This window comes from Stagnimonas sp. FW305-C-60, assembly GCF_058782965.1.
The window spans coordinates 331811-446240 of sequence record NZ_JBYSYF010000001.1 but is presented as its reverse complement, the minus strand read 5'-3'; the positions used below and the strand labels follow the sequence as shown (position 1 = coordinate 446240).

Here is a 114430-nt window from a genome sequence, read left to right as displayed (position 1 = left end):
AGAAACCCTCGTCGAATTCCCCAGCCGCAAGTCGGCCCCGCCGGCCGAGAAGGCACGGCTGGAGTCCAACAAGCTGGCCAAGCGTCTGCGCCGCAATGTCGGCCAGGCGATCATGGACTACCGGATGATCGGCGAGGGCGACCGGGTGATGGTCTGCCTGTCCGGCGGCAAGGACAGCTACACCATGCTCGACATCCTCCTGCAGCTGCAGGCCAAGGCACCGGTGCGCTTCGAGCTGCACGCGGTCAACCTCGACCAGAAGCAGCCGGACTTTCCCGAGCACATCCTGCCGGAGTACCTCAAGGCCAAGGGCGTGCCGTACACGATCCTGGAGCAGGACACCTATTCGGTGGTGAAGCGCAACATCCCGGAAGGCAAGACCATGTGCTCCCTGTGCTCGCGGCTCCGGCGCGGCGCGCTCTACACCTTTGCCAAGCAGCAGGGCTTTACCCGCATCGCGCTGGGGCATCACCGCGACGACATCGTCTCCACCTTCTTCCTCAACCTGTTCTTCGGCGGCAAGCTCGCCGGCATGCCGCCCAAGCTGCTCTCGGACGACGGCGCCAACGTGGTGATCCGGCCGCTGGCCTATTGCCGCGAGGACGACATCGCCGCCTATGCCGCCGAGCGCGCCTTCCCGATCATCCCCTGCAACCTCTGCGGCTCGCAGGAGCAGCTGCAACGCAAGCAGGTGCGCCGGATGATGGCCGAGTGGGAGCGCGAGTGGCCGGGGCGGGTCGAGACCATCTTCCGCGCCATGTGCAATGTCGCGCCCAGCCAGCTGGCCGACCGCGAGCTGTTCGACTTCGCCAGTCTCGGCGGTGCCGCCCAGGCTGAGCCGGCCGGCAGCTGGCTGGTCGGCGAGGCCGGCGAGACGCCGGTCGCCAGCGCCGCCTGATTCGCCGGCCACGGCCCCGTCGGCGGCGGCGCTGACGCACAATGCCAGGCCAGTCCGCCGCCTACCCCGCATGAGCCTGCCGCCACTCCGCGCCGTCGCCCCCGCCCTGCTGCTGGGGCTGGGACTGTGGCCGGCCTGGGGCCTGGCGCAGGAGTCCTCGGCGCTGCCGCCGGCGGATGCCGCCGCCGGCCAACTGGCCGCCACCGCCGCCGAAGACAGTGCCACGCCGGCAGCACCCGCCGGTCCGGCCAGCGTCGATCCGCCGCGCGCGGCGCCGGTGGAGCGGGTGACGGTGGACTTCCACATCGAGGGCCTGGAAGAGCCGGAGCTGACCAACGCCTACAACTGGCTGGGCTATGTCGCCGAAGACCAGCGCGAAGGTCTGGTGCCCAACCGCCTCAAAACCCTGCACGACGAGGCCGAGAAGAGCATCAGCAAATCGCTGCAGCCCTATGGCTATTACCAGCCGCGGATCAGCAAACGCCTGGAGGGCGGGCCGAAGGACTACTACGCCTATTACCGCGTCGAGCACGGCCCCGTGGTGCGCTGGCTCAAGGCCAAGATCACGCTGACCGGACCGGGTGCCGAGGCTCTGCAGGAGCGGGCGCAGGTGTTGGGGCCACTCAAGGGCTCGCGCCTGCTGCACTCCGAATACGAGGACAGCAAGGACCGGCTGCTGGCCCTGGCCCACGGCGAGGGCTATCTGGACGCCAGCTTCAGCCAGTCCGAACTGCGCATCGACCCCGAGCAGGGCAGCGCGCAGGCGCTGCTGGTGCTGGAAACCGGGCCGCAGTGGCAGTTCGGTGAGGTGCTGATCGAGGGCGACAGCCGTATCGACGAGGATGTGATCCGCCGCTATCTGCGTTTCGCACCCGGCGAGCCGTATTCGCAGCAGAAGCTGCTCGACACCCAGTTTGCGCTCACCGATCTCGACTACTTCGCCAAGGTCGAGGTCGGCGGCCTGCGCGATCAGGCCAGCGAGGGGCGCATCCCGGTGCAGGTGCGCCTTGAGCATTCCAAGTCGCGGCGCGACGACTTCGGCCTGGGCTATGGCACCGATACCGGCGCCCGCGCATCGGTAGGCACCGAGTTCCGCCGCCTCAACCAGCGCGGCCACAAGCTGCGGGTGACGGTGCGTGCCTCGCAGAAGCTCTCCGGCGCCAACGGCGAGTACCGGGTGCCGGTCGGCAACGAGCCGGGCGAGTACGTTGGCCTCTCCGGCGATGCCGGCGAGGAGAACCTGAGCTACGGCGTCGAGCGCAAATACAGTCTGGCCGCCAGCCTCAACCGCCTCGATGGCGACTGGGATCGCCGCTACTACCTCAAGTTCCAGCGCTCGCTGTTCGATTTCACCGAAGGCGAGGACAGCGCGGTGTCGGTGCTGGCACCCGGCCTCACCCTGTCGCGGCAATGGCTGGACGACCCCGCCTACGCCCGCTACGGCTTCAGCTTCTGGGCCGACAGCCACGGCGGCCAGAAGGGCCTGGTCTCCGACGCCAGCTTTCTGCAGGGCCGGGTGCGCCTGAAGGGCGCGCTGCCGCTGTGGCGCCAGGGCCGCCTGCTGGCGCGGGTGGAGATCGGCGCCACCGCCGCCGCAGAGTTCAACAAGCTGCCGCCGGACGAGCGCTTCTTCGCTGGCGGCGACCAGTCGGTGCGTGGCTACAGCTACCAGGCGATCGGCGCCTCGCGCGACGACAACGGCGGCGTCATCGGCGGCCGCTATCTCAACGTGTTCAGCATCGAGGCCGAGCGGGCGATCAAGGGCGCTTTTGGCCTGGCGCTGTTCGGCGATGCCGGCGGCGTCGGTGATTCGCCGGCGCCGGAGCTGCACTACGGCCTTGGCCTCGGCCTGCGCTATCGCGCGCCGTTCGGCAGCGTCACCGTCGATCTCGCGCACCCGCTTGATCCAAACGAGCCGGTGGTGCGCCTGCATCTGGGCGTGCGGGTGGGCCTATGAAAGTCCTGCGCCTGCTCCTCAACCTGCTGCTGGTGAGCCTCTCCGGCAGTCTGGTGCTGGCGGTGGTCGGCCTGGTCTATCTGGGCGTGGCCGGCGCGCCGCTGGCGGCGGACCTGGCGCAGCGCCTGCTGCCGGCCGGCCAGCTACAGATCGCCAAGGCCAGCGGCGGCCTGTTCGGGCCACTGCATCTGGAAGGCCTGGTGTTCGAGAACGCCGCCGCGCGCGTGGAGCTGGACCGTCTCGATCTCGACTGGCGCCCCTCGCGCCTGCGCCTGCGCCAGCTGCGCATCACCCAGCTCGACGCCGGCCATCTGCGTCTGACCCTCAAGCCGACGCCTGCGACGCCGCCGCAGCCCCTGCTCACCCAGCTGCCGCTGCGCCTGCGGGTGGACGACGCGCGGCTGGCGCAGTTCGAGCTGTTCCATAGCGAAGACCCGCCCGGCAGCGAGCCGCTGGCGATCAGCGCCATCGAGGCGCGCCTGGTCTGGCGCAAGGACCACATCCGCATCGAGCGTCTGGCCGCCCGCCATGCGCTCAGCGGCCCGCTGCTGGCCATTGGTGAGCTGGTGCTGGAGCCCGAGGCGCTGCGCTTCGAGCCGCTGCAGCTCAGCGGTCCCGGCCTGGTGGTGGTGCAGGGGCGGCTGGGGCTGATGGGCAGCGAGACTCATCTCGGCCTGGGCGCGTGCAATCTGCGCTGGCCGCTCACCGGGACAGCGCAGGTGGAGATCCCGCAGCTGCGCCTGGGCCTGCACGGCCTGCTGACCGAGACGGTACAGGCGCGCATCGACCTCCAGGGCCGGCTGCGCGCGGCGCTGCCGGCCGGCAGCGAGGCGACCGCGGTGGAAGTGGGTCTGGACGCGGTCGCCAGTCTCGGTGCCGAGGCGCTGCAACTCGAACACCTGCGGCTCGGCGGCCCTGACGACCACGGCGGCCTGACTGCCCAGGGCCGCGTGCAATGGGCGCCGGCGCTGGCGGTGGAAGCCGAGGCCAGGCTGGAGCAGCTCGACCCCGGCCTGCTGTTCCCGGATTTCCCCGGCCAGCTCAACGGCCTGATCGCCGCCCACACCGTCGGCGACCTGGCGCGCCCGCAGGTGCAGTTCAGCGGCCGGCTCGCCGACTCCCAGCTGCGTGGCTATCCGCTGGCGCTGGAACTGCGCGGCAGCGCCGAGGCCCACCAGGGTGAAACCCGGCTGGCGCTGGATAGCCTCGATCTGCGCAGCGGCAGCGCCCGCCTGCAATTGCAGGGCCGGCTGCTGCCGCTGCTCGACGCCAAGGCCGAGCTCGCCGCCAGCGATCTGCGCAGCCTGCTGCCGGAGCTGAGCGGCGCGCTGCAACTCAAGGCGCAGGCGCAGGGCGCGCCGTCCAACCCGGCGCTGCGCGCCCAAGGCAGCGCGCAAAACCTGCGCTACCAGGGCCAGCAGCTGGCGCGCCTGGATCTGAACATCGACTACGACCCCAAGCGTCCATCCAAGGCGGCGCTGAGCGCCGAGGGTCTGGTCAGTGGCGACACCCAGATGCAGCGCCTGAGCCTGAACCTCGACGGCCGCGCCGAGCAGCACCACATCGCCCTCAGCGCGCAGCTGTCGGCGCCCAAGAGCAGCCTGGAACTCGGCGCCGACGGCGGCCTGGATCTCGCCAAACGCCGCTGGCGTGGCCGGCTCGCCAGCAGCCGCCTGCAACCGCCCTATGGCCCGGCCTGGACCCAGGAAGCGCCGGCCGCGGTGCAGGTCGACGCCGCCCTGCAACAGCTGGAGCAGACCTGCTGGCGCATCGACGGCAGCGGCCGCGCCTGCCTCAACCTGCGCCGGGCACCGCCCTTGCAGCATGTTGAAGCCTCGCTCGCCGGCATCCACAGCGCCCAGTTCAACGGCCTGCTGCCGGACGGTCTGGCAGTGGAGACCGTGCTCGACGGCCAGGGCCTGATCGAATTGCGCGGCCGCACGCCGACCCGACTGGAACTGCAAGTGCAGAACAGCGCCGGTCACCTGCGCCTGCCCGGCGCTCCCGATCAGCGGCTGCAGGCGGGCCAGCTGTCGCTGCGCCAGGAGGGTGGCCAGTGGCGCGGTCGCGCCGAGCTGCATCTGGACCACGTTGCCCTCAGCGCCGAGGCCAGCCTGCCGGTGCGCGACAGCGCGCTGACCGAGCTGCCGCTCAGTGGCCGGGTGCGGCTGTCGGTGCCGGAGCTGGGCTGGGTGGAGCCGCTGCTGCCCGGCGTCACCCAGCTGGCCGGCCAGATCCAGGGCGACTTCAGCCTGGGTGGCAGCCTGGGCCAGCCGCTGATCGACGGCCAGTTGGCGCTAGACCAAGGCCAGGCGCACATCGAGGCGGCCGGCATCCTGCTGCAGGAGCTGCGGGCGGAGTTGCGCGGCGGCTTCAACACGCCCTTGCAGATCAGCGCCTCGGCGCGGTCCGGCGAGGGCCGGATCAGCCTGCGCGGCCAGGCCGATCTGAGCGCGCGGACCACCGCGCTCGACATCGACGGCGAGCTGTTCCAGGTCGTCAACCTGCCGGACGCGCGGGTCTGGGTCAGCCCGCAGCTGCACTTCGAGCGCAGCGCCGAGGCGATGAGCCTGAGCGGCGAGGTGCTGGTGCCGCGCGCCGAGATCACCCCGCGCAAGCTTGGTGGTGGCGTGGTCAGCGCCAGCAGCGACCAGGTGATCGTCGGCGAGGCGCCGCGCGAAAAGAGCCTGCCGCTGGCGGCGGCGGTGAAAGTGCGGATGGGCGAGGCGGTGCGCTTTGCCGGCTTCGGCTTGAAGGCGCGCATCGGCGGCGATCTCACCGTACTCGAGCGGCCCGGCACCAGCAGCACCCAGGCCTTCGGCGAGCTGCAGCTGCTGGATGCGGTCTACAAGGCCTATGGCCAGGACTTGCAGCTGTCCACCGGACGCATCCTGTTCAGCGGCCCGATCAACAAGCCGGCGGTGGACCTGCGCGCGGTGCGCAAGCCCAATGACGAGGTCACCGTGACGCTGCATGTGCGCGGCACGCTGGACAAGCCCAGCTTCGATCTGAGTTCCAGCCCGGTGATGACCCAGGAGCAGCAGCTGGGCTGGCTGCTGCTGGGCCGGCCGCTGGAATCGGGCGGCGACTTCTCGGCCGCCGCCGCGGCGCTATCCCTGGGCCTGGCCGGCGGCGACCAGTTGGCCAAGAAGCTGACCCGTGGCCTGGGCATCGACACCATCAGCCTCGGTGCCGAGGCCGGCGAGAGCAGCGATCAGGCGCGCTTCACGGTCGGCAAATACCTGTCGCCTAAGCTCTACGTGAGCTATGGCGTGGGACTGTTCGCCAACGGCAATGTGCTGCGCCTGCTCTACGACCTGGGCAAGGGCTTCAAGCTGCGCACCGAGTCGGGGCAGGAGGCGGGCGGCGACCTGCTGTACTCGCGCGAGCACTAGGGTGCTTAGCGCGCCGCGCTCAGCGGAGTAAGGGACTCTGGGTGGCGGTGGCGACCACCTTGCTGCTGGCGAGCCGCGCCGGCCTGCGACCCGCGGCCGGCTTCAGCTGCGCCAGCTCGTCGATGAAGCGCTTGAGCGTCTGCAAGGCTTCGCCACGGCCGTCCTTGATGCGCCCCTTCATGTTCGAGCGGTAGTAGTCCTCGTTGGCGAGGAAGCGGTCGATGTCGCTGGGGGTGAGGCCGCGCAGGCTGGCCTTCATGCCCACGCCCATGCGCTCGATCAGATGGGCATTGAGGCGCTGTTCGAAGGCGTCTTCCGGGATCGCCAGGATCGGCTTGCCGAAATGCACCGCCTCGCCGATGGTCTGGTTGCCGGCGGTGGAGATCACCGCCCGGCAGCGCGCCAGGTCGTGCACGAACCATTCGTTGCTGGGGGCGCGGAAGTCGAGGTTCTCGACCTTGCCGCGGTGCGGGGTGCCGTAGATCACCACCGGCAGGTCGAGCAGGCGTAGCGCACGGTCGATATGCGGCAGGTACTGGTGTTCGCCCTTGTTGAAGTAGGCGAGCAGAAAGTCGCCGCGGCTGGGCTTGGCGCGCAGCACCTCGTCGCGCAGCATCGGCCCGACGATCTGCACGCCCGGGTACTTGGGCTCGGCCTGGTAGAAGCTGGAGATCAGGATGCGCTCGGGCACGCCCATCGCCGCCCGGTAGCCGATGGCGTCGCGCATGCCCAGATGCCAGAGGTCGGGCGGGAAGTGCGGCTTGCAGTAGGCGAGGATGCCGATGTGGTCGAAGCTGATGCGCGGGATGCCCAGGCGCTTCGCGGCGCGGTGGGTCCAGGCCTCGGAGTCGCTGATCACCAGCTGGATGCCGCGGTCCTTGAACTCGCGCTCGACCTGCTCCATGCCGTGGCCGTGCAGCAGCAGGTCGGCCATCGGCGAAAGGTTTTCGACCACCGTCTTGTACGCCGAGTGGCCGCCGCGCTCGTTGTAGCGGTAGCCGATCATCGGGATGCGCACGGTGGGGAACTTCGGCGCCAGCACCTCGTAGGCGTCGTTGGCGGTGAACACCGTCACCTCGTGCTCCTGCATCAAGGCCGGCAGCACGCTCAGGCTGCGCATGGCGTGGCCGCGTCCGTAACCCATCACTCCGTAGGCAATCCGCATGTCCGGCTCCGATCTTTTTTTACGCCTCGCAGGCTAGATGGCGGTGGTAAAGGCGTCGTGACAGTTCCGGGTCACAGCGATGACGGGCGGATGAACGAACGATGACGCGCCTCCGGCGCGCGGCCCCGGTATCATCTCGGCAGAGCAATCACGCTCGGTAACCCGTTGTAAGACTGAAAGTGGACTTCACCAATCCCGAACTCTGGATCGCCCTGATCACCCTGGCGGCCCTGGAAATCGTGCTCGGCATCGACAACATCATTTTTCTGTCGATCATGGCCAACAAGCTGCCCGAGCATCAGCGCGCCCGCGCCCGCATCATCGGCCTGGCCGGCGCCTGCCTCACCCGTATCGGCTTGCTGATGTCGCTGGCCTGGCTGGCCCGGCTTACCGAACCCCTGTTCGAACTCGCCGGCCACGGTATTTCCGGACGCGACCTGATCCTCCTGGGCGGCGGTCTGTTCCTGCTTGGCAAGAGCGCGCTGGAAATCCACGAACAGGTGGAAAGCACCGACGGCGGCCACGGCCCCGAGGACGTCATCGGCAAGGTCGCCAGCGTCAGCTTCGCCAGCGTGATCGTGCAGATCATGATCCTCGACATCGTGTTCTCGCTCGACTCGGTGATTACCGCCGTCGGCATGACCAACAACGTGCCGGTGATGGTCACCGCCATCGTCATCGCCATCGGCGTGATGATGTTCTTTGCCGGCGCCGTGTCGCGTTTCGTCGAGGAGCACCCGACCATCAAGATCCTGGCGCTGTCGTTCCTGATCATGATCGGCATGGTGCTGGTCGGCGAGGGCATGGGCTTTCATGTGCCCAAGGCCTATGTCTACTTCGCGATGGGCTTCTCGGTGGGTGTGGAGATGCTCAACATCCGCATGCGCAAGCGGCTGCAGAAAACCGCGGGCTGACCGTGCCCCGGCGCGCCGTGGCCGCCGCCGCCGCCCTGCTGCTGTCGGCGACGGCCACGGCTGCGGCGGCGGTGCCGGCGGGCAGCGCCGGGCCGCTGTCGACGATCGGACGCGGCGCCGTCCTCGGCTTTGGCCTGCTGCTGATGCTGGCCATCGTCTGGATACTCTGGCTGCGTGCTGAGATTCGGCAGCGGCGGCTAGCCCAAGAGCGCGCCGAGCAGGCCGAGCGCCGCCTGCGGGAGCTGACCGCCGCCATTCCCGGAGCGCTCTGGCAGTTCCGGCGCGAGCCGGATGGCCGGCAGCATTACAGCTATATGTCCGAGGGCGTCCACCGGATCACCGGCCGTAGCCCGGAAGAGACCAACGCCCTGATGCAGTCGCAGGCCTTCGCCACCGTGCATCCGGAAGATGTCGCGCGGGTGGCGGACCTGATGCAGCGGCTCACCGGCCAGGACGGCCTCGACGAGGAGCGCTACCGGGTGCGCACCGCCGCCGGCGAGTGGAAGTGGATACGGGTCGCGGCCGTCGCCAGCACCGAGCCCGGCGGCGCCCAGGTCTGGAACGGCATCACTCTCGACGCCACCCGGGTGCAGCAGGCCGAGCAGGCACTGAAGTCGGCGCGTCTGCACATGCAGGAGCTGATCGACAGCGTGCCCGGCGCGGTCTGGCGGCTGCGCCTGAGCCGCGACGGCCGCTATCTGGTCGACTACGTCAGCGAGGGCGTCAGCGCCGTTACCGGCCGGCCGGCGGCCGCGCACCTGGGCGATGTCGAGGGCACGCTGTCCACCCTGCTGGCCGAAGACCGGGAGCGGCTGCTGGTGGCGCTGGAGCGCTCGGCGCGGGAGGCCAGCCTACTGCAGATCGAGGTGCGGCTGCGCGCCACCGACGGCAGCCTGCGGCACCTCCTGGTGCGCGCCAATGTCAGCAGCAATGCCGAGGCCGAGCCGGTATGGACCGGCGTGCTGCAGGATCTGACCGAGCAGCGCGGCCTGGAGGCGGCGCTGGCGGCCGCGCGTTCCCGGCTCGACGACATCGTCGCCAATTTTCCCGGCGCGATCTGGCAGCTGCGCCGCGACCGCAGTGGCCGCGAATTCTTCAGCTACCTCAGCGAGGGCGTGGCGCGTCTGGTCGGCCTGCCTGCGGCCTCGCTGCTGGGCTTGCCGGCGAGCGACTTCGAGCAGTGGCTGTCCAGCGAGGATCGCGAGCGGCTGCGCTCGGCATTGGAGCAGGCCGTCGACAGCGCGCAGCCGGTGGCTTTTGACTACCGCCTGCAGACCGGAGAGGGCGACAGCCGCTGGCTGCAGGTCACCGCCACCGGCCGGCGCGAACAAGGCGGCGAGGTGGTCTGGAACGGCGTGGTGCTGGACGCCACCGAGCAGAAGCAGATGGAGCTCGACCTCAAGCGCGCGCGCGCCGCCGCCGAGGCGGCGAACCAGGCCAAGAGCCGCTTTCTGGCCAATATGAGCCACGAGATCCGTACGCCGATGAATGCGGTGATCGGCCTCTCCTACCTGGCGCTCGACGCCGAGCAGGAGCCGGCCAAGCGCGAGCGCCTGAGCAAGATCAACCGCGCCGCCAAGGCCCTGCTGCGGCTGCTCAACGACATCCTGGAATTCTCCAAGCTGGAAGCGCAGAAGCTGCGGTTGGTGCCGGTGCCGTTTTCGCTGACCGACCTGATCGAGGGCCTGCAACTGCTGGCCGGTACCTCGGCGGCGGAGAAGGGGCTGCGCTTCACCATCGAGCTGGCGCCCGGCTCGCCGCGCCAGCTGGTCGGCGATGCGCTGCGCATCCAGCAGGTGCTGCTCAACCTGCTGGCCAATGCCATCAAGTTCACCGATGGCGGCGAGGTGGCACTGCGCATCTGGCAGATGGGCGCGGCCTCGGCACCGGGCGAGCTGGCACTGGCCTTCGAGGTCAGCGACACCGGGATCGGCATGAGCGAGACGCAACTGGCCCGCGTCTTCGAAGCTTTCGAGCAGGCCGACGACAGTGCCAGCCGCCGCCACGGCGGCACCGGGCTGGGCTTGAGCATCAGCCAGGAGCTGGTGCGCCTGATGGCCGGCGAGATCCAGGTACGCAGCCAGCTGGGCGTCGGCACGGTGTTCACCGTGCTGCTGCCGCTGGCGCTGCCCGAGCAGCCGGAGCTGGCCCGCACGCTGGCGCCGGTTGCGGCACCCGGAGTCGGTCTGGGCGATTGCGTGAGCGGCCTGCTGCGGCTGCTGCGCCAGCACGACACCGCCGCCCGCGGCGAGGCGCTGGTGCTGCGCGCGCTGTTGCTGGCCGAGGGGCGCGAGCGCGATCTGGAGCTGTTGGAGCGCCAGCTCTCGGCCTACGACTTCGATAGCGCCGAGCTGGAGTTGCGGCGGCTGGCCCGGCGCTGGGGGCTGCTGGCCTAGGTCTGATGCCGGCGCCCGGTCCGGGTCGCGGCACGGTCCCTGCGTTGCTGTTTGCGCCCGGTTTCCTGCGGCTTTGAACCGCTCCGGGGAGCTTGGGCGCCGATGGTCGGGCCACGCCGAGGCCTACAGTTCTGTAACCTTAAGGTGGTGCTGGTAGTCGTTGATATTCCTGGGAGCAGGCTGTGGAGGCAGATAACCGAAAGTCCACCATCCTGGTGGTCGCCGATGGCGCCGAGCAGGGCGAGGCGCTGCGCGGCCTGATCAGCCGGCTCGGCCCGCAACCCTTGTTCATCGGTCACCCGGAGCTGGGGCCGGTGCTGGAGTTTCTCGACCCGCCGCCGGAGCTGATCCTGGTCGACGCCTCGATTGCCGATTTCGACCCGGCCGGCATCTGCCAACGCTTGCAGCGCAATGTCCGCACCCGCTTCACGCCGGTGCTGTTCTTCAATGCCCCGGCCAATTCCAAGACCGAGCTGGCGGCGTTTGACGCCGGCGCCCAGGACTATCTGCGCGCGCCCTTCGACGTGGCGGTGACCTTTGCCCGCCTGCGCCTGCACCAGCAGCTCTATGCCCAGAAGCGCCAGCTCGCCAGCCTGGTGCAGACCCGCACCCGCGAGGTCGGCAACGTCAACCTGGAGCTGGTGCGGCGGCTGCGCGTCGCCGCCGAATACAAGGACGACGAGACCGGCGCCCACATCCAGCGCATGAGCCGGGTCAGCGCCCTGCTGGCGCGCGCCGCCGGCCTGTCCGAGGCCGAGGCCGAGCTGATCGAGCAGGCCGCGCCCATGCACGATCTCGGCAAGATCGGCATCCCCGACCGCATCCTGCTCAAGGCCAGTCCGCTCACCCCGGACGAATGGCGGGTGATGCGCATGCACCCCGGCATCGGCGCCGGCATCATCGGCAAGCACGACGCGCCGGTGCTGAAGATCGCCCGCCGCATCGCCCTCACCCATCACGAGAAGTGGGATGGTTCCGGCTATCCGCGCGGCCTCAAGGGCGAGGAGATTCCCCTGGTGGGCCGCATCGTCGCCCTGGCCGACGTGTTCGACGCGCTCACCAGCGAGCGCCCCTACAAGCCGGCCTGGCCGGTGGAAAACGCCGTCGCCTATCTGCGCGAGCAGTCCGGCAAGCATTTCGATCCGCGCCTGACCAGCCTGTTCCTGGAACTGCTGCCGGAAGTGGCGAAGATCCGCACCGAGCATCCCGACCGGCCGGCGGCGATGTTCGACATGCGCTCGAGAATGAGCGAAACCCTGGTCTGAGTTCGCGGTGCCCGCGCCCGCGCCGGGCGCGTCCTCCTTAAACTAGGCGCATGAGTTCATTGCGCATCGCCACCCGCGAATCCCCCCTGGCCCTCTGGCAGGCCGAGCACGTCCAGGCCCGGCTGCGCGCCGTGCATCCCGGCCTGGAGGTGAGCCTGGTGCCGATGACCACCACCGGCGATCAGCTGCTCTCCGGCCCGCTCTCGCAGTCCGGCGGCAAGGGCCTGTTCGTGAAGGAGCTGGAGGCGGCTCTGCTGGAAGGCCGCGCCGACCTCGCGGTGCATTCCATGAAAGATGTGCCGGCCCAGCAGCCGGCTGGCCTGGCGGTGGTCGTCTATCTGGAAGGCGAGGACCCGCGCGACGCCTTCGTCTCCAACCACCACGCCAGCCTCGCCAGCCTGCCGCCGGGCGCGCGTCTGGGCACCGCCAGCCTGCGCCGGCAGGTGCAGGCGCGGCGGCTCAGGCCAGACCTGCAGATCGAGGTGCTGCGCGGCAATGTCGGCACCCGCCTGCGCAAGCTCGACGAGGGCCGCCACGACGCCATCCTGCTCGCCTGCGCCGGCCTGATGCGCCTGGGCCTGGAGGCGCGCATCCGCGAGCGTCTGGACCCGGAGCAGTTCGTGCCCGCCATCGGTCAGGGCATCGTCGGCATCGAATGCCGCGCCGACGACGCCCGCACCCGGGAGCTGCTGGCGCCGCTGCACGACGCCGCCTCGGCGCTGCGTCTGGCCGCCGAGCGCAGCTTCAACGCCCGCCTGGGCGGCGCCTGCCAGGCGCCGATCGCCGGCCACGCCACCCGCCTCGCCGACGGCCGCCTGCGCCTGGTCGGCCTGGTCGGCACGCCGGACGGCAGCCGCCTGCTGCGCGAAGAGATCATCGGCGCCCCGGCCGAGGCCAGCGCCATGGGCGAGCGCCTTGCCGACCGCCTGCTGGCGGCCGGCGCGCGGGAAATCCTGCAGGACCTGGGCGGATGAACGCCGCCGGTCCGCTGGCCGGCCTGCGGGTGCTGGTGACCCGGCCCGCGGCGCAGGCGGCGGGCATCCAGGAACGCCTGCTGGCCGCCGGCGCCGAACCCCGGCTGCTGCCCCTGTTGCGCATCGCCCCGCCGGCCGATCCGGAAGCGGCGGCGCGCCTGCTGCGCGAGTCGCGCGGCGCGGCGTTCTGGCTGTTCACCAGCGCCAATGCCGTGCAGGCCGCCGCCCGGCTGGGGCCGGAGCGCTGGCCGCAGACCCTGATCGCCATCGGCGCCGGCACCGCCGCGGCGCTGGCCAAGCTCGGCTACACCGCGCTGGCGCCGGAAGGCGCCGACAGCGAAACCCTGCTGGCCTGGCCGCGACTGCAAGCGGTTGAGGGCCAGGAGCTCTTGATCGTCACCGGCGAAGGCGGGCGCGGCCTGCTGGCCCAGACCCTCGCCGAGCGCGGCGCGCGGGTGCGCGTCGCCCGCTGCTACCGGCGGGAGCCGGTGCGCCATGCGCCGGAAGCGGTCGCCACCGCGCTGGCGGAGGTGGACATCGCCCTGCTCACCAGCGGCGAGGCCCTGGAGCAGTTGCTGGCGCTGACGCCCGAGACCGGGCGCACGCGCCTGCTCGGTTTGCCGCTGGTTGTGCCCTCGACGCGTGTGGTAGAACTCGCCCGCCGTCTCGGCTTCCAGGCGGCGCTGCTGGTGCCCGACGCGGTTTCCGACGCTGCCTATCTCGCGTGCCTGCTGCGCTGGCGCCAAGAATCGACCCTATGACCGAACTCGCCCCCACTCCGCCGCCCGCTTCGCCGCCTCGTACCGGGCGCGGCAGCCGCCTCCTTCTCGGCCTGTTCGTCCTGGCCCTGCTGGCCGGGCTCGGCGCCGGCGGCTGGAAGCTCTGGACGCAGCTGCGCAACACCACCGAAACCCTGGAAGCCGAGGACGCCCTGATCCGCCGGCTCAGCTATCAGATGCGCGAGCTGGAGGCGCAGACCGACAGCCTGGCGCGCCGCCAGGACGATGCCGACAGCAGCGTCCGCCGCAATGGCCAGCAGATCGCCGCGCTGCAGAATCAGCAGGAGGCCAGCCAGTTGGCGCTGGCCCGTATCGACGAGACCCTGCGCGGCGGCCGCGCGCGCTTCCAGTTGGCGGCCGTCGAGGAACTGCTGCTGCTGGCCAATGACCGCATCCGCCTGGCGCGCGACGCCGCCGGCGCGATCCAGGCGCTGGAACTGGCCGATGCCCGCCTGGCCGGGCTCAGCGACCCGCGCCTGACCGGCGTGCGCGAAGCCCTGGCCCAGGAGCGTCTGGCGCTGCTGGCCGCGCCCCGGGTGGACCTCGCCGGTGCCGCGCTCAGTCTCGCCAGCCTGATCGACCGCGCCCCGCAGCTGCCGCTGCGTGCCCGCGCGCCGGATCACTTCGAGCCGCGCGCCGACAGCCGCGAGGACCAGGCCCACCTGCCCGCCGACGCCGAGTGGCCGGAGCGGGTCTGGGCCGGCATGAAGTCGGCGCTGTCCTCGGTGTTCCGCATCCAGCGCGAGACGCGACCGGTGGACCGCCTGCTGCCGCCCGCGCAGGAAGCCCTGGTGCAACAGTTGCTGTTGATGAAGCTGGAAGGCGCGCGCCTGGCACTGCTGCGCGGCGAGCCGGGCAGCTTCCGCGATCTGGTCGAAGGCGCCCGCGCCTGGCTGGCCGACTACTACAAGCCGGACGATCCGCTGGTGCTGGCGGTGGACTCCGAGCTGGAGCGCCTGCGCGGACTGGAGCTGGCGCCGCGGCTGCCCGAGCCGAGCAAGAGCCTGGAGCGGCTGCGTGCGGTCCTGCGCAGTGCGCCTTAAGGCGAGCCGGCCATGATCGTCTTCTATCTGATTCTGGTGCTGGCGCTGGTGGCGGGCGGCGTCGCCGCGCTGCAACTGGGGGCCGAGACCGGCTATGTGCTGCTCAGCTACGGCCCCTGGGTGGTGGAAACCTCCCTGCTCGGCCTGGTGGTCGCGGTCGCCGCGTTCTTCCTCGCCATCTACTACGGCCTGAAGCTGATCGGTTTCAGCGTCTCGCTGCCGCGTCGCTGGCGCCGCTCGCTGGAGCGGCGCCGCGCCGACGGCGCCCGCGAGAGCTTCGAGCGCGGCCTGCTGCGCCTTTTCGAGGGCCACTGGAAGCGCGCCGAGGTGGAGCTGGTGCGCCGCGCCGCCGACCATCACGCCGGCCATCTCAACTACCTGGCCGCCGCCCGCGCCGCCCAGAGGGTGGGCGCCGGCGAACGCCGTGACCGCTACCTGACGCTGGTGCGCGAGCGCGCGCCGCAGTTGGAATTCGCCATTCTCCTCACCCAGGCCGAGCTGCAACGCGAGCGCGGCGAGTTTGCCCTGGTGCGCGACACCGCCCTGCAACTGCGCCAGAAGGAGCCCACCCATCCCTATGCGCTGGAGCTGCTGGCGGAGAGCCACGACGAGCTGGCGGAATGGGCCTCGCTGCGCGCCCTGCTGGCCGAACCCGGCGCCGCCAAGGCCATGGGCCTGGCGCGCTGGCGCGAGCTGTCCGAGCGCGCCGCCGAAGCACTGCTGCGCGCCGCCGTCGCCGCCGCCCAGCTCGATTCGCTGAAGGCGGTGTGGAGCGCCACCCCGGCCGAAATCCAGGCCCTGGCCGAGCCGGCGCGCGCCTATGCCGCCGGGCTGGCGCGGCTGAATGCCGATGCCGAGGCGCGCGCCTTCATCGAGGCGCGGCTGGAGAGCGCCTGGGACGAAACCCTGGTGCGGCTCTACGGCCCGCTACACACCGAGGACCCCGTCGCCCAGTTGGCGGTGCTGGAACGCTGGCTGCAACTGCACGGCGAGCAGCCGGCGCTGCTGGAAACCGCTGGCCGGGTCTGCCTCAAGAACCGGCTCTGGGGCAAGGCTCGCAGCTATCTGGAGGCCGTCGTGCAGGTGGCGCCGACGCCGGCCGCCTATCTGGAGCTGGCCAAGCTCTGCGAACTCACCCAGGCCAAGGCCGAGGCCGATCAGCATTACCGGCGCGGGCTGGAGATCGCCACCGGCCTGCCCGGCTTGTAGCGCGTGTCCAGTCTGACTTCGGGCGACCGTGCCCTCATCGTCGGCTGCGGCGACATTGGCCTGCGCATCGCCGAGCGCCTGCGCCTGCACGAGGTAACGGTGATCGGCGCGGTGCGCCGGCCCGAAGCGGCGGCGGTGCTCGCGCAGCGCGGCATCGAGCCCTTGCTGATCGATCTCGACGCGCCGCCTGAAAGCCTGCCGGCTTGTGACGCCGTCTACTGGTGCGCGCCGCCCCCGGCCGAGGGCGAGACCGACAGCCGCCTGCGTGGCCTGCTGCCGCGTCTGCCCCAGCCGCGCCTAGGCCTGCTCTACATCTCCACCAGCGCCGTCTACGGCGACTGCCAGGGGCGCTGGATCGACGAGGCCGAGCCGCTCAAGCCCGGCACTACCCGCGGTCGCCGCCGCCTCGATGCCGAACTGGCCCTGCGTGCCTGGTCGGCGCGCTCCGGCGCCAAGACTGTCGTGCTGCGCGTACCCGGCATCTACGGACCCGGCCGGCTGCCGGTGGAGCGGCTGCGGCGCGGCGAGCCGGTGCTGCGCGAGGCCGACGCGCCCTATACCAACCGCGTCCACGCCGAGGATCTCGCCGACGCCTGCCTGCTGGCGCTGGAGCGCGGCGAGGCCGGCGCCGCCTATAACGTCGGCGACGGCGAGCCGACCAGCATGAGCGACTACCTGCTGCGCTGCGCCCGCCTGCTCGGCCTGCCGGAGCCGGCGCGCATCGCGCTCGCCGAGGCGCCGGCGCATTTCTCGCCGATGCTGCGCTCGTTTCTGGAGGAGTCGAAGCGGCTCAAAGTGGAGCGCCTGCGCGCGCTCGGCTGGACGCCACGCTACCCGAATCTGGAGGCCGGTCTGCCCAGTTGCCTTTAGAGCCAGCGCCTGGCTGCCCCGTTAGAATCCAAGGACTGCGCCGTTTCCGCCCTCAGCCATCGAGAACCTCCAGATGAGCGTCTTCAACGAATTCAAGACTTTTGCCATGCGTGGCAATGTCGTCGACCTCGCGGTCGGCGTGGTCATCGGTGGTGCCTTCGGCGGCATCGTCACCTCCCTGGTCGGCGACCTGATCATGCCGGTGGTCGGCATCCTCACCGGCGGCGTCGACTTCTCCAAGGCCGCGCTGGTGCTGCGTGAGGCCAGCGCCGACGGCAAGGTGCCGGCGGTGCTGTTCGGCTACGGCAAGTTCATTCAGACGGTCATCAACTTCATCATCGTCGCCTGGGCGATCTTCATGCTGGTGAAGCTGATGAACAAGCTGAAGAAGAAGGAAGAAGCCGCGCCGCCGCCGGCACCGCCCGCGCCCAGCGCCGAGGAAAAGCTGCTCGCCGAGATTCGCGACCTGCTCAAGAAGCCGGCCTGAACCCCTGCCGCCGCTGCCGGCCTGTCCTCGGCGCGCCGCCCCAGGCCGTTAAACTAGCCCTACATCGTCCCCCGCCAGCTCCAGAGTCCATGAAACCCATCTTTCTCACCCAGTTCCTGATCGAAGAACAGCGCAAGAACGGCCAGTGCGGCGCCGACCTGCGCCTGCTGCTGGAGGTGGTGGCGCGCGCCTGCAAGCGCATCTCGCTGGCGGTGGGCAAGGGTGCGCTCGGCGGCGTGCTGGGCGATGCCGGCACCGGCAATATCCAGGGCGAGGCGCAGAAGAAGCTCGACGTGCTCAGCAACGATATCCTGCTGGAAGCCAATGCCTGGGGCGGTCACCTCGCCGGCATGGCCAGCGAGGAAATGGACGAGCCCAGCATCATCCCCGGCGAATACCCCAAGGGCGGCTACCTGCTGCTGTTCGATCCGCTCGACGGCTCGTCCAACATCGACGTCAACATCTCGGTGGGCACCATTTTCTCGGTGCTGCGCGCGCCCGAGGGCATCGACCCGGCCGACTCCAAGGCCTACCTGCAGGCGGGTGCCACCCAGGTCGCCGCCGGCTATGCGGTGTACGGCCCCTCGACCATGCTGGTGCTGACCATCGGCACCGGCGTGCACGCCTTCACGCTCGACCGCGAGTTGGGCAGTTTCGTGCTCACCCAGAGCAACCTGCGGATCCCGGAGGACACCAAGGAGTTCTCCATCAACGCCAGCAACGCCCGCCATTGGGAAGCGCCGGTGCAGCGCTACATCGACGAATGCCTGAAGGGCAAGGAAGGCCCGCGCGGCAAGGACTTCAACATGCGCTGGGTGGCCTCGATGGTCGCCGACGTGCACCGCATCGTCAGCCGTGGCGGCGTGTTCATGTATCCGCTGGACGCCAAGACCCAGGCGCAGGGCGGCAAGCTGCGCCTGCTCTACGAGGCCAACCCGATGGGCTTCATCGTCGAGCAGGCCGGCGGCGCCGCCTCCACCGGCCGCGAGCGCATCCTCGACATCAAGCCGCACAAGCTGCACCAGCGGGTGCCGGTGATCATGGGCAGCAAGAACGAGGTGGAGCGCGTGGTGGCCTATCACCGCGAAGCCGTCTAGCCTGCTGTCAGGCAACAAAAAGGCCGCTGCGATGCAGCGGCCTTTTTTGTGCTCGTGTTCTAGAGCTGCAACACATCTCGCGCCAGGACATCGACACAAGCGGTTGCCGCCTTGTCCAGATAGCTCTTGAGAAGGGCGGCCTGGTTTTCCAGGAGCATTTCCTTGGTCGGCGGGTTGGCGTCATCGCCCTGAACCGTCTTACACATGGTTTCGGCGACAACTTCCTTGCTGCCGGCATCAATTAATCGCAGGCGGGCGTTGTAGGTGACTTTGTAGTGCGCCCAATCTGATGGGTAGTAGTTAAACATCCAGGCCATTGTTTTGACGTCAAGCAAATACTGGCTGCCCGGATAGGTGGCAAGCAACACCGGAACCCCATCATCTTCCGACGTCTTTGTTGCGGTCTGCACGGAAGCCCCGCGTAGGGCCGAGAGCTTTTCCCCCAACCCCTTGCCGATGGCGACTGCCGGGTCGGCGATGCCGTTTTCTTTAACGATGCTGTTTCCCTCGGCGATCATCGCCACGGCACCGACCACGGCGAACGCGGCTTTGCCGGCGGTAAAGGCGGTGAAATCGGGTGTCGGGTACTGCGTGAGAGATACCGACTTTCCCTGCAACTGGGCTGATGCCTCTTTGGTAAGCGGCATGTGGCTGACCGACACGCAGCCGGTCACTGAGGCAAGCGCGATCAGCGCTGCGATGCGTTTAAACATGGTTCCCCTAATATTTAGTTATCGAGCGAAGCGCTCGTAAAAATCATACCTCAGGCAAACATTGGGGCGCTTCGGAACATGGCTCGTGTAATCGCCTAGTTTCGTAGGGTGGGCTTCAGCCCACGGCACGCGGAGCCTCCAGCGTGGGCACGCTGCGCTTCGCGTAGAGGCGCCTACTTTTGGAGCCCAGACTACGTCTGGCCGTTGCTCAGTACCGCAGCATCGGCAAGGGGCTGAGCGGATGGCTCAGCAGCCGTCGCAGCGAGAGCTGCACCAGCCGCCAGTGGAAGCCGGCGTTGGGGAAGGCCGCACTCAGCTCGCGCCGGTAGCCGCGCGGCAGGCCGAAGCTCAAAAGGCCCAGCGAGACATCGCACCAGTCCGCCTTGCGCATCGCCTCCACCAGCGCGCTACCCGGGTAGCGGCGCAGCTTGTGGTGCTCGCGCACCATCGCGCCGACTTCCTCGGCCCAGTCGGCGCGGCCGGTCTCGGCCAGATAGTCGCGGGCGCGCTGCTCGGAGGGCGCGAGATAGTCGAAGGTGTGGTCGGTCCAGATGCCCAAATCGTGAAAGGCGATGGCGATGGCCAGCTTGTCCAGCGTCTCCGGGCTCGTGTCCTGCGCGAAGCTCGCGGCGCAGTTGAGCACCCGGTAGCAGTGGTTGCGGTAGGCAGCCCGGTCGGCGCCCAGTTGCGCGGCGTAGTGCTCCAGCAACTGATCGAGCAGGGCGACTTGGGTGAGGAGCATGAACTTGCCTGTGTGGTCTTGAATAAGGGAGGTGCTATTGGCCGCACCACTGCGACTCGCAGGGTATGCCATCCCCGTCGCCGTCCATCTCGGGATTGGGGCAGTGTCGCAAATAGAACTGGGCTTCTGCGCAGGACACCATCTCGGAGCAATGGGTTTTTCCCTCGCATTGGTAGCGGCTGGGCCGTTCCGCAGGGACTGAAGCGAAATCCTCCTGGGGACGACTGGCGCTTCGCGTCTGATATCGCAGGGCAACGCCCAAGCCGATTGCGACCAGCAGGCCGACCACGGCGAGTTGCAGCAACGGCGAGGTCTTGCGGTCTCCGCCGCCCGACCTCGGTGGCGCCGCGTGAACCGGGAAAGCCACCTTTTCGGCCTGGTGCCGCCCCTGCGCGTTCTTGGCCACTTCATAGCTGACGATGTCGCCAACTGCGGGTCGACGCCGTCGGTCGGTAAAGGCGCTGATATGAACAAAGACCTTGTCGCTGCCGCCGTTCCAGGTGATGAAGCCGAAGCCGCGTGCCTCGTCCCAGGAGGTGATCCTGCCTTGAAATCGCATCCTTGCGTTCCCTGTTCTCGCGCGTTCCCTTCGCGCCGGGTCGTCTCGCCAGACTAAGCAGCCGGGTGCGGCTTGTCTAACGCCGTCTGGCGGCGCGTCGGATCTTTCCGACCTACACCCTGCGCTGCCGCCACACCAGCCAGCCGGCAATGCCGAGAAACAGCGCATGCACCCACCACAGCCCCAGCACCGGCGGCAGGGTGCCCTTGGCCATCCAGGCCTGGCCCAGGCTCAGCACATTGGAATAGGCGAGGTAGGCCAGCACGCCGATCACCAGCTTGCCGTAGCGGCCCTGGCGCGGGCCGACGTGGGCGAGCGGCACCGCCAGCAGCACCAGGATCAGCGCCGACAGCGGCGCGGCGATGCGCCAGTGCAGCTCGGCGCGGTCCTTGGGGTCGCCGGAGGCGGCCAGCGCGGCGGTGGACATGATTGCGCGGCTGCTGCTGTTGAAGATGAAGTCCGGCGGCGTGATGCGGGTGGACAGCCGCGCGAAGTCGGCGACTTCGGTGCGGGCCTCGCCCGGCGTCACCCGCGCGCGCTGGCCCTGGCTCAAGCTGATCTGCCGCTCGCCGGTGTTGCCGTCGATGGCCTGGGTGCCGCTCTTGGCGGTGAGCAGGGTGGTGCCGCCTTCTTCCTCGATGAAGGCCAGCACCTCGCCCAACTGGGTGCCGTCGCCGCTCAGGCTGCTGGTGTAGAACACCGCCTTGCCGTCGGCCACCGGCTTGAAGCGGCCGGCTTCGAAAGGCGTGTACTGCACCAGCCGCTTGGCGTCCTTGAGCAGGTAGTCGGCCTGGCGCGCCGCCCAGGGGCTGATCTCGAAGGACAGGGCCGCGGTCAGCGCCGCCATCGCCAGGCCCAGGAACAGATAGGGCCGGTAGAAGCGCGACAGCCCGACGCCGCAGCCGGTGAGCGCGGCGATCTCGTTGTCCTTGTACAGCCGGCCCAGCGACAGCATCACGCCCAGGAGCAGGGCCACCGGCACCAGCAGCACCATGTAGCGGAGGCTGGACAGGCCCACCACCTTGAACAGCAGGTCCGGCGGCAGATCGCCCTTGGCCGACAGCGCCAGGAAGAAGGTGAAGCGGGTGGAAAGCATGATCGCCAGCAGCACCACCGCCACCGCCAGCCAGGCGCCGAGGGCGTCGCGGATCAGGTAGCGGTCGAGGATCATCGGGGCTCTTTGGGGCTGAACTGGCAGGGCGGCATTATGGCCGCACCGGCGGCTTTGACCGGGCGACGATACCGAGGTGGCGGATCGCCAGGTGAATCTCGCGCAGGAAGAACAGCAGGGCGAGGATGAACGAGGTCATCGCGGCGATGAAGATCACCGCCACCAGCGAGGCGAAGTTCATCTCGAACAGGGCGCCGATGAACAGCACCATCACCACCGTGCAGATCATCAGCGCGCACAGCGCGCAGCAGCCGATGGCGAACTGCACCAGCCGCGCGCGCCGGGCGTGGATGTGCAGGTTGGCGTTGACCGCGAGGTCGTAGTTGTCGCCGCTCACCGCCAGTTGCTCTTCCAGCTTGCGGGCGCGGTCGACGATGCGGCCCAGGCGGTTGGTGAGCACCACCAGCATCGAGCCGATGCCGGCGATCAAAAACACCGGCGCGACCGCGAGCTGGATGACGTGGGCGATGCTGGTGACTTCGGCGTCGGTGGACATGCGGCGGCGGGGTTGGCAGGACTGAACTGCCGCGCATGATGCGCGCGGCGCTGGCGGCGGGCCAGTGGCGGCTCAGGTTTTCGGCGCAGCCGCCGTCGCCGCCCGCGAAGACAGCAGCAGCATGCCCGCCAGCACCAGCGCGGTGCCCGCGAGTTGCAGGCCGGTGATCGGCTCCGCCAGCAGCCAGTAGGCCAGGAACAGGGTCGAGACCGGGCCGATCATCCCCGCCAGCGAGGCCGGGCCGGCGCCGACGCGCGCCACCGCGATCATGGTCAGAAACACCGGCAGCACCGTGCACAGCCCGGCGTTGATGAGCGACAGCGACCACACCGCGTCGCTCTGCGCGAACAAGGTCGGCCAGGGCCGCAGCAGCGCGTACTGCGCAAGGCAGGCCAGCGCAGACACGCTCATCGCCAAGGCCACCAGGCGCACGCTGCCGACGCGCTTGAGCAGCTCGCCCGAGGCCAGCAGGTACACCGCGTAGACCAGCGCCGCGCCCAGCACCAGGGCCGAGCCGAGCACGGTGTTGCGGCCGCCCAGGTGCAGGTCGTGCCAGAACACCAGCACTACGCCGCCATAGGCCACCACCAGCGACAGCCATTGCCGCGCCGTCACCGGCCGCCGCAGCCAGACGATGCCCAGCAGCAGCACGAAGCTGGGGGTGAGAAAGAGGATCAGCCGCTCCAGCCCGGCGGAGAGGTATTGCAGTCCCAGGAAGTCGAGCATGCTGCTGGCGTAGTAGCCGAGCAGACCGAGGCCGGCGATGCGCCACAGGTCGTTCGCGGAAAGCCGCGGCTTGCGGCGCCAGGTGTAGATCGCCACCGCTAGGAACACTGGCAACGACAGCAGCATGCGCAGCGCGATCAGCGTCACCGCGTCGATGCCTTCGCGGTACAGCAGTTTGGCGACCACGGCCTTGGCCGAGAAGAACACCGAGCCGGCGAGGGCGAGCAGCAGGCCGCTTAGGTAGGCAGTGCGGGGTGAGGTGGGCAAGGGGAACTCGTGGAGTGGCCGCATGCTGAGCGACGAAGCAGGGCCGCTATTGTCCCCTCCCCCTTGCGGGGAGGGCTAGGGAGGGGGTGGCTTTACAACGAAGTGCGCGCTCCGTTGCTGGGCTTCCCCCTCCCCCAACCCCTCCCCGCAAGGGGGAGGGGAGCGGAAGAGCGGCCCGCACTGAAGAAGGATGCGCAATGGAAGCTCTTTGTCCTCCCCACAACGCCCAGGCGCCGCAAGCCTGGGCCCCGCGTAAATTCACCTTGGAAAGCCCCCGGAAACGCAGTACCGTCACTTGCAGAACATCGCGATCCGGGAAATCGCCACCATGAACATCGAACGGCTCACCGCCGAAGCGAATTGCGAAAAGTCACCCGCCAAGCTCATGGGCTTCGGCAGGGGCGTTTTTCTACAAACTCGTTGGGTCTAAAGGAGGAATGAATGCGCTTTGTTGTATGGCTACTGATTGCTAGCGTCGCTACCGCATGTAGCGACGGACAGGCGCCTTCCAGCGAGAGCTATTCGCTTGAGCAGAAGGTCGCCATAGTCAACGCTGGGAACTTTGTAAGTGAAGAAGATATTTCGGTTAAGAGAATTCGCTTCCTTCTTGGCTCGCTGCAAAGTGCAACTGGCTATCCCCAAGACAAGATTGCAGATCAGGCCATGGCCACGCACAACATTATTAGAGCCAAATTTGGTCGGGAGATTTCCATTCTCCAGCTTCTTGAAGCAGCGAATGGGGCCGAGGCCGTTAGATCAAAGTCGGTAAAGCTCGAAGAGTATTGGGCACTGTATGCGACGCTTGCCAGCCAGGAGTCTTAGGCCCAACCATGCCTTCCGGCTGACAATATTTGCCGCCGCTTTGCGTCGTCAAATCCGCGGCTGAAGGTGGGCGTTGGGCGCTAAGGAGGAACGAGTGGACAAAGAGCTGAACCTAATTACGTCACTCAGCAACGAGCACGAGAAAAAGCTGTACCAGCGGCTCAGTACTGTTCGAGCGGAGCTAAACGACACAACAGATACGTTCGTTCAACTGGCCGCCGCCGATATTCAACACGCAGAGAATGTTGGGCGCCAGCTTCTCATGGCTCTCACAGAAGAAGATGGCAGTTATCGTCGCCCGCCGCACCTGCTGGCCACGCAATTCGAAAACCACGGCTTACAGCTGGAGAAAAGAAGCAGTTACTACGGCATTTCGCTGACGCTTTTTGGCGTGGCGACAGCAATTTTTTCGGTAAAGCTCTCTGAGACTTGGCCGCAATTTTTAATTGTCATCATTTTTAGCATCGCTAGCCTTGTCATGAAATGGAACATCGACAAGCGGCTCGTGTTGATTAAGCAACTGGTCAACCATCTGCGGTCTTTTCCCCAGGGTACTGCCCACAGCGTCGGCACATGAGCGCGTCCAACAATCAATTGCAGCCGACGTGCCAGCCGCTGCGCATTCGTCACATGGCTGAATTGGGGCGTTGAGGCTGTAGAAAACGGCCGCCTATCCCGCCTCCATCTCAATCAGCAAATCGCCCGGCCGCACCACGTCGCCGGCATGCACATGCACGGCTTTGACCACCGCGTCCTGCGCGGCTGCGACCAGGGTTTCCATCTTCATCGCTTCCAGCGATAGCAGGGTCTCGCCCTTGGCGACGCGCTGGCCGGCCTGCACCGCGAGGCGCGCCACGGTGCCGGGCATCGGTGCGCCGACTTCCAAGGCATTGCCTTCCGCGGCCTTGCGCCGCTCATAGGCCTGCTTCACGCCGGCATGGGCGACGCGCAGCGCGCGCGGTTGGCCGTTCAATTCAAAGAACAGCTTGCTGGCGCCTTCGTCGAGCAGCTCGGTGCGGCCCTGCAGGCGGATCACCAGGGTCTTGCCGGTGTCGATGTCGACGCTGATCTCCTCGTTGTCCGGCAGGCCGTAGAAGAACACCGGCGTCGGCAGGGCGCTGACATCGCCATAAAGCTTCTGGTGCTCGACGTAGTCCTTGTAGACCTTGGGGTACATCAGGTGGCTGGCGAGATCGGCGTCGGAGAGCTTCACGCCCAGCGCCTGCTCGGTCTTGGCGCGCTCGGCAACGAGATCGACGGCGGCGAGGCTGGCGCCCGGGCGTTCGCTCAGCGCCGGCTTGCCGCGCAGCACCTTGGCTTGCAGCGCCGCCGGCCAGGGCTCGGGCGGCAGGCCCAGTTCGCCGCGGAACAACTGCACCACCGACTCGGGGAAGTCCACGGCGTAATCGGGGTCCACCAACTGCTCGATGCTCAGGCCCTTGGCGACCATGAACAGCGCCATGTCGCCGACCACCTTGGAGCTGGGCGTGACCTTGACGATGTCGCCGAAGGCGCGGTTGACGTCGGCATAGGCCTTGGAGACCTCGGCCCAGCGCGACTCCAGGCCCATGCTGCGCGCCTGCTCGCGCAGGTTGGTGTACTGCCCGCCCGGCATCTCGTGGCGGTAGACATCGGCGGTGCCGCTCTTGATGTCGGACTCGAAAGGCGCGTAGTAGCGGCGCACGCCCTCCCAGTAGTCGGAGAGCTGCTGCATCGCGCCGGTATCGATGCCGGGGTCGCGACGATGGCCGGCGAGCGCCGCAGCGATACTGCCGAGATTGGGCTGCGAAGTGAGACCGGAGAGCGCATCGAGCGCGCCATCGACGGCATCGACGCCGGCCTCGACGGCGGCGAGCACGCTGGCGGCGGCGATGCCGCTGGTGTCGTGGGTGTGGAAGTGGATAGGGATGCCCACCTCCTGCTTGAGCACGCGCACCAGCTCGCCGGCGGCGCGCGGCTTGCAGACGCCGGCCATGTCCTTGATGCCCAGCACATGGGCGCCGGCTTTCTCCAGCGCCTTCGCGAGCTTCACGTAGTAGTCGAGGTTGAACTTGGGCCGCGCCGGGTCGAACAGGTCGCCGGTGTAGCAGACCGTGCCCTCGCAGACCGCGCCGGACTCGATCACCGCATCCATCGCCACCCGCATGTTGTCCACCGCGTTGAGCGAGTCGAACACGCGGAAGATGTCGATGCCCTCCTTCGCCGCCTGCTGCACGAAGTAGCGCACCACGTTGTCGGCGTAGTTGGTGTAGCCCACCGCATTGGCCGAGCGCAGCAGCATCTGGAAGGGGATGTTGGGCACCGCCGCGCGCAACTGTCGCAGGCGGTCCCAGGGGTCTTCCTTCAAGAAGCGCAGGGCGACGTCGAAGGTCGCGCCACCCCAGCATTCCAGTGACAGCAGGCCCGGCAGCAGGCGCGCGTAGTGCGGCGCGATCGGCAACAGGTCGGCCGTGCGCATGCGGGTGGCGAACAGCGACTGGTGCGCGTCGCGCATGCTGGTGTCGGTGAGCAGCACGCGATCCTGCGCCTTCATCCAGTCGGCGAAGCCCTTGGCCCCCAGTTGCTTGAGCTTGTCGCGCATCCCCGCAGGCGGCGCGGGCACCAGATCGGTTGCGGGCAGCAGCGGCAGGGCCAGCGGGCCGCTGGGCTTGGCGCGGCCCTTCATGTCCGGATTGCCGTTGACCACCACCTCGCCGATGAAGCTCAGGAGCTTGGTGGCGCGGTCGCGGCGGGCGGTGAACTTGAACAGCTCCGGCGTGGTGTCGATGAAGCGGGTGGTCGCCTCGCCGCTGCTGAACAGCGGGTGGGCGATGACGTTTTCCAGGAACTGCAGATTGGTCGAGACGCCACGGATGCGGAACTCGCGCAATGCGCGGTCCATGCGGCGGATGGCGACATTGGCTTCCGGCGCCCAGGCGGTGACTTTCACCAGCAGCGAGTCGTAGTGCGGTGTGACCACCGCGTTGGAATACACCGTGCCGCCGTCGAGGCGGATGCCGAAGCCGGCCGGGCTGCGGTAGGCGCTGACGCGGCCGTGGTCGGGCGTGAAGCCGTTTTCCGGGTCCTCGGTGGTGACGCGGCATTGCAGGGCGTGGCCGGAGAGCCGCAGGTCTTCCTGCTTGGGCAGCCCCGGCTCGCCGATATGCGCGCCCTCGGTGACGCGGATCTGCGCAGCCACCAGATCGACGCCGGTGACCATCTCGGTGACCGTGTGCTCAACCTGGATGCGCGGATTGACCTCGATGAAGTAGAACAGCCCGGTGTCGGCGTCCATCAGGAATTCGACCGTGCCGGCGTGCGAGTAGCCCACGCTCTGGCACAGCCGCACCGCCGAAGCGCACAGCGACTCGCGCGTCGCGGCGTCGAGGTAAGGCGCGGGCGCGCGCTCCACCACTTTCTGGTTGCGGCGCTGCACCGTGCAGTCGCGCTCGAACAGGTGGACGATGTGGCCGTGCGTGTCGCCGAGGATCTGCACCTCGACATGGCGCGCGCGCTTGACCAGCTTCTCGACGTAGACCGCGTCATTGCCGAAGGCGGCCAGCGCCTCGCGGCGGGCCGATTCCATCTGCGCGCCCAGCTCGGCTTCCGACTCGATCACCCGCATGCCGCGGCCGCCGCCGCCCCAGCTCGCCTTCATCATCACCGGGTAACCCACCTTGGCCACCAGCGGCTTGCAGGCTTCGAGATCGCGCGGCAACTCGCCGGTGGCGGGCAGCGTGGGCACGTTCGCCGCCACCGCCGCCGTCTTCGCGGCCACCTTGTCGCCCAGCGTGCGCAGTACCTTGGGGCTGGGGCCGACGAAGCGGATGCCGGCCGCCGCGCAGGCCTCGGCGAAGTCCGGGTTCTCGGAGAGAAAGCCGTAGCCGGGGTGGATGGCGTCGACGCCTGCGGCCACCGCGACGCGGACGATGTCGTGGATGTCGAGGTAGGCGGCGATGGGCTTCTTGCCCTTGCCGACCAGATAGCTCTCGTCGGCCTTGAAGCGGTGCAGGGCGAAGCGGTCCTCGTAGGCGTAGATGGCGACGGTGCGGATGCCCATCTCCGCCGCCGCGCGCATCACCCGGATCGAAATCTCGCCGCGATTGGCTACCAGCAACTTCTTGATGCTGCCGCTCATGGGTTCCCCCGCAGGTTGGCCATCGGTTCCACCGTGACTGGTTGCGCACCGGCCTGCTGAAAGGCGGTAACAACGACCATGCCAGCGCCCGGCGGCGCGAGGCGGATCAGGCCCTATGGTGGCAGGCTCGTGCGCCGGCGACGTCCTCCAAGGGGTGTAGACGGACTCAGCCCGGCGCAGGTTTGTGGGCGGCCAGGGTCTGCCGCAGTCGCTCGACAAAGGCATTGGCCAGCGCCGTGCTGTGGCGTTCGCGCTGGCGCAGGTTGAGCTCAGTCAGCGGATGGCGTTCTTCCAGCAGCAGGCGCCCGCCCTGGCTGGCGTACAGCTCCAGCTCGCCGCTACAGCGCTCACCGGCCTGGCCGAGCGCCGGCCACCAGCGCACGGTGACGGCCAGGCCGTCCGGGTAGTGGCGGATGAACAGGGTTTGCGGCATAGGGCCTCCACGCTCGCCGTCAGTGTTGCGAGGAGCGCGGGGCACTGTGCCGCCGCCGGCCGGCGACGCCGGACCTGCGACGATCCAGGGCGGGCGAGACCCGATGAGAGGTGCGGCGGGAGCTGGTCAGCGCGAGCTGATCCAGACCGGCGCCAGATAGGCCGCCGACAGGCCATCGGCGCCGTCCACCCGCACGAAGTACCAGTGGGTCCCCTCGGTCACCGGCACTTCCAGGCGGCCGTGGGCACTGTCGGTGCTGGCCAGCTCCTGGCCGCCGGCGCCGAACAGTCGCAGCGTGCCGGCGTAGGGGCTGCCGTCCTTCTGGCTCACCTGGGTCTGCAGGACCACGCGGCTGCCCAGGTCGCAGCTCAGCTGCGAACCCATGGGATGGCCCTCGGCCTGAAAGTCCACGCGCAGATGCTGGCCCGGCGCCAGGGCGTAGGTGCGGCGCGCCAGCCAGGCCGCCTTGATCGCCGCCTCACCCAAGTCGGTGGCGAGGCTGACGGTCTTCGGGTGCTCCTCGGCGCCGTAGGTACCCCAGTGGTTGTCCTCGGAGCCGATGAAGGACAGCCGCCAGCCCTTGTCCAGCGCCTTGGCGATGTAGGGCAGGTAGCGGTCGTTGCGGTGATCGGTGTTGTAGACCTCGATGCCGAACATGCGCTCCACCGCCTCGGGGATCAGCGTGAAGTCGTTCCAGTCGCACTCCGCGCTCTCGGTGTCGAAGCACTTGTCGTGCGGATGGTTGAAGTGCGCCAGGGCGTCGCTGCCGCCGCCCATCGGCACCTCGCCGCTCAGGCTGCCGCCGTTGAGCGCCGGGGTGTCGGCATCGCGGGTGAACCAGCCCCAGAAGGTATCCATGGTGAACAGGTAGCCGCCGTCGAACTTGGCGTTGCTGAAGTTCTTCGAGAAGTAGACGTTGATGTGGCCGAAACGGTCGGAAGTCCACTCGAAGCCACGGATGGCGAGGAAGTTCTCGTCGCTCGCCGCCTGCGCCTGCGCGGCGGTGTTCTGCCACTTCACCAGCTCGTCGGCGGTCGGGGTCAGGCAGGTGAGCAAGCCCTCCAGCGAGGCGAAGCACTGATCGCCCACCGACAGGAACAGGCCGGTGTTGAGGGTGTCGGAATGCTCGCTGCCCCCAACAAAGCTGTAGCCCAGCGCCTTGGCCTTGGCGAAGTAGTCGCCCGGCACGTCGGTGATGACGCCGTCGGAGTAGCTGGAATGCATGTGCATCAGCCCCTCGTAGGGCCGCAGGCTGGCCAGCGGCTCGCCTTCATATGGAGCACAGACCTTGGCGACCGGCGGCGGCTCGGTGGCGGGCGGGGTGCTGTCGTCGTTGCTGCCGCAGGCAGCGAGGCTCAGCAGGGCGCTGAGCGCGAGGAGGCGTAGGGCGGCGGGCACGGTCGTTCGTCCATGAAGATCGGGTCGCGCAGCCTAGGCGGTGGAGATGACAGGCCGAGGAAATCTCCTCTGCAATTTCCGTCCGTCAGTGGCTGTGCAAGGGCTGCGTCGCCACCTCGCGCAACTCGGCGCGCGCCTGGCGTACGACCTGCCTTGCCGCGCTCAGGCCCAAGCCCGCCATCACCGCTGCCACCAAGAGGTCGGGCCAGCCGCTGCCGGTGCCGAACACGCCGGCGGCGGCGAGCAGGATGGCGAGATTGCCGATGGCGTCGTTGCGCGAGCACAGCCAGACCGAGCGCATGTTGGCGTCGCCGTCGCGGTAGGCGTAGAGCAAGCCCGCCACCGAGACATTGGCGATGAGGGCCAGGGTGCCGATGGCGGTCATGGTGCTGGCCTCCGGCAGCACGCCGTGCCAGCCGTTCCAGGCCGCCTGCGCGAGCACATAGCCGCCATAGGCGCCCATGCTCAGACCCTTGAGCAGGGCGGTGCGCGAGCGCCAGATCGAGCCCAGCAACAAGGCGTAGAGCGAGAGCGCGTAGTTGGCGGCGTCGCCGAAAAAGTCCACCGCGTCGGCCAGCAGCGAGGCCGAACCCGCGCCCCAGCCGCCGATCATCTCGACCAGGAACATGCCGAAGTTCACCACCAGCGCGATCCACAGCGCGCGCCGGTAGCTTGGCGGGATGGGCTTTCCGGCGGGCGTGTCGGCGTGGCAGCAGTGGGCGGACATGGACGGCTTCCTTATGGCTTGCAGGCCGCCATTGGACAGCCTGTAGTAACTTCAGGCTCAAGCCCCCAAGCGCCGGAGTTCGCATGAGTGCCCGCCACTACCGAATCGGAGACCTCGCCACGGCGCTCGCGGTGCCGGTGGAAACCATCCGCTACTACGAGCGCCAGGGCCTGCTGCCGGCGCCCGAGCGCAGTGCCGGCAACTACCGGCTGTACTCGGAGGTCGAGCGCGGCCGGCTGGAATTCATCCTGCACTGCCGCGCGCTGGACATGAGCCACCAGGAGATCCGCGAGCTGCTGCGCCTGCGCGACCAGCCTGAGCTGGGCTGTGCCGAGGTCAACGCCGTGCTCGAGGCGCATCTGGGCCATGTCGCCGAGCGCCTGCGCCTGCTGCGCGGCCTGCAGGCGCAGCTCAAGACCCTACGTGCGCGCTGCGCGGCTCCCGGCGTGGCCGGTGACTGCGGCATTTTGCAGGAGCTCTCGCAGCCCCTGCGCGCCGCGCGCAAGAGCAGTCATGTCGCTGGCGCCGGCTAGGCGCTGACCGCGGGTTGCGGCGGAAAGCGCGACCAGACCGCCGCCACGATGCCGCCGGCGAGGATGTGCCAGACACCCCACCAGGCGGCGATCAGCGCCATCGGCCCGGAGCCGTCGAAGAAGTTGAAGATCAGCACCAGGCCCAGGCCGGAGTTGTGGATGCCGGTCTCGATGGCGAGCGCGCGGCGGTCGGCTTCCGGCAGCCGGAACAGCCAGCCCAGGCCGTAGCCGCCGGCGATCGCCAGCGCATTGAGAAGAAACACCCAGCCGAACAGCGCGTCGATGTGCTGCACAAACAACCGGTAGTTGCCGGCAAAGCCGACGACGATGAAGGCCATCAGCAGCAGGCCGGCGGCGATCCGCAGCGGCTGGCGGATGCGCAGCGCCAGCGCCGGCGCGTAGTGCTTGAACAGGCTGCCCAGGGCCAGTGGCAGGGCGACGATGGCGAGCACCGTCCAGAGCATGCCGATGAGATCGACATGCAGTTCGGGCAGGGCCCCGGCGGCGCCGACCGCACGCGCGCTGAGCGCGAACAGGCCCGGCGTGGCGAGCGCGGCGGCGATGGTGGAGATGGTCACCAGGCTGATGCCCAGCACGACGTTGGCGCGCGCCAGCATCGACAGGTAGTTCGACACATTGCCGCCCGGGCAGGCCGAGACCAGCAGCATGCCCAGCGCCAGGCCCGGCGGTGGCTTCAGCAGCAGCACCAGCGCCACCGTCATCAGCGGCATGTACAGCCACTGCGAAGCCAGGCCCACCAAGAGGCTGCGCGGCCGGCGGCGCAGCTGCGCCAGCGGCTCGCGCTCGATGAACAGCGACACCGCGAACATCAGGAAGGCCAGCGCGAGATTGAGCACGCGCAGGCTGTCGGCGGAGAAATGGATGCTGGCCTGATCGAGGGCGCTCATGGGTGGGAGTCTGCAAAAGCGGGCACTGTGCCCAAGGCAGCCCTAGGCCAACCAATACTTTGCGGCGCCTAGGTTATGAACAAAACGCTATTTACTGATACCCCGGCAAATGCGGGACGATGCGCGCATCCTCCTTGTTGATCTGGTGCCGCCCATGTCCGCCAACCGTCCGCCGTTTTCACTGAGCCCCGCCCGCCTGCCGCTGCTGGTGCAGCCGGCCGGCATCGCCGATGTCGCCGGCCTGAGCGCCTGGCTGGAGGCCAACCGGGACTGGGTCACCGAGCAACTGCACCAGGTCGGCGCCCTGTTGTTCCGCGGCTTCGGTGTGCGTGGCGTCGACGATGTGGAGGTGGTGGCGCGCGCCATCGAGCCCGGCTTGCAGAACGAATACCTGGGATCCTCGCCGCGCATCGCCTTGAGCAAGAGCGGCTATGTGTTCTCGGCCAGCGAGCTGCCGGACTTCTACCCGCTGCCGGCGCACAACGAGATGTCGTTCACCGCCAAGCCACCCTCGCGGCTGTTCTTTGCCTGCACCATCGCGCCGGGCAAGTTCGGCGAGACGCCGCTGGTGGACTTCCGCGCCGTCTACCGCGATCTCGACCCCGCGCTGCGCGAGCGTTGGGCCAGGAAAGGCCTGCGCATCATCCGCAACTACTCCGGCCCTGGCGAGACCAAGAAGGATTTCTTCGAGCTGAAGAAGTGGACCGAGATGTTCAACACCCGCGACCGCGCGGTGGTGGAAGCGACCTGCGCGCGCGAAGGCTTTCAGCCGGTGTGGAAAGCCAACGACCGGCTGGCGCTGATCAGCCATCACCAGCCGGTGCGCCCGCATCCGGTCACCGGCGAGCCGGTGTGGTTCAACCACATCCACAACTTCCATCTCGACGCCGGCCACCTCGAATATTTCCAGGTCTTGAAGCTGCGCCCCAATCTGCGCCATCTGCGTTACTGGGCACTAGCGCGCGCCCTGAGCGCCTGGAAGCGGCGCACCGTCGCCGCCGAGGACCAGGCCATGCACGCGACCTTCGCCGACGGCAGCGAGATCCCCAGCGCCGAAGTCGATGCGGTGATCCGCGCGATCTGGAAGAACCTGGTCATCACGCCCTGGCAGCAGGGCGATGTGGTGGTGATCGACAACGCCTCCACCGGCCATGGCCGGCTGCCCTACGAAGGGCCGCGCGAGGTGGTGGTGTCCTGGGCCTGAGGGCGGCAGCGCTTGCGCACGGCGTTTCCGGCCTGCTGCATTTCTATAGAAATAATCGATATTTCTGCCGCGCCTTCGCAGCGGATTGAATAGCCCGCTATTCCTTTGCCGCCGCGGTGTCGCATGTCCCTACAGAAACTCGTCAGCGCCGTGGCCGCCACGGCCCGGCCCGCTGTTGTCTCCGCCACCGCGCTCGGGCTTTTGCTGGGCATGCTGGCGCCAGCCGCGCAGGCGCAGACCGCGGCGGCGGTGGATCAGGCCGAGCCAGCCAGCATTCCGGTGCAGAGCCTGGCCGAGTCCGCCGCGCCGGCACCCGCGCCCGAGGCGGTGCAGAGCCCGGCGGCGCTGGATACCGTGGTAGTCACCGCCCGCCGCAAGAAGGAAAAGGTCGAGGTGGTGCCGATCTCGATGACCGTACTCGATGGCGATCAGCTCGCCGCCGCCGGCCTTTATCGGCCGCAGGACATCCAGGAGCGTGTGCCCGGCCTGGTGGTCTCGGTGCCCAACCCGCGCCTGACCAGCTACACCATCCGCGGCCTGGGTTCGTCCTCCGCCAACGACGGCCTGGAAAGCAGCGTGGGCCTGTTTCTCGACGGCGTGTACCTGGGCCGTCAGGGCCTCTCGGTGTTCGATCTGGTCGATCTCGACCGCGTTGAAGTGCTGCGCGGCCCGCAGGGCACGCTGTTTGGCAAGAACACCACCGCCGGCGCTTTCAACATCGTCACCAAGGCGCCGACGCCGGAGTTCGAGGCCAGGGCCGAGGGCAGCGTCGGCAATCTCGGCTATCGGCAACTGCGGGGCAGCATCAACGGCGGGCTAATCGGCGAGACGCTCTCTGGCCGGCTCACCGGCTATCTCACCCGCCGCGACGGCAGCATCGAGAACCGCTACGACGACCGGAGCTTCCAGAACCAGCACAAGGGCGGCCTGCGCGGCCAACTGCTGTGGGCGCCCAGCGAGAATTTCAGCTCGCGGCTGATCTACGAATACGCCGACGCGCACGAGGACTGCTGCGTGTTTCTGCTCACCAGCTACCGCGACGCGATCAGGCAGCGCGACGCCTACATCGAGTACCAGCGCGAGCCGGTCAACCCCTATGCGCGGCAGGTGCAGTACGACAGCCAGGTCAGCATCGAGATGCACCAGAAGGCGGTCAGCAACGAGATCAACTGGAGCTTCGGCGACAACGGCGACACCACCCTGACCAGCATCAGCGCCTGGCGCGACTGGCGCTTCGTGCCCTACAACGACGACGCCACCAGCCGCGAGCTGGTGCCGCTGTCCGGCTCCATCAACAACCACCAGCAGTGGTCGCAGGAGCTGCGCCTGGCCAGCAAGCAGGGCGAGGTCGATCTGGTCGGCGGCCTGTTCCTGATCGAGCAGCAGCTGGTAGCCCTGGACCGCTTCGTGGTCGGCAAGGATCTGATCCCCTGGGCCTTCGGCGGCATCCTGCGCGACCTCACCGGCCTGCCGCTCACGCAGTCCAATTCCGGCCTGCTGTTCGACCTCGTCGCTCCCGGCGAGAACGCCGCCGGCACCGCCAATCTCACCCGGGGCGAGCAGACCAGCCGCAGCGGCGCGCTGTTCGGCTCACTGGACTGGCACCTCACGCCGCGTTTCGACGCCAGCTTCGGCCTGCGCTACACCCGCGAGCTGAAGAAGGGCAGCGTGGTGCGCACCCGCACCGCCTCCAACACCGGCGGCACGGTGGACCCGAATGATCCCGCCAGCCTGCCGCAGCTGCCGGGCGCGCTGTTCGCGGCGCTGGGCATCCCCGACCCGCGCAATTTCACTCTCGGCCTGATCCTCGATCAGGTGATCGGCGCGCCCTACAGCCGCGCCACCAGCTATGACGAGGGCCAGTTCTCCGGCCAGTTCGCGCTCGGCTATCAGCTGGCGCCGACGGTGCGTAGCTATCTGAGCATCGGCCATGGCTACAAGGCCGGCGGCATCAATCTCGGCGTCACCGGCAGCTCGGTGAAGGAGACCTTCGAGCCGGAGACCGCCACCAGCTTCGAGCTGGGCCTGAAGAGCCAGTTCTTCCGCCGCCGCCTGGGCGCAAATCTTGCCGCCTATCACAGCATCGTCCGCAACTACCAGGCGCTCACCTTCGACAACGAGCCGACGCTGTTCCCCAACCCGGCGCAGGTGAACCTGCTGAACGTCGGCAAGGTGCGACTGCAGGGTGTGGAGCTGGAAGGCCGTGCGCGGCCCTGGTCCTGGCTCAGCCTGCGCGCCGGCGGCAGCTATGGGCGCGCGGTGACCGTGGACTTCAAGAACGCGCCGGACGAGGACGCGCGCACCAGCACCAAGGATCTCTCCGGCAAGCGCCTGTACAACGCGCCCATCGTCACCGCCACCGCCGGCATCGAACTGAACCGGTCTCTCGCCGACAACTACGAGGCCTACGGCGCTTTCGACACCAGCTACCGCAGCGACTACTACGGCACAATCGAACGCGGCCGCGGCTCCGAGATCGCCGCCTACAGCCTCAGCAATCTGCGCGTCGGCATCAAGCATGCGCGCGGCGTCGAGGTCTCCGCCTGGGTGCGCAATGTCTTCAACGAGGACTACCTCGCCGCGATCAACCCGATCTACGGCGTAGGCGACTACGGCGCGGTGGTGGGCGATCAGAGAACCTATGGGCTGAGCGCGCGGCTGGAGTTGCACTAGGGCCTGTCACCAATTGCGGGGCAGCTTGGCGCGTCGCCGGTAAACTAGCGCCATGCAATTCGACGCGTACACCCAAACCGATCCCCGCCTCGTCGCCCTCGTCGAAGCCCTCAACCCCGCCCAGCGCGAAGCCGTCACCGCCCCGCCCGAGCACCGGCTGGTGCTGGCCGGCGCCGGCTCCGGCAAGACCCGCGTGCTCACCCACCGCATCGCCTGGCTGATGGCGGTGGAAGGCGTCTCGCCGCATTCGGTGCTGGCGGTGACCTTCACCAACAAGGCCGCCAATGAGATGCGCGGCCGCATCGAGCAACTGGTGAACGTGCCGGTGCGGGCGATGTGGGTCGGCACTTTTCACGGCACCGCCCACAAGCTGCTGCGCCTGCACTGGCGCGAGGCGAAGCTGCCGCAGAATTTCCAGATTCTCGACGCCGACGACCAGCAACGCCTGGTCAAGCGCGTGCTCAAGGGTCTGGACATGCCGGAGGACCGCTTCCCGCCGAAGATGGTCACCGGCTGGATCAATGCCCAGAAGGAAGAAGGCCGCCGTCCGCACCAGATGGCCGACCAGGGCGACTACAGCCAGCGTCAGCTGGTGCGCGCCTACACCGCCTACCAGCAGGCCTGCGAGGCCCAGGGGCTAGTCGACTTCGCCGAGCTGCTGCTGCGCGCCTACGAGCTGTTCCGTGACGTGCCGGCGGTGCGCGAGCACTACCAGGCCAAGTTCCGGCATGTGCTGGTCGACGAGTTCCAGGACACCAACACCCTGCAATACCTCTGGCTGCGCCTGCTCTGCGGGCCGGACGCGAAGATCTTCGCGGTCGGCGACGACGACCAGTCGATCTACGGCTGGCGCGGCGCCAAGGTGGAGAACATCCAGAAGCTCTCCCGCGACTACCCGGGCATCGAGCTGGTGCGGCTGGAGCAGAACTACCGCAGTACCGGCACCATCCTCAAGGCCGCCAACGGCCTGATCGCGCACAACTCCGGCCGCCTGGGCAAGAACCTCTGGACCGAGGACCGCGAGGGCGAGGCGATCCAGCTCTACGCCGCCTACAACGAGTACGACGAGGCGGAGTTCGTGGTCAACCGTATGCGCGACTACCTCGACGGGCATGGCCGCTACAGCGATCTCGCCGTGCTCTACCGCAGCAATGCGCAGTCGCGCGTGCTGGAAGAAATGCTGATCCGCGCGCGCCTGCCCTACCGCATCTACGGCGGCCTGCGCTTCTTCGAGCGCATGGAGGTGAAGGACGCGCTGGCCTGGCTGCGGCTCTTGGTCAACCGCGACGACGACGGCAGTTTCGAGCGGGCGCTGACCACGCCGCCGCGCGGCGTCGGCGCCACCTCGCTGGAAAAGCTGCGCGCCTTCGCCAAGCAGCACGAGCTGTCGCTGTGGAAGGCGGCACGTTCCGGCAGCGCGGCGCTGGGCCGTACCTCCGGCGCGCTGGGGCTGTTCCTGGACCAGATCGACCTGCTCGACCAGCAGACCCGCGAGCTGCCGCTGGCCGCCAAGATGGAGAAACTGATCGAGCGCTCCGGCCTGAAGGAGCACTACAAGAGGGAGAAGGGCGAGCAGGCCGAGGCGCGGCTGGAAAACCTCGACGAGCTGATCAACGCCGCCAAGTCCTTCGAGCGGCCGGACGAGGAAGGCCTGGACCCGGCGCTCAACTTCCTCACCCACGCGGCGCTGGAAGCCGGCGAAGGCCAGGCCAGCGCCGGCGAGGACGCGGTGCAGCTGATGACCCTGCATTCCGCCAAGGGCCTGGAGTTTCCGGTGGTGTTCATGGTCGGCCTGGAGAACGGCCTGTTCCCGTCGATGCGCGCGGTCGACGAGGGCAATCTCGAAGAGGAGCGCCGGCTCTGCTACGTGGGCATCACCCGCGCCCGCCAGCAGCTGACCCTCAGCTATGCCGAGACCCGCCGCATCCACGGTGTCGAGCAGATCTGCGCGCCCTCGCAGTTTTTGAAGGAAATCCCCAGCGAGACCCTGGTCGAGACCCGGCCGCGCGCGGCGGTGCTGCGCAGCAGCTTCGGCGTGCAGTCCGGCCGCGGCAGCTATGGCGGCGGCGCGCCGCGCTCGGGGCTGGGCAGCGGCTACGAGCATGGCAATGCCTGGCGCGAGCGCCAGCAGGAGGGCTACAACCTCAGCCGCCCGGCGCTGTCGGCGAAGATGACCGCGGAAGTCGGCTATGGCGGCTACAGGCTGGGCCAGCGGGTGATGCATCCCAGCTTCGGCGAGGGCACCATCTTGAGCTTCGATGGCGAGGGCGAGCGCACGCGGGTGGAGATCCGCTTCGCCAATGCCGGCACCAAGTGGCTGATGCTGGCCATGGCCAAGCTCAGCCCCTTGTAGCGCGGCGTCGCCGATGCCGGCCTACTTGCCCTTGCTGCTGGCGCTGTTGCTGGCCGCCGGCCTGCTTTGGCAGTGGCGCCGCCGTCGTCGCCAGCGGCAGGCACTGCAAACCCTGCCGCTGAGCGAAGCCGAGCGCGCGCTGCTGCAAGCCCGCATCGCGGTCGCCGCCTGGATGTCGCCGGCGCAGCGCGAGCGCTGGTTTATGCAGGTGCAGCGCCTGCGGTTGGGCAAGCGCTGGCTGGCCTGCGGCGGTCATGTGTTGGACGAACAGCAGCGCCTGCTGATCGCCGGCCTGGCCTGCCTGTTGCGGCTGCAGGAAGGCGCCGAGCGGCAGCCGCTGTTTCCGGAAATCCGCGAGCTACTGATCTACCCCGACGCCTTTCTGGTGCCGCCGCTGCACGAGCCGCTGGAAGAAGGCCTGGAACTGGTCGATGACGCCCCCGACGCGCGCATCGGCGAGCAGGGGCCGGGGCAGGTGGTGCTGTCCTGGGCCGATGTCGAGGCGGCGCTGGCCGGCGACCCGGTGAACGTCGTCGTCCACGAATTCGCCCATGCCCTCGACGAGGAGAACCCGGCCGGCGAGGGCGCGCCGCCGATGCCGCGTGAGCTGGCGGCGGAATGGGCCGAGGTGATGGGTGCGGAGTACGCGCGCCTGCAACGCCACCGCCGGCCGCCGGTGCTGGACAAGTACGGCGCGCAGAGCCCGGGCGAGTTCTTCGGGGTGGTCAGCGAGGCCTACTTCCAGCAGCCGGAGGCGCTTCAGCTACATCACCCGGCGCTGTTTGCGCTGCTCCAGCGCTACTACGGACTGGTCGCGCCGGTGGCGCTGGCGAGCCTGCCCGGCCAGGAAAACTGAAGTCCGATCAGGTCCGGACTTGCCAACGGCCCGGCAATTGCATTCTGATGACCGAGTCAGTTCACCGTCGGCCCACTGCCATGCTCCCCTCGCGCCTGCTTTCCGCCGCCTTCGCGGCCAGTCTCCTCTTGTCCGCCTGCGGCGGTGCCCCCGACAGCGACGGCAGCCTGCCCGATGCCGGCTCCTCCAGCTCGGGTTCGTCCAGCAGCGGCGGCACCGGTAGCTCCTCCGGTTCCAGCAGCTCCTCGTCCTCCTCGGGCGGGACTTCCAGTGGCTCCAGCTCCAGCGGTTCCAGCTCGGGTGGCTCGACGTCGGGCGGCTCTACCTCCGGGGGCTCCACTTCGGGAGGCTCTACCTCGGGAGGTTCGACTTCGGGAGGTTCCACCTCCGGAGGCTCCACTTCGGGCGGTTCGACGTCCGGCGGATCGACTTCCGGCTCCTCGTCCTCCTCATCGGGCGGCTCCTCCTCGGGCGGTTCGACTTCGGGCTCGTCGTCCTCGTCCTCCGGTGGCACCAGCAGTTCTTCCGGCGGCGGCAGCTCCTCCGGCGGCAGCGGCGCGGCGGCGCGGGTGGTGGTGGCCGACATCGACACCGGCATCAATCCCTACCACGCCTTCTACAACGCCGGCAGCAGCATCTATCCGGCCGGCAGCCCGCCCTCCAGCGTCACGCCGGCGCTGCTGGCGGAGCTGGGGGTGGACGCCGCACACCAGCTGACGCTGACCCGCACCGGCGACTTCGCTGCCGACTTCGCCGCCGACGCCGCGATCTGGGCCGGCATCAAGAAGGGCGAGCTGTATTGGTTCACCGGCACCAACATCCTCGCCGTCACCCTGCGCGAGACCAATGACGGCGGCATTCCCATCCTGCCGGACACGGAGGACGACACCCACGGCGTCGGCACCTCCTCGGCGGTCCTGACCGGCAACCCGGAGGCGGTGCTGCTGTTCGTGGAGCCGGACGCGCTGGGCTCGGAGGCCTCGCACGCCTACGCCTTCCTGCACCCGGCGGTGGACATCGTCACCACCAGCTATGGCTCCTCGGTGCCCCTGGTCGGCATTCCGCTGCCGGAGGCCAATACCTTCTTCCACACCTTCGAGGGCGTGGTGGCGCTGGGCAAGCTGCACTTCAGCTCCTCTGGCAACGGCCCCGGCCTGTCGCCGCTGCGCGCCGGCGCCGGGCCCTGGTGGAGCATCGGCATCTCCGGCTTCGAGGAGGATTCCTCCAACGGCCGCACGCTGCTCTCCGGTCTGTTCCCGGACTTCATCTCCGACTTCACCCAGAACCTGCCCTACTGCATGGCCTGTGAGAGCGGCACCAACGAGTTCACCGCCGGCACCAGCTTCTCGACGCCGCTGTCGGCGGGGCTGGCTTCCAAGCTGGTGCTGGAGGCGCGGCGCGCGCTCGGCCATGCCGGCGGCATCCTGGTGCGGGAGAACAACCAATCGGTGATGGCGCAGGCCAGCGACGGCACCACGCTCAGCAACTGGCAGGTCCGTCGCGCGCTGGAGGAAGCCGCCTACATTCCGCAGATCGCCGACTACGATCCGGTCGAAGGGGTGTTCGACCTGGGCGGCCTGCCGGTGAATCCGGCGGCGCCCTGGTTGCAGATCGGCTGGGGTGTGCTTTCCGCCAATCCCGACAAGGAAGTGATCGCCAAGGCCCTGGCCTTCCTGGGTCTGGGCGGCACGCCGCCGGCGGCCAAGGACATCGGCTACTGCCGCTTCCAGACCGGCCTGGTGCAGCTGCGGCATCAGTACTGGGATAACCTCTCGCCGCTGGGTGCGCTCAATCCGGTGCTTACCGGCGGCGCGGTCGGTGAATATGAGGAAGATCCCTTCATCTATTGCTAGTGATGAGAAAAACGCCTCAAGCCGGGGCGCGGAACTGGCGGGCGCCGGGATCGGTCCGCTATTGTCCTGCCCCCAGATAATGAGGAGAAGCACATGAATCGCGCCGTTCTTGCTGCGCTGCTGCTGGCTCTCGCCAGCGGCGCAGCGGTTGCCAAGGTCTCCCCCGCGGAGGCCGACAAGCTGAAGAAGGAGCTCACTCCGGTGGGCGCCGAGCGTGCTGGCAACAAGGACGGCAGCATTCCCAAATGGGAGGGCGGCCTGACCAAGCCGCCGGCCTGCTTCAAGGGCACCGGCACCTGGTACTGCGACCCTTACGCCGACGACCAGCCGAAGTTCACCATCACCAAGGCCAACGTCGAGCAGTACAAGGCGCAGCTCACCGATGGCCAGAAGGCGCTGTTCGCCAAGTACGGCGACAGCTACAAGATGAACGTCTACCCGACCCGCCGCAGCGGCGCCTTCCCTGACTTCGTCTACGAGGCGACCTACAAGAACGCGCTCAACGCCGAAGTCGGCAACGGTGGCGAGGCGCTCAATGGCGCGGTGGTGGGCATTCCCTTCCCGATCCCGAAGACCGGCAACGAACCGATCTGGAACCACAAGTTCCGCTACCGCGGCGTCGGCATCGACCGCTGGAACGCCCAGGCGGCGGTGACCACCACCGGGGCCTTCAACCTGGTGAAGATCCGCGAGCAGGTGAAGTTTCTGTACGACACCAAGGGCATCAGCCCGGAGCAGCTCAACAACGTCGGCATCTACTTCATGCAGACGGTCACCGCGCCGCCGCGCCTGGCCGGCACCATCACCCTGGTGCACGAGACCATGGATCAGGTGAAGGAGCCGCGCCGCGCCTGGCAGTACAACCCCGGCCAGCGCCGCCTGCGCCGCGCGCCCAACGTCGGCTACGACAATCCCGGCACCGGTGCCGACGGCCTGCGCACCAACGACCAGACCGATACCTTCAACGGCGCCACCGACCGCTACAGCTGGAAGCTGGTCGGCAAGAAGGAAATGCTGGTGCCGTACAACTCCTACAAGGTGCACTCCAACCAGTACAAGTACGCCGACATCGTCAAGAAGAACCACGTCAACCAGGAGCTGCCGCGTTACGAGCTGCACCGGGTCTGGGTGGTGGAGGCCAACGTCAAGGCGGGCACCACGCACATCTACAAGAAGCGGATGTTCTACATCGACGAGGACAGCTGGCAGATCGTCGCGGTGGACAACTACGACGCCCGCAACACGCTCTGGCGCGTGCAGGAAACCCACTTCGTGATGGCCTACGACAAGCCGTTCTCCAGCCCGGTGCTGGAATCGGTCTACGACCTGCAGTCCGGTCGTTACCTGGTGCAGGCGATGAACAACGAGGAGGACGAGAACAGCGAGAAGGACTACGACGTCGGCTTCTTCGACCCCTCCAACGTCTCCAAGCAGGCTTCGAAGTAAGCCGTTGGCGCGGTATCGAGAAAGGCGGCCACAAGGCCGCCTTTTTTGTGGCCGCAAAGCTGGCGGGCCAGTCAGGTCTGAGCTAAGGTCGGGGCATAACGAGAGGAGAGAGAAGCGATGAAGCGTGCACTGTATGCCGCCCTGCTTCTGGGTTTGGCTGCCCAGCCAGTGGCGGCCAAGGTTTCCCAGGCCGAGGCCGACAAGCTCAAGACCGAACTGACCCCGGTGGGCGCCGAGCGCGCCGGCAACAAGGACGGCAGCATTCCCAAATGGGAGGGCGGCCTGACCCAGCCGCCGGCCTGCTACCAGGGCCAGGGCGCGCGCTACTGCGATCCCTACCCGGAAGACCGGCCGAAGTTCAGCATCACCAAGGCCAACGTCGAGCAGTACAAGAACCGGCTCACCGAAGGCCAGAAGGCGCTGTTCGGAAAGTTTCCCGACAGCTACAAGATGAATGTCTACCCGACGCGCCGCAGCGGCGCCTTCCCCGGCTACGTCTACGAGGCGACCTACAAGAACGCGCTCAATGCCGCGCTCGCCAACGGTGGCGAGTCGCTGAGCGGTGCGATTCTCGGCATTCCGTTTCCGATCCCGAAGACCGGCAACGAGCCGATCTGGAACCACAAGCTGCGTTACCGTGGCGTCGGTGTCGACCGCTGGAACATCCAGGCGGCGGTCACCACCAGTGGCGACTTCAATCTGGTGAAGATCCGCGAGCAGGTGAAGTTTCTCTACGGCTCGCACACGCTGACGCCGGAGCAGCTCAACAACGTCGGCATCTACTTTCTGCAGATCGTCGCCGCGCCGCCGCGCCTGGCCGGCACCATCACCCTGGTGCACGAGACGCTCGACCAGGTGAAGGAGCCGCGTCGCGCCTGGCAGTACAACCCCGGCCAGCGCCGCCTGCGCCGCGCGCCCAACGTCGGCTACGACAATCCCGGCACCGGCGCCGACGGCCTGCGCACCAACGACCAGACCGATACCTACAACGGCGCTACCGACCGCTACACCTGGAAGCTGGTCGGCAAGAAGGAGATGTATGTCCCCTACAACGCCTACGGACTGCATTCCGACAAGCTCAAGTACAAGGACATCCTGAAGAAGGGCCACATCAACCAGGAGCTGCCGCGCTACGAGCTGCACCGGGTCTGGGTGGTGGAAGCCAACGTCAAGCCGGGCACCACCCACATCTACAAGAAGCGGGTGTTCTACGTCGACGAGGACAGCTGGCAGATCGTCGCGGTGGACATCTACGACGCCCGCAATGCGCTCTGGCGGGTGCAGGAGAGCCACATCCTGCAGATCTACGACGGCGGCGATCGTCTCGGCCACGGCCCGGCGCTGGAAACCGTCTACGACCTGCAGTCCGGCCGCTATCTGGCGCAGGCGATGAACAACGAGGAGCCGCAGAGCCTGGAGAAGGACTACGATGTCAGCTTCTTCGACCCGGCCAATGTCTCCAAGCAGGCCACCAAGTAAGGGATCGATTCGGGGTGTGGAGGAAGGGGCGGCAGCTCATGGAAATGAGAGCCGCCCCTCTTTTTTTGGCCGACGCGACAGCGTCCGGCGCAGCGTCTAGACTCCTGCCCATGGCTCCTTCCAAGACCCTGCTGTTGTTGCTGAGCGCCCTGCCGCTGCTGGCCGAGGCTGCGGTGTATCGCTGGGTCGATGCCAGTGGTCAGGTGCACTACTCCCAGACTCCGCCGCCCGAGGTCGGGGCGGTACCTCAGAACATCCGCACGGTGCCCGCATCGCCACCGGCTCCGAACGCCGCCAAGCCGGCGACCACCGAGCCCGGCGCCGCCAAGCCGGCGACCAGCAGTCCCGAGGTCGATCTGGAAGCGCGCAACAAGCGTTGCAGCGAGGCCCGTGAACGTATCACCTACCTGGAAGAAAAGACCGCGCGCCGGCTCGGCATCGAGCAGCCGGATGGCAGCCTGGCGCGGATGACCGAGGAGGAGTTCCAGGCGCGCCTGCAAACCGCACACGACGCCGTGACCAAGAACTGCAGCGCCCGGTAGCCCTTAAGGCGGCAGGCACAAAAAAGGGCGGCCCGCGGGCCGCCCTTTCGTTTGTCGCCTGTGGCTTACTTCTTCGGCTCGCCGATGGAGATCAGCTCAACCTCGAACACCAGGGTGGCGTTGGGGCCGATCTTGATGCCGGCGCCGCGCTCGCCGTAGGCGAGGTTGGAGGGGATCACGAACTTGTACTTAGCACCCGGCTTCATCAGCTGCAGGCCTTCGGTCCAGCCCGGGATCACGTTCTGCAGCGGGAAGCTCACCGGCTGGCCGCGGTCGTAGCTGGAGTCGAAGGTCTCGCCGCTGATCAGCGTGCCCTTGTAGTGCACGGTCACGGTGTCGCTGGCCTTGGGCGAGTCGCCCTTGCCTTCGGTCAGCACTTCGTACTGGAGGCCGGAGGCGGTGGTCTTCACGCCGGACTTCTTGGCGTTTTCGGCGAGGAACTTCTCGCCTTCTTCCTTGGCCTTGCCGGCGGCGGCGGTGCGCTCTTCCAGCTGCTTCTTCTGCAGCTTCTGGGCGACGGTGTTCTTGATCTCTTCGCGGGTCTTGTCGTCGAGCACCGAGGTGCCGCCGGTGAACACGGTGTCGAGGCCGGCTTCCAGGGCCTTGATGTCCACATCGTCCTTCACCGGCTGCAGCGACTTGGCGAGGTCGACGCCGATCGCGTAGCCGAACTTCTGCGCGTCGGTGGTCAGCTCCTCGGCCTTGGTGATCGAGGGGACGCTGCCTTCGTCCTTCTTCTGGCAGGCGGCGAGGGCAAGGCCGGCGACAGCGACGGCGAGCAGGGTGCGTTTGGTGGTGAGCATGGAAATCCTGTGTGGATGAAAGGCCGGCTTTCGGGCCGCCGTAGGTGATGAACTTTGCGGGCTGGGAATTATAACGAGCACGATGTCAAGGCGAGGACGAGACGGTTTCCGCCCCGGTCAGGGTGGTGCCGCGGCGCCGTGACAAGAGCTGCAACAGCGTCTGACGGCTTTCGTCGGAGAGTAGTTCCAGCGAGCGCTCGGCGATGCGTTCGATGCGGGCATCGACCACCAGGCTGCGCTGGCCCTCGCCATTGCCCTGCTCGGTGACCAGGCCCATGCCGATCAGGGTGTTGAGGTAGCCCTTGAACAGCGCCGGGTCGAAGAACTCCGGCGCGTCGCGGCCGGTGAGCACCGCCATGCGCTCGGCGAGCAGGCGGCAGTCCTGTTCGAACTTGCCGCGCAGCAGGTTCTGCGGGGTCTTGCGCTCCTCGGCCAGGAGCAGCGCGGTCATGCCGTAGCGCTCCAGGGTTTCGCCGAGGATGCGGCCGAGCATGGCCAGGGTGGAGAAGGACTTCTGGGTGACATCCGGCCGCCAGAGATCCTGGCCCTCGCGGCGCAGCAGGCCGAGGTTGACCATCACATCCACCGTACGGCGGGCGACCTGCTCGATCTCGTCGGCCGGCCAGCGCAGGAAGAACTCGGTGCGCAGGAAGGGGTAGAGCGCGCGGCAGCCGGTGATCGCCGCTTCCTCCGACAACCGGGCGCGGGTGCGGAACAGGTTGGCGATCAGCGAGGGGATCGCGAACAGGTGCTGGATGTTGTTGCGGTTGTAGGTAAGCAGCACCGCGTCGCGGCTGGCGCAGCCGACCAGATCGCCCCAGGGGTGCGGCACCCGCACCAGGCGCGACACCGGCGCCGCCCAGTCCAGCACCGACTTCGGATTGGCGTCGGGGATGTAGAGCTGCTGCGAGTAGGGCTCGCCCTTGAGCAGCCAGGCCAGGTGGCCGACCTGCTCGACGATCTCGTCCTCGCTGGCGGCGCCGCGCGGGCTCGCCAGCAGCGCCACCGCCGACAGGCCGCAGGGATTGGCCACCGCCGCGGCGTTGACCCGACGCATGTTCTCGTCGGCCAGCTCCTTGACGAAGGCGGAATAGCCTTCGGGACGGCTGTCGGCATTGGCATCGGCGCCGGCGCCGAAATGCGCGCGCCAGTCCGGCAGATGCGCGTCGGCATAGGCCTGCAGGGCGATCGGCTCGCCGAAGTTGAGATAGGCCTTGCCGTGGCTCTTGGTGAGGATCTTGCCGGCCTTGAGCAGGCCTTCGGCGGATTCCTTCTGCTTGGCGCCGCCCTTCAGTTCCTTGAAGTAGCTGCCCACCTCCCAGACCTTGTCGTAGCCGATGTACACCGGGACGATCACCACCGGCCGGGCGCGGCTGCGCAGGGCGCTTTCCACCACCATCGCCAGCAGGCCAGTCTTCGGCGCCAGCAGGCGGCCGGTGCGGCTGCGGCCACCCTCGGGGAAGAACTCGATGGCATAGCCCTTGGCGATCAGCGCATCGACATAGCCACGGAACACCGCCGTGTAGAGCGCGTCGCCAGCGAACTTGCGGCGCATGTAGAACGCGCCGCAGCGGCGCAGCAGGCCGCCCACCGGCCAGAAATTGAGGTTGATGCCGGCGGCGATGTGCGGCGGTACCAGGCCCTGGTGATAGAGCGTGTACGACAGCAGCAGGTAGTCGGCGTGCGAGCGGTGGCTGGGCAGGTAGATGATCTCGTGGCTCTGCGCCAGCTCGCGCACGCGGTCGAGGTTCTGCACATCGACGCCACGGAACACCCGCTCCCAGACGAAGATGGTCAGCAGGCGCTCGAGGAAATTGATCGCGACGCTGGAGTAGTCGGCGCCGATCTCGCCGGCCAAGCGCCTGGCGCGCTTGCGCACCTGCTCCAGGGTCAGGTTCTTGGTCTTGGCCTCGTGCTCGATGGCGCGCCGTACCAGCCGGGAATTGACCACCCGTTCGAGCATGATCCGCCGCGGCGGCAGTTCCGGCCCCAGCGCCGCAGTGCGTGCGCGCAGAAAGTGAAAGTGCAGGCCGCGGATCAGCTTCTTCAGGCCCTTGGCGCTGTCCGGTTCGTGCTCCAGATAGCTGCGGAACGATACCGGCTGCGCGAAGTTGGCCAGCATGTTGCGCGAGTTCACCAGGCTGATGAAGAACTTGCGGACGCTGCCGGCTTGCGGGATGTCGGCGAAGATCAGCTTGAACAGGCTGGTCTCCGAGCCCGGATCGCGGCCCCAGAAGATCGACACCGGCACGATCTGGATGTCGAACTGCGGGTCCTTGGCGACCGTCGCCAGCACCTGCGAGAGCTCAGTCATCCGCACCCGCGTTTCCAGCAGCGCCGGCAGGTAGACGCAGCCGGCGCGGCCGGCGGTGGGCAGGCTGGCGCCGGTGCGCTGCGGCCGCGGCAGACCGTAATGGCGGCAGACCTTGTCGAGCGCGAACAGGTCGATCCAGCTGCGGGTGGGCAGCACGAAGGCGATCGGGCGGCTGGCGTCCAGGCCCAGGCGCTCGTAGAGGTTTTCCGGCGTGGCCTTGAATTTGACCAGGGCCAGCAGCGGGCGGTACAGCCACCAGGCCAGCCAGTAGCTCAGTGCGGCGAGCATGCGCATGCGGATTTTGTTCAGTGAACTGTATTGTGAGTAGGCGCACAGTCTAACGAATCGAGTTTTCCCCACCCCTGCCGCCCGTCTGCCTTCATGAGCCCGGTCCAGCATCCCTCCCTGCAACGCGTCGAGAAGCTCGCCTACTGGCTCGACGAGTTCATCACCATCCCCGGCACCGGTTTCAAGATCGGCCTGGAGTCGCTCATCGGCATGGTTCCCGTTGTCGGCGACTTTGCCGGCCTGGTGATGGGCGGCTATGTGGTGGTCGAGGCGCATCGCCTGGGCGCGCCCACCGAACTCAAGTTGAAGATGATCCGCAATGTCGCGCTCGATGGCGCCATCGGCCTGGTGCCGGTATTCGGTGACATCTTCGACTTCGCCTACCGCAGCAACCGCCGCAATGTGCAGCTGCTGCTGGGACACTACCGGCCGGCGGAGCAACTGCCGCAACCGCAGCGCGGCCGACGTTGGTTGCGGCTGGTTGCGCTGACAACCCTCGTCGCTGGCGTCATCTACTGGCTCTATGGTCGCTGAGGCCGCGCACACGGGGAATTGGGCACCTGGCCTTGGCGCGCATATTGCGCTGCAGGATTGACTCGCCGCCCCGGCCAAAGGCAAGGTCGGCCCAAACCCGAAAGGAAATCCTCAATGCAACAAGCCCAATGGCTGGGCCACCCGCGTGGCCTGGCAACGCTGTTCTTTACCGAGATGTGGGAGCGTTTCACCTTCTACGGCATGCGCAGCCTGCTGGTGCTGTTCATGACCGCGGCGGTCATGGACGGCGGTCTCGGCATCACCGCCCAGGATGCCACCGCGATCTATGGCCTCTACCTCGGCTGCGTGTACCTGTTCGCCCTGCCGGGTGGCTGGGTGGCGGATCGACTCACCGGCCAGCGCAATGCGGTGATGCTCGGCGGCGGCATCATCGCGCTCGGCAACTTCATGCTGGCGATGGGCAACCAGACGGTGTTCTTCCTGGGCCTGGTAGTGGTGGTGCTCGGCGTCGGTCTGCTCAAGCCCAACATCAGCGCCATGGTCGGCCAGCTCTACAAGGATCGCCCCAGCGGTGAGCGCGACGCCGGCTTCTCGATCTTCTACATGGGCATCAACGTCGGTGGCCTGCTGGCGCCGCTGCTGGTCGGCACCATCGGCGAGAAAGTGTCCTGGCAGGCCGGCTTTGCGCTTGCAGGCGGGCTGATGATCCTCGGCCTGATCCAGTTCTGGATGACCCGCCACTACCTGCCGGCGGCCGCGCCCAGCGCCCACACGGTGGAGGAGCGCCGGCGCTCGCTCTGGCAGCTGGGCATCGGCCTGGCGATCTTTGCCGCCGGCGTGGCGGCGGTGGCCAGCGGCGCGCTGAGCGTCAGCCCGGTGTCGCTGAGCCAGTACACCGGTGTGGCAATGGTGCTGATCGCCTTCTTCTTCTTCGGCTACGTCTTCCTGTTCGGCAAGCTGAGCAGCGAGGAAGCCAAACGGGTGGCGGTGATCGTGGTGTTGTTCTTCGGCGCTGCCAGCTTCTTCATGGGCTTCGAACTGGCCGGCTCCGGGTTCACGGTGTTCGCCCGCGACTTCACCGACCGCAGCCTGTTCGGCAGCTACTTCGCCGACGGCCAGCACCCGGCCAGCTGGTATCAGACGCTCAACCCCCTGTTCGTGGTGCTGTTCTCGCCGGTGTTCGCCGCCCTCTGGGTGCAGCTCGGCCGGCGCAACCTGGAGCCCTCGGTGCCGGTGAAGTTCGGCCTCGGCCTGATCCAGATGGCGCTCGGCTTCGTCATCATCGCCTGGGCCGCGATGCTGGTGGTCAAGGGCGGCGAGGGCACCAAGGTGCTGCCGGTCTGGCTGCTGCTCACCTACCTCCTGCACACCTTCGGTGAGCTCTGCCTCTCGCCCATCGGCCTGTCGGCGGTGACCAAGCTGGCTCCGCCGCGTTTCACCAGCCAGATGATGGGCACCTGGTTTGCCGGCACCGCGCTCGGCAACCTGCTGTCCGGCCTGATCGCCGGCCATCTCGGCGCCGAGGACATCCAGCACGCGCCGGATCGCTTCCTGATGATCTTCTTCATCGGCGGCGGCATCGGCCTGCTGCTGGTGCTGATGGCCAAGCCCATCCAGAAACTCATGGGCGGCGTGAAGTGACCGCCGCCGCTAATTCGAGGAGACAAACCATGCGCAATTTTCTGCTGATCCCGACCGCTGCGCTGCTGCTGGCGGCCTGCGGCAAGAGCGAGCCGGTCGCCACGCCGGCCGCCGCCGCTGCGCCCAGCGCCGCCGAGGCCGATGCCTTCATCGCCAAGTACAACGCCGACTTCCGCGCCTTCTACCCGACGCTGACTGGGCCGCAGTGGCTGGCGGCGACCTATATCACCGACGACAGCCAGGCGGTCGCCTCGCGCGCCAACGAGCAGTACCTGGAGTTCAGCTTCAAGACCGCGCAGGCGGCCAAGCCGTTCTACCCGCTCAAGGATCTCAAGCCGGAGACCGCGCGGGCGCTGAACCTGATCCGGGTCGGTTCGGCCGCGCCCAGCTCGCCGGCCGAGCGCGAGGAGCTGGCCAAGATCGGCGCCAAGATGGAAGCCAACTACGGCGCCGGCAAGTGGTGCCGCAAGGACGCTGCCGGCAACGACCAGTGCCTGTCGCTGCAGGAGATCGAGAAGATCATCACCAACGCCGACTTCAAGGCGACGCCGGCCGAGCTGGCCGAGGCCTGGGCGGGCTGGCACGCCACCGCCAAGCCGATCCGCAAGGACTACCAGCGTTTCATCGAGCTGCAGAACAGCGCGGCCAAGGAGTCCGGTTTTGCCAACATGGGCGAGATGTGGCGCGCCGGCTACGACATGAGCCCGGCCGAGTTCGCCGACGAGACCGAGCGGCTCTGGGGCCAGGTGAAGCCGCTCTACGACGAGCTGCACTGCTACGTGCGCAACAAGCTCAACGCCAAGTACGGCGATGCGGTGGTGCCCAAAGGCGGCCTGATCCCGGCGCAGTTGCTCGGCAACATGTGGGCGCAGAGCTGGGGCAATCTCTATCCGCTGATGGAGCCCTACAAGGGTGTTGGCTCGCTCGATGTGACCGCCGCCCTGGCGGCGCAGCGCGAGGCGGAACTCGCCAAGCTCAAGGCCGCCTACAAGGGCAAGCCGACCGCGAAGGTGCAGGCCGAGATGGAGCACGATGCCGACAAGGCGATGAGCCTGAAGATGGCGAAGATCGCCGAGGACTTCTACACCTCGCTGGGCTTCCCGGCGCTGCCCGCCAGCTTCTGGGACAAGAGCCTGCTGCAGCAGCCGCGCGACCGCGACGTGGTCTGCCATGCCTCCGCCTGGGACATGAACCTCGCCGGCGATGTGCGCATCAAGCAGTGCATCGAGCCGGATGAGGAGCATCTGTTCACCATCCACCACGAGCTTGGCCACATCTACTACTACCTGATGTACAACGCCCTGGAGCCGATCTTTCAGCAGGGCGCGCACGACGGCTTCCACGAGGCCATCGGCGACACCATCACGCTCTCGCTCACGCCGCAGCATCTGGAGAAGATCGGCTTGGTCAAGGGCGCCAAGAGCGACGAGAAGGCGGTGATCAACAGCCAGATGAAGCTGGCCTTGGACAAGATCACCTTCCTGCCCTGGGGCAAGCTGGTCGACCAGTGGCGCTGGAAGGTGATGGACGGCAGCCTCAAGCCCGAGGACTACAACGCCGGCTGGTGGCAGCTGCGCGAGCAGTACCAGGGTGTGTCACCGCCGCTGGCGCGCAGCGAGGAAGACTTCGATCCGGGTGCCAAGTACCACGTCCCCGGCAATACGCCGTACACACGTTACTTCCTGTCCTTCGTCATCCAGTTCCAGTTCCAGAAGGCGCTGTGCGAGGCGGCCGGCTTCAAGGGCCCGCTGCACGAGTGCGACATCTACGGCAACAAGGCGGCGGGCGAGAAGTTCATGGCCATGCTCAAGGAGGGGCAGTCCAAGCCCTGGCCGGAAACGCTGGCCAAGCTCACTGGCAGCCCGAAGATGGACGGCTCGGCGATCATCGAATACTTCGCGCCGCTGATGGGCTATCTCAAGGAGCAGAACCAGGGCCAGAGCTGCGGCTGGACGCCGGAGCCCGCCGCGCCCTGAGCGCAACCTGGGCATGAACGAAAGGGCAGCTTACGGCTGCCCTTTTTCGTCGGAACCAACTACTCAACCGGTTTGGGCTGCAAGCGGTCCAGAGTGGCGCCGAAGTGCTCGTAAGCAACGCCGGGACTGAAGTGAAAGCCCTGCACGCTGAAGCGCTCGGGAGGCAGATCGACGCCGAGGTAGTTGCCCTGGGCATCCTGGCAATGGTGGCGGCGCAGAAAGTCGAGTTGCGCCGCCGTCTCCACGCCTTCGGCGATCACCCGGATGCCGAGGCTGGAAGCGAGCGCGATAATGGTCTGGGTCACCGCCGCGTTGGCGAGGTTTTCGGCGACCTGGTTGATGAAGCTGCGGTCGATTTTCAGGGCGGTGATCGGGAAGCGGCTGATGTAAGACAGGCTCGAATACCCCACTCCGAAATCGTCGATCGCCACACCGACGTCCAGCGCACGGATCTGCTGAAGACGGCTGATCGACTCCTCGGTCTGCGCCATCAGCAGGCTCTCGGTGATCTCCAGCTCCAGGCTCTTCGGTGGCAGGCCGGATTCGCGCAGCACGGTCTGCAGTTCCTCGACGAAATTCGGCTGCCGGAACTGCCGTGGCGAGATGTTGATCGCGACTTTCAGCTCCCGCCCGCACTGTGTCTGCAGCGCGCGACCCTGATGGCAGGCGGTACGCAGCACCCAGGAACCCAGCGACAGGATCAGGCCCGACTCCTCGGCCACCGCGATGAAATGCTCGGCGGTGCGCAGGCCGTGCTGCGGATCGGCCCAGCGCAGCAGCGCCTCCATGCCCACCACCGCGCCGCTGCTCAGGCAGATCTGCGGCTGGTAGTGCAGGACGAACTCCTGGTTGCGCAGCGCCCGATGCAGGGCGTTCTCGATGCTCAGCTTGTCGTTGGCGGCCTGCTCCATCTCCAGATTGAAAACCCGGAAAGTGCCGCGACCGGAGGCCTTGGCGCGGTACATGGCGGTATCGGCATTGCGCAGCAGCACATGGGCGTCGACGCCGTCGCGGGGGGAGATGCTGATGCCGATGCTGGGGGTGATGTGCAGCTCGTGGCTGCCGATGACGAACTTCTCGGCCATCGAGTCGAGGATATTCTGGGCAATGTGCTCGGCGGTCGCGAACTCGCTCAGCTCCGGCACCGCCACCACGAACTCATCGCCGCCCATGCGCGCGACCGTGTCGGCGCCGCGCACGCTGTCGCGCAGGCGCTCGGCCACGGCCACCAGCAGCTGGTCGCCGACGTGATGTCCCAGCGAGTCGTTGACGCGCTTGAAGTGATCGAGATCCAGCATCAGCACCGCCACCGCCTTGCCGCTGCGCTTGGCCTGTTGCAGGGCCACCTCCAGGCGGTCGTTGAGCAGGGTGCGGTTGGGCAGACCGGTGAGGTAGTCATGGTGCGCGATGTGCCGGGTGTACTCCTCGCGGCGCTTGCGCTCGGTGATGTCGTAGGCGATGCCCAGAAAGCCCTGGATTTCGCCATCGGCGCCATGCAGCGCGGTGACCGCCAGATTCACCGGAAAGCGTGAGCCGTCCTTGCGGACGTAGGTCCACTCCCTTTCCTCGACGATGCCGCGCCGCGACTGGTGCACGAACACCTCGAAACCGGGCTCGATGTGCTCGCCCAGCTCGGCGCTCATTTCCTGTGCGCGCTGGCGGATTTCCTCGGCGTCGTGGATCAGCGCCGGCGTGGCCTTGTCGACCAGTTCTTCCCGCCGGTACCAGAGCATGCGCTCGGCCGCCGGGTTGATCGAGCGGATGGTGCCGTCGGGGTCGGTGGCGATGATCGAGAAGGGTGCCGCCTCCAGGATCGATTCGCGCAGGTGATTGGCCTCGGCCAGCGCCTTGTCGGCCTGCAGGCGCTCGCTCAGGTCGCGCGCGATCTTGGCGAAGCCGAGCAGGCGGCCGGCGTCGTCGTGGATCGGCGTGAGGATGACGTTGGCCCAATAGCGGCTGCCGTCCTTGCGCAGGCGCCAGCCTTCCTCCTCGCTGCGGCCCTGGCTGCGCGCGACCTGCAAGGACTGCTCCGGCTTGCCGGCGGCGGCGTCTTCGGGCGGGTAGAAGCGGGAAAAATGCTGCCCGACAATTTCCTCGTCGCGGTAGCCGAACAGGCGTTCGGCGCTGCTGTTCCAGCTGTTGACCCGGCCTTCCGGGTCGAGCGTGCAGAGCGCGTAGTCGCGCAAGCTCTCGATCAGCTGGCGCAGGCGCCGCTGCAACTCGCGCTCGCGCTGCTCGGCCGCGCGCCGCTCGGTGATGTCGGCGAACGAGGCCACCACGCCCTCGCCGGCACCGGCGGAAACGCTGTTCACGCTCAGCCAGACTTCCAGGCCGTCGGGCCGGCGCAGGCCCATGATCTGGTTGCTCTCGGCCTGGCCGCTGCGCAGGGTGCGCATCGCCGGGTGGTCCTCGCCCGGCCAGGGGCTGCCGTCTTCGTGGACGGCGTGCCAGTCGGCGTCGGTGGAGCCGCGCTGGGCCAGCTGTGCCGGGCTGCGGCCGAGGATGCGTTCGGCGGCGGGATTGCTGGTGAGGATGCGGCCGTCGGCGCCTTGCAGGATCAGGCCCTCCTGCAAGGAGTTCACCACCAGCGCGTACTGGCGCCGGGCGCGCAGCAGCTCGGTGGCTTGCAGGCGCACCCGGCGGGTAGCCGCCGTGGTGCCGGCGGCGGTCAGCAGCAGCACCAGCAGGCCGCCCCAGGCCAGGGCATTGCGGGTGTCGGCGTTCAGCTCGGCGCTGTTGGCCTGGTAGGCGCTGACCAGGCCGGTGTCCGCGACCGGCGAGTAGACCGCCAGGTAGAGCCGACCCTCGCGGTCACGAAGACTGGCGGTGCCGTGGTCGCCGCGGACCGCCGCCTGGATCGGGCTGGCTGCGGGAGTCGCGGGCTGGCTGGGCTGCCGACTGGGCACGGGATCCATCGCCGAAGGCAGGCACAGGATCTGCCGATCCACCGGGCCGCATAGTTGTATGCCCTCGCGGCGGCCGGCGCCGGACGCGTGGTCCAGCAGCGCGCTCAACTGCGGCAGCGCTTGCTCGCTGAGCAGCGTGCCGCCGTTGGCCAGAGGGCTGCGCAGCTGGAACAGCAGCTCCTGGCCGGTCCAGATCAGGCTGGCGCTGCCGGCGACTGCGGGCAGTCGCAGTGGCAGCTGCAGAGACACCTGCCCCGGAGTGCCGGCGGCGGCCAGTTGCTTGCCACTGGCGTCGCGCATCTCGGCATGGCGGAACCCCTGGGCGAGCAGGGGCTCCAGGCTGCCTCGCTCGGTGAGCTGCGCCGCCGCCAGCGCGCCGTGCGCGCCGTGTAGCGACAGGATGGTGACCACCTGCTCCACCCGGGCGGCCTGGGTGGCTTGCAGGCCTTGAATCTGCACGCTCTCGATCCGGTTCTTGAGCGACCAGATGCCGGCGACGCCGGTGCTCAGCGCCACCAGGGCCGGTGCCCAGCCGACCAGCAGCAGCAGCCGCTCCGAGGACGGCGGAGTCGAGTCTGGCTGTTTCTGGTTCCAGGCCAGCCACAAGCTTGCCCCCAGCAGGCACATGCCGGCGGCGGTGTGGATCGCCATCCCGGCCAGTGGATAGGCGCCGAACAGGGCTTCCAGGCCCAGCGCATAGCCCAGCAGGGAGATGCCGCCGATCGCCACGACAGTGGCGGCCAGTATCCGCCCCAGGTTTTCCACCTTGCCGCCAGCGGTAACCCGGTGGCTGACCAGCGCCAAGCTGAGGCTGGCGAGCAGAAAGCCCAGGGTGGTGGGTAGCGACATGCGGCCGGGGTTGGGGTTGCCATCGTCGGCCCAGGCGTGAAAGCGGGCGAGATCGATGCCGAGGTCCAGCCCCAGCTGCCACTGCATCAGGTTGGCGCCGGCCAGGAGCGCTACCAGCAGCGCGGCGAGGCGCACGCCGCGATCCCGCATCGGCGAGGCGGCGGTCGATAGCGCCGTGAGCGCCAGGCCTAGCAGCGCGAAGCTCAGGGCGGTGTTGAACACCATGCTGCGCAGATGCATGACCAGACGGGTGAGCACCACCAGCTTCAGCAGCCAGCCGGCGATCACGGTGCCGCCGAGCAGGATCAGCAACAGGCCACAGCCCCGCAGTCGCTGCGCGCGGGTGATGGTCACCGCATTGACTCCTGCATCAGACAACTCCCGGTAGGCCGGCTATTTTCGGCGGCTTTCGCCCGCGACCTGAGGCCGTTGGTCTCGATGTCGCCACCGTCCGCCGTGCGGCAAGGGGGCCATCCTAAATCCTTCGAAGGGCGCATTTACTATTGGTTTCAGATTTGTAAGTTGAATAGACTGTCATTCGATTAAAGCTGGGCGATGACTGCGTCACGCACCGGCTCAAGACAAACCAGGGTCCGCCGCCCGCTCCGGCGTACCCCGTGCACCGGTGAGGAGAGTCGCCAGATGTCCGAGTTCATCAAGCCGCGCGGCCCAGGCGCGGCTGTTGCTGTCGCCGCGTCTACGCGCGCGCTGCTGTTGCCGCTGTTGCTGCCGCTGCTGCTGATCGCTTGCGGCAGCCCCGATCCCGAGGGCTACGTCGCCGCCAATCGGGCGCCCATGGTGGCTGCCGGCGTCGACCTGAGCGTCGACGAGGGCGCGGCCGTGGCCCTGGCCGGCAGCGCCAGCGACCCCGAGGGCGGCGCGCTCAGCCTTAACTGGGAGCAGCTGGCCGGGCCGGCGGTGACCCTCTCCGACGTCCACGCCGGCAACCCCAGCTTCACCGCCCCGGAGGTGGAGGCCGCCACCGAGCTGCGCTTTCGGCTGACCGCGGTCGACGCCCAGGGCGCGTCGGCCAGCGACGAGCTCAGCGTCCATGTACAGAACCGGGTGGTGGCCAATCAGCCGCCGACGGTCAGTGCCGGCAGCGAGCAGAGCGTCGACGAGGGCGCGACGGTCGCGCTCGCCGGCAGCGCCAGCGATGCCGATGGCGAGGTGCGCAGCCTGCTCTGGACCCAGCTTGCCGGCCCGAGCGTGGCCTTGAGTGGCGCCGACAGCCTCAATGCCAGCTTCACCGCCCCGGCGGTGGACGCCGACACCGAGCTGCGCTTCCAGCTCAGCGCCAGCGATGACGACGGTGCCAGCGCCAGCGCCAGCGTCGTGGTGCGGGTGCGCGCGCTGCCCGCGCCCAATCAGGCGCCGACGGCCCAGGCCGGCGCCGACCAGAGTGTCGCCGAGGGCGCCAGCGTCACGCTCGCCGGTGGCGGCGAAGACAGCGACGGCGTCATCGCCAGCTATCAGTGGACGCAAACCGCCGGGCCTAACGTGGTGCTCGCCGGCGCCAACAGCGCCACCGCCAGCTTCACCGCGCCACAGGTGGAGGCCGAAACCCTGCTCCGCTTCCGCCTGAGCGTGACCGACGACGACGGCGCCAGCGGCAGCGACGAAGTGAGCGTCAGCGTGCGCGACGTGCCGCCCGGCGACGACGATGGCGACGGCGTGAGCAATGCCAGCGATCTTTGCCCCGGTACCGCCGCCGGTGCCGAAGTCGACGCCCAGGGTTGCAGCGCCGCCCAGCGCGATGGCGATGGCGATGGAGTCTCCGACGCTGCCGATCTCTGTCCCGACACCCCGGCCGGCACCACGGTCGATGCCAGCGGCTGCCCGATCAGCGACAGCGGCAACGCCTCCTGCGCCACGGGCAAGAACCTCGCCGGCAACCGCAGCTACCAGGTGCAGATCGGCTCCGAGAGCGGCGAGCAGATCAGCTTCCAGGTGCTGGAGCCGAAGGCCTTCGACTGCGCCCACCGCGCCCAGGGCGCGCATCCCTTGATCCTGCAAGGCCACGGCTTCGGCGGCTCGCGCAATACCAGCGGCTTCGACAACTACCGCGCCGTCGGCTTCGCGGTCATCAGCATCGACCAGCGCGGCTTCGGCGACTCCAGCGGCACCGTGCGGGTGATGGACCCGGACTACGAAGGCAAGGATCTGATCCGCATCCTCGACTGGGCCGAGCAGAATCTCGACTACCTGGCCTGGCGCGACGAGGCCTCGATGCTCAAGCCCTTCGTCGCCCGTCCGGCTGACGGCCTCAGCGTCGCCGGCGGCACCAATCTGCTGGTCGGCTCGATCGGCAGCAGCTACGGCGGCGGCTATCAGTTGCTGCTGCAGAACGTCGATCCCAAGGACCGCCTCGACGCGCTGGCGCCGGACATCACCTGGCACGACCTGCGCTGGAGCCTGAATCCCGGCGACGTGATCAAGACCGGCTGGGATCTGCTGCTGGTGGCCGGCGGCGCGGCGGGCTCCTATGTGCCCGGACTCGAGAACAGCGAGCTGCCCACGGACCGCGGCCTCGATCCCTACATCATGGAAACCCTGGCGCGCGGGGCCGCCACCGGCGAGTTCCCGCGCGAGGCGCTGGACTGGTTCCGCTATCACAGCCCGGCGTACTGGTGCGGTCTCAACAACGAGCCGACCATGCCCTACCCGGTGCCGGAGAACCTGTTCGACGCCAACTTCATGCTTGCCGGCTTCCTCAACGAGCTGCCGGGCAGCAACCAGCGCAAGGGCCAGTCGGGTATTCCGGTGCTGCTGTCGCAGGGCTTCCGCGACACCCTGTTCAACTTCAACGACGCCTGGTGGAACTACCAGTGCCTGGCGGCGCGCGGCGACGACGTGCGGCTGATCACCCATCAGTCCGGCCACATCCTCAACGACTTCGCGGCCATTCCGGTGCCGCAGCTCGACTTCGACAACAACGGCGGCAACAACGACTGCGGCGGCCGCAAGCGCGGCGACGCGACGCTGCAGTGGTTCCGCGAGAAGCTCAAGGGCGAGGATGCCGCCAGCATCCTGAGCGGCACCGAGGACGCGCTCTGCGTCTCGCTCGCCGATGACGACGCGGTGGACATCCCGGTCGACAAGTTCCTGGCGCCCCGCGCCGCCGAGCGGGCACCGCCGCTGACCGCCCCGTGGTTCGCCGCCGAGGGCGGCGCCGAACTGGTGCCCCAGGGCCTCACCGCCCAGCAGTTGCACCTGGCACTGGCCGACCGGCCGGGCGTGGTGCCGCTGTTCACCGTGCAGGCTGCCGACGGCCTGATCCTCGCCGGCATCGCGCAGGCCGAGATCCAGCTCAGCACGCCGCAGATGGTCAACGACCTCGCCTGCGAGCAGGCGCAGTTGCCGACCCTGCGCACCGGCTGTGACGCGATCGTGTTCGTCGGCCTGGGCCTGAAGAAGGCCGGTGCCAGCGACTACGTGCTGATCGACGATCAGGTGCTGCCGGTGCGCGGCCTCGGCCACCACGCCGACCTGAGCCTGGTCGGTGTCGCCGAGCGTCTTGCGGCGGGCGATTCGCTGGCGCTGATGATCTACGGCTACTCGCCGCAGTACCCGCTGTCGTTCTCGCGCGACCCGACCATTCCGGTGGTCAATGTCAGCGCCAGCCTGAAGCTGCCGCTGTACGGCGCCGACGCCGGCGGCAAGCCGGACTTCGCGCTGGCTGTCGAGAGCCTCGTGCAGCGCGCGGACGGTGGCACGCCGGGCGAGGGCGAGACCGATTCCGGTCGCGGCGGCGGCCTGCTGGGCCTGATCGCCGACGTCTCGCCGACCCTGCACCAGATCATCGTCGCCGTCGCCAGCCTCGATCCGGCCACCGTCGCCGGCCAGTTGCAGGTGCTGGTGACCGGCCTGGTCGACGGCCTGGTGCAACTGCTGACCGGCGATCAGGGCAGCCTGCTCGCCCTGCTGACCCATCTCGCCGACAACCTCGCCAACGGCGATCCGCAGGGCGCGCTGGAGCAGGCCGGTGACGACACCGGCGCCCTGCTCGGCCTCGACACCGATCCGGTCTCGGCCCTGCAGCGCACTGCCAGCGCCGCACGCCAGGTGGAGGCGGTGATCCTCACCGGCTCGCAGCTCCCCGGCTGGTCGGCGCCCTCGGCGGCGGGCCTGCCCTATCCCTATCCCTCCGGCACCGGCCTGATCGACCAGTGCCACAGCGCCGGCTTCCCGGAGCAACTCTGCGACGGCCTGCTCGGCGCGCTCGGCGGCACGCCACTCGACACCACGACGCGCAGCGCCCACAACGGCGTGTTCCTGTACCCGCCCAACTGGCAAGTCGGCGACGAGCCGGTCAGCGGCGGCGTGCCGGTTGCCGAGATCGCCGCCTACGCCTACGTCGGCAACGCTTGGAAGGAAATTCCGGTGCAGGTTGACGAGAAGTACCCCTACTTTCTCGCCAACAGCCATTCGGATTTCGCCATCTACTCCGGCACCGACGAAGAGCTGAGCTACGCCTGGGATCTCGAACGCTGGAACCCCGGCGACAGCGAGGACGGCTGCACCGCGGTGGCGCCCAAGGGCACGCCGGATCCGGTCGGCGGCCTCGACGATGACGACGAACTGGTGTTCATGGCCAAGGACGCCGGCGGCCTCGCGCCCAGCGGCTCAGTGCCGGGCGACGTGCCGGAAGGCGCGCCCAGCCAGCTCGTGACCCTGGTCGATGCGCTCGATCCCGCCACGACGCGCGTCGTCTACCTGTTCCGCCGGCCCGGTGGTTCCAGCTTCGCCGGCAAGCCGCATTACGTGCACTACACGCGTGACGCCAATGCCGACCAGTGGATCGACCGCAGCTTCTTCGCCGACGAAGATCCGGAAAAGCTCGGCACCAGCAACACCGGCTACGGCGCCAACCTGAGCGGCACCGTCTGCCATCCCACCGAGGGCAAGAAGCTCTCCACCGACCGCTTCCCGCGTGATGGCCTCACCGTGCAGACCGACACCTACGTGTGGAAGGCCAGCGGCCGCTGGATGGTGCGCGAGATCGGCATCGCCAAGCCGGACGGCAGCGGCAACTACGGCGCCGACCTGATCGACCGCTGGAAGGGTCGCGCCTTCCAGCAGTCGCCGGACTCGACCATCTCCCTGGTCGGCTTCGAGGACGAGCAGGTGAATTGGGAGGCCAACTCCACCCTGCTTGGCGAGCGCTGCGGCCCGGTGCGCTGCCTCCGCGAGGTCTGGGGCGCGGACAGCGGCACCAACGTCACCAAGACCGAGGCCTTCTACCGCGACGCGATCAGCTACCGCTACCACGTGCGCGTGCACCCGATCCCGCCGGACGGCCTCTACACCAGCTGGGACTACAACCGCAGCGCCATGGTGCCTACGCCGGACGAGGCCAAGGCGGGCGTGCCGGCTGGCCGCTACTACACCATCCTGCGGCCGCAGGGCGTGCCCATCGACGGCGTCAACGACGACCTCGGCCAGATCGACAGCGTCGCGCCGATCGCCGGCTACTGCCTGACTTCGGACGGCCCGAAGGAGAGCACCGACGGCCGCTGCCCGCTGTTCCTCGACGTGGTCGACCCGACCTTCAACCTGCCGCTGGCTTTCGCCAACTGGGAGCAGGTCTCGGGCAAGGGCGATCTCGGCTCGCTGGTCTACACCTTCGAGTTGAAGGGTCTGACCTCGCTGGCGACGCCGGCAGTCGTGCCCTACTACCGCGACGACGCCTGCCTCGACGACGGCACCGGCGACGACCCGGTGCAGCGGCCCTGGCCGGGCGAGGCCAGCACCGATGCCCGCGTGATCGCCGGCTACAAGGACCGCAACGGCGATGGTGTGATCGCCTGCGAGGAGCGCCAGGGCGTCTACGCGCAGCACGGCGTGCACTACTTCCTGACCGCCGATGTCGACAACGCCTTCGTGCTCGGCAAGCCGATCAACGAGATCGACGGCCAGCAGTGGCAGTTCATGGTGCCGACCGCGCAGCCGACCAATGTCGGCGAGCCCTACGCCAACGTCTCGCGGATTCCGCTGAAGGCGGTGGCGGTGCCCATGAGTGTCGGCCTGCCGCTGCCCTAGGCCTCGGCGATACAAACCGCCGCGCCCTCGACGGCGCGGCGGCATGACAGCAAGGCGCCGGCCACGGTCGGCGCCCGGTGTGAAGGAGAGAGAGCGATGCGCTACACCTTGCCCGGCCGGGCGGCGGCACTGTTGGCCCTGGTTTATTCCTTACAGGCCTGTCACTCCGGCAGCAGCGCGCCGGGTGGCGATGGTGGCGGTGGTGCCGGGCCGGTGCCGGCGCAGGCCTGTGTCGCCGAGGATTGGTGCGCCGGTGCCGCCAAGGCGGTGGTCTCGCCCAGCCAGACGCAGATCGATGGCCTGGAGGAAGCGCGGCTGTTTCTGGGCAGCAAGCTGCAGCAGTTCAATCTCGGCGGCTTCGGTATCAACCCCACGCAGAACTTCCCTGATCCCTTCGCCCAGTTCGGCAGCAGCCTCACCCAGCCGGCGCAGGAGCCGGTCTACCACTCGCGCCGCGACGGCGCGGTGGAGGACACCTATCTTCGCGCGCTGGTACTGGAGCAGGGCGGCGAGCGGGTGGCCTTCATCGTGGTCGACGCCATCGGCGCCGGCAATCTGATCCAGAAGGGCCTGCGCGCAGCGGTGGTCGAGGCCAGTTGCGCGCTGGACTGGTGCATCGCCGAGGACCATATCGTCTTCGGCCAGACCCACAGCCACGCCGGCGCTGACTTGCAGGGTCTCTGGGGCGGCGTGCCGCAGGACTGGATCGAGAACACGCTCTACGCCGGTGCCGCGAAAGCCGTGCAGGAGGCCATCGCCGGCCGCAGCCGCGCCGAGGCGCGCATCGCCACCGGCGAGACCAGCGACTACAACAACTACCGGCGGCCGCCGCGCGACCCCGGCGACGACGCCGATGCCCACCTGGCGCTGCTCAGCTTCAACTACCCCGGCAGCGCCCGGCCGATCGCCCGCGTATTGCAATACGCGGCGCACCCCACCAGCGTCGACGAAGATCCGCGCGTGCCGCATGCCGACTACATCTACGGCGCGGCGCGCCGGCTGGAGCAGGGTGGCGGCGTGGCGCTGTACTTCAACGGCCCGATTGCCGACGCCTCCGGCGCCGGTGGCGACTGCGGCTTCGAGGAGCCCAATGCCTACGAGAAAGTGCGCTGCCGTGGCGACGCCATCGCCTCGTTCGCGCTCAAGCAGAACTCGCGGTCCCTGGCCCCCGCGCTGGCGGTGCGCAATGTCACCGCCACGCTGCCGGTGACCAACCCGCTGTTCGCCGCCGCCGCGCCGCTGGGCGCCTTCAACCGCTACTACGACTTCACCCCGCACGCGCTCACCGACATCCCGGTGCTGGGTGACTTGGTCGGCACTGTGCAGACCGAGATCGGCCAGGCGCCGACCACCGCCGAGACCCTGGTGACCCGTCTGAGCCTGGGCGGCGCTGGTGGCCTGGAGATCGCCACCATCCCCGGCGAGGCCACCAACAGCTACGGCGAGTTCATCCGTGGCCTGATCGAGCAGGCCAATCCGGGTGCTGCGGCGATGCTGCTGGGCCTCACCCAGAACTCCTTCGGCTACATCCTGCCGGAGGAAGAGTTCAGCTATGTCGATGCCTCCGGCGACACCGGCTTTTTGATTCCCTACACCGGCTACGAGGAGTTCGTCTCGCTGGGGCCCCTCACCGCGCCGCTGCTGCGCATGCAGGCCTACATCCCCCTGTTCGACGCGCCGGCGCTGGAATACCTGCCGGTGTACCTGCGCGCCTGCGTCACCCCCGGCAGTGGCGAATGCCTGATTGCCGAACTGGCGCTGAATCTGGAGTACGTGCAGACCTCGCTGGCCCACACCTGCCTGGAGAACGGCGCGCCCGAAGCCTTCTGCAGCCTGCTCAATCCACAGACGCCACTGGCCGGCCTGTGCAATTCCCTGGGCGTTTTGCCGCCACAGTTCTGCGGCCTGCTGGGTGACGGCAGCCCATGAGCCGGCGCCACGTCGTCGCGCTCACGCTTGCCGCGCTGCTGCTGGCTGCCTGCGGTCGTAGCGAACGTCCCGGCAGTGGCGACGGCGACGGCAGCACACCGCCGCCGCTGCCGACCGAAACCCAGGTGAAGGCCGGCGTCGGTGTGGTCGACATGACTCCGGATGTCGGCTACTGCGCCGGCCAGTACTGCGACTACGCCAGCGACACCCTCACCGGCCTGCTCAACGGCGACGTCGATCCCTTCCTCACCCACAAGCTCAAGTTCGGCAGCTACGGCGTGCAGTCGCGGCTGACCGCGCGCGCCATCGTCGTCGAGGGCAGCGATGGCAAGCGCGTCGCCCTGCTCAAGACCGACAACTACATCGCCCAGGACATGCTGCTGCGCCGCGTCGGCCAGTTGCTGGACCAGGGCGACAGCGGCATCGGCTACGAGCAGATCCTCTACCACGTCAGCCACAACCACAGCTCGGCCTACGCCTCGACGCTGGCGGTGGGCCTGTTCATCTTCCAGGACTTATTCGACGCACGTTTCTTCGAGAACCAGGCGCGCAAGATGGCCGAGGCCATCGAGCAGGCGGCGGCCAATCTCAAGCCGGCGCGCATGGGCGCGACTGAAGTCCACCACCGCGTCTACAAGGGCAATGTCGTGCGGCTCGCCACCGCCAACGATGGGACCCCGGCCGGCTATCCGCTGGAGTACGGCGACCACGGTCTGGTCTTGATCCGCTTCGACGACCTCAGCGACCCGCAGCAGCCGAAGCCGCTCGCCGCCTGGGTCAACTGGGGCGAGCATCCGGAGAGCCTCGACGCCTACAACCTGCACAGCGCCGACTATCTCGCGCCGCTGGAGCGCTTCGTCGAGCGCGGCATCGGCGCGCCGCTGCTGTTCAGCCAGGGCGATGTCGGCAGCGCCGAGAACAGCGGCGACGCCAAGGAACTGCTGAGCGACACCGGCGCGATATGTGGCGAGTGGCCAGGCGATGCCGAAGCGCCCTTGCGCGACGACTGCCCAGAGGGTGAGGGCACGCTGCGCGACTGGAATCACCGGGGCTATGTGCAGACCGAGCGCAATGTCCGCTTCCTCGCCGATGCGATCCATCAGGCCTGGGAGGCCATCGGCCGCGGCGAGGCCAAGGTGCCGATGTCCGGCAACTTCACGGTCGACTACCGCAACGCCTGGGTGCCGGGGCCGCTGTCGCACCCGATCCCCACCGTCTCCAATTGCAGCACCGAGCTGACTGTCGAGGGCGACATCGGCGTGCCGGTCGCCGGCCTGCCGGACTGCGGCCGTTACGGCGTGCCCGGCGAGACGCCGCTGAGCGGCCCGGCGGCGACGCTCTACGCCACGCTCAAGGCCGAGGGTGTGCCGGTGCCGGACCACTACAGCGGCCCGGGTTTTGCGGCGGTGGAAGAGAATCTGCGGCTGAAGCTCCAGGCCTTCCGGCTCGGCGACATCCTGCTCGCCTCCTGCGCCTGCGAGCCGCAGGCCGATCTGGTGCTCAACCTCGAGTCGCGGCTCGACGACAGCGCCGGCAACATCTACGACGGCTTCGACTGGGCCTGCCTCTTGCCGGACTTCGCGGGCGATCCCGCTTATGCCCAGGCCTGCGCCGTCCAGCAGCGCTACTTCGATCCCGCCGACCCCGAGAACCGCGCCGGCGAGATCGCCGGCGACAACTTCGATCCCGCCGCCATCGCCCATGTCCGCGCCCAGGTGCACAACGATGCGCGCGGCTGGGACGATGCCGCCAATGCGCTGAGCGCCGAGACCGAGCCGGCGGACTTGGCCGCGATCAAGGGCAACTTCACCCGCGAGGAGATCCAGGACCTCGGCGCGCCCGGCTACAAACTGGCGGTCGCGGTCGGCCACGCCGGCGACTACAACGGCTACACGGTGAGCTACCGCGAGTACATGAGCCGCGACAGCTATCGCAAGGCGCTCACCGCCTACGGCCCGCACACGGCGGACTACATGGTGACGCGGCTGGTGCGGCTGGGTGCGGCCTTGCAGGGCGGGCCGGAGCTGGCCGCCGAACCGCTGGACCTGGTCGCCACCGTCGACGAGACCCGCCAGCAGGCGCAGTCCCTGCTCATCGGCCAGCTCAGTGGCGCCGCCTACGAGGCCTGGCAGGCCGGCATGCCCAACGATGTCGGGCCGGCCGAGCCGGTGCAGCAGCCGACCGACATCAGCCGTTTCGCGGCGACGCAATTCGTCTGGCGCGGCGGCTCCACCGCCGCCGACAACCCGCGGGTGCGCGTCGAGCGCGAGACCGCGCCCGACGTTTGGGAGCCCTACGCTGACCAGAGCGGCGAAGTCCCGGTGCGCGTGCAGTTCCCGCAGGGCCTGTTCGGGTTGATGCAGACCTACGCCGGCATGCAGGAATGGCTGTGGACCGCCAGCTTCGAGGCCTACAGCGCCTTTCCGGCCCGGCTCGGCAGCACGCCGCTGGGGCGTTACCGTTTCTGCGTCGAGGGCAACATCCGCCAGGCACGCGCCGACGCAGCCTATGACTTCTGCTCGGAGCCGTTCACGGTCTCGGCCTGGGACGGCATCGCGGTCGCAGCACCCAGCCGCAGCGGTGACAGCTACCAGTTCCCGCTGCCGGCCATCACCTATCCGCGCAGCTACGCCGAGGGCTTCCGCTACATCGCCGACAACGACAGCCCGCGGCTCTGCGACAGCTGCAGCTTCCGGCCTTGGGCGCAGTATGGGCGGGCGGTGCGCGCCGAACTGGAGATCGTCAACGGCGGCAACGGCGCGCGCCGCAGCCAGGGCGCGAGCTGCGACGGCGCCGGCCAGTGCCGCGTCAGCGCCACCAGCCTCGCCAGCGGCGAGCAGGCGCGGCTCGTCGTCTACGACGCCGACGGCAATCGCGGCAGCGTCGCCCTGCCCTGAGTCGTGCGCACGGGAGCCTGCGGCGGTCGCCGTTACGGCAGGGTCACGCCTGGAGTAACTATCTCTTGCGAATGCCGCGCAGCCAGGCCGAGAAATCCGCCGCGACGGCCTCCCAGCCCTTGTCCAGCATCAGGTTGTGGGCCATGCCGGAGTAGAGCTTGGCCTCGACGCCATAGGCCCTGGCGGTAGCGCGCACATCGGCGGGCGGGAAGATGCGGTCCAGCTCGCCGCCGACCACCCACTTCGGTAGCGCCGGATCGACGCGCGAGGTTTTGGGCAGGTCCAGTACCAGCATGTCGAGAAAGGCGCGAAAGGACTCGTTCTGCAGCGGCTGCCAGTAGGCCTCGATGCTCTTCGCATCAAGCCCAGTGCTGTAGAACATCGCCTGCGCAAAGCGTGGCTCGCGCACCAGATGATAGAGATCGAGCCCGGCCACCGAGCGCAGGAAGTCCAGCGGCCGGCTGCGCAGCAGGTGCAGCACCACGCCGAGCACGCCCTGCGGTGGCACCGAAGCGAACAGCGCGGCGCCGGCCAGTTTCGCCGGCCGCCGCTCCATCAGCTTCTGCACCACGAAGCCACCCATCGAGTGGCCGGCCACCACCATCGGCGCTTTGCTGCCGGCTAGAGCCTGCTCGACCGCATCGACGTAATCGCGTACCGGGTACAGCGCGATGCGCTGCGGCCCCGGACGGCCGTGCCCAGGCAGATCGAGGGTCTTGACCACATGCCCCTGCGCGCGCAGCCAGGGCGCGAACTGCCGCTCCCAGCACCAGGCGCCATGCCAGGCGCCGTGGACCAGCAGGACCTCAGGCGGCACGGCGCAGGGGCTCCGAGGCCGGAGTCGCGTGCGCGGGTTGGGTTTCCAGATGCTGCGGATCGGCGATGGGCGTGTGCAGCATCATCTGCCGGTCTTCCTGGTAGTTGTTGCGGACCATCCAAGGCATGGCCTTGCCCTGGCGCGGCAAGAGGTGGTTGGCGCGCTGCACATAGCCGGCGCTGAGCTGGCCGAGCACGCTGGCGTCGAGCGCGGACTGTTCGCGATCACGCGGAATCACTACCGCCTGGCCGTGCTGGTCCATGTGCGCGAACAGCCGGCACAGGTAGAGGCTGGCCATGTCCGCCTTCATCGTCCACGACAGGTTGATGTAGCCGAAGATCCAGGCGAAGTTCGGCAGGTCCTGAAACAGCACGCTCTTGTAGATCATCTTCTCGGCGAGCGCGTAGGGCTTGCCGTCGACGCTGAGCTTCATGCCGCCGAACATCTGCACCGAGAGGCCGGTGGCGGTGACGATGATGTCGGCCTCCAGATCCTTGCCGGACGCGAGGCGGATGCCGGTCTCGGTGAAGCGCGCGATGGTGTCGGTGACCACCTCGGCGCGACCTTCGCGCACGGCGGTAAATAAATTGGCGTCCGGCACCGCGCACAGGCGCTGGTCCCAGGGCTCGTAGCTGGGGTTGAAGTCCTTCATGGTGAAGGCCTCGCCGAGGTGGCGCTTGGCCTGGCCGACGAAGAACTTGCGGGTTGCCTTCGGGAAGCGCTGGCAGAGCTTGTACGTGGTCTGCCAGATCTCCAGGTTGCGCTTGCGGGCAATGGCGTAGCTCCAGCCGCTGGGCAGAATCTTGTCCAGCACCTGGGTCATGCGGTCCCAGCCCGGCAGCGAGAAGATGTAGGTCGGCGAGCGCTGCAACATGGTCACCTTCGCCGCCTTCTCGGCCATCGCCGGCACCAGGGTCACGGCGGTCGCGCCGCTGCCGATCACCACCACCTTCTTGCCGGCGTAGTCGAGATTTTCCGGCCACTGCTGCGGGTGGATGATCTGGCCCTTGAACTGCTCCTCGCCCTTGAAGGCGGGGCGGTAGCCCTGGTCGTAGTTGTAATAGCCCTGGGCGCTCACCACGAAGCGCGCGCGGTAGGTCCGCGTCTCGCCGCTGGGTTCGTGGGTGGCGGTGATGGTCCAGAGCTGTGCTTCGCTGTCCCAGTCGGCGGCGGTGCAACGGATGCCGTACTCGAAACGGTCGGCGACGCCGAACTCTTTTGCCGTGTCGCCCAGGTAGTTGCGGATGCTGCTGCCGTCGGCCAGCGTGCGGTAGTCGCGCCAGGGCTTGAACTGGAAGCCGTAGGTGAACATGTCCGAGTCCGAGCGCACGCCCGGATAGCGGAACAGATCCCAGGTGCCACCGACCCGCTGGCGCCGCTCCAACACCAGGAAGGACTTGCCGGGCTGTTCGGTTTTCAGCCGGCAGGCCATGCCGACGCCGGACACGCCGGCACCGATGATCACCACGTCGAGAACGTTCGCGTGCAGCTTGCTCATGGAGGTCTCCTCAGCAGAAATTGTTTTTTCAACTGCACACAGGTTTGCGGGAAATGCGCCAGCAGGCTTGATCTTTGGAGACAAAGTCTTTGCAATCGGAGACATGTCTACCTTGATCCGCGCCGCCGGCATGCGGGGAGCCGCCGGCTTCCTGCGCGAACGCGGCGTCGCCATCGAGCCCCTGATGGACCGCCTGCAGATTCCCCGCGCCGCGCTGGTCGACGAGGAGCTGCGCATCTCCCTCCCCGCCTACGGCCAGTTGCTGGAAGCCGCCAGCGAGCTGGCCGGCTGTCCCGATCTCGGCCTGCGGATCGCCGAGCGCCAGGACATCAGCATCCTCGGGCCGCTGGCGATCGCCATGCAGAACGCCTCCACCGTCCGCGAGGCCATGCGGGTGGCCAGCCACTTCCTGCACGCGCACAGCTCGGGCATCCGGCTGAGCCTGCATGCCGAGGCGCCGGCGCCGGCGCAGGGGCAGACCAGTCTGCGGCTCAGCCTGATCACTCCCGGCTGGCTGCCGCGCCGGCAGATGTTCGATCTCTGTCTGGCCGACCTGCACCACTTCCTCGCCTTCCTCGCCCAGGCGCCGCCGCCGGTGCTGGCGGTGACGCTGCCGCACGCGCCGCTGGCGCCGCCGGCACGCTACGCCGAGCTGTTCGGCCGGCCGGTGGACTTCGAATGCGCGCACGCCGAGATCGTCGTACCCAGCGACTTTCTCGACCACAGCCTGGTGGGCGCCGTCGCCGCGCTGCACCAGCTCAGCCTGGAATACCTCAAGCTCGCCTACGAGGGCGGCGGCCGTACCGTGGGCGAGCAGGTGGAAGACATCCTGCGCCGGGCGCTGCCATCCACCCGTGGCCGCCGCGAAGTCGTGGCGCGCCTGCTGGGCCTGCACCCGCGCACCCTGCAACGCCGGCTGGAGGCTGAAGGCCTGGCGTTCTCCGACATTCTCGACACCGTGCGCCGCGATCAGGCGCGGCGCTGGCTGACCGAGTCCGAGGTGCCGTTGGCGCACATCGCCGACATCCTCGGCCTCGCCGACCAGGCGGTGCTCTGCCGCAACTGCGCGCGTTGGTTCGGGCGCTCGCCCTCGGCGATCCGCAGCCTCGGGCTGCCGACTGCATCCACCAAGGGCGCGTAGAACCTCGCGCCCCCTCCAGGGCGGGAGGCTCAGCGGTCTGGATGGCCTGGCGGCGGCATCCGCCGCAGCGTTACCACCAGCACATCCCGGTAGGCCGGCAGCGCCGGGTCCAGGGGCTGCACCGGGGTGACGCCGTGGAAGACCCGGTGGTCGTCGAGCAGCACCGCGTCGCCGGGTTCGGTGAGCGTGAAGCTGCCGAGGTCACGGCCGTCCGGGCTGTGGATGGTGGTGGTGCCGCGGGCGATGTTGTCGCGGCGCAGCAGCAGCACCAGCACGTAGTCCACGCCATCGCGGTGCATGCCTTCCGGCGTCGGCTGGCCGGGCTCGCCGGCGCGCGCCTCGATGCGGAACTGATGCACCTCGGTGAACCACTCGCTCACCTCCGGCGCCAGCGCGCCGAACACTTCCGCGCAGTAGCGCAGCACCCGCACCAGGCTGGCGCTGCGGCCGATGTCGGCCTCGATAGGCGCGAACCAGCGTTCGACGCCGCCGTTGAGGCGGTTGTAGTCGCGGCTCTGCCAGTGCGCCTGATGCGGCAGCCTTACCAGGTGCTGCCGACTCAGCGTGTAGACCGCATGGCGGCGCCGGCGGTAACGGCCGCCGTCGGCCATGTAGCGGTCCAGTTCCAGCCGGCTCCAACTGTCGCGGAAGGCCTCGGCATCCACCGGTGCCGCCAGTGTCGCCAACTGGGCCTGGAACTCGGCCGCACGCAGGAACACATGGCCCTCGGCCGCCAGCGGCGCCAGCAGGGCGGGGGACAGCTCCAGGGTTGAGGCGGGCACGGCGCGCTCCGGTCGGGGCGCGGATTGCAGCCGAGCGCGGCCGGCGATGCAAGTGGCAAGGGCTGGCGGTGTGTGCTCGCGGCCTTGTCCGGAGCAAGCGTCAATGAACCGGATTTGAGTCCCTATGAACGCAATGTGAGGTCATCAATGCTGGCCGTTGTCGGCAACGCGACTGCAGAAAAGCGTTGCTCTATCTCCAACGCCGAGCATAAGCCGCAGCCACGCCGGAGCGCAGCGGAGGCGTAGCGGTCGGCTGGAGTGCCTTGTTAGGCATTCGGGCTCTCAAAGAGTGGTGAATTATCTGAAACAGCAAACGCTTGCCAACCCAACTCATCGAATAAGCGCTGGACTAGATTGTGGAAGTCATCGCTGGTTGCATCTGTCCAATTCGGACCGAAGTGAAGAGAGAGATGGAGTGACTGTGGCCTTTCACCCTCAGCAATTTGAAACTCCACCACGAAGCCCTCGGGTGGGGACCACGAGCCGTCACGGGCAGACGACCAAACGAGCCCAGCGAAAAAATCTGCACTCGCCTCTCGAATCTCTGTGGGTGTACCAAGCGGCTCGGCGTCTTCTACCTCCGTCAATGAGCTGACGGATTGCGTCGGCTTCAAAACGACTATGTCGAAGCTCACGATTCTTCTCCTGCCTAACGCCCTAGCTCAGCCACGTTTTTGCCGTAGCGAAGCGAAGGCAAAAACGTCGGCTGGAGCGCCTTGTTAGAACTCATATGCCCGCAATACGCGCTATTGCGGCGGCAAGCAACGCCAAGACACAGGCCAGGCTGACCGAAAGCGCGGTGAAGCGAGCAATGCGGTAAACGCGCTCCCCGCCTTGAACGCGATGCCACTCTTGCTTGAGTAGCACTTGCGCCACTGCAACCAGCTTCTTCTCGACGTCATTTATCTGGCTGTAGTCCATTGAGCGACCGGGCGCAAACAGCTGTTCCAGCTTTTCGATTTGATTCAGGACAGCGATTGCTTCTGTTTCCTTTGGATTTAGCCGCAGCCGAATCTTTGCTGCAGCTTCGTTGATTCCAACGAAGTCGGGCCTCACCACCTTCCATGCGTCTGAGACGCTTTGAAAGCCAGCCGCACCGGCCCCATGGATGGCATTTGCATGAGCGATGAGCGCCGACACTTCGGCTCGTAACGCATCAATCCATGCTTGGCGGAACTCAGAGACCTTCTGCTCTTTACTAACTATCAAACCGAGCAAAGACACCAGCCCTGCGATGAGAGCCGCCGCGATTGCGCCGATTGCTATGTCAGGAAGTCCGAGCATGAGTTCTAACGCCCGCCTTCAGCCGCGGATTTGACGACGCGAAGCGGCGGCAAATACGTCGGATGGAAGGCATGGTTGGGCCTCATTTTCCCCACACACCGAGCAGCCCCGCTGCGGTAACCAGCAGTGCCATGAACGCGTAGAAGCTCCACCCTTGGCCGCGTGTCGTAATGCATACCTCATTGAGCTTGAACCACTCTTCTGGCACCGAGAAGCGCTCTTTGAGATCGCTTTCGTTCGCTGTTTGAAAGCGAATCTGCATGTTGCGATAACGCAGATACGAAAGGTGATTTCTGACGAGAAGTGCGACCACCCATATTAATGAAATGGAGATCACGGCAGTGATCACCACGCGCACGCCCGTAGATTGCAGCACCGGATGGGAAGTGCCTGCGGCCAAGTAGGCAGTAACAAGAACGGCGTTGATTGCCGAATAAAAGGCCAGAATCTTGGTCGGCCATGACCTAGTCTGATCGACCTCGATCTTCGCCTGTTCCAACGCGTACTTGTCTAGATCGTCCATTGTCATTTTTGTGAGGCCCAACGCTAATTAGATGGAACACAGATCGCCGTCTAATCTGGCGGCGCGTCCGTATAATCTGGAACGGGAAATTTCAACATGCTGAATCCACAGAAGATTCGCAGTTGGGGAGGGATGAAACATGGAACAGAGGGTGGACACGGCCAAGGCTCCCATTTGTTGGATCAGGCTCGGTCGCGGCTGCGGGTGAAGCACCAAAGCCTGGGTGCCGAACAATCCTATTTGCACTGGATTAAACGCCTCATCCTCACTGCGCGGCAAGCGGCATCTCTATGACATCGGCGCGCCGGGGGGGCGAGTTGCCTAGACTCGATGGGGTGACGACGGCAAAGAAGGCTCCGCGTTTTCTTGGGGTGCTGAGCGGGCCGGAAGCACAACGCTGGGCCGCCACCGAGGGGCGGCCCGAGCGTTACGCGGTGTTCCGGTCTCGGCGGCGCGACGGCGCCTGAGAGAGCCTTTAGCTCATTCAATCCCTAACTAAGGATCGAAACGCCCCACCTGCGGCGCGCCGCCGGCCAGTGGCAGGGTGATCAGCGTGCCGTCGTCGGAGAGCACCACGCCTGCGGGCCGCACCGCCTTCACCCCGCGCATGAACACCTGCTCGGCGATGCGGTTGGGCGGCGAGGGGGTGAGGTGATAGAGCAGCAGCAGCGGCACCTTCGCGGCATTGGCCAGTTCGGCGGCCTCCACCGGGCTGGTGTGGTAGCTGGGGATGTCGCCGAAGATCTTGGCGATGCGCGGTCGCCCGGCTTCCGCCGCCAGGGCCTGCATGCGCGCGACCAGATGCTGCGCCTGTGCCTCGTGCGCCAGCACATCGGCGCCCTCGGCGGCGGCGATCATGCGCTCGTCGCGACGGGTGTCGCCGCTGATCACCAGCGAGCGGCCCTTGTAGTCGAAGCGATAGCCGACGGCGGGCTCGATCGGCTCGTGATGCACGGCGAACACCGACACCTTCAGCTCGCCGTCCTCGAAGGCCGGCACGCGATGACCGTCGGCGGGCAGTGCCAGGGGATGCGCCTGCATCTGGCCGCGCTCGGGCGGCAGCATCTCGGCGCCGTGGTGGGCGGTGCGGTAGCCGTTGTCCAGCGCGTAGGCCTCGCTGTAGCCGGCCACCAGCCGCTGCACGCCCTCGGGGCCGTAGACATCCAGCGGCGCCGGCCGGCCCGCGACCCAGGTCTGCATGTTGAACTCGCCCAGCTCGCCGATGTGGTCGGAGTGGAAGTGCGTGTAGAGGATCGCGCCGATGCGTTCGGCCGGGATGTGCCGCAGCGCGAGCTGGTTCCAGGAGCCCGGCCCGGTATCGACGATGTAGAACTTGCCGCCGGCGATCACCGCCAGGCAGGGCCGCGCGCGGGTGGGGTGCGGTAGCGGCGAGCCGCTGCCGCAGACCAGGAGCCGCATCGCGTCGTCCTTGAACAGCGCCTGCGCGGCGCTGTTGTCGACGTTCTTGCGGATCACGTGGTCGATCAGCCGGTCTTGCACCGGGGTGAGTTGCAGCAGGCCGAAACTGGCGAGGGCGAGCAGGGCGAGAGTGCCCAGACTCCAGCTCAGGAAACGCATGGTGGTTCTCCTTGTGGTTTTGCTTGTTGTTGTGAGGTGCAGGGGTTCAGCTCAGGCGCGCGAAGTACCAGCCGCAGCCCAGCGCCAGTACCGCCGCCGGCAGCAGGGGGCCATCGCGCCAGCGCGGCCAGCGCTGCGCCAGCCAGTACACCGGCAGCACGAACAGCAACTGGCCCAGCTCGACGCCGAGGTTGAAGCCGAACAGCGGCAGCGCCGGCAGGCTCTGGCCTGGGCTGAGCGTGGCCAGCAGGCCGGCAAAGCCGAAGCCGTGGAACAGGCCGAACAGTGCGCTGCGCAGGCTGTCCAGGCGCGGGTCGGCGCCACCGCCCAGGCTCAGCAGCACCGCCGCCGGCAGCAGCAGCCAGGGCAGCACGCCGGTCAGGCAGCCGACCAGCGCCAGCGCGGCGGTGAGCAAGGCCGCCTGTGTCGCCGCGCGTGGCTGGCCGGCGAGCAGGCGCTCGGCGGCGGTGCAGGCGATGGTCAGCGCAATAAAGGCCTCGATCAGCGCCGAGGGCGGGCGCACCGCGCCCAGGGTCGCCAGCACCAGCGTGAGGCTGTGGCCGAGCGTGAAGCCGGTGACCCGCCAGGCCAGTTGGCCGAGGGTGGTAGCGCCCAGCACCAGCACCAGCAGAAAGGCGAGGTGATCCCAGCCGCTGAGGATGTGCTCCGCGCCCAGGCCCAGGTAGCGACCGAGGCTGGGCGGCGGCGCCGGTTCGGCCGCCGCCTCGGCGAGCTGCAAGCGCGGCTGCCCGGCGCTCAGCGCGTAGGGGCCGCGGCTGCCTTGCGGGCCGTGCAACTGCACCAGTTGCAGATGGCCGGGAACCCGGTCGAGCAGAAACTGGCTGCGCAGTTGCTGCGCCGCGCCCTGGCAGTGCCAGCGCGCCTCCAGCAGCCAGCTCTCGCCGCTGCGCTGCGCCTGGGCGCTGTCGTTGGCGCAGGGGCCATTGGCATCGCGGATCTCGTAGCCCTGGCGCAGTGCCTGCGCCAGGGTGTCGGCCAGCGCCGGGTCGGCGGGGTCGAGGCTGGCGCGGTTCAGTTCCACCAGCGGCAGGCGCAGTTCCAGGCGCAACTCGCGGCCATCGGCGCTTTGGCTCCAGTCCGCGTAGGACACCGAGCGGCTGTGCGCGCTAGCGCTGCCCGGCAGCGCGAGGAGCAACAGTGCGGCGAGTGGCGTCAGCGCGCGCCGCAGCCAGTCCCACCGACTGCCGGCATCAAAGCGCATCGCTGACCCGCAGGCTGGCGTTGCGCCGCAGGCGTTGCAGCAGCGCCGCCAGCGCGCGCTCGGCTTCGCGGCGCGCCCATTCCGCGCGCACCGCCTCGGCCACGTCCTCGTAGGCGGGAGCGTCGGCCTGGCGCGCCAGCACCAGCAGGAACTGCGTGCGGGTGCCGGTCTGTAGCGGACCGATCAGCTCATCGACCGCTGCCTGCCGCAGCGCCTCGCTGGCACCGCCGCCGAGGTAGTGGGCGAGCTGCGAGAGCGACAGCGCCTGCTCCGGCAGCGCCACTATCTGCCAGCCCGATGGCGGCGCCTGCTTGCCACGCAGCACGGCGAGCAGGGCGGCACGGTCGGCATCGCCCGGTGCCTGTACGGCGGCCACTGTGAGGCGCGGCAGCGCGGCGAAGCGGCCGGGGTCGGCGTCGAACAGCGCACGGGCGCCGGCTTCGTCCACCTGGCCACCGACGGTGCTGGCGTCGATCAGCGCCGCGATCAGGGTCTTGCGCAGGCCGGGTTCGTCGCGCGCCAGGCCGCTGTCGAGCGCGTGCTGAAACAGCAGCTCCTCGTCGATCAGCTTGTCCAGCACCGCGCGGCGCTCGCTGGCTTCCAGCGGGCGGCCGAGATCGCCCTCGACCGCCTGCACGGCGCGCAGCCATTGCGCGCGGCCGATGCTCTGCGCGCCGACCAGGGCGACCGCATCGCCGGGCATCCGGCCGGGCCGGCCCTCGTACAGCAGGCTGCCGGCCGCCAGCAGGCCGCCGAGCAGCACCGAGGCCCAGGCCAGCGCCAGACGCGAAGAAATCGAATATCGATACATATTGACAGAGTGTAAACCACGGACCTTTAATGGCCGCAAGTCTGCGGAATCTGCTCCGTGGAGGAGCCATGAAAACAAGAAACAAAGTGCTGGCCGGCCTGCTGGTCGGCGTTGCCGTTGTGAGCCTGCTCGGATGGTGGGACCGTCAGGTCGCACCCGAGGCTGCCGGTACGCTGAGCGCCTCGCGAGTGAACCCCGACAGCCTGCGCCAGCGTCTCGCGCAGCACAGCGCGCCGGCCGATGGCAGCGGCGAGGACGGCCAGGTGCTGTTCGGCGATCTGCATGTGCACACCACCTTCTCGATGGACGCCTTCGTCTGGGCGCTGCCGCTGATGCACGGCCCCGGCGCGCGGCCGCCGGCCGATGCCTGCGACTACGCGCGCTACTGCTCGGCGCTCGACTTCTACGCCCACACCGACCACTCGGAGAGCCTGACGCCCCGGCACTGGTCGATGATCAAGGACACCGTGCGCGCCTGTAACCAGGCCGCCGGCCCGGCAGAGAATCCGGACCTCGTGGCCTTTCTCGGCTGGGAATGGACGCAGATGGGCAACACGCCCGCGACCCACTACGGCCACAAGAACGTGATCCTCAAGGAGACCGCCGACGCGCTGGTACCGGCGCGCCCGATCATCGCCGGTGGCCTCGCCTTCAAGGCCATGCGCCACGATCCGCAGCCGCCGCTGGAGCGCTTGTTCGGGCCCTACGTGGCGGACTTCCCGCACCGCCAGCAGCAGTTCCTGCAACAGGACAAGCGCCGCGAGCTGGCGGAGATTCCGGCCTGCGCCGAGGGCGTCAACAGCCGCGAGCTGCCGCGCGAGTGCATCGAGGCGGCGGCCACGCCCGGCGAGCTGTTCCGCAAGCTCGACGAATGGGGCGGCGAGGCGCTGGTGATTCCGCACGGCACCACCTGGGGCTACTACACGCCGCCGGGTTCGAGCTGGGAGAAGCAGCTCACGCTCGCGCAGCACGACCCCAAGCGCCAGAAGCTCATCGAGATCTACTCCGGTCACGGCAACTCCGAGCCCTATCGCGACTGGAAGGCGGTGGCCTATGACGGCAATGGCGAGATGGTCTGCCCGGAAGCCACGCCCGACTACCTGCCCTGCTGCCAGCGCGCCGCGCAGATCATCCGCTCGCGCTGCGAAGACCCCAACTCCGCCGACTGCAACAGCAAGGTCGAGACGGTGAAGAAGAACTACCTCAAGGCTGGCCGCGCCGGCCAGCTCACCGTCGCCGACGTCAGGCCGGAAGACTGGCTCAACTGCGGCCAGTGCACCGACTGCGTGCTGCCGGCGTTCAACTACCGGCCGGGTAGCTCGGCGCAGGCGATCATGGCGCTCAGCAACCCGGCCGAGAAAGACCCGCTGGACGGCGGCCCGCTGCGCTTCCACTTCGGCTTCATCGGCTCCAGCGACAACCACGCCGCCGAGGCCGGTACCGGCTACAAGCAGGTCAACCGCCACGCCGCCACCGAAAGCCGCGGCGCGCTCAATGCCGTGGTGCAGCAGCGCTTCGTCGAGCGCGCCAAGCCCACTGGCGATCCCGGCACGCCCCGCGAGTTCAGCCTGGAGGGCTCGCCCTTCAACTTCCTGCAGGTCAACGAGACCGAGCGGCAGTCCTCGTTCTTCTACACCGGTGGTCTGGTGGCGGTGCACGCGCCGCACCGCGACCGCGACTCGATCTGGAACGCGCTGCAACGCAAGGAGGTGTACGGCACCTCCGGCCCGCGCATGCTGCTCTGGTTCGACCTGATCGGCAGCGACGGCCAGCGGCACCCCATGGGCTCGGAGCTGGTCGGCACCGAGGTGCCGCGCTTTAAGGTGCACGCGCTCGGCGCCTACGAACAAAAGCCCGGCTGCCCGGCCTGGACCGAGGCCGCCATCGGCCCGCAGCGCATCCAGGAGCTGTGCGGCGGCGAGTGCTACAACCCCGGCGACGCCCGCACGCCCATCGAGCGCATCGAGATCGTCCGCATCCGCCGCCAGAAGGATCTGCACGACCCACTCAAGCCGCTGATCGAAGACCCCTGGAAGGTGCTGGCCTGCGCCGACAGCGGCCAGGGTTGCAGCGCCGAGTTCGAAGACCCGGACTATCCGGCGCTGGGTGGCGAGGTGCTCTATTACGCGCGCGCCCTGCAACGCGCCGAGCCGACCATCAACGGCGCGCAACTGCGCTGCGAGTACGACGAGAAAGGCCAGTGCATCGCGGTGCAGCCCTGCCACGGTGATGCCCGCACGCCGCTCGCTGACCAATGCCTGAAGGACGTGCAGCAGCGGGCCTGGTCCAGCCCCATCTTCATCCGGCCGGCCCATGAGTAAAGCTACTGCGCAGCCCATTCGCCGCCTCATGCGGTGCTCGCAATCCTCACGCAAGACGGGCGCGACACGGCGTCGCGTAGCGTGGGTGCGGGAGCGCCCGTCTTTGCCCGCTTCCACTCAAGGGCCGCTTCGCGGTCTCTGGGGCGCCGGCGAAGTGCGCTGCGGTTGCTGCGCTCCTATTCGTTGCGACTGGGCTTGCTCGCTACGCTTTCCTCAAGAGCCGGGGCGCTGATGCGCGTGCAGCGCTTCCTCGATGCCCTGAGCGCCCTGCAACGGCGGCACGCGCTGCTGCTGTTTCTGGCGCTGGGCGCGCTGCTGTTCGCGGTGGACGGCTGGCGGCAGCGTTCGCCCGAGCTGCGCGCGCCGGCGGTGGCCGGCAGCGGTCAGGACGCCAGCCAGTGGCTGGAAGACGAGGTGCTCTATCGCGAGGCGCTGGCGCGCGGTCTCGACGACGGCGATCTGATCGTGCGTCGCCGACTGGTGCAGAAGATGCGGCTGCTGCTGGAAGCCGGCGTCGATGTCGCCGAGCCCGGCGAGGCCGAGCTGCGCGACTGGGTGGCGCAGCATCCGGCCCGTTACGGCGGGCTGGCGCGGCTGAGCCTGCAACACGTATTCCTCTCGCGCGGCCGGCACGGCGAACAGTTGCCGGCGGATGCCAGCGCGCTGGCGCCGCGTTTGGCCAGCGCTGGTGCGACCGAGCTTGCGGCGTTGAGCGATCCGCACCCCGGCGGCACCCGGCTGGAAGGCGTGGACAGCGTCGAGCTGGAGCGCCTGTTCGGCGGCCGCCTCGCGCAGCAGTTGCAGGAGCTGCCGGCCGGCGAATGGCAGGGGCCGCTGGTGTCTTCGCTGGGCCTGCACTTCGTCCGCATCCTCCAGCGCGAAACCCGCGCGCCGGACTTCGCCGCCGTGCGCGAACGCGCCCAGCGCGACTGGCTGCTGGAGCAGCGCCGCGAGCAGACCCGGCTGGCGCTGGAGCGGCTGAAGACGCGCTATGGCTTGAGTGGGAGTGCGCAGCCGTGATGGGGCTCGCGGCTTGGGGCAATGTGCCTGCAGTGATTTCACCCCCTCCCCCGCGCGCGGGGGGCGATTGGCCGGGGCGGGAACTGACTCAATGTCAGTTCCCGTTGAGTCAATCGCGGGGTGGGGGCGTTCGCTGCATGGCCGCTGCGGCCACTGTTGCGGCCCCTAAACCGCCCCCCTCCCAACCTCCCCCCGCAAGCGGGGGGAGGGGCTTGATCCGCAGCGGCTTCAAGTCCGCCGTACTGTCTCTACTCCTCCTGCTCCCCAGCCTCGTCTGGTCGCACGCCATGAGCAGCGCACAGTGGCGCCTGACGCAGCGCGATGCGCAGACCTGGGACAGCCACCTGCGCCTGCCGGAAGACTTCGAAGGCCGTCTGCTGCCGCTGCAACCGCAGTGGCCGGCCAGTTGCGAGCGCCTGGGCGAGCCGCGCCAGCAGCCGGCCGACGAGGGCATGGTGCTGCGCTGGACGCTGCGCTGCCCGCAGGGACTCGACGGCCAGTTCGGCCTGCAGGGCTTCAGCGTGCAACTGCCCGACGCGGTGCTGCTGATCCAGCCCCTGCACGGCGAGCCGCAATACGCGGTGCTCTCGGCCAGCCGGCCGCAGTGGCAGCGCAGCGAGGCGCCGCCGCCACCGCCGGTGGCGCACTACCTGGGGCTGGGCGTCGAGCACATCCTCGGCGGGCCGGATCATCTGCTGTTCGTGCTCGGCCTGTTCGCGCTGTGGCGGCGTTCGGCGCGCGGCCTGCCGCGCCTGGTCGGCACGCTCAGCGCCTTCACCCTGGCGCACTCGATCACCCTGGCCGGCGCCGCGCTTGGCGGCTGGCAACTGCCTTCGGCGGCGGTGGAGGCGAGCATCGCCGCCTCCATCCTTCTGCTGGCGGTGGAGCTGGCGACCGGCGCCGAAGGCCTGGCGCTGCGCTGGCCGGCCAGCATCGCCTTCGGCTTCGGCCTGCTGCATGGCTTCGGCTTTGCCGGTGCGCTAGCCGCCACCGGCCTGCCGGAGGGCGCGCAGGCCTGGGCGCTGGCGGCCTTCAATCTCGGCGTCGAGTTCGGACAACTGCTGTTCGTGCTGGCGCTGCTGGGCCTCGTCGCCCTGACGCGGCCGCTGGCGCGCTACGCGCCGCTGGCCTTGAGCGCCTATGGCGCCGTCGCCGCCTACTGGCTGCTGCAACGCGCGGCCGTGGTCTTCACCGGAGCAAGTGCATGACTCTTTCTTCTCGCCTGGGTCTGACGGTATTCGCGGGCCTGCTGGCGGCCTGCGGCTCCTCCACCGCGCCGGAGCTGCCGACGCCGGTGACGCCGACCGATCCTGAGGTGGTGCAGGGCGAATGCGGCCCGGTGGTCGCCGGCCGCAAGCAGGCGCTGTATGGCGATCTGCACGTGCACACCAGCGATTCCTTCGACGCCTACTTCTTCAACTCCATCAACGGCCCGCGCGAGGCGCTGCGCTTTGCCCAGGGCGAGCCGGGCGGCTATCCCTCCGGCGATACCGACCCCAACACCGCCACTCATTTCGAGCAGCTCGACCGGCCGCTGGACTTCGCGGCGGTCACCGACCACGCCGAATTCCTCGGCGCCTTCCGCACGCTCTGCGAGCTGGGCGGCACGGTGCCGGCCGGCACCAATCCGGTCTGCGAGATCGTCGGCGACAACATTCGTGGCGACATCCGCGCCTTCGTCGAGGGCACCACCACGCCGTTCCAGATTCTGGTCCAGACCCTGCTGGCGGAAAGCCCCACCGAGCGCCCGGCCTGGGCGGCGCAGAAAGCGATCACCGAGGAGGAATACCGCCCTTGCAGCTTCTCGACGCTGCACGGCTACGAGTTCAGCTCCAACAAGCGCGGCCAGATGCTGCACCGGAACGTGATCTTCCGCGGTGACGCCGGGCAGGTGCCGGATGTGGTGTTCAGCTCGGTGACCCCGCTCACCGGCATCGACGACCGCAACGCCAACGACGAGTGGATGCTGTTCGATCACTTGCAGACCGAATGCGGCGGCACGCCCGGCTGCCAGGCCCTGACCATCCCGCACAGCAGCAATCTCTCCGACGGCCGCTTCTTCATGCCCACCGACTTCGCCACCGGCCTGCCGCCCGGCCGCGACGGGGTGGCGCTCACCCGGGGCGATGCCGAGCTGCGGCGCGGCTACGACCGGGTGCTGGAGATCTACCAGCACAAGGGTGCTTCCGAGTGCGCCGCCGGCCTGGAGGGCAATTACCTGGAGGGCGAGGAGACCCGTTGCGACTTCGAGCTGAGCAAGAACGTCTGCGCCGGCCTGCCCGACGATCCGCCCGGCTGCGCGCGCTACTGCACCGGCGACCCGGCGCGCGACCCGAGCTTCTGCTCGCTGCAGCAGGCGCCCACCTTGCTCACCCGCGTCTGTGAAACCGCCGGCCCCGATGGCGCCTCCGGCCCGGCCGCCAACTGCACCACGCCGCTGGACTACTACCGCAATGCCATGGCCGAGGGCCTGAGCCTGCGCGGCATCCTCGGACTCAACCCCTACCGCCAGGGCGTCATCGCCTCCACCGACACCCACAACGGCACGCCGGGCATGGCCCGCGAGCGCGCCTACCCCGGCCACGGCGGCGTGCTCGAAGACGAGCCCAAGGACCACCTCGGCATGTGGGACTGCGACAACAGCAACCGGCCGATCAATCCGGAAGATCCCAGCGACCCCGGCAACTGCACCAACCGCATCTTCCTCGACCGCGCGCGTGGCTTTGGCAGCGGTGGCCTGGCCGGCGTCTGGTCGGCGGAAAACACCCGCGGCCAGATCTGGGACGCCCTGCACCGTGGCGAGACCTTCGGCACCTCCGGCCCACGCCTGCGCATCCGCATGCAGGCGAGCTGGACGCCGCCGCCCGCCGACATCTGCGCGAGGCTGGCGCAGGGCGGCGAGAGTGTCACCGCCAGCACCGGCGCGGTGATGGGCGGCGACCTGCCGCCCCGGCCGGCGGGCGCCAACGCGCCCTACATCACCGTCTGGGCCATGCAGGATCTCGGCGGCGCCGGCGAGGCCACGCTGCCGCTACAGGCCATCGATCTCATCAAGGGCACCCTCAACGCCGGCGGTGAGCCCAAGGTGCGCGCCTACGAGGCGGTGGCCCACAGCAGCCATCCGGTGGAGCGTCCGGCGCCCGACTGCTCGGTGGCGCCTGGCCTGCACCCCGAGCAGCTTTGCGTCACCTGGCAAGACCCGGACTTCCACGCCGACCGCGACGCTTACTGGTACGCCCGCGCGCGGGAGATTCCGAGCTGCCGCTGGAGCACCCAGCTCTGCGTCAGCAAGGGTGTGGATTGCGCCGCGCTGAGCCCGGCCAACGGTATCTTCCCGGCCGAGTCCGGCTTTGCCGGCTACGAGGGCTGCTGCCGCATGGAAGGCGAGCCCGGCAGCTTCACCGGCAAGAACATCTTCGCCACGCTGGAAGAGCGGGTATGGGGTTCGCCGGTCTGGTACGAGGCTCCGCAAAACTGATTCCTCCGGCGCCTCGTTTCTTGTTTCCCCTCTCCCCTCGTGGGAGAGGGGTAGGGGAGAGGGGCAACACACTTTCAAACTACGTCGCCCCACCATGCCCACGAAAACCTACAAGAACAAACTCTGCGTCATCACCGGCGGCTCCAGCGGCATTGGCCTCGCCATCGCCGAGCTGCTGGCCGCCGAAGGTGCGCGCCTGCTGCTGGTGGCGCGCGATCCGGCGACGCTGGCAACCGCCGCCGAAGCTTTGCGCCAGCTCGGCGCCGCCGAGGTCGCGACGCTCTCCGCCGATGTCGCCAGGGACGAAGACATCGCCCGTCTGCCCGCCGCCATCGCTGCCCTGGCGCCGGCCGCCGATCTGGTGGTGAACAGCGCCGGCATCGTCAGCGCCGGCCTGCTGCACGAGGTGCCGATGGAGGAGTGGCGGCGCCTGCACGAGATCAACGTGCTCGGCGTGGTGCGGGTGATGAACGTGGTGCTGCCGGCCATGCTGGCGCGCGCCGGCAGCCTCGCGCGTGGCGAGCGTGCCGGCCACATCGTCAACATCGCCTCCGCCGCCGGCCTGGTCGGCTTCAACGGTCTGGGCGCCTATGGCAGCACCAAGGCGGCGGTGGTGGCGATGGGCGAGAGCCTGCGCGCCGAGCTGGCCGGCTCGCGCATCGGCGTCACCACCGTCTGCCCCGGCTTCGTGAAGACACCCATCGCCGGCAAGCTCAAGCTGTTCGGTCGCATGGACAACGAGCGCACCCAGCGCTTCGTGCAGAACTGGTTTGTGCGCAACAACCTGGAGGCCGTCACCGTCGCCCGCAAAACGCTCGCCGCCGCGCGCCGCAACCGGCCGCTGGTGGTGGTGGGCCGCGACGCGCTCTCCGGCTACTGGACCAAGCGGGTGATGCCCTCGGTGCTCGACCGCATGATGGCACGCATGTCGCCCAAGCCGAGGCGCGCCGCGAAAGCCTGAGATGAAACCGGCGCTGCTCTGGGGCTCGGAGCTGTCCCCCTTCTTCCTCAAGGTGGAAGCGCTGTGCCGTCACGCCGGCCTGCCTACCGAGCGGCGGCCGGATGGCGGCACCGCGCTGGAGAACTTGAAGCTGATGGCGCGCCTGCGCCTCGCGCAAGCGAGGCACACGGTGAAGCGCTGGCCGTCCGCGCAGCCGGACGACGAGTACCCACTGGTGCCCTACCTGTTCACGGCGGATGGCGACATTCACTACGACAGCAGCGGCATCGCCGGCTGGCTGGACGCGCATCCGGTTAGCGCCGCTGCCGAGCCGCTGATCCCGCGCGAACCGCTACTGGCCTTCGTCTGCAAGCTGATTGAGGAAGCGCTCGACGAAGTGGGCCTCTACCTCGTGCATCACCACCGCTGGGTGGTGTCGCGCGGCGACAACGACGCCGGCGAGCGGCTGGCGCGCGAGTTCCGCAGTCTGCTGCCCGGCTTCGCACAGCCGCTGCTCGCTGAGGGCTTTTCGCGGCGGCAGACGCGGCGCCTGCCCTACCTGTTCTCGGTCGCGCCCGACAACAAGCGCTGGCTTCCCGGCCGCTGGCCCGATCCGCCGACGCGCGCCGGCTTTCCTGCCACGCATCGGCGCCTGGAGCAGTCCTGGGACGAACTGGTGGACGCCGCCGAGCGCCTGCTGTCGCAGCAGCCTTATCTGTTGGGGGATCGTTTCACCCTCGCCGACGCCGCGCTGTATGGCCAGCTCGGCATGAACCTCAGCGACCCCAGCTCCGAACGCCGCCTGCGCGAGCGCGCGCCAAGGCTGCGCGCCTGGCTCGGTGCGATTGCGGCGGGCCGCCATGCCGGCAGCCGTGGAGAACTGCGACTGCATCCCGACCTCGCGTCGCTGCTGGCCTGGGTGCAGCGCGATTTCATTCCGCTGATGCGCGCCAATGCGGCGGCGGCGGCTTCGGCGCCCTCACACGGCCCACGCAACGAAGCCGCCTTCAACCGCGGCCGCGATCTGTTCGAGTTCGAGTGGCGCGGTGCGCCGGCGCGCACCGTGGTGAAGCGGTTTCAGCTGCGTACCTGGAGCGAGCTGTGTGCGCAGGCAAGAGCGCTGTCGGCTGAGAGTCTGGAAACGCTGTCGGCGCTTGGCTGCGAGGCCTGCTTGCCGGAGTGGCGACGCTAGGAATTGCGGTCAGCCGTAGGCGGTAGGGTGGGCTTCAGCCCACGCGATAGTGGCGCGCCAGCCGCGCCAGCCGCGCCAGCCGCGCCAGCTCGCGTGGGCACGCTGCGCTTTGCCCACCCTACGGTTATCCCAATCGCTCCAACATCCACAGCCGATCCTGCCCCCAGGTGGTGAACTCGCCACGCCGGAAGCTGGGCACGCCCCACAGCCCGGCCGCGAACAGCGCTTCGCGGTTGGCTTCGGCCTGGCGGGTGTCGATGCCTTGCGCGAGCTTCTGCTGGGCGGCGCTCCAGTCCAGGCCGCAGCGCTCGAACACCGTGCGCAGGCCTTCGTCGGTGCTCACGTCGATGCCCTCGGCCCAGACGCTCTGGCCGGCGAGGGCGCAGTAGCGCAACTGGGTGTCGGTGTCGGCGCTGTAGGGAAAAACGGTGAGCAGGCGCAGCGCGCCGGCGCCGACCGGGTCGTGGATGCGGCCGAAGGGGATGCCCTGGGCATCGGCGCAGCGCTTCACGTCGCGCACGATGTAGAGGCGCTTCACGCGCGGCACCGGCAGCCCGCGCATCACCATCGGCAGCACCGGCCGCACTTGCAGGTTTGCGTGCCGTCCCTGCGCGCGCTCGCGCAGCAGGGCGACGGCGGCAAGGTAGGAGTAGGGGCTGCGGAAGCTGAACCAGAACTCCAGCGGCGCGTCGGCGGCGACGGGTGTGGCGTGGAAGCGGCTGGCATCCAGCACCGACAGCGGCGCCGCGTCGGCCAGACCCTGGTCGGCGCTGAGCCGCGCATGCAGGAACTCCAGGCGGTCCAGCGCCCAGAACCACTCGCCTCGGTACTGCCACATCGCCGGCAGGTAGTGGCCCAGGCGCTCGCGCCGGGCGGCGTTGCCGGCGAGCAGGGATTGGGTCACCACGCCGTCGGTATTCGGCCCCGGCGGTATCGCGCGGCGGGCGGCGAAGGCTTCCAGCGCGGCGCGCTCGGCCTCGAGAAAGGCGGCGGCGTTGCCGGTGCAGGCGGCGAGCCGTGCTTGCAGAGCGCGCTGCTGCTCCTCGCTCAGGCGCAGTGGCGCGGGCAGGTCGTGGCAGGGCGCGATGCGCGCGGCGTCGAGGCTGGCGAAGGCACGCTGGCGCGCTTCTTCCGGATAGGTGCTTTCCGCCGGGGAGGGCACCAGATGGATGTGCAGCGGCAACCGCAGGCGCGGCAGCAGGCGGCGGGCGAGCGCGGCGCAGAGCTGAGAGTGCGGGTCGCCGACTTCGTAGTACAGCTCCAGCGCTCGGCCGGCACGCAGCCGTGCCAGCGGATCGCGGGAACTGGCGACGCGCTCGACCAGGCGTGACTTGAGGCTGGGCTTGAGGCCGGCGACGGGCAGCGAAATCGGGGTTTCCATGGCGCGTTCGGGTGCGGGCTATTGACCGGATTCTGTGCCTGAGTTTACATAGTGTAAATTTTAAGCACCAGGCCGGAGGAGAATCCCAATGACCGCGCAGACTGGCGGTACGCCGCAGGGCGGCGCCCAGATCGAACCAAAGATCGAACTGTTCACCGCCCCCACGCCCAACGGCTGGAAGATCTCGGTAGCGCTGGAGGAGCTGGGCCTGCCTTACACGGTGCGGCCGGTGAACATCCTCGGCGGTGAGCAGAAAAAGCCCGAGTTCCTGGCGCTCAATCCCAACGGCCGCATCCCGGTGATCGTCGATCACGGCAATGACGACACCGCGGTGTTCGAGTCCGGCGCCATCCTGATCTACCTCGCCGAGAAGACCGGCAAGCTGCTGCCGGCCGAGCCCAAGGCGCGCATGCGCGCGATCCAGTGGCTGATGTTCCAGATGGGCGGGGTGGGGCCGATGATGGGCCAGGCCAATGTCTTCTACCGCTATCTGCCGGAGAAGATCCCGGTGGCCATCGAGCGCTACCAGAACGAGTGCCGGCGCCTGTTCGAGGTGCTCGACCGCCGCCTCGGCGAGGCCGAGTGGCTGGCCGGCGACGAGTACTCCATCGCCGACATCGCCAACTGGTGCTGGGTGCGCACCTACAAGTGGTCGGGGGCTTCCATCGACGGCCTGGAGCATCTGCGCCGCTGGCTGGATGCGATGAAAGTGCGCCCGGCCTGCCAGAAGGGCATCACCGTGCCGTTCAAGCTGCCGGAGCCGGCCGAGGACAAGAAGGCCGGCGAGGCCTTCGCCACCGCGGCGCGCGGCATCGTCCAGCGATGAGTGGGGCGCTTGCCGCCGACGCCAGGGGCTGGGGCGGAGCGCGTCACTGGCTGCTGCGCTACCGCGTTGCCCTGCGTGCGGCCAGCCTGCTGCTGATCGTCCTGGGCCTCGCGCCCCTGGCCGGCGCGCCGGACGAACCCGCGCGCACCCTGGGCCTGCTCGGCTGCCAGTTGTTCGGCTTGGCACTGACGCTCGGCAACGCGCTGGAAGACGGTGGCCTGCGCGGCTTTCTGCGCGCCCAGGCGCTGGCGCTGCTGCTGTTCGCCGGCCTGCGCACGCTCTATCTGCTGCTCGATCCGCAGGCGCCCGCGCTGGCCTTGCTGATCGGCGTGTTGTTGCCGGGCGGCATCGCCGCCTCCTTCCTGTTTCTGCGGAGTCGTCTGTGAGCAAGCCTTACGTGATGCACGGTTGGCATCTGTCCTTCTTCAGCGGCAAGACCCGCGCGCTGCTGCAATACAAGAACGTGCCCTTCATCGACCACGAGGTCGATGCCATCAACCTGCTCTGGCGCATCCCCAAGAAGACCGGCGCCAAGGTGATGCCGGTGGTGGTCACGCCGGAAGGCGAATGGCTGCAGGACACCAAGGACATCGCCGAGATCATCGAACAGCGCTTCCCGCAGGGCGCGACGCTGCCGACCACGCCGCGCCAGCGCATCGCCGCGCTGCTGATCGAGGCCTGGGCGGATGAGTGGTGGATTCCGCCGGCGATGCACTACCGCTGGGTCTACCCGGAAAACTACGCGCTGTTCGAGCACGATGCCGGCAAGGCGCTGCTGCCTTACTTCCCGGCCTTCGCACAGAAGCGCATCGCCGCCTATGTCGCCAGCACCTTGCGCGGCTATCTGCCCAGCGTCGGCATCGTGCCGGCGCAGTACGCGGTGCAGGAGCGCTGGACCGAGCGCATGCTCGACGCGCTCGACACGCACTTCGCGAAGCTGCCCTTCCTGTTGGGCACCAAACCCTCGGTCGCCGACTTTGGCCTGTTCGGCCCCATGTACGGCCATCTCAGCCGCGACCCCTGGCCCAAGCGCGAGCTGATCGCCAAGCGCCCTCACCTCAAGGCCTGGGTGGAGCGCATGAACACGGTCAAGGCCGGGGCCGGCGAGTTCCTGCCCGGCGACGCGATTCCGGAAACGCTCAACCCGGTGTTCGACGCCATCTTCGGCGAGTTCTACCCCATGCTCGCCGGCATCCGCGACGAGGTGCAGAAATTCCTGCCCAAGCTCAAGACCGGCCGCCGCCTGCCGCGTGCGCTGGGCGAGATCGAGTTCCCGATGGCGGGCGGTCGCTACCGGCGCATGGCGATGCCCTACACGCTGTGGATGGTGCAGCGCATCCTCGATGTCTATCGCGCGCTGCCGGCCGCCGAGCGCGCCTCGGTGGATGCCTGGGCGGCGGAGCGCGGCGTGCCGGAGGCGATGCACTTCCAGCAGGACTTCCGCCTCAAGCGGGTCGCCCTGCACGTCGCGGTCGAAGGCTGAGACGCCGGTGGCGCGCTACCGCGTCTATCTTTCCGACGTCTCCTACTTCAGCGGCAAGCTGGAGGGCGCGCTGCGGGCCAAGCGCATCGCCTACGAGCGGGTGCGCATCACGCCCGACATTCTCCTGCGCGAGGTGCTGCCCAATACCGGCTGGATGAAGGTGCCGGCGGTGCGCCGCGACGACGGCCTCTGGCTCTGCGACAGCACGCCGCTGCTGCGCTGGCTGGACGCCGAGCATCCGCAGCGCGCGCTGATCCCGGCCGACCCCTATCGCGCCTTCCTGTCGGCACTGATCGAGGACTACTGCGACGAGTGGCAGTGGCGGCCAGCGATGATCTGGCGCTGGGCCTGGCCGGACAACGCGCGCTATCTGGGCGCACGCCTGGGCGCCGAGCTGTCGGCCGGCACGCCGCACCCGGCCTGGGCGATGGGCCTGTACTTCCGCAAGCGCCAGCAGCGCATCTACCTGCGCGGCGACGGCGTGCGCGCGCACAACTTCGACGCCATCGCCGCGCTTTACCCGCAGGCTCTGGCCTGGCTGGAGGCGCTGCTGGAAAAGCGCCGCTATCTGCTGGGTGACAGGCCCAGCCTGGTGGACATCGCCTGGTTCGGGCCGATGTTCCGCCACTACGCGCAGGACCCGCGTCCGGCGGCGCTGATGGCGGCGACCGCGCCGCGCGTCTGGGCCTGGGTGACGCGACTGTGGAACTGCGCGGCGGAGGACTGGACCGAAACCGCGCTGGACGATTTCAGCGACCCGGCCTGGGCGCCGATCTTCACCGACCTCGGCGGCGCCTATCTGCCCTACCTCAAGGACAACGCCACCGCGCTCGCCACCGGTGCTCGCCACTTCGATGGCCGCTACGGCGGCATCGACTACCCACGGCTGCCGGCGATCCGCTACCGCGCGCGCTGCCTGGCAACGCTGCGGCACGACTACGCGGCGCTGACGGCCGAGACCCGCGCGCGGGTCGATGCGCGTCTCGCCGGCACTGGCATCGCCGAAATCCTGCGCCTGCCGATGCCCGAGGGCGACGCGCGGCCCATCAGCTCCGCGCTGGCCGGGCCGCCGCGCCAGATCGGCTTCGCGCAGCGTCTGCGCTTCTACTTTTCCGGCACGCCCTGGGACTCGCCGACATGAACCTGGAACCCTACCGCCTGATCGGCGCCAATCCCTCGCCCTATTCGCGCAAGCTGCGGGCGATCCTCCGCTACCGGCGGTTGCCGCATGTCTGGAAAGTGGGCAGCGCCGACACCCTGCCGGAGGTCGCCCACGTCCGGCCCAAGCTGGTGCCGATGCTGCTGGCGCCGGGCGAGAGCGAATGGCGGGTGGACTCCACGCCCCTGGCCTACTGGCTGGAGGAGCGCCATCCCGGCGAGCGCTCGATCATTCCCGACGATCCGGCGCAGGCCTTCCTCTGCCATCTGCTGGAGGACTTCGCCGACGAGTGGGTGATGAAGCAGATGTTCCACTACCGCTGGTTTGATGACGCCACCGCGCTCTGGGCGGCGCAATGGATCGTCCGCGACAGCCTGCCCAAGGCGCACGGCCCGGCGCTGGCGCAGGCGGCGAAGTTCTTTCACGATCGCCAGCGCAGCCGCATGGCGTTGGTCGGCTGCACGCCGGCCAACGCGCCACTGATCGAGGCCAGCTACCAGCGCCTGCTGTCGCTGCTGGGGCCGGCGGTGAGCGCCGGCCGCTACCTGTTCGGCACGCGGCCCTCGCTCGCCGATTTCGCGCTTTATGGGCAGTTGGCGCAGCTCAGCCTCGACCCCTGGCCGCAGCGGGTCTGTCGCGAGATCGCACCGGCCGTCGAAGCCTGGGTGATCACGCTCGACGATGCCGCCGGCATCGACGGCGAGTGGCAGCCCGAGCTGCTCGCCACCACGCGTGCGGGCCTGCTGGAAATGGTCGGCGCCGAATACCTGCCCTTCCTCAGCGCCAACCAGCAGGCGCTCGCCGAGGGCAGGAGCGAGCTGGTGGTGAGTATCCGCGGGCACGAGTACCGGCAGGCGCCGTTCGCCTACCAGGAGAAATGTCGCGTCGAGTTGCTGCGGTGCTGGGCTGCCTTGCCCGAGGCGTCGCGGCATGCCGTTGCGCCAGTGCTGGACGCGGCCGGTTGCGCAGGCTGGTTTGCTTAGACGATGCACCGGTACTCGCTGGCCCAGGCGCTCAGCGAGTAGCCTCCCGTCGCCGCCCGACTTTGTGGACCGGTTCCAGCGGCGCGGTGCGTTTGGGCAGGGCGCCGCTCGCTGCCTGGGTCAGCAGCTTCTGGAAGCTCGGGCATTCGGTGTGGGTTGGGGCCGGGCAGTCAGCGGCATGCCGTAGCCCCCGGCTCATCGCTGTTAGCTGCTGGATCAAACCATCGATTTCCTCGGCCTTGCGCCGCAGCAAATCACGATCCATCTGCAGTGCTCCGCCAGGGGTGAACATCTGCCGGATCTCGTCCAGAGAGAGTCCGGCCGCCTGGCCGAGCGAGATCAGCGCCAGTTGCTGCAACACCGATGGCGCAAACACGCGCCGCGCACCCTGCCGGCCCAGCGAGCGGATCAGGCCCTGCTTCTCGTAGTAGCGCAGGGTCGAGGCGGCCACGCCGGTTTTTTTGGCGACTTGGGAAATGTCCATCGCTGGCCTCTTGCATTGAAGTTGACTTCAACTTCTATAGTCGCCGCCACTGGCTTCCCAATGCAATCGCGAGGTACCGGACATGGACTCATCGACGACCCTTCTTTCAGTCATCGCCGTCGGCTGTGGCGCGACCGCGGTCATGGATCTCTGGCTGCTGTTAGTGCGCCGCCTTGGCGTGCCGACACTCGACTTCGCCCTGCTCGGGCGCTGGTTCGGGCATGCGGTCCGGGGACGACTGGCGCACGTTTCGATCGCCCGCTCGCCAGCGGTCGCTGGCGAGCGGGCGCTTGGCTGGCTGGCGCACTACCTGACCGGCATCGCCTTCGCCGGCCTGCTGGTACTGCTGGTGGGCGCCGGCTGGCTGTCGGCGCCGCGTCCTGGTCCGGCGCTGGGCTTTGGCCTGGTCACGGTGCTGGCGCCCTGGCTGATCCTGCAGCCGGCGATGGGCGCAGGCTTCTTCGCCAGTCGAACTCCCACGCCTCGCGCCAACGCCGTTCGCAACCTGACCAACCATGCCGTCTTCGGGGCCGGTCTCTATCTGGCCGCCAGCGGCCTCGCCGGTCTGCTGGCCTGAATCCACCGGCCCCGCCGCGCCCTGTCTGGAGAGCTTCAATGAAACAGATCGCCGTGATCTATCACAGTGCCCATGGCCACACCGAACACATCGCGCGGCAGGTCGCTGCCGGTGCCGCCAGCGAGCAGCTCGCGGGCGTCCGCCTGCTCAAGGCTGAGGAGGTGGCCACGCATCCTGAGGAGCTAGCCGACTTCGACGGCCTGATCCTGGGATCGCCAACCTATCTCGGCGGCGTCTCGGGCGTGTTCAAGAGCTTCATGGACAAGACCGGCGGCCTTTGGCGCCGGCAGCAACTGCGAGGCAAGCTCGCCGCGGGCTTCACGGTGTCCTCGCTGCCTTCGGGCGACAAGCAATCGACGCTGCTGTCGATGCTGGTGTTCTGCATGCAGCACGGCATGCTCTGGGTGGGAAATCCCTACCTGCCTGGTCCAGTGGCCGGTGGCGAGGCGGCGATCAACCGCCTCGGTTCCTGGACCGGGCTCATGGCGCAGGCGGGACACAACGCGCCGGCCGACGCATTCCCGGACGGTGACCGCGAAAGCGGCTGGCTGTTCGGCCGCCACTTCGCCCGCACGCTGGCGCGTCTCGGCGCCGAGACGGCGGAGCCGACTAGGGCCTGTTAACACTACGGGGATCGCTGCGTTGCCGGTCAAAAGCGCGTCAGGCAAGGCGCCTGCCGACGCGAAGGCTTGTTGCCTTCGCTAGGCGGGCAACGCCGCATGACGCGCTTTTGGCCAGCAACCCTCCGGGGCGGGACGGTTTTGGGGCATTGCAGCGTCAGCGAGTCTTTCAATACCGACGTATTGCGCAGACTCGCTTCCTGGCACTGCCCCTAAACCGCCTTCCGCCGCAGCGACCCCCGTAGTGTTAACAGGCCCTAGGGCGGCGGCGTGATTCCCGCCCGCTTTGCGCCCCTGCTGTTCGCGCTGCTGCTGTCGGGCGTGATGTCGCTCGGGCTGTCGGCCCTGTCCACGGCGCGGTTGTTGGGTCTGGGGGAGTCCTTCCTCCGGAGCTGGCTGCTTTCCTGGCCCCTGGCCTGGCTGTTCGCCTTCCCCAGCGTGCTGCTGCTCGCGCCCCTGATCCGAAGGCTGGTGCAGGGGCTGACCCTCCAGCACTGAGCGCGCTTCCCTGGCCCGCAGGGTGCGGGCCCCCGCCGCCCGACGGCGACCGGCGGTTGTAGATGGATTGACCTAGGGCAGTGCGCCCGGGCGGCCTTTGCTGGCAGCCTGAGCATCCTTGCTAGGGCTCTGCTTGCAGACCCGGCAATCTCGTCCAGGAGTCGTGGCCGCCATGCGGAGCCAGCCGCCGGAATTTGCCAATGTGGTGCTCGATTCGCTGACCGCGCATATCGCCGTGCTCGATGCCGAGGGCGTCATCATTGGCGTCAACGAGGCCTGGCGTCGCTTCGCCCAACAGAATCGGGGAGAAAGCTGCGGCGCTTACGTGGGTCATAACTATCTTAGCGTCTGCGCGAACGCCGTCCGCTGCGGCGGCGATGAGACCGCGCGGAATTTCCTGGAAGGGCTGCGCGCGGTGCTGCGTGGCGAGCGCGACGACTACCTGCTGGAATATCCCTGTGATTCCCCTGACGAAGAGCGCTGGTACATCGCGCGGGTGACCCGCTGCCAGCAGCGTGGCGAATCCAGAGTGGTGGTGGCGCATGAAGACATCACCGCGCGCAAGAAGGCCGAGGCGGCGCTGTCGCGTACCGAGCAGACGCTGCGCAAGATTCTCGACGCGCTGCCGGTGGGCGTCTGGCTGATGGATCACGCGGGGCAGATCGTCCAGGGCAATGCCGCCGGCCAGAAAATCTGGGCTGGCGCCCGTTATGTGCCGCCCGAGCAGTTCGGCGAATACCGGGGTTGGTGGCTGGACAGCGGCAAGCCGATTGCCGCCGATGAGTGGGCGGCGTCACGGGCGATCCAGCGGGGCGAGACTTCGATCGACGAGGAGATCGCCATCGAATGCTTCGACGGCAGTCGCAAGATCATCCTCAACTCGGCGATCCCGCTGCACGAGGACGATGGCCGCGTCAGCGGCGCGATCATCGTCAACCAGGACATCAGCGCCCGCCATCAGGCCGACGAGGAACTGCGCCGCGCCAAGCTGGACCTGGAACTGGCCAATCGCAATCTGCAGCTGGCGCTGTCCCGCGAGCAGGATGCCGCCCGCACCGACGAGTTGACCGGGCTCTGCAACCGCCGGCATTTCTTCGACCTCGCCAATCAGTTGTTCGAGGTCGCGCGCCGCTATCGGCAGCCGCTGTCGGCGGTGATGCTGGATCTCGATCACTTCAAGCGGATCAATGATCGCTTTGGGCACCAGACCGGCGACGAGGTCTTGCGACTGCTGACCCGCGCGGTGGCTCCGCATCTGCGTGCCGCTGATGTCTTTGCCCGCTATGGCGGCGAGGAGTTCGTGCTGCTGCTGCCGGATACCGATGCCCAGTACGCCCGCGGCTTGGTCGAGCGCATTCGCCTAGCGGTCGCCGGCCAGAGGCTGGAGACCGGGCGGGGCGCCGTCGCGATCACGCTCAGCGCCGGCATCGCCGCGATGAGCGAGGACGACGAGCGCATCGACTTGGTGATCCGCCGCGCCGACCAGGCGCTGTATGCCGCCAAGGCCGCTGGCCGCAACTGCGCCCTGATCTTTTCGCCGGCGGTGGCGTCCGCGGCTCAGAACACCTTGGCGACGTAGAGCGAGAGATTGTCGCGGTCGCTAAGGCGGTTGCGGGTGCCGCCGCCATCAAAGACCTGGTAGGTGAGGCCGGCCGACCAGTCGTCCTGGAACTCGACGGTGACATTGCTCAGCAACACCCTGCGGCCCTCGATGAAGTTGATGATCGGTGCCGGCGAGGTGCCCTTGAGGTCATGCAGCCAGACCAGCGTGGGATTGACGGTGATGCCGCCCGGCAGGTCGTTGTAGCTGAGCCTTAGCAGGCTGCGGTAGCCATAGGAGAAGCCGGTGCCGAAGCCGGAAGTCATCTGGGTGGGATTGATGTGGCGGCTGTCCGGCTGGCCATCGGTGCTGCCGCTGCCGTCGGCGCCGGCCGAAGGATGCGTGCGGTCGCCCGCGCCCTCGAAGTACAGCGCGCCGCGCTTGGGCAGGTCGTGCACGTAGAGCGCGGCGGCCTCCAACACCCAGAAGATCTGCGAAGCACCCACCGGGTTGTCGGCGAAGGTGCGGATGCCGGTGAGGCTGAGCTGCGAGACCTGCTGGCGCTCGTAGCCGGCGATGTAGTCGCCGGCGTTGATCGTGACGCCGCGGTAGCGGCTGAGGAAATCCGGCACCGCGTTGTTCTCGCCCGGTAGCACGAAGCCGGTGCCGCTGGGCAGCTGCGGCAGCAGGCTGGCCTGCAAGCTCATCAGCGGTTGCGCCAGCGCCGGTGGCAGTCCGGCGAGCAGCGCGGGGTCGGTGAGGCTGGCGGCGCCGATGGGGATGTCCTGCGCCGGAAAGGCCGGACCGAGAGTGGCGAACAGCACGTCCGACTGCAGGATCTGCAGCGGCTGGTTGGGGCGGTAGGCGTACTCGCCGGAGAAGGCCCAGTCACCGACATTGGTGTTGAACGACAGGCCGACGAGGTCGATGTCTTCCGGGTAGTCGAGGAACAGGCGCGCGGTGTCCACCGGCAGCGGCTCGCGGCCGATGGGATTGAAGCTCTGGCTGAAGCCCTGGCAGGCAAGGAAGGCGCCGGCGAAACCGCCGCCGTTGGCGTCGCGCGTGCAGCTGGCATTGGCGGCGTAGCCGCTCAGCACCGGGTAGCGGCTGTGGTAGTGCAGGTAGTGCAGGGCCAGCTCGGTGCCGTTGTTGAGCCAGTCGGCGAGGTAGTTGAGCCGCAAGCCGAACTGGCCGCTGTCGCGCGGCGCGCCGAAGTTCTCGTCGGGCAGGTAGACGGTGCGGGTGGCCTGCGAGATCGCCGAGGCGAGACCGGCCGGGCGGAACTGGCGGTCGGGGTCCTCGTGAAAATTGCCGAAGCCGAGGATCGCGTATTCGCCGCCGCCGGCGACATCGCTGAACGACAGCAGGCTGCCGGTCGCCGGCAGCTTGGCGCCGCGCCACTGCAGCTGGTAGACCGCCTCCAGCGACAGCGCGTCGGTGAGCGTGAGGCTGGCCACCGCCAGCGGGGTGGCGAGCTGCAACTGGCTGGGTTCGGCGCCGGGCATCGCCAGCATCGGCGCGTCCAGCGGCGCCCATTCCGAGAGGGTGTTGAACTGCACCAGATTCGCCTCGCCCCAGTTCAGCACCTGGTTGCCCAGGCGCAGCAGCAGCTCGTGGCCGCCGAGGTCGAAGCTGCCGGCGGCGAACAGGTTGCCGAGCCGGTGGCCCTTGGCGAACAGCGACTCCACATTGTCGGCGCGCGGCGTGCGCTGCGGCTGGTACTTGGTGTCGGCGTGGTACTCGTCGAAATCGGTGTTGACGAAGTCGTAGAACAGCAGGCCGGAAGCCTGGAACTGCCAGTCGCCCCAGATCAGCTCCAGCTTGGGGCGGACCTGCAAGGGCGCGCTGACCCAGTCACCGCGGTCGTAGTTGAGATTGCCGTTGTCTTCGTTGACGCCGGAGAAAGCGCCGCGGGCGTCGACCAGGTGCTGATTGGGGGCCGGATCTCCGGTCTGCGACTGGCAGTCGTCGGGGTCGCAGAGCCCGAGCTGGCCGGGGTTGGCGAGCTTGGCGATCAGCCGGTAGTCGCGGCCCTCGGTGCGCACCGCCGCACCCAGCGAGACGCGGGTATTGAGCGCGCCGCTGGCCGGGCCGAGGTCGAAATCCACCGCGCCGGCGCCCAGCGACCACAGGCCGAGTACGGCCAGCCACAGCGTCTTGCTCATCTCTCTCCTTTCAGCCTTGCGCCGGCCTGGTTGGCCGGTCTTTCTCCGCGACACCGGTTCGGTGCGTGGCTCGTCTTGACTAACGATTTACAGGATGTAAAGTTTACACACAGTCAAAAAGCCCGCAAGACGGGTACCGGCTCCGGCCGGGAGGAGAAAACAATGAATGCCAAGAACGCCTGGGCTTTTGCCCTCTGCATGGGTGTGCTGGTCGCCGGTCCGGCGATGGCGGCGGTGAGCGCCGCCGAGGCGGCGAAGCTGGGAGCGACGCTGACGCCTTCGGGTGCCGAGGCCGCCGGCAATGCCGCCGGCAGCATCCCGGCCTGGGCCGGTAGCAAGAGCTATCGTCCCGAGCAGCTCCAGCTGCGCTACGCCGACTTGCAGGCGCTGCGGCAGAAGCAGCCGGAAGCGGTGCAGGCGGCGATCGCGCCCAAGGACGCCGGCGACCAGCCGCGCTTCGTCATCAGCAAGGCCAATGCCGCGCAGTACGCCGCACAGCTCAGCGCCGGGCATCGCGCCCTGCTGGAGCAGGTGCCGGAATTCCAGATGCGGGTATTCCCCAGCCTGCGGCCGGCGTTCAGCCTGCCCGAGGTGGACGCAGCGACCCGCGCCAATGCCCTCAGCGCCCGGCTCGAAGGCACCGACAAGCTCAGCGGCGCCAAGCTGGGCGTGCCGTTCCCGATCCCGCAGAGCGGCGCCGAGGTGATCTGGAACCACAAGCTGAAATTCCGTGGCAGCGCCGTGCGCCGCTACAACAACGAGGTGATCGTCGCCCGCGACGGCAGCTTCCAGTTGGCGCGCATCGTCGAGGACGTGAAGCTCAAATACGGTGACCCGAAAGCACCCAGCCCGATCGAGGCCGGCCTGATCCTCTACTACCTGCAGGAAGTGCTGTCGCCCAAGCGCATCGCCGGTCAGTTGCTGCTGGTGCACGAAAGCACCGACCAGACCGAGGGCGGCCGCAGCGCCTGGATCTACAACCCGGGCCTGGGACGCACGCGGCGCGCGCCCAATGTCGGCTACGACAATCCCAAGGCTTCGGCGGATGGGCTGATGTTCAACGACCAGACCGACATGTACAACGGCGCGCTCGACCGCTACAGCTGGAAGCTGCTCGGCAAGCGCGAGATCTACATCCCCTACAACTCCGCGCGTCTGCTGGCGCCGGATGTCAGCTACGACAAGCTGATCCGCAAGGGCGCGCTCAACCCGGAGTTCACCCGCTACGAGCTGCACCGGGTCTGGGTGGTGGAGGCCAGCCTCAAGCCGGGCATCCGCCACAGCTTCCGGCGCCGGGTGTTCTACGTCGACGAAGACAGCTGGAGCATCGCCGCGGTGGACTGCTACGACGACCGCGACCAGCTGTGGCGCTTCCAGGAGGCGCACCTCACCACCTTCCCGTTCGTGCCGGCCACCACCGGTAGCCCGGAAGTGCATTACGACCTGCAGAGCGGTCGCTACTTCGTCACCGCCAGCTATGCCGGCGACGATTACCCGGACTTCGGCGCCAGCTTCGACGACGCCTACTTCCGGCCGCAGACCCTGGCCGGGCGCAAGCTGCGCAAGTAGTGGCAGGTCGCGCGTCCGCTCTTTTTAGGGGCGGACGACGCGCTCCAGCATCTGGTTGAACAGCCGCACGCCTTGGTTGCGCGAGATCACGCCGTCGCGCACCAGCTGGCGCATGCCCCAGAAGGCCATCATGGTCATCCAGGCGTAGGCCTTGCCGTCGGCCGCGCTCAGGCCCAGCTGCTTGCGCACCGGCGCCGCCCACAGGCCGCCGATCAGCTCGCGGAAGCCCTTGCGCATCCGTTCCAGCTCCGGCGAGCCGCCGGCGGTGCCGGCGATCAGCTGCCAGAGCGCGTCGCCGAGACCCGGCGAAAGATCGAGCGTGACCGCCTCGGCGGATTTCACCGCCTCCTGCAGGCTGCCGGGGTTGGCGCTGATCGAGGCCTGGGTGCCGGCCATGGTGTCGTTGAAGATGTACCAGGCGGTGTCGGCGAGCAGCTTTTCCAGGCTGGGGAAATGCTGGTAGATCAGCTGCCGGCTGGTGCCGCCCTGCTCGGCCAGCGCGCTCATGGTCAGGGCCGGCCAGCCCTGGCGCTCGACGATGTCGGCTGCCGCCGACAACAGGGCCTGGCGGCGCTGATCGCGGCTGAGATAGGCGCGCTTGGCGACCGGTGCGGTGGTCTTGCGAGGCTTGGCGGGCATCCGTTGCATCCAAAGTTTACAGTGAGACAATATCTGTTCGGCGCAGGCCGCGCCAACTGTCGGGGCTGTCAGCCGCAGGCGCTGGGGTCGCTCCGCTACACTGCTTGCCGTTCGTTTCCTTTCCCGCCCGGAGCAGCCTGACCATGGAGGCCCGCAGCACACTCGCCGAGTGCGAGCTGTTTGTCGGCCTGGACCAGGCCGCGCTGGATACGCTGTCGGCCTGCGCCAAACCGGTGACGGTGCGCGGTGGCGAAACCCTGTTTTCCTCGGGCGAGGCCTCCGACGCGCTCTACATCGTCGCCACTGGCCGTCTGCGTGCGGTGTTGCCCAGCGGCCAGGTGGCCGGCGACATCACCCGCCTGGAGCCGATCGGCGAGATCGGTGTGCTCTCCGGCGAAACCCGCGGAGCCTCGGTGCATGCGCTGCGCGACAGTCTGTTGTGGAAGTTCTCCAGCGAGGCCTTCTACGCCTTCATGCTCGATCACCCGGCGGCGCTGGTGGCGGTGGCGCGGGTGATCGTCGCCCGCCTGCGCCAGAACAGCCGCAGTGCAATGCTGGCCAAGGCCAGGCGCACCCGCACCTTCGCGGTGGTGGCGGCCACGCCCGACCTCGATGCGCGCGGTCTGGCGCTGAGCTTCCAGGCCACCCTCAACAAGCACAGCCGCTGTGCGCTGATCGATGCCGGCCGCGTCAATGAGGCGCTGGGCGCGGGCGCGGCCAGTCTGCCGCCGGGCAACAGCGATGCCGATGCCGCGCTGATGGCCTGGCTCAACGCGGTGGAAGCCGAGCACGACTATCTGGTCTACGACGCCGGCCACGGCGACGATGTCTGGGCGCTGCGCGCGCTGCGCCAAGCCGACCGGGTGCTGGTGCTAGCCGATGCCAATGCGCCGCCGGCGCCCTCGCGCATGCTGGAGGCACTGGCGCGCGCCTCGGTACGCACGCCGGTGGATACCGTGCTGCTGCGCCCCGCGGGTGCCGGCGCCTCGGCCACCGCGGCCTGGCAGCAGGCCCTGCATGCCGGCAGTCACTACTACCTGCGGCCGGGGGTCGAGGCCGACGTCCACAGCCTGGTGCGTCAGCTCACCGGCCGTGGCCTGGGCCTGGTGCTGGGCGGTGGCGGCGCCCGCGGCTTTGCGCATATCGGTCTGCTGCGCGCGCTCGACGAGCTAAAGCTGCCGGCCGATCTGATCGGCGGCACCAGCATGGGCGCCTTCGTCTCCGCCCTGCATGCCTGCGGCCACGATCACGCCACCATCCTGCAGATTACCCGCGATACCTTCGTCAGCCGCAATCTGCTCAATGACTACATGCTGCCGCGGGTGGCGTTGATCGGTGGTCGCAAGCTGCGCAAGCGCCTGCTGGAAGTGTTTGGCGAGATCCAGATCGAAGAACTGCGCACGCCCTATTACTGCGTCAGCACCAATCTCACCCGCGGCACCGCGGTAGTGCACGACCGTGGTCCACTGGCAGCCTGGGTGGGCACCAGCATGTGCATCCCCGGTGTGGCGCCACCGGTGGCCTGGCGTGGCGATCTGCTGGCCGACGGCGCGGTAGTCAACAGCCTGCCCACCGATGTGATGCAGAACCTGGCGCGCGGACCGATCATCGCCAGCGATGTCTCCACCGAGGGCAGCATCGCCGCGCCGGGCATCGAAGGCCCCGACTTCGAGGCGGTGCTGCGCGTCGGTGCCGACGGTCGGCGGGTGGGGCTGCTCGACATCCTGTTCCGCACCTCCACGCTCACCTCCGAAAGTGGGCTGCGCCGTCGCGCCGAATGCGCCGACCTCTACCTGCGCATGCCGGTGGGCGGCATCCAGACCTTCGACTGGAAAAGCCTCGACGCCATCGCCGAGAAGGGCTACCGGCACGCGATGGCGCGGCTGCCGGAAATCCTGGAACAACTCCAGCACTGAGCCCCGGATCGCGGGCACAAAAAAGCCGGGGCGGATTTGGCATCCGCCCCGGCCGGATTTTGCCGACTGTTTACTGGGCCAGGATCTTGAACTCGACGCGGCGGTTCTTGGCGCGACCGTCTTCGGTGTCGTTGCTGGCGATCGGGCTGAACTCACCCTCGCCCTCGGCGCTCAGACGCTCGGTGGCCACCCCGACGCTGGTCAGGTAGGTGATCACCGACTTGGCGCGCTTCTGCGACAGCGTCAGGTTGTAGGACTGCGGGCCGAGCGAGTCGGTGTGGCCGGTCACCTGCACCTTCACCGCGGTCTGCGCCGCCAGGCTCTTGGCGATGCCGTCGAGGATGGCCTTGGCTTCGGCGGTCAGCGCATCGGAGCCGAACTCGAAGTTCACGCTCTGCAGCGCCACCGTCTGCTCGACCATGCAGCCGACGCCATCCACCTTGAAGCCCTGCGGAGTGTCGGGGCACTGGTCGGCATCGTTGAGCACGCCGTCGCCATCGAGGTCGGGGTTGCCAACTGGAGCCGGCGGCGGGCAGCCGCGGGCATCGACCACGGTACCGGCCGGGGTGCCCGGGCACTGGTCCAGGGTATCGACCACGCCGTCGCCATCGGTGTCGGCCGGCGGCAGCGGGCAGCCCACAGCGTCCACGGCGGTGCCGGGCGGGGTGTTGGGGCACTGGTCGCTAGGATCGGCTACGCCGTCGCCATCGGTGTCGGCCGGCGGCGGGGGAACAGGCTCCTGGCCGAACAGGCCGTAGACCAGGCCGAGATTGAAGCGCAGATCGGTGCCGCCACCCGCGTTCACGTTCGGGTCGTAGCCGAGGTTGTCGTTGAAATCGTAGACGCCGCGAACTTCGCCGCGCACCGAGAGGTTCTTCCAGGGCAGGGCACGAGCCAGGCCGACGCCAATGTTGATATACGGCGCCGCCTGACCCTGGCTGCTGACGTCGTCGTAGACCGCGCCGAAGCCGCCGAGCAAGAAGCTGCTCCACAGGCCTTTGCGCTGGATGATCAGCAGGTCCAGGCCCAGGCCGGCGTTGCCGTCGGCGGTGTCGTCGGTATTGCGCGGCAGATAGCTCAGGAAAGCGGTGGCTTCCAGGTTCAGGTTCTCGGTCAGCGGCAGGCCGCCGACCAGCTGAAAGCCGGTGCCGTAATCGCTGGGACGAGCATCGTCGGTGGCGAGGTAGCTGAACATGCCGCCGCCATAGGCCTTGGAGGTGTCCGGCAGTTCAAACGCGGAAACGCTGCTGGTGACAGCCGCCACGGAGGCAGCCAGAAGTAGCTTTTTCATACTGTATGGGGTCCCTTGCAAAAGCCCTGGATCGAGTGTTGCCATGAGCGGATCGTCAGTTTCAAGACACTACTTCTCTAGGGAGCGCAGCACTCTGCGGCGACGAACCATGAACGTGTGCATACTCTAACGCAAGTCTTACGCCAAGTTGGCAGCACATTCGCAATGAAATCAGCCCTACAACGCCTCAGTCTCTGTTTCGCCTACGCCCTCATGCCCAGCCTCGCCGCCGCCGCCACTGACTATCCGGCGACGCCACGCGGCGAGGTGGTCGAAGACTACTTCGGAACCCGGGTCGCCGACCCCTATCGCTGGCTGGAAGACGTTGACGCTCCCGCGACCCTGAGCTGGGTCAAGGCCCAGCAGGCGCTGGCCGATCCCTTCCTCGCGGCGCTGCCGGAGCGCGCGCCGCTCAAGCAGCGGCTGACCGAGTTGTGGAACTTCGAACGCCGCTCGACGCCGCGCCTGGTCGCAGGACAGCGCTTCTATCTGAAGAATGACGGCCTGCAGAACCAGGCCGAGCTGATGGTGCAGGCCGGCCGTAGCGCCCGGCCCTTGCTGGACCCCAATCTGCTGTCCAAGGACGGCACCACCGCACTGACCCAGTGGGAGCCCAGTGCCAAGGCCACCACCGTTTCCTACGCGCTGGCCGAGGCTGGCTCGGACTGGGAGGTGATCCGCTTCCGCAGCGTCGCTACCGCCTCCGATCTGCCCGATGAGCTGCTGCGGGTGAAGTTTTCCGGCCAGGCCTGGACCAAGGACGAGCAGGGCCTGCTGTATTCCCGCTACCCCGAGCCCAGGCCCAGCACCGACAACGCCGGCAAGACCTTCGAGCGCCTGGAAAACCATACGCTCTACTACCACCGCCTGGGGACTCCGCAGTCCGAGGACCTGGTGGTGCATGCGCCGGAAGACCCCAGCTGGACCGCGGTCGGCGATCTCAGCGACGACGGCCGCTACGCCCTGGCCTACGTCACTGAAGGCGCCTCCGACAACAACCGGCTCTATGTCTACGACCTCAAGGACCCGCTGAAGCCGGAGTTCGGCGGCCAGCCACTGCTCTTGCTCGGCAAGGACTTCCAGCGCTCCTATACGGTGGTCGGTAGCGAGGGCTCCATCCTGTACGTGCTGACCACCGACGGTGCGCCGAAGAAGCGGGTGGTGGCAATCGACCTCAAGCACCCTGAGCCGCAACACTGGCTCGGGGTAGTACCGGAGGGCGCGGACGTGATCGACTCGGTCACCCATGTCGGCGGCCAGCTGCTGGTGAAGACCCTGCACGACGCCAGCTCGCGCCTGAGCCGTTACTCCCTGAGCGGCCAAAAGCTGGGCGAGGTGCGCCTGCCGGGCATCGGCGACGTCTCCGCCATCACCGGCAAGCCCGGTCAGCCCGAGGCCTATTTTCAGTTCACCGGGTTTGCCCAGCCGGCCAGCAATTACCGGCTGACCATGAAGACCGGCCTGGCCCAATTGGACTGGGCGCCGAAGCTGGCCTTCCATCCCGCCGACTACCAGACCGAGCAGGTGTTCTACACCAGCAAGGACGGCACCAAGGTGCCGATGTTCATCAGCTACAAGAAGGGCCTCAAGAAGAACGGCGCCAACCCCACCCTGCTGTACGGCTACGGCGGCTTCAACATTTCGCTGTCGCCGACCTTCTCGCCGCAGAACCTGGCCTGGATGGAACTGGGTGGCGTCTATGCCCAGCCGAGCCTGCGAGGGGGTGGCGAATATGGCGAGGCCTGGCATTTGGCTGGAACCAGGGAGCGCAAGCAAAACGTCTTCGACGACTTCGCCGCCGCCGCCGAATACCTGATCGCCCACAAGTACACCTCGGCCAAGCACCTTGGCATTCATGGCCGCAGTAACGGCGGCCTGCTGGTCGGCGCCACCCTCAACCAGCACCCGGAGCTGTTCGCGGCGGCAGTGCCGGGCGTCGGCGTGATGGACATGCTGCGCTTCCACCAATTCACCATCGGCGCCGCCTGGCGCGAGGACTACGGCAGCTCCGAGACCGCCGAGGGTTTCGCCTACCTCTACCCCTACTCGCCGGTGCACAACGTCAAGCCGGGCCTGAAGTACCCGCCGACGCTGACCATCACCGCCGACCACGACGATCGCGTGGTGCCCGGTCACTCCTTCAAGTACGCGGCGGCGATGCAGTGGGCCAATGCCGGCAATCCCAACCCGCAGCTGATCCGTATCGAGGAACGCGGCGGCCACGGTGCCGGCAAGCCGGTGGGCAAGAAGATCGACGAAGTTGCCGACGTGCTGGCCTTCCTGGCGCACTACACCAAGTAGCGCGGTCTCCCGGTCCGGCGCGGGCGGCGCGCCGGACTGTCATCGAATCGCAACCCGCGCTTGGCACTCTCTGCGCCCGAATCAAAGCCAATCGCTCAGGGAGTCATCATGTCGTTTACCGCGCGTCTCGCGGCGCAAGCCGCCCTGCTGGGCCTCGCCGCCCTCACCACCGCCTGCGCCAGCAAGGACAGCTGGATGGGCGCCGACAAGGAAAAGACCTACGACAGCGAGCTGGCCGCCAAGCGCCTGGCCGAAGGCCTGAACAACGACGATTATTTCGAGATCCGCAAGGACAACACCATCTTCGTGTTCGCTGATGCCAAGAGCTACAAGGTCTGGCTGAAGACCGACGAAATCCCGCTGGTGGTGACCAAGTTCCGCGTCGGCCCCAAGGGTGAGAAGGGCAAGTTCGCCCTCACCAAGGACGAGACCAAGGCGATGGAAAAGATCGTCGGCTACAAGGGCGGCGCGCAGAACCTCTACGAAGGGAACGTTCAGGGCCTCGCCAAGGGCTTCTTCGGTTTCGTCCAGATCGAGGACGGCAGCACCTATGTGTTCGACAACTGGAACGCGCTGGTGGCCTTCCGCCAGAACGGCACCGCCAGCGGCTATGTCGGCACCGGCCCCAAGGGCAAGGTGACCTACGTCGGCGCCGCCAGCGAGCCGGCCGAATTGGTGGCCAAGTTCGCCGCGTTGCACGACGGCAAGTAAGACTTCGTCCGCCGCACAAAAAAGCCGCCCTCGGGCGGCTTTTTTGTGGCCCAGGCTCAGGTGGCGAGGGCGCGCAGGCGGTCCGGGTAGTCTGTGAACACGCCATCGACGCCCAGCGCCGCCAGCCGGCGATACTCCTCCGGGTCGTTGACGGTATAGACATACACCGTCAATCCACGCGACTTGGCGTCGGCAACCAGGCGGGCATCGACGAACTCGCTGGACAGATTCAGGCTGATGGCCTGCAGCTCGCTGGCGCAGGCCGCCCAGTCCAGTGGTACGCCGCAGAGCAGCGCGCCGACCGGAATCTCTGGCGCCAGTTGGTGAAACTCGAACAGCTCCGGCAGGTGGAAGGACGACACCAGCAGCTGCTCCAGCGGCCAGCCGGCGGCGACACGCTCGCGCAGCTTGCTGGCCACGGCAGCAGCAGTGCCGTCCCAGGTCTTCAGCTCGATGTTGACCCCAGCGCGCTGGTCGATCAGGTCCAGCGCCTCGTCCAGCGTCGGCAGCCGTTCGCCCAGGCCAGCGTCGAGCGCGCGCAGCGCCTCCCAGCTCAGCTCGCTAGCCAGGCCCTGGCCGTTGGTGCTGCGGTCCAGGCTCAGGTCGTGGAGCAGGAACAGCTCGCCCGAAGGGTGCCGCTGTACGTCGAATTCCAGCCAGGGCGCGCCGGCGAGGATGCCCGCCTCCAGCGCCCGCAGGGTGTTTTCCGGCGCCAGGCCACGGGCGCCACGGTGGCCGATCAGCAGGGGCTGGGACATGCGCGGGCTCCGTTGGGGTGCGGTCGCCAGTGTAGTCGGCGCCGGGCTCAGGGCTTGCGCGCCACCAGGTTGACCAGCGCGGCGGCGAGCTGGAAGGGCTGGCCGCCCAGGCGTTCGCGCAGGGCCTCCGGCAGCTGGCGGTCGTCGAGCCGCAGCATCGAGACCTGCGCCACCTCGTTGCCGATCTGTCCGGCCCAGGTCTGCACCGGCGGCGCGTTGGGCCCTTCCAGCGGCTGGATGCCGAGGGCATTGAGCCGGGCGACTTCCGGCAGCAGGGCGCGGGCGCCGTCGGCCAGGGGGCCGGTGGAGGCGTGCAGCTCGAACCAGCTCTGCACATCGTGGCTGAGCAACGGCGTCAGCGCCGCCGCCAGCCGCGGTGCCTGGGCCTGGACGCGTCGCTCCAGCCAGCCGCCGGCGCGGCGGGCGAACGGCGCCAGCGCCTGGGTCAGGGCCTGCGCGGCTTTCGGAGCTTCTCCGGCCTGCGGGTCGGGCAGGGCGGCGTAGGCGCGGCTGGCCAGGCGCTCGCTCCAGCGCTGGCCGAACTGCGCCAGCGCCGGCTTCAGGCCGCTGGCGAAATTGGCTTGCAGATGGGCGCGCAGGCGCAGGCGCTCGCCGCCGCCGGCGGCCGGTTCGGAGTAGGCCTCCACCGTCATCCGCAGCAGCGAATCGCCGTTGACGCCCGGCAGCGCGGCGCTGAAGCGCAGGCGCTGCGGATCTTCCGGCCTATCGGCCTCCAATACCTGGCCGGCGCGTAGACTGCGCCGGGATTTGGCCGAGGAATGCGGGGATTTTTTCGCCATGACGGGAGTGTATCGCTTCAGGGTGCGTGGCCGGGTGCAGGGCGTGGGTTTCCGCCAGGCCACCCAGCGTCGCGCCAGCCAGCTCGGGCTGGAAGGTTGGGTGCGCAATTGCGCCGACGGCAGTGTCGAGGGCCTGGCGACGGGTTCGCCGACCGCGCTGGAACGGCTGCGGCAATGGCTGCAGCAGGGGCCGCCCACCGCCTGGGTGGAGTCGCTGGACTGGCAGGCCGATGCCGAGACGGTCGAGGCCGGCCGTGGCTACCAGGTGTTGCGCTAGCGCACGATCTCGCGCAGCGCCGCGTCCAGCGAGGGGTGGCGGAACACGAAGCCCTCGGCCTGGGCGCGGACCGGCAGCACCCGCTGGCCGCTCAGCAGCAGCCCGGCCATCTCGCCCAGCAGCAGGCGCAGCGCCGGCGCCGGCATCGGCAGCAGCGCCGGCCGGCGCAGGCTGGCGGCCAGCGCACGGGCGAACTCGCGGTTGCGCACCGGCTCCGGCGCGGTGCCGTTGTAGGCGCCGCGGCAGGCCGGGTTCTCCAGCAGCCAGACCAGCAGCCGCACCAGATCGACCCGGCGCACCCAGCTCATCCACTGCTGGCCATGGCCCATGGGTCCGCCGCCGCCGAGCTTGAAGGCCGGCAGCATCTTCGCCAGCGCGCCGCCGTCGCGGCCCAGCACCACGCCGGTGCGCAGGGTGCAGACCCGCAGTCCCAGCGCCTGCGCGCGCAGGGCCTCGGCCTCCCAGTCGCGGCAGAGCCGGGCGGCGAAGTCCTCGCCGGGCGGGGCGGATTCGTCCAGCGGAGTGTCGTCGCGCGGGCCGTAATAGCCGATGGCGGAGCCGCTGATCAGCGCCTGCGGCGGCGTCGGCAGGCTCTCCATCCAGCTCAGCAGCCGCTGGGTGGTGCCGATGCGGGAATCGCGCAACCGCTGCTTCCGGGCAGTGGTCCAGCGCCCCTCGGCCAGGTTTTCGCCGGCGAGATTGATCACCGCATCGACGGCGCGCAGGCCGTCGAGCCGGCCGGTGTAGTGGATTCCTTCCCGGAACGGCATCTCGCGGGCCTTGCGGCTGAGCACGCTGACCCGATGGCCGTTGGCCACCAGCGCCATCACCAGTTCTTGGCCGATGAAGCCGGTGCCGCCGGTGACCAGCACGTGCATGGCGCTAGCTCCCGGTGCCGCGCCCACGGCGCAGACGATAGCCCAGGATCAGCAGGCTGCCGCCGGCCAGCAGACACAGTAGGGCATAGAGCCGGGCCGATCCCAGGGCCGCGCCCAGCAGCCCATACAGCCGGCAATTGACCAGGCTGACCTGCGCGCAATCGAGCACGAAGCCGCTGACCGCCGCCTCCGTCGCCGCGATCAGGGCGATCAGACCCAGCACATTGCAGAGCAGCGACACGGGGGTGGGGCGGCTCATCGGAGAGGCTCCTGCAGCCTGAGGTGTAAGGACCGGCGCTGGTCGGCGACCAGGCCGCCAGACGCAAAGAATCTGTTGGACGCCCTGCACTCTAGCTATAAGCCTGCGTCTGCTCCAGCAGCCAGTCGCGCAGCGCGAACAGCGCCGGCAGTTGCGGATGATCGGCGCGCCAGACGAAGTAATGTCCGTAGGGATCGGGCACCGACAATTCGAACAGGCGCACCAGGCGGCCGGCCTGCAGATCGCCCTCGACCAGGGTGCGCCGCGCCAGGGCGACGCCGAGGCCGGCGGCGGCGGCGTCCATCAGCACCGAGGAGTCGGTGAACGAAGGCCCGCGTGCGGGCTCGCGGAACGGCAGGCCGGCGGCGTGCAGCCAGGGTTCCCAGGGCAGCCAGGGATTGCGGATCAGCACGCAGTCGGCGAGCTCCTCCGGGCTGCGCGGCAGCTGGCCGTTGCGGTAGCCGGGCGCGCACACCGGGAACGACTCGTCGCCCATCAGCCGCACCTGCTGCACTTCCGGCCAGCCGCCGGCGCCGAAGCGGAGCGCGGCATCGGCTTCGCCGGCCGCGAGGTCGGCCAGGGTGGCGCGCACGTCGACGGCGAGATCGATGTCCGGATAGCGGGCAATGAAGTCGCCCAGGCGCGGCACCAGCCAGCGGCCGGCCATCGAGGGCAGCACGCTGAGGTTGATGGTCAGCTGCCGGCCCGGTGCGCCGCCGGCGAAGCTGCGCTCCAGCATGCCCAGGGCCTGCCGGACCTTCACCACCAGCAGGCGGCCCTGTTCGGTGGGCACCATGCGGTTCTTCTCGCGCTCGAACAGCTTCACGCCCAGCCGCTCTTCCAGGCCGGTGATGTGATGGCTGATGGCGCCGTGGGTGAGCGCCAGTTCCTGCGCCGCGCGGGTATAGGACTGGTGCCGCACCGCCGCCTCGAAGGCTTGCAGCGTTGCCAACGGCGGCAGGCGAGTGGTCATCGGGCGGGCTCCGGGACGCGGGCGAGGGGCGTTGAAGTCTAGCTCGCTGTGAATTTGGCTCACAGCGCTGGGCAAAACACTTCGTTTCCGTTGCCTGGGGCGCGCGCGCAGACTGCGCGCCGTTGCCACTACCGCCCCTGGTTGCCATCGCTAATGAGCCCCGCCGAAGCCCTCGTGCAGCGCCAGCTTGAGGCCTACAACGCCCGTGACGTCGAGGCGCTGCTGGCCTGCTATGCGCCGGACGCCGAGCAGTACCAGCTGCACGGCGGTCTGCTGGCGCGTGGCCACGAACAACTGAGGCCGCGCTTCCTGGCCCGCTTCGCCGAGCCGGATCTGCGCGCCGAACTGCTCAGCCGCAGCGTCATGGCCGGCTGGGTGGTCGATCACGAACGCATCACCCGCAATTTTCCGGAAGGGCGGGGAACGGTGGAGATGCTCTGCATCTACGAAGTCGAGGCGGGCCTGATCCGCAAGGCCAGCTTCGCCCAGGGTGGGCAGACGCTGGATGCGTCCACCGCCTGAGCACACAGGTTTATCAAGGAGCCCACACATGCAGGAGCTGACCGCACTCGCCGGAATCGCCGCCGCCCTCGCACTGGGAGCTGCCAGCCCGGGCCCGAGCTTCGTGATGGTCGCGCGCACCGCCGCCGCCAGCTCGCGGGCGCAGGGCGTGGCCGCGGCGCTGGGGATGGGGCTGGGCGGCCTGGTCTTCGCACTGGCCGCGCTCGCCGGCCTGCAGGCCCTGCTGCTGGCGCTGCCCTCGCTGTACCTGGCACTGAAGCTGGCCGGCGGCCTTTATCTGGCTTATCTGGGCATCCGCATCTGGCGGGGCGCCGGGCAGACCCGGCTCGATCTGGGGACGGCGTTGGGCGGAGCCCGTGCCTCGCGTCCCTTCCTGCTTGGTCTGGTGACGCAGTTGAGCAATCCCAAGACCGCGATCGTCTACGCCAGTGTCTTTGCCGCCTTTCTTCCGGCCCAGTCCACGCCGGTCTTCAAGCTCGCGGTCGCCGCGACGGTCTTCGTCATCGAAGCGGGCTGGTACTCGCTGGTGGCGCTGGCCTTGTCCACCACCGCGCCTCGGCAGGCCTACCTCCGCTACCAGGTCTGGGTGGACCGCGCCGCGGGCGGCGTGATGGTCGCTCTGGGGCTGAAGCTTGCTGTTGCCGCGCAGCGCCCATGACCACGCCTCCGGAGCCGACGATGCCCCACTACCGTCTCTACTACGCGCCGGGCGCCTGCTCGCTGGCCAGCCATATCGCGCTGGAGGAAATCCAGCGCGCCGGCCTCGCCGACTACGCCACCACCCGGCTGCTGCTGCCGGCCGGCGACCAGAAGAAGCCGGAGTTCCTGGCGGTGAACCCGCGCGGTCATGTGCCGGTGCTGAGTTACCGGCTGGACGGCAAGGAAGGCCTGCTCAGCGAGAATCTGGCGATCCTGCGCTTCCTGATGCGGCAGCACCCGCAGGCGCGGCTGCTGCCGGAGGCGCCGGAGCTGGAAGCGCGTGGCTGGGAGTGGTTGTCCTGGCTCGCCACCGACGTGCACTCCTACGCCTTCATGCAGGTGTTCTACCCGATGTGCTACGCCGAGAGCCTGGCGGCGCAAGCCGAGGTCGAAGCCAGCGGTCGCGCCCTGCTGACGCGCTACTGGTCCGATCTGGAATCGCGCCTGCCGGAGCAGGGCTTCGTACTTGGCTCCGGCCAGGACGATGGCTTTTCGGTGGTCGATGCCTTGCTGATCGTGTTCTACCGCTGGGCCAAGCGCTATGGCTTTGCGCCGCAGCGCAACTACCCGCGCTGGGCCGCGCTCAGCGAGCGCACGCTGGCGCGCCCCAGCGTGCAGACGGTGTTCGCGGACGAGCGCATCAATCTCAGCGACCGCCTGCCGCCACGGCCAGCGCACCTCTACCAGATACCGGAATCGGACTAGCCCATGAGCGACTACCGCCTCTACTACTCGCCCGGCACCTGTGCGCTGGCGCCACACATCGCGCTGGAGGAACTGGGCATCGCCTACGAGGCCGCGCCGGTTCTGGTCGCCCAGGGCGACAACCAGAAGCCCGAGTACCTGGCGATCAATCCGCGCGGCCGGGTGCCGGCGCTGTGGATCCGCGATGCCGATGGCGAGCGGGTGCTCACCGAGGTGCCGGCGATCCTGATCTATCTCGCCGGTCTCAAGCCGCAAACGCGGCTGCTACCCACGGCCGGCGAGCCGCTGGCGCGGGTGATCGAGTGGATGTCCTGGCTCACTTCCAGCGTCCACGCCCACGCCTTCGCACAGGTGTTCCGTCCGGCGCGCTTCGTCAGCGACGAAAGCCTGCACGCGCCGCTGAAGGCGCGCGGCCTGGAGCTGCTGGACCTCGCCTACCGGGACATCGAGCAGCGCCTGCAAGGGCGGGAGTGGGCCTTGGGCGCCGACTACTCGCTGGTCGATGCCTATCTCTTGGTGTTCTACCGCTGGGGCAATCGTGTGGGTGTGGACATGCGCGCGCGCTATCCGCGCTACACCCGGCAGGCAGAAGCGGTGGTGGCGCGGCCGGCGGTACAGCGCGCCTTGCAGCAGGAACAGATCGTGGTCTGGGAGTCGTAGCGATGAGCGCGGAAGAAGCAGAAAGAAGGCGTGGTTTCCTTGCCGCGGTGTCGGCGTTCTTCATCTGGGGCCTGCTGCCCTTGTATCTGAAGCAGCTGCACGACACGCCCTCGGTGCAGATCATGGCCCACCGCGTGGTCTGGGCCTGCCTGTTCGTGTTCGGCTATCTGGCGATCAAGGGCGAGCTGGGCAAGGTCTGGGCGGCGCTGGCCGACCGCGTTGCGCGCAGCCGCCTGGCGGTCTCGGCGGTGCTGGTGAGCGTTAACTGGCTGATCTACGTCTGGGCGGTGACCAATGGCCATGTGGTCGAGTCCAGCCTGGGCTATTTCATCAATCCCCTGGTCAGCGTGCTGCTCGGTGTGTTCGTGCTCAAGGAGCATCTCAACCGCATGCAGTGGATCGCCGTCAGCCTGGCCGCGCTCGGCGTGCTCTGGCTCACCCTCAACGTCGGTCGCCCGCCCTGGATCGCGCTGGCGCTGGCGCTGAGCTTTGGCGGCTACGGCCTGATCCGCAAGAAGGTGGCGGTCGACTCGGTGGCCGGACTCGGCGTGGAGACCCTGCTGATCGCGCCGATCATGCTGGCCTGGCTGTTCTGGTGCGCGCGGGCCGGCACGCTCAGTTTTGGCCATCACGACCGCCTGCTCGACGCCCTGCTGATCGCCAGCGGCGCGGTCACCGCCGTGCCGCTGGTGGCCTTCGCCTACGGCGTGCGGCGCATCCCGCTGTCCACCGTCGGCCTGCTGCAATACCTGGGGCCGACGCTGCAGCTCATCACCGGCATTTTTGTCTTCCACGAGCCGTTCACCCAGACCCAGCTGATTGGTTTTGGCCTGATCTGGTCGGCGCTGGCGGTGTACGCCGGCGAAGGCTTCTGGCGCAGCTACCGCAGCCGGCCGGCGCTGGCGACGGCCTGATGAGATGAGCGGCGCCGAGCACCGTATCGTCTGGGACTTTCGCCCCGCGCCCGGTCGCGAGGCCGAGTTCCTGGCCGCCTATGGCGAGTACGGCGCCTGGGTGCGGCTGTTCCGGCGCGGCGAGGGCTATCTGGGCACCAGCTTGCAGCCACTGGCCGGTGCGCCCGGAACCTGGCGCACGGTGGACCGTTGGCAGTCGGCTCAGGCGTATCAGGCCTTCCGTCAGCGCTATGCGCGCGAGTACGCGGCGCTCGATGCCGAGTGCGAGGCGCTCACTGAATTCGAGCAAGCCGTGGAGACGCCGACATGAGCACTACCACCACCGAGTCGCGCGCGGCCTGGCTGCTGATGGTCGTCGCGGCGACGATCCTGACGCTGACCATGGGCGTGCGGCAATCGCTGGGCCTGTTCGTGGCGCCGATCCACGACAGCGCCGGCTTGAGCATCGCCACGATCAGCTTCGCGCTGGCGGTCGGTCAGCTCATCTGGGGCGTTGCCCAGCCCCTGTTCGGCATGTACGCCGACCGCCATGGCTCGGTAGGCGTGGTGCGGCTGGGCGGCCTGATGCTGGCCGGCGGACTGGTTCTGGTGCCCCTGCTGCCCAATCAATGGGGCCTGCTGTTCGCGCTCGGCATTCTCGCGGCGGCGGGTGCCGGCGCCGGCAGTTTCTCGATCCTGATCGGCGCCACCTCACGCCTGCTGCCGCCGGAGCGCCGCCCCTTCGCGGCCGGCTTCATCAATGCCGGCGGCTCCTTCGGCCAGTTCCTGTTCGCGCCGCTGACGCAGGTCATCATCGCCGCCGCCGGCTGGGCCGCGGCGATGTTCACGCTCGCCGCCACCAGCCTGTTGACCTTGCCGCTAGCGCGCTGGCTGCGCGCGCCGGCTGCCCCGGCCGTCGCCGCAGGAGCACCTCCGGTGGCGGCCGGGCCGGCGCTGGGAGCGGAAGTGCGTCGCGCCTTTGCCGACCGCAGCTACTGGTGTCTGCATCTGGGCTTCTTCACCTGCGGGCTGCACATCGCCTTCCTGGTCACCCACCTGCCCGGCGAGGTCGCGCTCTGCGGTCTGTCGGCGAACGTCTCGGCGGTCTCGCTGGCCTTGATCGGCCTGTTCAACATCGCCGGCAGCCTGAGCGCCGGCGCATTGGGCCAGCGTTTCCGCATGAAGTATCTGCTCGCCGGCATCTACGCCAGCCGGGCGCTGATGATCGCCATCTACCTGGTCTCGCCGCGCACGCCGCTGACCTTCTATGTGTTCGCCGCCGCGCTGGGCTTCACCTGGCTGGCGACGGTGCCGCCCACCGCCGGCCTGGTCGGCAAGCTGTTCGGCACCCGCTACCTAGCGACCCTGTTCGGCCTCACCCTGCTCTCGCACCAGATCGGCGGCTTCTTCGGCGCCTGGCTGGGCGGGCTAACCATTTCGCGGTTCGGCGACTACAGCTGGATGTGGTACCTCGATATCAGCTTCGCCCTGCTCGCGGCGGTGGCGAACCTGCCGATCCGGGAAGAGCGCCTGGCGCCACGTCTGGCGACGGCCTGAGCCACTACCGCGATTCGCCGAAGCGTCGCACCGACAGCAATACCGCCTTGGCGCGTTCGGCCTCGCGGTCCTTCGGTGGTGCCAGCGTGACC

General features: G+C 68.4%; 95 protein-coding genes (2 of these 95 cut by a window edge). 59 read left to right on the top strand and 36 right to left on the bottom strand.

The window, feature by feature from the left end; all coding sequences use genetic code 11:
- The 3 genes from ttcA to AC3WT6_RS02035 all read left to right on the top strand — a co-directional run.
- Positions 1-898 carry the 3' portion of a tRNA 2-thiocytidine(32) synthetase TtcA gene (gene ttcA / locus AC3WT6_RS02045; RefSeq protein WP_492651889.1) on the top strand. Its footprint begins 14 nt before the window's first position, so 898 of the gene's 912 nt are visible here — the last part of the coding sequence; its start codon lies beyond the left edge, outside the window; the stop codon is at positions 896-898.
- Between the two features lie 70 nt (positions 899-968).
- Complete coding sequence (locus AC3WT6_RS02040; protein ID WP_492651888.1) at positions 969-2855, top strand: autotransporter assembly complex protein TamA; 1887 nt, start codon at positions 969-971, stop codon at positions 2853-2855.
- Complete coding sequence (locus tag AC3WT6_RS02035) at positions 2852-6250, top strand: translocation/assembly module TamB domain-containing protein (RefSeq protein WP_492651887.1); 3399 nt, start codon at positions 2852-2854, stop codon at positions 6248-6250. Before AC3WT6_RS02040 ends, AC3WT6_RS02035 begins: the two co-directional genes overlap by 4 nt.
- A gap of 19 nt (positions 6251-6269) precedes the next feature.
- Here the strand turns inward: AC3WT6_RS02035 and AC3WT6_RS02030 are convergent, their stop codons facing one another.
- Positions 6270-7415 carry a glycosyltransferase family protein gene (locus tag AC3WT6_RS02030; RefSeq protein WP_492651886.1) on the bottom strand — a complete coding sequence of 382 codons (1146 nt, stop codon included), beginning with the start codon at positions 7413-7415 and terminating at the stop codon, positions 6270-6272.
- A gap of 179 nt (positions 7416-7594) precedes the next feature.
- Between AC3WT6_RS02030 and AC3WT6_RS02025 the strand changes: the two genes are divergently transcribed.
- The 10 genes from AC3WT6_RS02025 to AC3WT6_RS01980 all read left to right on the top strand — a co-directional run bounded on the left by AC3WT6_RS02025 (position 7595) and on the right by AC3WT6_RS01980 (position 18449).
- The gene (locus AC3WT6_RS02025) at positions 7595-8329 is read left to right on the top strand and encodes a TerC family protein (RefSeq protein ID WP_492651885.1); all 735 of its coding nucleotides are present in this window, start codon (positions 7595-7597) and stop codon (positions 8327-8329) included.
- Positions 8330-8331: 2 nt separating this feature from the next.
- Positions 8332-10725 (top strand): PAS domain-containing protein, encoded by a 2394-nt coding sequence (locus tag AC3WT6_RS02020; RefSeq protein ID WP_492651884.1) that lies wholly within the window; start codon positions 8332-8334, stop codon positions 10723-10725.
- Positions 10726-10907: 182 nt separating this feature from the next.
- Complete coding sequence (locus AC3WT6_RS02015; protein WP_492651883.1) at positions 10908-11990, top strand: HD-GYP domain-containing protein; 1083 nt, start codon at positions 10908-10910, stop codon at positions 11988-11990.
- Positions 11991-12040: 50 nt separating this feature from the next.
- Positions 12041-12964, top strand: coding sequence for a hydroxymethylbilane synthase (hemC, locus tag AC3WT6_RS02010; protein ID WP_492651882.1), 924 nt, complete (start codon positions 12041-12043; stop codon positions 12962-12964).
- Positions 12961-13725: a uroporphyrinogen-III synthase gene (locus AC3WT6_RS02005; protein WP_492651881.1), complete on the top strand. Its 765-nt coding sequence runs from the start codon at positions 12961-12963 to the stop codon at positions 13723-13725. The genes hemC and AC3WT6_RS02005 overlap by 4 nt, the downstream gene beginning before the upstream one ends.
- Entirely contained in the window at positions 13722-14786 is a 1065-nt protein-coding gene (locus tag AC3WT6_RS02000) for a uroporphyrinogen-III C-methyltransferase (RefSeq protein WP_492651880.1), read from the top strand. The genes AC3WT6_RS02005 and AC3WT6_RS02000 overlap by 4 nt, the downstream gene beginning before the upstream one ends.
- Positions 14787-14798: 12 nt before the next feature.
- Entirely contained in the window at positions 14799-15995 is a 1197-nt protein-coding gene (locus AC3WT6_RS01995) for a heme biosynthesis HemY N-terminal domain-containing protein (protein WP_492651879.1), read from the top strand.
- Between the two features lie 3 nt (positions 15996-15998).
- A complete protein-coding gene (locus AC3WT6_RS01990; RefSeq protein WP_492651878.1) occupies positions 15999-16865 on the top strand; it encodes an SDR family oxidoreductase in 867 nt (288 codons plus the stop codon).
- A gap of 73 nt (positions 16866-16938) precedes the next feature.
- Positions 16939-17352, top strand: a complete 414-nt coding sequence (gene mscL / locus AC3WT6_RS01985; RefSeq protein WP_492651877.1) for a large-conductance mechanosensitive channel protein MscL — start codon at positions 16939-16941, stop codon at positions 17350-17352.
- Between the two features lie 89 nt (positions 17353-17441).
- Positions 17442-18449 carry a class 1 fructose-bisphosphatase gene (locus AC3WT6_RS01980; RefSeq protein WP_492651876.1) on the top strand — a complete coding sequence of 336 codons (1008 nt, stop codon included), beginning with the start codon at positions 17442-17444 and terminating at the stop codon, positions 18447-18449.
- A 59-nt stretch (positions 18450-18508) separates the two neighbouring features.
- Here the strand turns inward: AC3WT6_RS01980 and AC3WT6_RS01975 are convergent, their stop codons facing one another.
- The 6 genes from AC3WT6_RS01975 to AC3WT6_RS01950 form a co-directional block, all read right to left on the bottom strand.
- On the bottom strand, positions 18509-19162 hold the full coding sequence (locus AC3WT6_RS01975) for a hypothetical protein (RefSeq protein WP_492651875.1): 654 nt from the start codon (positions 19160-19162) through the stop codon (positions 18509-18511).
- Positions 19163-19370: 208 nt separating this feature from the next.
- A complete protein-coding gene (locus AC3WT6_RS01970) occupies positions 19371-19904 on the bottom strand; it encodes an HD domain-containing protein (RefSeq protein WP_492651874.1) in 534 nt (177 codons plus the stop codon).
- 34 nt (positions 19905-19938) lie between these two features.
- The gene (locus tag AC3WT6_RS01965) at positions 19939-20463 is read right to left on the bottom strand and encodes a cold shock domain-containing protein (RefSeq protein WP_492651873.1); all 525 of its coding nucleotides are present in this window, start codon (positions 20461-20463) and stop codon (positions 19939-19941) included.
- A gap of 112 nt (positions 20464-20575) precedes the next feature.
- The gene (lptF, locus tag AC3WT6_RS01960; RefSeq protein WP_492651872.1) at positions 20576-21634 is read right to left on the bottom strand and encodes an LPS export ABC transporter permease LptF; all 1059 of its coding nucleotides are present in this window, start codon (positions 21632-21634) and stop codon (positions 20576-20578) included.
- Between the two features lie 34 nt (positions 21635-21668).
- Entirely contained in the window at positions 21669-22130 is a 462-nt protein-coding gene (locus AC3WT6_RS01955) for a DUF2721 domain-containing protein (protein ID WP_492651871.1), read from the bottom strand.
- A 72-nt stretch (positions 22131-22202) separates the two neighbouring features.
- Positions 22203-23147, bottom strand: coding sequence for a DMT family transporter (locus AC3WT6_RS01950; protein WP_492651870.1), 945 nt, complete (start codon positions 23145-23147; stop codon positions 22203-22205).
- 271 nt (positions 23148-23418) lie between these two features.
- Here AC3WT6_RS01950 and AC3WT6_RS01945 point away from each other — a divergent pair, with 271 nt between their 5' ends.
- From AC3WT6_RS01945 to AC3WT6_RS01935, 3 genes are all read left to right on the top strand, one after another.
- Entirely contained in the window at positions 23419-23553 is a 135-nt protein-coding gene (locus tag AC3WT6_RS01945; RefSeq protein WP_492651869.1) for a hypothetical protein, read from the top strand.
- An 11-nt stretch (positions 23554-23564) separates the two neighbouring features.
- Positions 23565-23945: a hypothetical protein gene (locus AC3WT6_RS01940; RefSeq protein ID WP_492651868.1), complete on the top strand. Its 381-nt coding sequence runs from the start codon at positions 23565-23567 to the stop codon at positions 23943-23945.
- Positions 23946-24039: 94 nt separating this feature from the next.
- Positions 24040-24522 (top strand): hypothetical protein, encoded by a 483-nt coding sequence (locus AC3WT6_RS01935; protein WP_492651867.1) that lies wholly within the window; start codon positions 24040-24042, stop codon positions 24520-24522.
- Positions 24523-24615: 93 nt separating this feature from the next.
- Here AC3WT6_RS01935 and AC3WT6_RS01930 read toward each other — a convergent pair whose 3' ends face one another.
- The 4 genes from AC3WT6_RS01930 to AC3WT6_RS01915 all read right to left on the bottom strand — a co-directional run bounded on the left by AC3WT6_RS01930 (position 24616) and on the right by AC3WT6_RS01915 (position 30620).
- Positions 24616-28062 (bottom strand): pyruvate carboxylase, encoded by a 3447-nt coding sequence (locus AC3WT6_RS01930; RefSeq protein ID WP_492651866.1) that lies wholly within the window; start codon positions 28060-28062, stop codon positions 24616-24618.
- Between the two features lie 166 nt (positions 28063-28228).
- The gene (locus AC3WT6_RS01925; RefSeq protein ID WP_492651865.1) at positions 28229-28495 is read right to left on the bottom strand and encodes a hypothetical protein; all 267 of its coding nucleotides are present in this window, start codon (positions 28493-28495) and stop codon (positions 28229-28231) included.
- 126 nt (positions 28496-28621) lie between these two features.
- Complete coding sequence (locus tag AC3WT6_RS01920; RefSeq protein ID WP_492651864.1) at positions 28622-29893, bottom strand: CehA/McbA family metallohydrolase domain-containing protein; 1272 nt, start codon at positions 29891-29893, stop codon at positions 28622-28624.
- Positions 29894-29978: 85 nt separating this feature from the next.
- A complete protein-coding gene (locus AC3WT6_RS01915; protein ID WP_492651863.1) occupies positions 29979-30620 on the bottom strand; it encodes a cation efflux transmembrane domain-containing protein in 642 nt (213 codons plus the stop codon).
- Positions 30621-30703: 83 nt separating this feature from the next.
- Between AC3WT6_RS01915 and cadR the strand changes: the two genes are divergently transcribed.
- Complete coding sequence (gene cadR, locus AC3WT6_RS01910; protein ID WP_492651862.1) at positions 30704-31153, top strand: Cd(II)/Pb(II)-responsive transcriptional regulator; 450 nt, start codon at positions 30704-30706, stop codon at positions 31151-31153.
- Here cadR and AC3WT6_RS01905 read toward each other — a convergent pair.
- Positions 31150-32061, bottom strand: a complete 912-nt coding sequence (locus tag AC3WT6_RS01905) for a bile acid:sodium symporter family protein (protein WP_492651861.1) — start codon at positions 32059-32061, stop codon at positions 31150-31152. The two genes, cadR and AC3WT6_RS01905, sit on opposite strands and share 4 nt — an antisense overlap.
- A gap of 154 nt (positions 32062-32215) precedes the next feature.
- Here AC3WT6_RS01905 and AC3WT6_RS01900 point away from each other — a divergent pair, with 154 nt between their 5' ends.
- From AC3WT6_RS01900 to AC3WT6_RS01885, 4 genes are all read left to right on the top strand, one after another.
- Entirely contained in the window at positions 32216-33265 is a 1050-nt protein-coding gene (locus AC3WT6_RS01900; RefSeq protein ID WP_492651860.1) for a TauD/TfdA family dioxygenase, read from the top strand.
- Between the two features lie 123 nt (positions 33266-33388).
- On the top strand, positions 33389-35938 hold the full coding sequence (locus AC3WT6_RS01895) for a TonB-dependent receptor (protein WP_492651859.1): 2550 nt from the start codon (positions 33389-33391) through the stop codon (positions 35936-35938).
- Between the two features lie 52 nt (positions 35939-35990).
- Positions 35991-38291 carry a DNA helicase II gene (gene uvrD / locus AC3WT6_RS01890; RefSeq protein ID WP_492651858.1) on the top strand — a complete coding sequence of 767 codons (2301 nt, stop codon included), beginning with the start codon at positions 35991-35993 and terminating at the stop codon, positions 38289-38291.
- A 13-nt stretch (positions 38292-38304) separates the two neighbouring features.
- The gene (locus tag AC3WT6_RS01885) at positions 38305-39147 is read left to right on the top strand and encodes a M90 family metallopeptidase (RefSeq protein ID WP_492651857.1); all 843 of its coding nucleotides are present in this window, start codon (positions 38305-38307) and stop codon (positions 39145-39147) included.
- A 61-nt stretch (positions 39148-39208) separates the two neighbouring features.
- Here AC3WT6_RS01885 and AC3WT6_RS01880 read toward each other — a convergent pair whose 3' ends face one another.
- Positions 39209-39733 carry a hypothetical protein gene (locus AC3WT6_RS01880; RefSeq protein WP_492651856.1) on the bottom strand — a complete coding sequence of 175 codons (525 nt, stop codon included), beginning with the start codon at positions 39731-39733 and terminating at the stop codon, positions 39209-39211.
- On the opposite strand from AC3WT6_RS01880, the gene AC3WT6_RS01875 reads away from it, so the two are divergent.
- The 4 genes from AC3WT6_RS01875 to AC3WT6_RS01860 all read left to right on the top strand — a co-directional run bounded on the left by AC3WT6_RS01875 (position 39723) and on the right by AC3WT6_RS01860 (position 44467).
- Positions 39723-41000: a S8/S53 family peptidase gene (locus tag AC3WT6_RS01875; protein ID WP_492651855.1), complete on the top strand. Its 1278-nt coding sequence runs from the start codon at positions 39723-39725 to the stop codon at positions 40998-41000. The two genes, AC3WT6_RS01880 and AC3WT6_RS01875, sit on opposite strands and share 11 nt — an antisense overlap.
- Before the next feature lie 93 nt (positions 41001-41093).
- A complete protein-coding gene (locus tag AC3WT6_RS01870; protein ID WP_492651854.1) occupies positions 41094-42446 on the top strand; it encodes a DUF1329 domain-containing protein in 1353 nt (450 codons plus the stop codon).
- A 117-nt stretch (positions 42447-42563) separates the two neighbouring features.
- Positions 42564-43925 (top strand): DUF1329 domain-containing protein, encoded by a 1362-nt coding sequence (locus AC3WT6_RS01865; protein WP_492651853.1) that lies wholly within the window; start codon positions 42564-42566, stop codon positions 43923-43925.
- A 110-nt stretch (positions 43926-44035) separates the two neighbouring features.
- Positions 44036-44467: a DUF4124 domain-containing protein gene (locus tag AC3WT6_RS01860; protein ID WP_492651852.1), complete on the top strand. Its 432-nt coding sequence runs from the start codon at positions 44036-44038 to the stop codon at positions 44465-44467.
- 65 nt (positions 44468-44532) lie between these two features.
- On the opposite strand, the gene bamJ is transcribed toward AC3WT6_RS01860, so the two are convergent.
- Positions 44533-45270 (bottom strand): BamJ family beta-barrel-assembly machinery protein, encoded by a 738-nt coding sequence (gene bamJ / locus AC3WT6_RS01855; RefSeq protein ID WP_492651851.1) that lies wholly within the window; start codon positions 45268-45270, stop codon positions 44533-44535.
- A gap of 85 nt (positions 45271-45355) precedes the next feature.
- Positions 45356-47878 (bottom strand): glycerol-3-phosphate 1-O-acyltransferase PlsB, encoded by a 2523-nt coding sequence (gene plsB, locus AC3WT6_RS01850; protein ID WP_492651850.1) that lies wholly within the window; start codon positions 47876-47878, stop codon positions 45356-45358.
- Positions 47879-47965: 87 nt separating this feature from the next.
- Between plsB and AC3WT6_RS01845 the strand changes: the two genes are divergently transcribed.
- The 3 genes from AC3WT6_RS01845 (at position 47966) to AC3WT6_RS01835 (ending at position 51984) form a co-directional block, all read left to right on the top strand.
- Positions 47966-48406 carry a DUF4112 domain-containing protein gene (locus AC3WT6_RS01845; RefSeq protein WP_492651849.1) on the top strand — a complete coding sequence of 147 codons (441 nt, stop codon included), beginning with the start codon at positions 47966-47968 and terminating at the stop codon, positions 48404-48406.
- 114 nt (positions 48407-48520) lie between these two features.
- Positions 48521-50008 carry a peptide MFS transporter gene (locus tag AC3WT6_RS01840; protein WP_492651848.1) on the top strand — a complete coding sequence of 496 codons (1488 nt, stop codon included), beginning with the start codon at positions 48521-48523 and terminating at the stop codon, positions 50006-50008.
- Between the two features lie 29 nt (positions 50009-50037).
- On the top strand, positions 50038-51984 hold the full coding sequence (locus AC3WT6_RS01835; RefSeq protein ID WP_492651847.1) for a M2 family metallopeptidase: 1947 nt from the start codon (positions 50038-50040) through the stop codon (positions 51982-51984).
- 59 nt (positions 51985-52043) lie between these two features.
- Here the strand turns inward: AC3WT6_RS01835 and AC3WT6_RS01830 are convergent, their stop codons facing one another.
- Positions 52044-56093 (bottom strand): sensor domain-containing protein, encoded by a 4050-nt coding sequence (locus tag AC3WT6_RS01830; protein WP_492651846.1) that lies wholly within the window; start codon positions 56091-56093, stop codon positions 52044-52046.
- 288 nt (positions 56094-56381) lie between these two features.
- Between AC3WT6_RS01830 and AC3WT6_RS01825 the strand changes: the two genes are divergently transcribed.
- The 3 genes from AC3WT6_RS01825 (at position 56382) to AC3WT6_RS01815 (ending at position 66607) form a co-directional block, all read left to right on the top strand.
- Positions 56382-61781, top strand: coding sequence for a PKD domain-containing protein (locus AC3WT6_RS01825; protein ID WP_492651845.1), 5400 nt, complete (start codon positions 56382-56384; stop codon positions 61779-61781).
- A 96-nt stretch (positions 61782-61877) separates the two neighbouring features.
- Positions 61878-63710, top strand: coding sequence for a hypothetical protein (locus tag AC3WT6_RS01820; RefSeq protein WP_492651844.1), 1833 nt, complete (start codon positions 61878-61880; stop codon positions 63708-63710).
- Positions 63707-66607 (top strand): hypothetical protein, encoded by a 2901-nt coding sequence (locus tag AC3WT6_RS01815; protein WP_492651843.1) that lies wholly within the window; start codon positions 63707-63709, stop codon positions 66605-66607. The genes AC3WT6_RS01820 and AC3WT6_RS01815 overlap by 4 nt, the downstream gene beginning before the upstream one ends.
- 58 nt (positions 66608-66665) lie before the next feature.
- Here the strand turns inward: AC3WT6_RS01815 and AC3WT6_RS01810 are convergent, their stop codons facing one another.
- Together AC3WT6_RS01810 and AC3WT6_RS01805 are read right to left on the bottom strand one after the other, a co-directional pair.
- The gene (locus tag AC3WT6_RS01810; protein WP_492651842.1) at positions 66666-67424 is read right to left on the bottom strand and encodes an alpha/beta hydrolase; all 759 of its coding nucleotides are present in this window, start codon (positions 67422-67424) and stop codon (positions 66666-66668) included.
- Positions 67414-68922, bottom strand: a complete 1509-nt coding sequence (locus tag AC3WT6_RS01805; protein WP_492651841.1) for a flavin-containing monooxygenase — start codon at positions 68920-68922, stop codon at positions 67414-67416. The genes AC3WT6_RS01810 and AC3WT6_RS01805 overlap by 11 nt, the downstream gene beginning before the upstream one ends.
- Before the next feature lie 103 nt (positions 68923-69025).
- Between AC3WT6_RS01805 and AC3WT6_RS01800 the strand changes: the two genes are divergently transcribed.
- On the top strand, positions 69026-70063 hold the full coding sequence (locus tag AC3WT6_RS01800) for an AraC family transcriptional regulator (RefSeq protein ID WP_492651840.1): 1038 nt from the start codon (positions 69026-69028) through the stop codon (positions 70061-70063).
- Between the two features lie 29 nt (positions 70064-70092).
- Here the strand turns inward: AC3WT6_RS01800 and AC3WT6_RS01795 are convergent, their stop codons facing one another.
- From AC3WT6_RS01795 to AC3WT6_RS01765, 7 genes are all read right to left on the bottom strand, one after another.
- On the bottom strand, positions 70093-70845 hold the full coding sequence (locus AC3WT6_RS01795) for a 2OG-Fe dioxygenase family protein (protein WP_492651839.1): 753 nt from the start codon (positions 70843-70845) through the stop codon (positions 70093-70095).
- A gap of 266 nt (positions 70846-71111) precedes the next feature.
- Positions 71112-71480 carry a hypothetical protein gene (locus AC3WT6_RS01790; protein WP_492651838.1) on the bottom strand — a complete coding sequence of 123 codons (369 nt, stop codon included), beginning with the start codon at positions 71478-71480 and terminating at the stop codon, positions 71112-71114.
- A gap of 91 nt (positions 71481-71571) precedes the next feature.
- Entirely contained in the window at positions 71572-72129 is a 558-nt protein-coding gene (locus tag AC3WT6_RS01785) for a hypothetical protein (RefSeq protein WP_492651837.1), read from the bottom strand.
- Positions 72130-72211: 82 nt separating this feature from the next.
- Positions 72212-72652 carry a hypothetical protein gene (locus tag AC3WT6_RS01780; protein WP_492651836.1) on the bottom strand — a complete coding sequence of 147 codons (441 nt, stop codon included), beginning with the start codon at positions 72650-72652 and terminating at the stop codon, positions 72212-72214.
- A gap of 495 nt (positions 72653-73147) precedes the next feature.
- Positions 73148-74230: an MBL fold metallo-hydrolase gene (locus AC3WT6_RS01775; RefSeq protein WP_492651835.1), complete on the bottom strand. Its 1083-nt coding sequence runs from the start codon at positions 74228-74230 to the stop codon at positions 73148-73150.
- 46 nt (positions 74231-74276) lie between these two features.
- Positions 74277-75452, bottom strand: coding sequence for a HupE/UreJ family protein (locus AC3WT6_RS01770; RefSeq protein WP_492651834.1), 1176 nt, complete (start codon positions 75450-75452; stop codon positions 74277-74279).
- On the bottom strand, positions 75442-76263 hold the full coding sequence (locus AC3WT6_RS01765; RefSeq protein WP_492651833.1) for a SurA N-terminal domain-containing protein: 822 nt from the start codon (positions 76261-76263) through the stop codon (positions 75442-75444). Before AC3WT6_RS01765 ends, AC3WT6_RS01770 begins: the two co-directional genes overlap by 11 nt.
- A gap of 68 nt (positions 76264-76331) precedes the next feature.
- Between AC3WT6_RS01765 and AC3WT6_RS01760 the strand changes: the two genes are divergently transcribed.
- From AC3WT6_RS01760 to AC3WT6_RS01735, 6 genes are all read left to right on the top strand, one after another.
- A complete protein-coding gene (locus AC3WT6_RS01760) occupies positions 76332-78584 on the top strand; it encodes a DUF3604 domain-containing protein (protein WP_492651832.1) in 2253 nt (750 codons plus the stop codon).
- Positions 78585-78815: 231 nt separating this feature from the next.
- A complete protein-coding gene (locus AC3WT6_RS01755) occupies positions 78816-79604 on the top strand; it encodes a peptidyl-prolyl cis-trans isomerase (protein WP_492651831.1) in 789 nt (262 codons plus the stop codon).
- A gap of 287 nt (positions 79605-79891) precedes the next feature.
- Positions 79892-80812: a HupE/UreJ family protein gene (locus tag AC3WT6_RS01750; protein WP_492651830.1), complete on the top strand. Its 921-nt coding sequence runs from the start codon at positions 79892-79894 to the stop codon at positions 80810-80812.
- Positions 80809-83082: a DUF3604 domain-containing protein gene (locus AC3WT6_RS01745; protein WP_492651829.1), complete on the top strand. Its 2274-nt coding sequence runs from the start codon at positions 80809-80811 to the stop codon at positions 83080-83082. The genes AC3WT6_RS01750 and AC3WT6_RS01745 overlap by 4 nt, the downstream gene beginning before the upstream one ends.
- Positions 83083-83176: 94 nt before the next feature.
- On the top strand, positions 83177-84043 hold the full coding sequence (locus AC3WT6_RS01740; RefSeq protein WP_492651828.1) for an SDR family NAD(P)-dependent oxidoreductase: 867 nt from the start codon (positions 83177-83179) through the stop codon (positions 84041-84043).
- Position 84044: 1 nt separating this feature from the next.
- A complete protein-coding gene (locus tag AC3WT6_RS01735) occupies positions 84045-85214 on the top strand; it encodes a glutathione S-transferase C-terminal domain-containing protein (protein ID WP_492651827.1) in 1170 nt (389 codons plus the stop codon).
- Between the two features lie 124 nt (positions 85215-85338).
- Here the strand turns inward: AC3WT6_RS01735 and AC3WT6_RS01730 are convergent, their stop codons facing one another.
- On the bottom strand, positions 85339-86595 hold the full coding sequence (locus AC3WT6_RS01730) for a DsbA family protein (RefSeq protein ID WP_492651826.1): 1257 nt from the start codon (positions 86593-86595) through the stop codon (positions 85339-85341).
- A gap of 88 nt (positions 86596-86683) precedes the next feature.
- Between AC3WT6_RS01730 and AC3WT6_RS01725 the strand changes: the two genes are divergently transcribed.
- Genes AC3WT6_RS01725 through AC3WT6_RS01705 form a run of 5 tightly spaced genes read left to right on the top strand, consistent with a single transcriptional unit; the run spans position 86684 to position 91046 of the window.
- On the top strand, positions 86684-87421 hold the full coding sequence (locus AC3WT6_RS01725) for a glutathione S-transferase family protein (protein WP_492651825.1): 738 nt from the start codon (positions 86684-86686) through the stop codon (positions 87419-87421).
- A complete protein-coding gene (locus AC3WT6_RS01720) occupies positions 87418-87807 on the top strand; it encodes a hypothetical protein (protein ID WP_492651824.1) in 390 nt (129 codons plus the stop codon). Before AC3WT6_RS01725 ends, AC3WT6_RS01720 begins: the two co-directional genes overlap by 4 nt.
- Positions 87804-88904, top strand: coding sequence for a glutathione S-transferase family protein (locus tag AC3WT6_RS01715; protein ID WP_492651823.1), 1101 nt, complete (start codon positions 87804-87806; stop codon positions 88902-88904). The genes AC3WT6_RS01720 and AC3WT6_RS01715 overlap by 4 nt, the downstream gene beginning before the upstream one ends.
- 7 nt (positions 88905-88911) lie before the next feature.
- Positions 88912-90045 (top strand): glutathione S-transferase family protein, encoded by a 1134-nt coding sequence (locus AC3WT6_RS01710; protein ID WP_492651822.1) that lies wholly within the window; start codon positions 88912-88914, stop codon positions 90043-90045.
- Entirely contained in the window at positions 90042-91046 is a 1005-nt protein-coding gene (locus AC3WT6_RS01705) for a glutathione S-transferase family protein (protein WP_492651821.1), read from the top strand. Before AC3WT6_RS01710 ends, AC3WT6_RS01705 begins: the two co-directional genes overlap by 4 nt.
- 31 nt (positions 91047-91077) lie before the next feature.
- On the opposite strand, the gene AC3WT6_RS01700 is transcribed toward AC3WT6_RS01705, so the two are convergent.
- Positions 91078-91530, bottom strand: a complete 453-nt coding sequence (locus tag AC3WT6_RS01700; protein WP_492651820.1) for a helix-turn-helix domain-containing protein — start codon at positions 91528-91530, stop codon at positions 91078-91080.
- Between the two features lie 82 nt (positions 91531-91612).
- Between AC3WT6_RS01700 and AC3WT6_RS01695 the strand changes: the two genes are divergently transcribed.
- The 4 genes from AC3WT6_RS01695 (at position 91613) to AC3WT6_RS01680 (ending at position 94804) form a co-directional block, all read left to right on the top strand.
- Positions 91613-92107 carry a DUF2938 domain-containing protein gene (locus tag AC3WT6_RS01695; protein ID WP_492651819.1) on the top strand — a complete coding sequence of 165 codons (495 nt, stop codon included), beginning with the start codon at positions 91613-91615 and terminating at the stop codon, positions 92105-92107.
- Positions 92108-92145: 38 nt separating this feature from the next.
- A complete protein-coding gene (locus AC3WT6_RS01690) occupies positions 92146-92730 on the top strand; it encodes a flavodoxin family protein (RefSeq protein ID WP_492651818.1) in 585 nt (194 codons plus the stop codon).
- Positions 92731-92997: 267 nt separating this feature from the next.
- On the top strand, positions 92998-93225 hold the full coding sequence (locus AC3WT6_RS01685; protein ID WP_492651817.1) for a DUF2798 domain-containing protein: 228 nt from the start codon (positions 92998-93000) through the stop codon (positions 93223-93225).
- 172 nt (positions 93226-93397) lie between these two features.
- The gene (locus AC3WT6_RS01680; RefSeq protein WP_492651816.1) at positions 93398-94804 is read left to right on the top strand and encodes a diguanylate cyclase; all 1407 of its coding nucleotides are present in this window, start codon (positions 93398-93400) and stop codon (positions 94802-94804) included.
- Here AC3WT6_RS01680 and AC3WT6_RS01675 read toward each other — a convergent pair.
- Positions 94783-96930: a DUF1302 domain-containing protein gene (locus tag AC3WT6_RS01675; RefSeq protein ID WP_492651815.1), complete on the bottom strand. Its 2148-nt coding sequence runs from the start codon at positions 96928-96930 to the stop codon at positions 94783-94785. The genes AC3WT6_RS01680 and AC3WT6_RS01675 overlap by 22 nt on opposite strands.
- 162 nt (positions 96931-97092) lie before the next feature.
- Between AC3WT6_RS01675 and AC3WT6_RS01670 the strand changes: the two genes are divergently transcribed.
- The gene (locus tag AC3WT6_RS01670) at positions 97093-98499 is read left to right on the top strand and encodes a DUF1329 domain-containing protein (protein WP_492651814.1); all 1407 of its coding nucleotides are present in this window, start codon (positions 97093-97095) and stop codon (positions 98497-98499) included.
- A 24-nt stretch (positions 98500-98523) separates the two neighbouring features.
- On the opposite strand, the gene AC3WT6_RS01665 is transcribed toward AC3WT6_RS01670, so the two are convergent.
- Positions 98524-99138, bottom strand: coding sequence for a TetR/AcrR family transcriptional regulator (locus AC3WT6_RS01665; RefSeq protein WP_492651813.1), 615 nt, complete (start codon positions 99136-99138; stop codon positions 98524-98526).
- A 143-nt stretch (positions 99139-99281) separates the two neighbouring features.
- On the opposite strand from AC3WT6_RS01665, the gene AC3WT6_RS01660 reads away from it, so the two are divergent.
- The gene (locus tag AC3WT6_RS01660) at positions 99282-101054 is read left to right on the top strand and encodes a patatin-like phospholipase family protein (RefSeq protein ID WP_492651812.1); all 1773 of its coding nucleotides are present in this window, start codon (positions 99282-99284) and stop codon (positions 101052-101054) included.
- A 70-nt stretch (positions 101055-101124) separates the two neighbouring features.
- Here the strand turns inward: AC3WT6_RS01660 and AC3WT6_RS01655 are convergent, their stop codons facing one another.
- Positions 101125-102345 carry an OmpA family protein gene (locus AC3WT6_RS01655; protein ID WP_492651811.1) on the bottom strand — a complete coding sequence of 407 codons (1221 nt, stop codon included), beginning with the start codon at positions 102343-102345 and terminating at the stop codon, positions 101125-101127.
- A 213-nt stretch (positions 102346-102558) separates the two neighbouring features.
- Here AC3WT6_RS01655 and AC3WT6_RS01650 point away from each other — a divergent pair, with 213 nt between their 5' ends.
- Positions 102559-104646, top strand: coding sequence for a prolyl oligopeptidase family serine peptidase (locus AC3WT6_RS01650; RefSeq protein ID WP_492651810.1), 2088 nt, complete (start codon positions 102559-102561; stop codon positions 104644-104646).
- A 108-nt stretch (positions 104647-104754) separates the two neighbouring features.
- The gene (locus tag AC3WT6_RS01645; RefSeq protein ID WP_492651809.1) at positions 104755-105357 is read left to right on the top strand and encodes a hypothetical protein; all 603 of its coding nucleotides are present in this window, start codon (positions 104755-104757) and stop codon (positions 105355-105357) included.
- A 56-nt stretch (positions 105358-105413) separates the two neighbouring features.
- Here AC3WT6_RS01645 and AC3WT6_RS01640 read toward each other — a convergent pair whose 3' ends face one another.
- Complete coding sequence (locus tag AC3WT6_RS01640; RefSeq protein ID WP_492651808.1) at positions 105414-106115, bottom strand: glycerophosphodiester phosphodiesterase; 702 nt, start codon at positions 106113-106115, stop codon at positions 105414-105416.
- Positions 106116-106162: 47 nt separating this feature from the next.
- Positions 106163-106915 carry a hypothetical protein gene (locus AC3WT6_RS01635; RefSeq protein ID WP_492651807.1) on the bottom strand — a complete coding sequence of 251 codons (753 nt, stop codon included), beginning with the start codon at positions 106913-106915 and terminating at the stop codon, positions 106163-106165.
- On the opposite strand from AC3WT6_RS01635, the gene AC3WT6_RS01630 reads away from it, so the two are divergent.
- Positions 106914-107192: an acylphosphatase gene (locus AC3WT6_RS01630; protein WP_492651806.1), complete on the top strand. Its 279-nt coding sequence runs from the start codon at positions 106914-106916 to the stop codon at positions 107190-107192. The two genes, AC3WT6_RS01635 and AC3WT6_RS01630, sit on opposite strands and share 2 nt — an antisense overlap.
- On the opposite strand, the gene AC3WT6_RS01625 is transcribed toward AC3WT6_RS01630, so the two are convergent.
- From AC3WT6_RS01625 to AC3WT6_RS01615, 3 genes are all read right to left on the bottom strand, one after another.
- Positions 107189-108070, bottom strand: a complete 882-nt coding sequence (locus AC3WT6_RS01625; protein WP_492651805.1) for a TIGR01777 family oxidoreductase — start codon at positions 108068-108070, stop codon at positions 107189-107191. The two genes, AC3WT6_RS01630 and AC3WT6_RS01625, sit on opposite strands and share 4 nt — an antisense overlap.
- A 4-nt stretch (positions 108071-108074) precedes the next feature.
- Positions 108075-108329 carry a hypothetical protein gene (locus AC3WT6_RS01620; protein ID WP_492651804.1) on the bottom strand — a complete coding sequence of 85 codons (255 nt, stop codon included), beginning with the start codon at positions 108327-108329 and terminating at the stop codon, positions 108075-108077.
- 91 nt (positions 108330-108420) lie between these two features.
- On the bottom strand, positions 108421-109302 hold the full coding sequence (locus AC3WT6_RS01615) for a LysR substrate-binding domain-containing protein (RefSeq protein WP_492651803.1): 882 nt from the start codon (positions 109300-109302) through the stop codon (positions 108421-108423).
- A gap of 153 nt (positions 109303-109455) precedes the next feature.
- On the opposite strand from AC3WT6_RS01615, the gene AC3WT6_RS01610 reads away from it, so the two are divergent.
- The 7 genes from AC3WT6_RS01610 to AC3WT6_RS01580 are packed head-to-tail and all read left to right on the top strand — an operon-like array spanning position 109456 to position 114338.
- Entirely contained in the window at positions 109456-109824 is a 369-nt protein-coding gene (locus tag AC3WT6_RS01610; protein WP_492651802.1) for a nuclear transport factor 2 family protein, read from the top strand.
- A 28-nt stretch (positions 109825-109852) separates the two neighbouring features.
- A complete protein-coding gene (locus tag AC3WT6_RS01605) occupies positions 109853-110482 on the top strand; it encodes a LysE family translocator (protein ID WP_492651801.1) in 630 nt (209 codons plus the stop codon).
- A gap of 20 nt (positions 110483-110502) precedes the next feature.
- Positions 110503-111228, top strand: a complete 726-nt coding sequence (locus AC3WT6_RS01600; RefSeq protein ID WP_492651800.1) for a glutathione S-transferase family protein — start codon at positions 110503-110505, stop codon at positions 111226-111228.
- A 3-nt stretch (positions 111229-111231) separates the two neighbouring features.
- Positions 111232-111888, top strand: coding sequence for a glutathione S-transferase family protein (locus AC3WT6_RS01595; protein WP_492651799.1), 657 nt, complete (start codon positions 111232-111234; stop codon positions 111886-111888).
- Positions 111889-111890: 2 nt separating this feature from the next.
- Positions 111891-112802, top strand: coding sequence for an EamA family transporter RarD (rarD, locus tag AC3WT6_RS01590; RefSeq protein WP_492651798.1), 912 nt, complete (start codon positions 111891-111893; stop codon positions 112800-112802).
- Positions 112803-112806: 4 nt separating this feature from the next.
- The gene (locus tag AC3WT6_RS01585; protein ID WP_492651797.1) at positions 112807-113112 is read left to right on the top strand and encodes an antibiotic biosynthesis monooxygenase; all 306 of its coding nucleotides are present in this window, start codon (positions 112807-112809) and stop codon (positions 113110-113112) included.
- The gene (locus AC3WT6_RS01580) at positions 113109-114338 is read left to right on the top strand and encodes an MFS transporter (RefSeq protein ID WP_492651796.1); all 1230 of its coding nucleotides are present in this window, start codon (positions 113109-113111) and stop codon (positions 114336-114338) included. Before AC3WT6_RS01585 ends, AC3WT6_RS01580 begins: the two co-directional genes overlap by 4 nt.
- Positions 114339-114342: 4 nt before the next feature.
- Here AC3WT6_RS01580 and AC3WT6_RS01575 read toward each other — a convergent pair whose 3' ends face one another.
- Positions 114343-114430, bottom strand: the 3' end of a protein-coding gene (locus AC3WT6_RS01575) for a DUF2277 domain-containing protein (RefSeq protein ID WP_492651795.1). It continues 188 nt past the right edge of the window; only the last 88 of its 276 coding nucleotides appear in the window; its start codon lies off the right edge, out of view — the gene reads right to left on this strand; its stop codon occupies positions 114343-114345.

Coding starts and splice junctions, on each gene's coding strand:
- AC3WT6_RS01915 (WP_492651863.1), bottom strand. CDS start 30,620: ATGTCCGCCCACTGCTGCCACGCCGACACGCCCGCCGGAAAGCCCATC.
- AC3WT6_RS01880 (WP_492651856.1), bottom strand. CDS start 39,733: ATGTCGGCCACCACCACCCGCGCCGCCGCGCCGCTGCCGCCGGAGGAG.
- AC3WT6_RS01725 (WP_492651825.1), top strand. CDS start 86,684: ATGACCGCGCAGACTGGCGGTACGCCGCAGGGCGGCGCCCAGATCGAA.
- AC3WT6_RS02035 (WP_492651887.1), top strand. CDS start 2,852: ATGAAAGTCCTGCGCCTGCTCCTCAACCTGCTGCTGGTGAGCCTCTCC.
- bamJ (WP_492651851.1), bottom strand. CDS start 45,270: ATGCTCACCACCAAACGCACCCTGCTCGCCGTCGCTGTCGCCGGCCTT.
- AC3WT6_RS01760 (WP_492651832.1), top strand. CDS start 76,332: ATGAAAACAAGAAACAAAGTGCTGGCCGGCCTGCTGGTCGGCGTTGCC.
- AC3WT6_RS01845 (WP_492651849.1), top strand. CDS start 47,966: ATGAGCCCGGTCCAGCATCCCTCCCTGCAACGCGTCGAGAAGCTCGCC.
- AC3WT6_RS02000 (WP_492651880.1), top strand. CDS start 13,722: ATGACCGAACTCGCCCCCACTCCGCCGCCCGCTTCGCCGCCTCGTACC.
- hemC (WP_492651882.1), top strand. CDS start 12,041: ATGAGTTCATTGCGCATCGCCACCCGCGAATCCCCCCTGGCCCTCTGG.
- AC3WT6_RS01735 (WP_492651827.1), top strand. CDS start 84,045: ATGAAACCGGCGCTGCTCTGGGGCTCGGAGCTGTCCCCCTTCTTCCTC.
- AC3WT6_RS01750 (WP_492651830.1), top strand. CDS start 79,892: ATGAGCAGCGCACAGTGGCGCCTGACGCAGCGCGATGCGCAGACCTGG.
- AC3WT6_RS01780 (WP_492651836.1), bottom strand. CDS start 72,652: ATGGACGATCTAGACAAGTACGCGTTGGAACAGGCGAAGATCGAGGTC.
- AC3WT6_RS01765 (WP_492651833.1), bottom strand. CDS start 76,263: ATGTATCGATATTCGATTTCTTCGCGTCTGGCGCTGGCCTGGGCCTCG.
- AC3WT6_RS01680 (WP_492651816.1), top strand. CDS start 93,398: ATGCGGAGCCAGCCGCCGGAATTTGCCAATGTGGTGCTCGATTCGCTG.
- AC3WT6_RS01610 (WP_492651802.1), top strand. CDS start 109,456: ATGAGCCCCGCCGAAGCCCTCGTGCAGCGCCAGCTTGAGGCCTACAAC.
- AC3WT6_RS01650 (WP_492651810.1), top strand. CDS start 102,559: ATGCCCAGCCTCGCCGCCGCCGCCACTGACTATCCGGCGACGCCACGC.
- rarD (WP_492651798.1), top strand. CDS start 111,891: ATGAGCGCGGAAGAAGCAGAAAGAAGGCGTGGTTTCCTTGCCGCGGTG.
- mscL (WP_492651877.1), top strand. CDS start 16,939: ATGAGCGTCTTCAACGAATTCAAGACTTTTGCCATGCGTGGCAATGTC.
- AC3WT6_RS01740 (WP_492651828.1), top strand. CDS start 83,177: ATGCCCACGAAAACCTACAAGAACAAACTCTGCGTCATCACCGGCGGC.
- AC3WT6_RS01720 (WP_492651824.1), top strand. CDS start 87,418: ATGAGTGGGGCGCTTGCCGCCGACGCCAGGGGCTGGGGCGGAGCGCGT.
- AC3WT6_RS01870 (WP_492651854.1), top strand. CDS start 41,094: ATGAATCGCGCCGTTCTTGCTGCGCTGCTGCTGGCTCTCGCCAGCGGC.
- AC3WT6_RS01745 (WP_492651829.1), top strand. CDS start 80,809: ATGACTCTTTCTTCTCGCCTGGGTCTGACGGTATTCGCGGGCCTGCTG.
- AC3WT6_RS02005 (WP_492651881.1), top strand. CDS start 12,961: ATGAACGCCGCCGGTCCGCTGGCCGGCCTGCGGGTGCTGGTGACCCGG.
- AC3WT6_RS01800 (WP_492651840.1), top strand. CDS start 69,026: ATGTCTACCTTGATCCGCGCCGCCGGCATGCGGGGAGCCGCCGGCTTC.
- AC3WT6_RS01980 (WP_492651876.1), top strand. CDS start 17,442: ATGAAACCCATCTTTCTCACCCAGTTCCTGATCGAAGAACAGCGCAAG.
- AC3WT6_RS01835 (WP_492651847.1), top strand. CDS start 50,038: ATGCGCAATTTTCTGCTGATCCCGACCGCTGCGCTGCTGCTGGCGGCC.
- AC3WT6_RS01955 (WP_492651871.1), bottom strand. CDS start 22,130: ATGTCCACCGACGCCGAAGTCACCAGCATCGCCCACGTCATCCAGCTC.
- AC3WT6_RS01655 (WP_492651811.1), bottom strand. CDS start 102,345: ATGAAAAAGCTACTTCTGGCTGCCTCCGTGGCGGCTGTCACCAGCAGC.
- AC3WT6_RS01615 (WP_492651803.1), bottom strand. CDS start 109,302: ATGACCACTCGCCTGCCGCCGTTGGCAACGCTGCAAGCCTTCGAGGCG.
- AC3WT6_RS01580 (WP_492651796.1), top strand. CDS start 113,109: ATGAGCACTACCACCACCGAGTCGCGCGCGGCCTGGCTGCTGATGGTC.
- AC3WT6_RS01805 (WP_492651841.1), bottom strand. CDS start 68,922: ATGAGCAAGCTGCACGCGAACGTTCTCGACGTGGTGATCATCGGTGCC.
- AC3WT6_RS01905 (WP_492651861.1), bottom strand. CDS start 32,061: ATGAGCGCCCTCGATCAGGCCAGCATCCATTTCTCCGCCGACAGCCTG.
- AC3WT6_RS01930 (WP_492651866.1), bottom strand. CDS start 28,062: ATGAGCGGCAGCATCAAGAAGTTGCTGGTAGCCAATCGCGGCGAGATT.
- AC3WT6_RS01665 (WP_492651813.1), bottom strand. CDS start 99,138: ATGCCCGCCAAGCCTCGCAAGACCACCGCACCGGTCGCCAAGCGCGCC.
- AC3WT6_RS01775 (WP_492651835.1), bottom strand. CDS start 74,230: ATGCGTTTCCTGAGCTGGAGTCTGGGCACTCTCGCCCTGCTCGCCCTC.
- AC3WT6_RS01940 (WP_492651868.1), top strand. CDS start 23,565: ATGCGCTTTGTTGTATGGCTACTGATTGCTAGCGTCGCTACCGCATGT.
- AC3WT6_RS01840 (WP_492651848.1), top strand. CDS start 48,521: ATGCAACAAGCCCAATGGCTGGGCCACCCGCGTGGCCTGGCAACGCTG.
- AC3WT6_RS01885 (WP_492651857.1), top strand. CDS start 38,305: ATGCCGGCCTACTTGCCCTTGCTGCTGGCGCTGTTGCTGGCCGCCGGC.
- AC3WT6_RS01865 (WP_492651853.1), top strand. CDS start 42,564: ATGAAGCGTGCACTGTATGCCGCCCTGCTTCTGGGTTTGGCTGCCCAG.
- AC3WT6_RS01705 (WP_492651821.1), top strand. CDS start 90,042: ATGAACCTGGAACCCTACCGCCTGATCGGCGCCAATCCCTCGCCCTAT.
- AC3WT6_RS01950 (WP_492651870.1), bottom strand. CDS start 23,147: ATGCGGCCACTCCACGAGTTCCCCTTGCCCACCTCACCCCGCACTGCC.
- AC3WT6_RS01900 (WP_492651860.1), top strand. CDS start 32,216: ATGTCCGCCAACCGTCCGCCGTTTTCACTGAGCCCCGCCCGCCTGCCG.
- AC3WT6_RS01640 (WP_492651808.1), bottom strand. CDS start 106,115: ATGTCCCAGCCCCTGCTGATCGGCCACCGTGGCGCCCGTGGCCTGGCG.
- AC3WT6_RS01620 (WP_492651804.1), bottom strand. CDS start 108,329: ATGAGCCGCCCCACCCCCGTGTCGCTGCTCTGCAATGTGCTGGGTCTG.
- plsB (WP_492651850.1), bottom strand. CDS start 47,878: ATGCGCATGCTCGCCGCACTGAGCTACTGGCTGGCCTGGTGGCTGTAC.
- AC3WT6_RS01970 (WP_492651874.1), bottom strand. CDS start 19,904: ATGCTCCTCACCCAAGTCGCCCTGCTCGATCAGTTGCTGGAGCACTAC.
- AC3WT6_RS01770 (WP_492651834.1), bottom strand. CDS start 75,452: ATGCGCTTTGATGCCGGCAGTCGGTGGGACTGGCTGCGGCGCGCGCTG.
- AC3WT6_RS01700 (WP_492651820.1), bottom strand. CDS start 91,530: ATGGACATTTCCCAAGTCGCCAAAAAAACCGGCGTGGCCGCCTCGACC.
- AC3WT6_RS01670 (WP_492651814.1), top strand. CDS start 97,093: ATGAATGCCAAGAACGCCTGGGCTTTTGCCCTCTGCATGGGTGTGCTG.
- AC3WT6_RS01660 (WP_492651812.1), top strand. CDS start 99,282: ATGGAGGCCCGCAGCACACTCGCCGAGTGCGAGCTGTTTGTCGGCCTG.
- AC3WT6_RS01730 (WP_492651826.1), bottom strand. CDS start 86,595: ATGGAAACCCCGATTTCGCTGCCCGTCGCCGGCCTCAAGCCCAGCCTC.
- AC3WT6_RS01895 (WP_492651859.1), top strand. CDS start 33,389: ATGTCCCTACAGAAACTCGTCAGCGCCGTGGCCGCCACGGCCCGGCCC.
- AC3WT6_RS01645 (WP_492651809.1), top strand. CDS start 104,755: ATGTCGTTTACCGCGCGTCTCGCGGCGCAAGCCGCCCTGCTGGGCCTC.
- AC3WT6_RS02030 (WP_492651886.1), bottom strand. CDS start 7,415: ATGCGGATTGCCTACGGAGTGATGGGTTACGGACGCGGCCACGCCATG.
- lptF (WP_492651872.1), bottom strand. CDS start 21,634: ATGATCCTCGACCGCTACCTGATCCGCGACGCCCTCGGCGCCTGGCTG.
- AC3WT6_RS01630 (WP_492651806.1), top strand. CDS start 106,914: ATGACGGGAGTGTATCGCTTCAGGGTGCGTGGCCGGGTGCAGGGCGTG.
- AC3WT6_RS02040 (WP_492651888.1), top strand. CDS start 969: ATGAGCCTGCCGCCACTCCGCGCCGTCGCCCCCGCCCTGCTGCTGGGG.
- AC3WT6_RS01975 (WP_492651875.1), bottom strand. CDS start 19,162: ATGTTTAAACGCATCGCAGCGCTGATCGCGCTTGCCTCAGTGACCGGC.
- AC3WT6_RS01600 (WP_492651800.1), top strand. CDS start 110,503: ATGCCCCACTACCGTCTCTACTACGCGCCGGGCGCCTGCTCGCTGGCC.
- AC3WT6_RS01585 (WP_492651797.1), top strand. CDS start 112,807: ATGAGCGGCGCCGAGCACCGTATCGTCTGGGACTTTCGCCCCGCGCCC.
- AC3WT6_RS01785 (WP_492651837.1), bottom strand. CDS start 72,129: ATGCTCGGACTTCCTGACATAGCAATCGGCGCAATCGCGGCGGCTCTC.
- AC3WT6_RS01635 (WP_492651807.1), bottom strand. CDS start 106,915: ATGGCGAAAAAATCCCCGCATTCCTCGGCCAAATCCCGGCGCAGTCTA.
- AC3WT6_RS01995 (WP_492651879.1), top strand. CDS start 14,799: ATGATCGTCTTCTATCTGATTCTGGTGCTGGCGCTGGTGGCGGGCGGC.
- AC3WT6_RS01820 (WP_492651844.1), top strand. CDS start 61,878: ATGCGCTACACCTTGCCCGGCCGGGCGGCGGCACTGTTGGCCCTGGTT.
- AC3WT6_RS01825 (WP_492651845.1), top strand. CDS start 56,382: ATGTCCGAGTTCATCAAGCCGCGCGGCCCAGGCGCGGCTGTTGCTGTC.
- AC3WT6_RS01605 (WP_492651801.1), top strand. CDS start 109,853: ATGCAGGAGCTGACCGCACTCGCCGGAATCGCCGCCGCCCTCGCACTG.
- AC3WT6_RS01860 (WP_492651852.1), top strand. CDS start 44,036: ATGGCTCCTTCCAAGACCCTGCTGTTGTTGCTGAGCGCCCTGCCGCTG.
- AC3WT6_RS01595 (WP_492651799.1), top strand. CDS start 111,232: ATGAGCGACTACCGCCTCTACTACTCGCCCGGCACCTGTGCGCTGGCG.
- AC3WT6_RS01695 (WP_492651819.1), top strand. CDS start 91,613: ATGGACTCATCGACGACCCTTCTTTCAGTCATCGCCGTCGGCTGTGGC.
- AC3WT6_RS01690 (WP_492651818.1), top strand. CDS start 92,146: ATGAAACAGATCGCCGTGATCTATCACAGTGCCCATGGCCACACCGAA.
- AC3WT6_RS01625 (WP_492651805.1), bottom strand. CDS start 108,070: ATGCACGTGCTGGTCACCGGCGGCACCGGCTTCATCGGCCAAGAACTG.
- AC3WT6_RS01925 (WP_492651865.1), bottom strand. CDS start 28,495: ATGCCGCAAACCCTGTTCATCCGCCACTACCCGGACGGCCTGGCCGTC.
- cadR (WP_492651862.1), top strand. CDS start 30,704: ATGAGTGCCCGCCACTACCGAATCGGAGACCTCGCCACGGCGCTCGCG.
- AC3WT6_RS01675 (WP_492651815.1), bottom strand. CDS start 96,930: ATGAGCAAGACGCTGTGGCTGGCCGTACTCGGCCTGTGGTCGCTGGGC.
- AC3WT6_RS01965 (WP_492651873.1), bottom strand. CDS start 20,463: ATGCGATTTCAAGGCAGGATCACCTCCTGGGACGAGGCACGCGGCTTC.
- uvrD (WP_492651858.1), top strand. CDS start 35,991: ATGCAATTCGACGCGTACACCCAAACCGATCCCCGCCTCGTCGCCCTC.
- AC3WT6_RS01755 (WP_492651831.1), top strand. CDS start 78,816: ATGCGCGTGCAGCGCTTCCTCGATGCCCTGAGCGCCCTGCAACGGCGG.
- AC3WT6_RS01815 (WP_492651843.1), top strand. CDS start 63,707: ATGAGCCGGCGCCACGTCGTCGCGCTCACGCTTGCCGCGCTGCTGCTG.